The sequence below is a fragment of the Arthrobacter paludis genome, assembly GCF_056782315.1.
In genome coordinates this window covers 1-86,954 of the sequence record NZ_JBXAEW010000007.1, presented here as the reverse complement: position 1 = coordinate 86,954, position 86,954 = coordinate 1, and the positions used below count along the sequence as shown (strand labels likewise).

Here is an 86,954-nt window from a genome sequence, read left to right as displayed (position 1 = left end):
TCTTTTCCTACACCCCCCCCGACCGTGCGCCTCCCCCCCCGTGCGGCCTCCTCCCCCCCCCCCCCCCCCCCCCGGGCCCCGGAACACGGGCGGCGGACCACGCGAACGGTGGTCCGCCGCCTGTTCCCTTTTAACCGTGGCGGGGGCGGCCCCGCGCGGACCGGGTCCCGCCGGGGCTCCCGTGCCCCGTCCGGCGGGAGCCGGGCCCGGGGCTTCCCCGGGGGCCGCACCCTGTGGTGGGGTGGGCCAACGACGAATGGAAGGAGCGCGCCATGTCCGCACAGAAATCGGCCGTCGAGGCCTACGTGGAGGGGTTCCGCCGTCTGGACCGGGACATGATCCTGGACCGCGTCCACGAGGACGTCATCTGGGTGATCCACGGCCACAAGGAACTGGTCGGCAAGGAGGAGTTCGCCGGGGAGATCACGAACGACGTCACGCCCGGCCGGCCCGAACTGACCGTGCGCCGCCTCGTCGAGGAGGACAACATCGTCGTGGCCGAGGGAACCGGCCGCGTCGGCCTCGCGGAGGGCGGCGACCTGGAGTTCACGTTCTGCGACGTCTTCACGTTCACCGACGGGCTCATCTCGCGGCTCGAGTCCTACCAGGTCAACCTGACGGAGGGCTGACGCCCCGGGCACGGGGCGCGGCTAGGGTGGAGCGGAAAGGCCCCGCCGTCGAAGGAGAACGCGCACCATGTCCCAGCCCGTGCCCAGCCGCCACCTGTTCGGCCCCGGACCGTCCAACCCGTACCCGGAGGCGACCGCGGCGCTGGGCCTGCCGCTGCTCGGCCACCTCGACCCCGAGTTCATCGCCCGCATGGACCGGGCGTGCGAGGGGCTGTGCACGCTGTGGGGGACGAGGAACGCCCGCACGCTGCCCCTGAGCGCCACCGGGTCGGCCGGCATGGAGGCGGCCTTCGTCAACACGCTCCGCCCCGGCGACACCGCCGTCGTCGCCGTCAACGGGCTCTTCGGCGAGCGGATGTGCGACGTCGCCGCGCGCACCGGCGCCGACGTCGTGCGCGTCGACCACGAGTACGGCACGCCGGTCGACGCGGAGCGCGTCGCCGCCGCGCACCCGAACCCCACCGTGATCGCGGCCGTCCACGCCGAGACCAGCACGGGCGTCGTCTCCGACATCGCCGCCCTCGGCGCCGTCAAGGGCGACGCCCTGCTCGTCGCCGACTGCGTGACCTCGCTCGGCGGCATGCCCGTCCTCGCCGACGAGTGGGGCATCGACGTCGGCTACTCGGGCACGCAGAAGTGCCTCGGCGTCGCACCCGGACTCGCCCCGTTCACCATCTCCGACCGCGCCTACGGGCGCCGCGTCGAGAAGCCGCAGTCCTGGTACCTGGACCTCGGCCTGCTCGGCGGGTACGCCACCGGCACGGGCGGCGGGCAGCGCACCTACCACCACACCGCCCCCGTGGCCATGGTCGCGAGCCTCGAGGCCGGCATCGGCCGGGTCCTCGCGGAGGGACTGGAGAACGTGTACGCGCGGCACGAGGCGGCCGGCCGGGCGCTGCAGGACGGCCTCGAGGAGATGGGGCTGAAGCTCTTCGCCGCCGAGGGGCACCGCCTGGCGCAGCTGACCACCGTGCACGTGCCCGACGGCGTGGACTCCGCCGCGGTGCGGCGCTTCCTCCTCGAGCGCTACGACCTCGAGATCGGCGGCGGCGTCGGCGCGTACGCGAACACGGTCTGGCGCATCGGGCTCATGGGGCCCAACGCGACCCCCGCCTCCGTCGCCCTGATCCTCGGGGCGCTGCGGGACGCGCTGGACCGCGCCTAGGCTCCCCGGCTTCCGGGGTCTGGCCGCGGCGGGGTGGGGGGTGCAGGATGGGTCCATGGACGACGACGGCGCCACCGGAACGCAAACGACCCCCAGGATCGACTTCCCCCTCGTCGCGGCCCGGAGCTGGGCCCTCGCGACGGAGCTGTGCCGGCGGCACGCCGGACTGGTCGTCCACGAGCGGCGCGGCCCCGAGATCCCGTGCGACTCCCTCGCCGTGTACCGGCAGGGCGGGACGCGCCCCGTCGTGGACCTGAACCGGGCGGGGGCCATCCGCGTCCCGGGGCCGCCCGCCGAGGACGGGGAGGACGGGACGCCCGCCGTCGACCCCGACGCGGGGGCCGGCGCCGGGCTGTCCGGCCCGGAGGCCAGGACGCTGGAGTTGGTCTGGCCCGAGGCGTTCGCCCGTTCGGCGGCGGCCACCGTCGCGCTGGTCGAGGAGGCCGCCGGCCTGGCCGAGCCTCCCCGCCGGTTGCGCACCGCCGGCCACCTGCTGACGTACCGGCTCGTGGCGTGCGTGCTGGCCGCCACCCAGGATGCGGGCCGTCCGTGGTCGGCCCGCGCGGCGGCCGCCGTCGGGGACGCCGCCGAGGCCAGGCACCTGTTCACCGGGTTCCGCGGGGCCGAACGGGCCCGCGCCGACTCGGCGCCCGGCCCCGAGGGGGCCTACGGGTTCTGGAGCCTGCTGCACGACGGCGAGGCCCAGGTCCTGTTGGACCAGAACGCCACGCTCTACCGGCGCGACGCGGAACCCGAGGACCTGCACCACCGCTACGAGGCGGCGGGCCGCAGCGTCTGGGCGCTCGCCGCGGGCCTGTTCGGCCGCCACCTCGGCTAGGGCGCCCGGCAGCGGGGGGACCGGGGCGGGACCGCCGCACGCCACGCCGCCGGTGCGCGCGGCGGCCGCGGCGTCCGGTGCGGGCGGAGCGGGTCCCTAGGCCGGCGCCGGGGCGCCGACGGAGTAGACCTCCCCGCGGGCGGGCAGGTGCACGAGCCGCCCGACGACCGGCCGGCCGGTCGCGTCCTCCACGGCCCGCGCATACAGGTCCAGCTGGCCGACGTAGTGCTCGCGGATGTGACCCACCGGGTCGCGGCCCGGGTAGGACTTGTGGTCGACGACGATGAACCCGTCCGCCGTTTCGACGAGCAGGTCGATCCAGCCCTCCATCGTCTGCGAGTCCGCGTTGAACCAGCCGATCGCCGCCTCCGTGTGCAGGCGCGCGCCGGGGTGCTCGGCGAGCAGGTGGGCGTCCAGCCGGCGCCCGGCCTCGACCAGCGTCTCCGGCCCCACGAGCCGCTCCACGCCCCACCGGGCCAGGACGGTCCCGGCCAGGCGCAGGCGGGTCGGCTCGTCCAGGGCGGCGTACCCGGTGCCGAGGTAGGCGTGGATGGCGGAGCCGACGCGGTCCCACCCGGCCGCCCCGGCCGGGATCAGCGGCTGGCCGAGCGTCGCGGCCAGCTCGATCCGCACGCCGGCGCCGGCGCCCACCTGTTCCGCGCTCGCCCGGACGCGGGCCGGTGCGTAGCTCGCGGGCCCGCCGTGGGAGGGGTCAGTGTGGGCCCGCGCCGCCGGTCGGGGAGCGGCGGGGCCGCCGTCGTCGGCCGCGTACTCGCCCACGCGCGCCGGCAGCGGCCGGCCGCCGAGCACGAGCCCGCCGTCCTGCCAGGCGGCCAGGTCCGGCACGCCCAGGGCGTTGAGGCCCTTCGGCGCCCCGCCGGGCGCGGCCAGGACGAGGTGCCGGCGCGGCCGCGTCAGCCCCACGTAGAACAGGCGGGCGAGGTCGGCCGTGTGCCGGGCGAGGGACTCCTGGTCCTCGGGGCAGCCGGCGAGGTGCTTCACGAGCAGCTGGGAGCCGAACGGGTTGGGCCAGTAGCGGATCCAGCGCCCGGCCAGCGGCTTCGCGACGTCGAACTCCTCCGCCTTCTGCACGTGTGCCCCGAACACGCCCGAGCGCGGTTCCGTGTCCAGGGACGAGGCGACGACGGCGTCCCACTCCAGCCCCTTGGCCTTGTGGTAGGTCAGGACGTTGACGACGTCGCCGCCCGCGTTCTCCGCGCCCGTGGCCTCGTCGGCGGCCAGGAACGCGAGCGCCCCGCGCAGGGTCCCGGGCCGGCGCCGCGCCCGGCAGGTCTCGTAGTAGCGGTCCAGGGCGCCGCGCAGCAGGTCGAGCGTGCGCAGCCGGGACGCCGGGTCGGTCCACCCCTTGATGAGGTCCACGACGCCGAGCGCCGCGACGACCTCCTCGAGGACCTCCGTCGGCGTGCAGCGTCCGGCGGCGTCGCGGACCCGGTGCAGGCCCTCGAGGACGGGATCGGCGGCCCACCGGGCGTGCGTGTCCGCCGGGTCCGCCCCGGAGAGGAGCTCAGCCTGCCACGCGGAGTGCGCCGCGTGGCCCGGCAGCAGCGCGACGAGCTCGGCCAGGGCCACGGTGTCCCGCGGGTTCGCGACCCACGCCATGCCGGCGCGGACCAGCTGCGCCTCCCGTGCCCCGAGCAGCCCCTCGCCGGGGACGGACGAGCGGACGCCGAGCGCCTCGAGGGCGTCCGCCACCGCGCGGGCCTCGGCGTTCGTGCGCACCAGGACGGCCGTCCGGCCCGCGGGCACGGGCCCGCCGGGCAGCGTCCCGTCCGCGAGCAGCTCCCGCACGCCGGCGGCGAGGCAGGCGTGCGCGTCCGGCTTCGTCCGGCCCTGCAGCGTCCAGGCGTGCAGCGAGCCGTCCGTCGCGCCGGCACGCTGCGGGGGCAGGGACACCTCGACGTCCTCGGGGGCGAGGCCGAGGGTGCCGAAGACCGGGGCGAACGCCGCGTTGGTCGCGTCGAGCACCTGCTGGTGGCTGCGCCACGAGTGCCGCAGCCGCTCCACGGACGGGGCGGCGGCGACGACGGCGGCCATGAGTTCCGGGTCCGTGCCGCGGAAGGAGTAGATGGCCTGCTTGGGGTCGCCGACCCAGACCGCCTCGCCGGCCAGCTCCGACATGGTCAGGAACAGGCGCAGCTGCAGCGGGCTCGTGTCCTGGAACTCGTCGACGACGAGGAAGCGCACGCGCTGGCGGAAGGACTCCCGGAAGCCCGGGTTCTCCTGCAGCGCCCGCGCGACCAGCGTCTCCTGGTCCGTGAAGTCCAGCAGCCCGTGTCCGCGCTTGAACTCGGCGAACCCCTCGAGGCAGTCGGCCGCGCACTCGAACGCCAGCAGGATCAGGGCCTCCAGGTCCCCGTGGAGGGGCGCCGCCCCGAGCAGGCCGCCGTCGTCGTCGTCGTCCGCGTCCATCGCCTCCGCCAGCGGGGCGTGCAGCTTGTTCAGCCACGCCGGGGCGCCCGAGAGGGAGGCCAGGCTGCGCCACGTGTCCCACGGCAGCTCCGCGGCGTCGGCGCGCAGCACCCGGTCGAGGACCTGGCGGACCTCGGGGACGGCCTTCTTGAAGTTCTTGGCCTGCGTGTTCAGCGGCTTGCCGTCCGGGTCCGTCCCGGAGGCGAGGGCCGCTTCGAGGTCCAGCGAGAACTGGCGGGCCAGGTGCCGCCACTGCGGTCGGGGGTCCCCGGCGGAGGGGCCGGGCAGCCGGGCGGCGAGCGCGTCCCACGAGCGGTGCGCCTGCGCCCGCAGCTGGTCCGGCTCGATCATGTTGGCGCGGGCCTCGCCGCAGATCCGGCGCACCTGCTCCTGCCAGCCGCCGTCGTCCCCGCCCAGGCGCCCGAGCAGGGCCGCGTGCCGCCCCGCGTAGTCCGCCAGGGTGTCGTCGACCGCGATCGCGAAGAGCCCGGCCTGCTCCTCCTCGGCGATGGTCTCCAGCTCGGGGGAGAGGCCCAGGTCGATGGCGAACTCGCGCAGCAGCGCGTCGCAGACGCCGTTCACGGTCCCGATGAGGGAGGCCGGCAGGCCCTGGGCCGCCTCGCGCATCAGGCGGGCCTCCTCCGGGTTCCCGTCGGCCTCGTGCCCCGCGGCGGTGTCCAGCAGCCGGGCGGCGATGCGCTCCTTGAGCTCGCCCGCCGCCTTGCGCGTGAACGTGGTCGCCAGCACCGCGTCGACCGGCAGCCCGTCCGCCAGCCGGCGCGCAATCCGCTCCGTGATGGTGAACGTCTTGCCGGTGCCGGCGCTGGCCGTGATCATCGTGGTCGCGTCGAGCCCGCTCACGAGTAGTCCCCCTTCAGTCCGCAGAGCCGCTGCAGGTCGCAGAACCGGCACGGGTCCCCGCCGTGGAAGCGCCCGGCCGCCCGCAACTCGGCCACGAGCCGGCCGCGCTGGGCCTCCTCCTTCTCCCCGGACGCGGCCCGTTCCGCGGCGCGCACGAGTGGGTCCGCCCCGATGTCCCCGGCCGCGACCGCCGCCAGCCGCTCCGCCGCCGTCGCCATCGCGTGCTCCCACAGCCCGCCCGCGTCCGCCGGCTCCTCGACGGCCGGTCCGAACACCGGGTCCGCCGTCGCGAACTCGCCCTGCTTGAGCAGGAAGTAGGCGGTGCGCGGGCCGCCTCCCGGTCGCGGGACCCCACCGGCCGGGGCGTCCGCACCGCCGGGGGCGCCGCCGTCGTCCCCGGGGACGGCCGCGGCGCCCTCCGCGGCGCCCTCCCCGGACGCGGCCGCCTGGGCCAGCGCCCACTGGTAGAGGGCGAGCTGGACGGCGGTGCCCTCCTCGATGGCGCGGCGGTAGTACCTGCTGGAGTTGGTCCATTTGAGGTCGACGACGACGGTGCGGTCCTCCTCGTCGCGGCCGACCACGTCCGCGAATCCCCGCAGGGTCGTCTCGACCTGCCGCCCGCCCAGATCCAGCTCGAGCGGCACCTCGAACTCCTGCTCGCTGGCCGTGAACCGGATGCCGGCCCGCTGCAGCGCGGCGAAGAACAGCACCGTGTTCCGCGCGATGGTCGCCCGCACGGCCGACCGCTGGGCGGCGCGGCCCGGCAGCAGCAGCTCGGAGGCGTGGATGGGCAGGATCCGGTCGACGACCGCCTCGACCTCCGCCTCGGTCGGGACGGCGCGGTGCGCGGCGGCGAGCTGCCCGTGGACGAGCTCGACGACCTTGTGGGCCAGCAGGCCCAGGAGCCGGTTGCCCTCCGGCGGGGCGTCCTCGCTGGGGACCCGGAGCCGGCCGAGCTTCTCCAGCGCCCACGCCAGCGAGCAGCCGAGCAGCGTCGAGAGCTGCGTGTGCGAGAGCGGCTTCAGGTCGAGCGGGCCCGAGCGCGGGGCGCTGAGCGTGGGCGCGGGGCGGACGACGGCGGCGCCCGGGACGGGCTCGAGCCGCGCGGACCGGCCGGCCAGACGCCACTCGGGTCCGGCCAGGTCGTGCGCGCGGACCGTGCGCGCGGCGAGGCGGTCGCCGACGGGTTCGTCCCCGGGGAGTTCGGCGGCGAGCGCCTCGAGCAGCGGGTTGCCCTCGACCGGTTCCCCGTTCAGCGTCAGCGGGCGGACCACCAGCAGGGAGCCGGCGCGGCGGGCCCCGGCGAGCGTCTGGTCAACGGCCAGGCGGGCCGTGTCCGCGGGATCGGGCAGGTGGGTGCCGGCGGCGGCCAGGGCCGCGACGTCCGAGGGGTCGAAGCGCCGCGGCGCGGGCACGGTGGCCTGGTCGAAGCCCCACCACAGCACGCCGTCGGCCGGGGCGGCCAGCTGGTCGAGCCGCTCCAGCCGCGTCCACGGGGCCGCCTCCGGGAAGGCGAGCGGGCTGCGCGCCCCGGAGGCCGTCAGCGCGGCCAGCCGGCGGACCTCCTGGCGCGTGGCCTCCGGGGTGGCGGCGAGGAGGCCCTGCAGTTCCCGGAGCTCGTCCAGGGTGCGTTGCAGTTCGGGGTGCCTGAAGCGGCGGTCCCGCAGGCGGGCCTCCAGCCACCCGGTCGCCTCGATGAGCGCCGCCGTCGGTGCGGGCTCGTGCGCCGGAAACAGGCCGCGGTGGAAGAGCCGGTCCACGTCGGCGGCCAGCTGCGGGTCCGGCTCCTCCAGCCCCGGGTGGTGCCCGGTGTCGTCGCCCTGGGCGATGTCGGCCAGGGCCGCGTGCCACGCGTCCCCGCCGAGGCCCGGCTCGTCGGCCAGGGCGGCCAGCAGGCGACGGCCGGCGGGCCGGCGCACGGGGGAGATCGGCAGGGCCAGCAGCTCGCCGAGCAGGGCCACGTCCGCCGGGCTCCAGAGGGTCTCGAGGAACAGGGGGACGATCTGGTCCTGGGGGTGCCACGGCGAGCGTTCCGAGACGCCGAGCCGGGGCAGGCCCAGCCGGGCCAGCGCGTGGTCGAGCACCGCCGTCGGGGCGCTCGCGGCGACCGCCGTCGTCGGCTCCGCGCCCGCCCCCGCGGCGGGCGGCGTCGCCCGGCCGGCCGCCCCGGCGGCGAGCCACCGGGCGGCGTGCTCGGCGGCCTCCCACTCCGTGTCCGCCTCCAGGACGGTCAGTTCCGGCAGGGGCCCCGTGGGGGCCGGGGCCTCGGTGATGGCGGCCCCGCCGGCCTCGAGCCGGTCGAGGATCTCGCGCCAGATCGCGGGGAACGCGGCACGGGCGTGGCGCAGGACGACCTCGCCGATCCCGAGCGGGAAGTCGCCGGGCAGCAGGCCGCGCAGCTCGCGCACGTCGTCGGCGAGGGACGGTTCGAGCTCCCCGGGCGCGGCCTCGGCGGCGGCGAGCGTGGCCAGCCGGTCCGAGGCGCCGGGCGGGGCCGTTCCGTCCCAGCCGTGGGAGACGAGCAGGTCCCGGTCGGCCAGCAGCTTGCGGGCCGTGGCCCAGGGATCGACGGAGAGCGAGCCGTGCACCCACGCGCCGGGGGAGTCCACGCGCTGCAACCGCAGCAGGTACTGGCCGATCCGGTGGGTGTGCGTGGTCTCCGGCCGGGTGAGGCCCAGGCGCGTCTGGAGCAGGCGCGCCATGGTGAGCGGCCCGGCCGTGACCTCGTTCAGCCGCGACTGGCGGGCGACCCACGGGGCGCGGTCGGAGAGCATGCCGAAGTGGATGCGCATGAACGCGACCCCCTGTCCTGGTCCACTCGCTGTGCGGCGCCGCCGTCCCTCGCGGCGCCGGCGCGGTCCGCGGCCGCTTCCCGGCGGGAACCGGCCACGTCTTGAATCCTAGGGGGCGCGGGTGACGCTTTGGCGCACGGGTGGCTCAGGCGGCGGGGACCAGCGATTCGAGGCGGCGCACGGCGGCGACGGCGGCGGCGCGTCCGGCCCGCGTGGCCCCGAGCGTGGACGCCGAGGGCCCGTAGCCGGCCAAGAGCACGCGGGGGTCCTTGAGCACCTGGACGCCGCCGTCGGTCCTGACGCCGCCGTCGGGCTCCCGCAGCCGCAGCGGGGCCAGGTGGTCCAGCACGGGACGGAGCCGGTGGCCCACAGGACGGCGTCCGCCGCGACGCGGGTCCCGTCGCGGAGCAGGACACCGCCGGGTTCCAGCGCCGCCAGGGGGCCGGCGGAGACCAGCGTGCCGTCCGCGATGCCGCGGCGGTACTCGGGGGTGAGGGGCAGGCCGGTGTCGGAGACGATGCTGGCGGGGAGCTTCCCGGCGGCGGTGTGCGCCGCAACGCTGCGCTCGACCTGCTGGCCCCACTCGGTGTCGAACGGCCGGTCCGTGAACTGCGGCGGGCGGCGGGTGGACCAGGTCGTGGTCGCGCCGGCGTCGCGCAGCTGCAGCAGGAACTGCACGGCCGACGTGCCGCCGCCGACCACGACGACGTGCTGTCCGCGGAACTCGTCGGCGGACCGGAAGTCGCGGGTGTGCAGCTGGCGGCCCCGGAACGCCTCGCGGCCCGGATAGTGCGGCCAGTAGGGGCGGTCCCACGTGCCGGTCGCGTTGATCAGCACCAGCGCCTCCCAGGCGCCGGCGTCCGTCACCACGCGCAGCGGACCCTCCGGGGCGTCGGACTCGACCCGGCGGACGGCGGCCGGGCGGATCACGGGCAGGTCGAAGCGCTGCTCGTACTCGCCGTAGTAGCGGGTGACGACGGCGGAGGCCGGCTCGCGCGGGTCCGGCGTGCCGAGGCGCAGGCCCGGCAGGTCGTGGATGCCGTGGGCGCCGCCGAACGTCAGGGACGGCCAGCGGTGCCGCCAGGCCCCGCCCGGCCCGTCGTTCGCGTCGAGGACCACGAAGTCGGTCCGCGGCTCCAGGCCCAGCCGGACCAGGTGGCGGGCGGCCGCCAAGCCGGCCTGTCCGGCGCCGATGACGATGGCCTGCAGCATGGTCCGTATCCTCCCGGGGTCGTGGCGGTCATCCGGCACAATGGATATTGACGCTTCAACATTCCCGGGGCTGGGCACGGAGGGGGGTGGCGGCCGGCGGACCCGTCGCGCCTAGCGGACCGGGCCCTGCGGGCGGGTCGGCGGCTCGGGGTCGTGCGTCGGGGCCGGCGGGGCGCCGGTCGGGTTGCGCGGACGCTCGGGCGCGGCCGGCGGCGTCGAACCCAGGTCCATGCCGCGGCCGTAGCCGCCGTCCAGCAGGATGCGCTCGCCGGCGGCGTCGACGGTGGAGGCGAGCCGGTACAGCCCGATCAGGGCCATGACGGCGCCGACGATGCTCACGACGAGCCCGAGAACGAACACGATCCCGCCGCCGGCGAGCATCCCCCCGGTCGGGTCCCCGCCCTGGGCGGCCGGGCCGAGGCCCATCATCATCGTGTAGGACGACGCCGCGGCCGCCATGCCCACCACCGAGCCGATGGACATCAGCAGCGGTCCCACGATGGCGGCCAGCGCGATCCCGATGACGAGGAGCTTCGCGGATGGTTTCGGAGTGCGTTGCACGGGTTTCCCCTTTGCTCTCGGCGGCCGCCGGGTCCGGCGGACACGGCCCAGCGTAGGGGCGGGCCGCGGGCGATCCTAGGTCTCGTGGCGGCGCCCGTCCGCAGCGGTGGAGCCTCAGGCGTTCCGCGGGGCGGCGGGCACCGGGCGCAGCGCCCACGCCGCGGCCCACGCGACCGCGAGCTCGAGGCCCATCGCGGCGAGCATCAGCCCGGCCGCCCCGTGGCCGGATCCGCCGGCGGCGCCCGGGCCCGCCGCGCCGTGCCCGGCGTGCCCGGAACCGATGCCGGGCACGCCCAGCAGCCAGGCCGCGTGGAACAGCGCCATCGCCAGGGCCATGCCCCACAGCCAGCGCAGCGCGTGGGCGGTGGGCCGGCGCCAGGACTTCGCGGCGCATCCGGTGCAGGCCACGGCCATCGTGCCGACGGCCGCGGTGGCGAGGGCGCCGCCGTCGTGCGCGCCCAGCAGCGCCAGGTGCCCGGCGGCACCGAGGGCGGCCAGCGCGGCCGCCGCCTTGGCCGCGCGGGGCCGGGCCGCCGCGCCGGGGCAGGACGCCCCGCCGCGGCCCGCGACCGGCCCGGTGGCCCGGCGGGCCGCTTCCCGGCGGGCCGCCACCCGCGGCGGGCGGGAGGACGTGCGGCCGCCGCTTCGCACGATGGGGGTCGTCGCGGCGGCCGCGGCTGGCGCGCCCATGGCTACCGGTGGCAGTGCTTGCCGGGGGCCGGGGCGGGGACGTCGAGCACGGGCGAGCGGTCGAAGAACCCCTCGGGCCGCAGCTTGAAGCCGACGGTGTCGACCGGCATGATCGGCCAGTCCTCCGGGCGCGGGAAGTGCGTCAGGCCGAACGTGTGCCAGACGACCAGGTCCTCGCCGTCGAGCGGCCGGTCCGCCTGCACCCACTCGGGCAGGCCCGCCCCGCCGGAGTGCTGGTTGACGAAGTCGCCGGTCGGGTAGCGCTGCGCCTCGTCGAACCGGGTGACCCAGAGGGCCTTGGACGCGAACGTGGCGCGGCGGTGGATGGAGGAGTCCTCGGCGGCGAGCAGCGTCGGCTGGCCCTGCGGGTGCAGCTTGTACGCGACGTCGTGGCCCAGGCGGTTCTGCTTCGCCGGGTTGGAGACGACCCAGGCGCGGCCGACGGACGGGTCGGCGTCGCGGGCGGCCTGCGCCTCGGAGGCCAGGACGGTGCGCTTGCGCGTGAATGCGTTGCCGCGCGGGTTCTCGGCCGAGACCGGCACGCGGACGGCGTCCTCCTCCTCGACGCGGCCGGGGCCGCCGTCGAGCGCGAAGTCCAGGCGCGCCCCGAACAGGTGCTGGTGGTACGGGGCGCCCAGGCCCGGCGCCATCTCGGACGCGTACGGGTAGTCCCCGCCGGGGTGCGCGCTGGTGAACACGACGCCGGTGGCCTTGGCCTCGAACTCGATGGTGCCGTCGAGGTAGAGATACCAGTAGAAGCCGTAGTCGTAGTTGCCGATTGTCGTGAAGAAGCTGATCACGAGGCGGCGGTTGCGGCGGGTGTAGTTCACGCCGCTCCACAGGTCGGAGTGCTTGGAGAGGATCGAGTGGTCCTCCTCGTGCATGCAGATGCCGTTCGCGATGGTGCGGGCGTTGCCGCGGGCATCGGAGACGGTGGGGGAGATGTAGTGGATCTCGCCCAGGCAGTCGCAGCCGAGCTCCAGCGAGTTGGCGTACTGGCCGACCAGGTACTCGCCGGTGTCGAAGTAGTTCTGCCAGCTGCGCACGGGGGAGGGGTCGCCGTAGGGGACCACCATCTCGGCGATCGAGGCCCGGTTGAGGATGCGCCGGGTGGCGCCGCCGTCCTCGAACCCGATGTTGTAGAGGACCAGGCCCTCGCGGACGTCGAAGCCCACGTCCAGGCTCCAGCGCTCCCACTCGACGTGGTTGCCGCCGGTGACCGTGAAGCTCGGGCCCTCTGGCTGGGTGATCTCGATCGGCTTCTGCGTGGTGCGGATCGGTCCGGTCAGCTCCGGGTCCGTGTAGTTGCCGTGCTCGGCCGGGACGGGCACGACGCCGAGGTCCAGCACCTGGTCCACCGTGTGGTTCGTGACGTCGACGTACGCGACGAGGCCGTCGACCGGGTGGGCCCAGGCCGAGTCCTCCGGGTGGTCCTGAACGAAGGCCAGCCCGCGCAGGATGCGGCGGCCCTTCTCCTCCGGGTACTCGAAGACGCCCGCGGACAGCGGGGCGACGCGGACCTTCTCGACCTCCAGGCCGCGCTTCTCGAGGGCTGCCAGCCACTCCGGGTGGGTGGAGAGGATCCGCTCGACGACCTCGAACTCCTCCTCCAGGACGGGCAGCTCGCCGGTGACGGAGGTGTCGAGCTCCGTGTTGGAGAGCACCTCGGCCGTGGCGGCCGAGACGACGACGTCGCGCGGCGGGGCGCCGGCGGTGTCGAGCAGGAAGACGCGGAAGCGCCGGTCCGTCTCGGCGTCCGACGCGGTCCCGCGCTCCGGGTCCACGAGACCGAGGTAGGCGATGCGCGCGGTCTCCGGGAAGAGGTCCGCGGCCTCGAGGGCCTCGCGGACCGCGGTGATCTCGCCGGGCGTGGCGAGCGAGTAGGCGGTGGGGACGACGGCGGCGCCCTCCGGGGCCTCCGCGACGGCGGTGGTGGCGCCGGCCGTCTCGTGGGTTGGCTCGTGGCAGGTGCTCATGGCTGGCCTTCCTGGTCGGGGTGGAACGCGTGGGGCTCGGGGTGGGGTGCGGGCGGTCCGCCGGGTGTCCGGTGGTCCCGGGCGGCCGCCGGAGTGACCGGGGCCGCAGGGTCCTGTGATCCGAACCACGTTTATTTTCTATGTGTGTAGAGAATACGTACGACCTAGGATCGTGGCAAGACCCGGAAAGGAACCCCGTGCCGAAGATCGTCGACCATGCCGCCCGGCGCCGCGAACTCGTCGAGGCGACGTGGCGGATCATCGCCCGCCTCGGGCTCGAGCGCGCCACCCTGCGGGAGGTTGCGGCCGAGGCCGGCTTCGCCAATGGGGCCCTCAAGCCGTATTTCCCCACGAAGGCCGAGCTCGTCCAGGCCACGTTCGAGTACGTCTTCGGCAGGACGAACGCGCGCGTCGCCGTCGCCGTCGACGGCGCCACCGGCCTCGCGGCGCTGCGGGCCTTCGCGCTCGAGGTCCTGCCCCTGGACGAGGACCGCCGCGACGAGGCGCGCGTCGTGCTGCCGTTCTGGCAGGCCGCGATCCACGACGCCGCGCAGGCCGGCACGAACTCGGCCGCGATGCTCGAGTGGCGGCGCTCGGTGCGCGGCTGGCTGCGCCAGGCCCGGGATGCGGGCGAGCTTCCGGCGGGCTTCCCGGTGGACGCGGTGGGCGAGGCGTTCCTGACGTTCCTGTTGGGGGCGCAGGTGGTGGCCGTGCTCGATGCGGACTTCAATACGCCCGACGCGCTCGAGGCGCAGCTGGACGTCCAGCTTGACCTGTTCCGCCAATTCTCGACGGTCGGAGAAAAAACGTGACATCCGGCGGCGGCGGGCGTACATTGACAACCGTGTGACTCGAGTCACGCGCCCGTCGTTGTCCGGAGGTCCCGCCGTGTACCAGCTCCACCATGCCGACTCGTTCGCCGCGTGGCGCCGCCTCGTGTCGAACTCCTTCGTGCCGCTCGAGGCCGAGCCGGTCCGGCCCGGTCCCTTCTCCGGCAGCATCGGCGGCGGGCACCTGGCGGACGTCGGCCTGATGCGGGTCTCCGCCAGCGCGCACACGGTCGAGCGCACCCCGGCGCTGGTCGCCGGGCAGGACCGGCCGTTCTACAAGCTCAACGTCCAGGTCGCCGGGCGCGGGCTCCTGATCCAGGACGGGCGCGAAACCGTCCTCGCCCCGGGCGACCTGGCCATCTACGACACGCAGCGGCCCTACACGCTGACGTACGACGAGGACTTCTCCACGCTGGTGCTGATGTTCCCGCAGCAGATGCTCGGACTCTCGGCCGAGGACGTGGCGGAGCTGACCGCGGTCCGGATGGGGTCCACCCACCGGCTCGGCCAGGCCGTGGCCCCGTTCCTGCGGCAGGTCGCGGAGATGCTGCCCACCGTCGACGGGGCGATCGGCCACCGGCTGGCCATGAACACGGTCGACCTGCTCTCCACGATGCTCGCGGACGAGATCGGCAGCCGCGGCGCCGCCGAGGACCTCGGGCAGGCCCGGCAGCTGCGCCGGATCCAGCACTTCATCGACGCCCAGCTGGCCGACCCGTCGCTCTCGCCCGGCGCCGTCGCCTCCGCGCACTTCATGTCCACGCGCAGCCTGCACAAGCTCTTCGCCGAGAGCGGGAACACCGTCGCCGGCTGGATCCGCGAGCGCCGCCTCGAGAACTGCCGCCGCGACCTCGCCGACCCCCTCCAGGCCCACGTCCCGGTCGGCGCGATCGGCGCCCGCTGGGGCCTGCCCGACGCCGCGCACTTCAGCCGCGTCTTCCGCGCCGCGTACGGCTGCTCGCCGGTCCAGTACCGCCGCTCCGCGACCCAGGCCGCCTGACCCCCGCGGTCGGGGACGGCTGGGGCACCTCCCTGGTCCCGCCCTCGGGGTCCCGCCCCCGCGGTTGGGGGACGGCCGGGACACATCGCGTCGTCGCGCCGGTTTCCCGCCCCCGTGGTTGGGGACGGCCGGGACACATCCGCCTCGCACTCGCGGCTCGGTCCGGCGTGTCGCCCGGCGTGTCGCCGTGTGTGCCGCCCGCGGTCCATCCCATGTGTCCCAGCCGTCCCCGGGTGGCCGGACCAGTCGAGGGGGTGGCCGCCCCATGTGTCCCAGCCGTCCCCGGGGCCGGGCAGGAGGACGCCATCCCGGGCGCGGGAAGACAACCGGATGGCGCGGAAATCATAGAGCTGCGGGTGTGACGACGGGCACGCTGGAGGTATCCCGTTCAGGAGGATCCACACACCATGGCAACCACCACCAACACCGGCCTGCCGCACGCGGGCCTCGGGGCCCGCCGCATCGGCGTCCCGGCCCTCGTCTTCATGATCATCGCCGCGTCGGCCCCGCTGACCGTCGTCGCGGGCGGCGTCACCGCGAACTACGCGGTCACCGGGCTGCTGGGCATCCCGCTGTCCTTCATCGTCCTGGGCGCCGTGCTGTTGGTCTTCGCGGTCGGCTACACCGCGATGAGCCGCTACGTGCACAACGCCGGCGCGTTCTACGCCTACATCGCCCGCGGCCTGGGCAAGCCCGCGGGCATCGGCTCGGCCTGGGTCGCGCTCGTGTCCTACAACGCCATGCAGGTCGGCATCTACGGCATGTTCGGCTTCGCGGCCTCCTCGTTCCTGGAGACCACGTTCGCGCTCGTCGTGCCGTGGTGGGCCACCGCCCTGGTCGGCTGGGTGATTGTGGGCCTGCTGGGCATCAACACGGTCGACCTCTCTGCCAAGGTCCTCGGCGCGATCGTCGCCCTCGAGTTCCTCGTCGTCATCGTCTACGACGCCATGGCCATCGGAGCGGCCCCCGAGGGCGTGACCGCCACGTCGCTGGAGCCGTCCAGCCTCTTCACCGCGGGCGTCGGCGCCGCCCTGGCGTTCAGCATCGCCGCGTTCATGGGCTTCGAGTCCGGCGCCATCTACAACGAGGAGGTCAAGGACCCGCGCACCACGGCCCGCCGCGCCACCCTGATCGCCGTCGCCGTCATCGCCGGCTTCTACGCCCTGTCCGCCTGGGCCGTCGCGGTCGGCGAGGGCGACTCCGCCGTCGTCTCCCGCTCCGCCGAGCTCGGCCCCGGCGTCGTGTTCGAGGTCCTCGCCGCGAACGGCCCGATCTGGTTCGTCCACCTGGCCAACGTCCTCTTCATCACCAGCCTGCTCGCCGCGCTCGTCGCGTTCCACAACGTCGTCGCCCGCTACCTGTTCGCGCTCGGCCGCGAGGGCGTCCTGCCGCCGTGGCTCTCCCGCACCAACCCGCGCACGCAGGCCCCCGCCGCCGGCTCGGCCGTCCAGTCCGGGCTCGCGCTCGTGCTGATCGCCGTGTTCGCCGTCGCCGGCACCGGGCACGAGTACGGGCCCCTGTTCCCGGTCCTGACCCTGTTCACCTGGCTGACGAACACCGGCGCGTTCGGGCTCGTCCTGCTCATGGCGCTGACCAGCTTCGCCGTCATCGGCTTCTTCCGCCGCCACCCGCACGGCGAGGGCCCCTGGACGAACACCGTCGCCCCCGTCGCGGCCGGCGTCGCGCTGACGGCCCTGTTCGCCGTCATCGTCGCGAACTTCAACGTCCTGATCGGCCTCGAGGGAGCCGGCGTCCTCTCGTGGCTGCTGCCGGCGGTCGTCGTCGTCCCCGGCCTGATCGCCCTGGGGTGGGCGCACCGCCTGCACTCCAAGAACCCGGGCCTGTACGCGCGGGTCGGCGAGGGCGGCGAACTCGACGACACCGACGGCTAGGGGAGGACGACGGCGGGGCGCCGCCGTCGTCCCCTTCCCGGGCCGCGGCACCCGCCGCCGCCCTCCGCCGACGCATCCCGCGTGCGCGAATCGTCAAGCGCCCGGCACGCACGGCCTAGCCGCGGGGGCCCGGCCCGCGCCAAGCTGGAATCAAGCCCCCCGGCCCGCAACCACCATCAGCTGCCCAACCCACCGACCCGCGAGGAGTACCCCGTGACCACGGAAACCCAGAGCACCCAGTCCACGTTCGCCTCCGCGGCGGACCTGCTCGCCGCCATCCAGCCGGCCTCCGGCGGGCGCGAGATCACCGACCCGGCCACCGGCGAGACCGTCGGCCGCGTCGCCGAGCCGGGCGTCGCCGAGCTCGACGCCGCCGTCGCCGCCGCCAAGGCCGCGCAGCCGTCCTGGGCCGCCCGCGGAGACGCCGCTCGCCGCGAGCTGCTGAACCAGGCCGCCGACGCCGTCGAGGCCAACGCCGAGGCCCTGGCCGAGCTGCTCTCCCGCGAGCAGGGCAAGCCGCTCAACGGCCCGAACGCGCGCTTCGAGGTCGGTGCGTGCGTCGCGTGGCTGCGCGCCACGGCCTCCTTCGAGCTGGAGCCGGAGACCATCGTCGAGGAGGACGGCACGCACGCCCAGCTCTTCTACCGCCCGCTCGGCGTCGTCGGGGCGATCGGCCCGTGGAACTGGCCGATGATGATCAGCGTCTGGCAGCTGGCCCCGTCGCTGCGCATGGGCAACACGGTCGTCATGAAGCCGTCCGAGTACACGCCGCTGTCCGTGCTGGCCCTGGCCGAGGTCCTCAACTCGGCGCTCCCGGCCGACGTGCTGGCCGTGGTTCCCGGCGGCCGCGACGTGGGCGAGCGGCTGGCGGCGCACGAGGACATCGCAAAGGTGATGTTCACCGGCTCCACCGCCACCGGCAAGGCGATCATCCGCTCCTCGGCCGACACCGTGAAGCGCCTGACCCTCGAGCTCGGCGGCAACGACGCCGGAATCGTGCTGCCGGACGCGGACCCGAAGGCGATCGCCGAGGGCCTGTTCTGGGGCGCGTTCATCAACACCGGCCAGACCTGCGCGGCCCTGAAGCGCCTGTACGTGCACGAGGACATCTACGACGACGTCGTCTCCTCGCTCTCCGAGGTCGCCCAGGCGATGCCGATGGGCGTGGGCCTGGACGAGAACAACGTGCTCGGCCCGCTGCAGAACAAGGCCCAGTACGACATCGTGGACCGCCTGGTGCAGGCCGCGAAGGACTCCGGCGCCCGCGTCGTCGTCGGCGGCGACCCGGAGGAGGGGCAGAAGGGCTACTTCTACCCGACGACCCTCGTCGCCGACATCGACAACGACAACCCGCTGGTGGCCGAGGAGCAGTTCGGCCCGGCCCTGCCGATCATCAAGTACTCGTCCGTGGACGAGGCCGTGGAGATGGCCAACGGCCTGGACGTGGGCCTCGGCGCCTCCGTCTGGTCCGCTGACGCGGACGCCGCCCGCGAGGTCGCGGCCCGCATCGAGGCCGGCACCGTGTGGATCAACAAGCACGGCACCGTCGATCCGCGCGTGCCGTTCGGCGGCGCCAAGCAGTCCGGCTACGGGCTGGAGTTCGGCGTCGAGGGCCTCAAGCAGCTGGGCACGCCGCAGATCATCAACGGCTAGCCTCCGCTCCCTGACCCCCGTCCCGGCCGGAGGGCCTCCGGCGCCGGCGGGACGGATCCCCCCCAAAAAAACGCTGCGCATCCGACACATCGCTGTCGGATGCGCAGCGTTTTGTCTGATCCGGCGCACTTTTTTCGGAGGGCGCACTTTGTCGGGGCGCGGCGTGGGTGGGGGCTGGGGTGCGGGGCGTGGACGACGGCGGGGTCGGGCGGTGGGGCGCGGACGACGGCCGGGTCGGACGACGGCGGGGTCGGACGACGGCGGGGCCGGGCGGCGGCGCCGGGAGCGGCTACGCCCGGCGGGCCGGGTCCAGCATGCACAGGAGCGAGTCCACGAGGGCCTCGACCATGACCCACGAGCGCTCCTCGTCGGGGTCGGCCAGGTGCTGCATGCTGATGCCGTCGATCGCCGCGACGGTGAAGCGGGCGGCGGTCTCCGCGTCCATCGCCAGTTCGATGCCCGAGGCGGCGGCGCCGGCCCGGAAGACGGCACTGGTCGAGCGGATCCACGCGGCGTACATGCCGCGATTGGTCTCGAGCGCCTTCTCCTGCTCCTGCGGATCCTTGAGCCGCTGCGAGCGGAGGAGCAGCTCGAACGTCGTGACCTGCTCGTGCGGGGCGGCCAGCATGCGCCTCCAGATCCGGCGCATGTGCTCCCCGACGGCCTCCTCGAGCCCGGCGCCCTCCGGCAGCGGGGAGAGCTCGCGCACGTAGTCGCGGCTGAGGTGGTTGTAGACCTCGGCGAGCAGGTCGTCCTTGCTCCGGAAGCAGTAGTGGAGGGCGGCCAGGGGCGCCTGGGCCTCCTCGGCGATGCGCCGGGTCGTCGCCGCGCCGGCGCCCTCGCGGGCGATCACCCGCGCGGCCGCCTCGACGAACTGCCTGCTGCGGTCCTCCACGGACACCCGTGCCATGGGCCCTCCATTCGATGTGCGTACCCATCCTAGGACACCACCAAAAAAAGTTAGTCGCAAGATCTAGTCAAATGACCAAGTCGTGCGACATACTCGAGACCAGGAGTTATCCAGATCACAGCTGGCCGTGTTGCGCGGCACAGGAGGGGGAAGCGTGGAGCAGACAACGCCCGAGCTGATCATCGCCGGAGGCTACGTCCCGGAGATCGGCCTCGACCCGGCCCTGGACGCCACGCGCGTGGAGGGCCGGCCCAGCGCCGTCGCCGTCGCGGGCGGGCGCATCGCCGCCGTCGGGGGAGAGGAGCTGCGCTCCCTGGCCGGCCCCGGCACCCGGGTCCTCGAGGTCCGCGGCGGCGCCATCCTGCCGGGCCTGAACGACGGGCACCTGCACTTCTGCGCCAGCGCGGCCACCCGCCACCTGTTCACCGACCTGTCGGCGGCGGCGGACTGGGCCGGCGTCGCGGCCCTTCTGGACGGCGCCCGTCCGGGGGCCGACGGCTGGATCCGCGCCCACGGCTGGGACGAGGTCGTCCACGGCCCCGGCGGCGCCGCCGCGCTGCACGGCCTGCGCCCGGACGCCCCCGTCGTCGCCTACGACCAGACCGGCCACCAGCTGCTCCTCAACGCCACCGCCCTCCGCGCCGCCGGCCTGGCGGGGTCCGCCCCGGCCGTGGCCGGCGGCGTCGTCGGCACCTTCGACGACGGCCGCCCGAACGGCCACCTCACCGACGCCGCCATGGCCTTGGCCAACCGGGCCATCCCGGAGCCGCCGGCGGCCGCGTTCCGCCAGGCGCTGCTGGACCACCAGGCGGAGCTGCACGCCCTCGGCATCACGTCCCTGACCGAGCCCGGGCTCGGGCCCGGCGGCGACAGCCTGCTCGGCGGCTCGTGCGGAACACCGGCCCTGGAGGCGCTCGTCGGCCTGGCGGCCGGCGGCGACCTCGCGCTGCGCATCACGGCGCTGCTGCTCTTCACCGGGACCGGCGGCGCGACGGCGGCCGCAGTCCGCGAGGGCCTCGCGGGCCCGCTGCCCGCCCTCGCCCGGGACCGCGGCGTCGACCCGCTGCTGCTGAACATCGCCGGCGTCAAGGTCTTCGCCGACGGCACCCCCCGCTCCGGGACCGCATGGATGAGCACCGAGTACGAGACCCCGTGCGGGCACTCCCACGGCCACATGGTCGTCGCGGGCGCCACGGATGCCGAACGGGTCGCGGAGCTGCGGGCCATCGTCGCGGCCATCCACGCGTCCGGGCTGCAGGCCGGCGTCCACGCCACCGGGGACGCCGCGACCGCCGCCGTCGTCGACGCCGTGGCCGCGGTGCAGGCGCGCTTCCCGCGCGACGCCCGCCACTACGTCATCCACGGCGCCTTCGCCGACGACGCCGCGCTGACCCGGCTCGTCGGCGCCGGCGTCGGCTACAGCACCAACCCCGCCATCCGCGCCGGTGCCGGCGCGCTCATGCGCCGGGTCCTGGGCGGGGAGCGGTTCGCCCGCCACCAGCCGCTGGCCACCGCGCTGCGCGCCGGCGTCGCCACGAACATCGCCTCCGACGCGCCCGTCACCACCCCCGACTGGCGCTCCAGCGTCGCCGCCGCCGTCACCCGCGACACCAGCGCCGGGCCCGGCGCCGGGGACGCCGAGCGGATCACGCTCGCCCAGGCGCTCGCGCTCATGACCGAGGCGCCGGCCCGCCAGGACCGGGCCGAGGCGCACAAGGGCCGCGTCGCAGCCGGCCAGCTGGCCGACCTGTGCGTGTTGGCCGGCCCCCTGCCGGCCGACGCCCGGGCGCTCGCCGACCTGCCGACCGCCGCCACCGTCGTGGGCGGGCGCGTCGTGTACGACGGCGCCGCCGTCCCCGCCTAGGAGCCGCGCGCGGGAGCGCACCACCCAGACCCCGTTCCACCCAACCACCACCGCAACCGGGAGACCGACATGAAACTCCGTTCCGTTCCGGCCGTCGCCGCGGCCGCCACGCTCACCCTGACCCTCGCCGCGTGCGGCGGCTCCACGAACGCCGGCGGCGGCGAGGGAGGCCCCACGCCCCTGAACGTCGGCATCGTCGGGATCTCCTCCGACGCCGCGATCACGATGGGCATCGAGCAGGGCTTCTTCGAGGAGGAGGGCCTGGACGTCACCACGACCGTCGTCGCCAACCCGCCGGCCGGCATCGCCGCCGCCCAGAGCGGCCAGCTCGATCTCACGTACACGCCGTCGATCCCCCTGCTCAACGCGCTGTCCCAGAACGTGCCCCTGACGGTGGTCGCGGCAGCGGACGGCTACCCGGACGGCGTCCTGGAACAGGCGGACCCCTCCAAGGCGGACGACACCGGGCTGTACGCCGCCGCGGACAGCGGCATCGACAGCCCCAAGGACCTCGAGGGCAAGTCCGTCTCGGTTCCGGCGCGCAAGGCCCAGCTCGAGGTCACCATCGCCAACGCGGTCCTCAAGGACGGCGGCGACCCCGCGAAGATCAACTGGATGGTCCTCGACCCCGCCTCCGCGCTGCAGTCGCTGGAGCAGGGCCGCATCGACGCGGCCGGCCTCGTCGCTCCGTTCACGACGCGCGCCGAGGAATCCGGCGCCACGTTCCTCTCCGCGCCCGGCGTCGAGTTCTTCGAGGAGGGCGCCGTCGGCCTCTGGGTCGCCGGCGAATCGAAGATCCAGGAGGACCCCGAGGCCATCGACGGGTTCACCCGCGCCATCTACAAGGCCAACCAGTACGCCCTGGAGCACCCGGAGGAGGCCCAGCAGAAGGCCGCGGAGGTCACGGGCGTGGACCTGTCCACGATCCAGGCCGGCGCCGACAGCCACTGGCCGTCGGAGGTGCGCATCGAGGACATCCAGCGCGTGAACTCCAATCTCGTGGAGCTGGGGTACCTGAAGCAGGAGGTGGCCATCGATGATTCGCTCGTCCGCACCGTCGACTAGGCCGGAGCAGGCCGCGGCGACCGCCGCCACCGCGCAGGCGGGTTCCGCGCCGGCCGCCGGGCCGGCGCGGGACGGCCGCGGCGGGGCCCGCGCCCGCGCGGCGCGTGGCCTCGCCGCCCGGGCCGGCCTCGGCGCCGTGGGCGCCGCGCTGGTGCTCGCCGCCTGGCAGGCCTCGGCGGCCGCCGGGGTCTTCGGCAACGGGCTGCCCACCGTCACCGAGACGCTCGCGGAGCTCGCCTCGCTGCTCACGACGGCGGCGTTCTGGCAGGACACTGGCCTGACCATCGGGATCGCCGCCGGCGGGCTGTTCCTGGCCACGACCATCGGCGTCGTCGTCGGGATCCTCATCGGCAGCTTCGAGCCCGTCCGCGCCGCCACCGTGGCCCTGACCGAGTTCCTCAAGCCCATCCCGCCGATCGTCGTCCTGCCCCTGGCCGTCATGATCTGGGGCCCCACGCCGGACATGGCGATGGTGCTGGTCGTCGTCGGGTGCGCCCTGTCCATCTCGATCCAGACCATCGCCGGCGTCCACGACGCCGACCCGGTCGCCCTGGCCACCGCCCGGTCCTACGGGCTGGGCCCCGTCGAGACGCTCTGGCGCGTCACGCTTCCGGGAGCGCTGCCGTTCATCGGCACCGCCGTCCGCGTCTCCGCGCCCGCCTCTCTGGTCATCGTCGTCGTCGCCGGGCTCCTCGGCGGCGCGCCGGGCCTGGGCCGCAGCATCTACCAGGCGCAGGCCGGCGGGCTCTACCCGACGCTGTACGCGCTGGTGATCGTGCTCGGGCTGCTCGGCATCGCGTCGCAGTGGGCCAGCACCGCCGTCGAGCGCCGCGTCCTGCACTGGCACCCGTCCTTCCGGAAGGTGGCACCATGAACCGCCGCGCCCTGAACCTGGTCCTCGCCGTCGGCACCCCCGTGCTCCTGGTGGCCCTGTGGTGGTTCGGATCCGCCAACTCCACGAATGCGTTCTTCCCGCCGCTGGAGCAGATCCTGCGCCGCTTCCAGGCGCTGTGGCTGTTCGACCACTTCGCCTCCGACGTCCTGCTGAGCCTGCGCAACCTCGCCGTGGGCTACGCGGTCTCCGTCGTCGGAGGCGTGCTCCTCGGCTTCGTCATCGCGACCGTGCCCGTCCTGCGGGCCATGTTCGAGCCGGTCATCCACTTCGTCCGCGGCATCCCGCCCGTGGCGCTCGTGCCGATCCTGATCACGCTCATCGGCTTCGGCCCGGAGATGCGCGTGACCTCGATCGTCCTGGCCGCGCTCTTCCCGACCATGATCTCCACGATCGACGGCATCCGCGCCGTGGACACCGGCATGAAGGACGTCTGCTCCGTCTACCGGCTCACCCGCGCCGAGCGCCTCGGGGCCGTGTACCTGCCCTCTGCCGGCCCGCAGATCGCGGCCGGCATGCAGGTCAGCCTGCAGGTGGCCTTCATCGTGATGATCGCCTCCGAGATGCTCGGGTCCGCCCAGGGCATCGGGGCCATGACCCTGCTGGCCCAGCAGAGCTTCATGTCCGCCGACATGTGGGCCGGGATCCTGTTGCTCGGCCTGATCGGCTTCCTCGCCAACGCCCTGTTCGACCTGGCCAAGCGACGCGTCCTGGCCTGGTACATCGGATCGAAACGATTGGAGCGCGCAGCATGAGCGCCACCGCCCCCGCCACCCGCACCGCCCACCGCCCGGAGCAGACCATGGACACCGCCCAGACCGCCGAGCCCCGCCTGCGCGTCGAGCACCTCGGCAAGAGCTACGGCTCCGGCCCACAGGCCAAGGAGATCATCGGGGACCTGACGTTCTCCGTCGAGTCCGGGGAGGTCGTCTGCATCGTCGGGCCCTCCGGCGTCGGCAAGACCACGCTGCTGAAGTGCCTCGCCGGGCTGCACCCGAGCACCCGCGGCGCCATGTACATCGACGGGCGGCGCCTCTCCGGCCCCCCGGCCGAGATGGCCCTCGTGTTCCAGGACTACTCGCGGTCCCTCATGCCGTGGCTGACCGTGGAGAAGAACCTGCGGCTGCCCCTGCGCCACCTGCGCCTGCCCCAGTCCGAGGTCCGCTCGCGCATCGACGAGGCCCTCCGCGCCGTCGGGCTCTCGCACGCCGCGAAGCAGTACCCGTGGCAGCTCTCGGGCGGCATGCAGCAGCGCGTGGCGATCGCCCGCGCGCTGGCCTACCGGCCCGAGATCCTGATCATGGACGAGCCGTTCGCCTCCGTCGACGCGCAGACCCGCTTCGAGCTCGAGGACCTGTGCCTGCGGATCCGCGAGGAGTTCGGCATGACGATCCTGCTCGTCACCCACGACATCGACGAGGCCGTCTACCTCTCGGACCGGATCGTGGCCATCGGGCGGAAGCCCGCCACCGTCCTGGAGGTCATCGACGTCGACCTGCCCGGGTCCCGCGACCAGATCGCCACCCGGGCCCTGCCCGAGTTCTCCGAGCTGCGTTCCCGCACGCTCTCCCTGATCCGGCAGGCGCAGGCGTGAGCGGGGCGGAGGGGGCGCGGCGCCCGAACATCCTGGTGTTCATCGCCGACCAGCTCCGCGCCGACCACCTCGGGTTCGGCGGCAACCCCACCGTGCGCACCCCGCACCTCGACGCCCTGGCCGCCCGCTCGGCCGTGTTCGAGAACGCCCACGTCGCCAACCCGACGTGCATGCCGAACCGGGCCAGCCTGCTGACCGGCCGCTGGCCCTCCGCGCACGGGACCCGGTGCAACGGGATCCCGCTGGACCCGGACTCGAGCACGTTCGTGCGCCAGCTCGCGCGCACCGGCTACCGCACCGCCGCCGTCGGGAAGCTGCACCACCAGAACATGGGCTGGGACTTCGAGCCCGAGCAGCGGGAGCAGATCGAGCAGACCTCGCCCCTGCTGCTCGACGGCGGCGCCGACGACGCGGCCGTCCGCGGCCGGGAGCCCGGCTGGGACCAGTGGGAGAACCGCGAGCGCCACGAACGCGGGCACCTGCCGCTGCCGGCCGACTACTACGGCTACCAGGAGGTGGACCTCGTCGTCGGGCACGGCGACGCCCCGGGCGGGCACTGGACGCACTGGGCCCGCGAGCGCGGCGTCGACCCGGCGGTGCTGGGCGGCGTCGATGCCGCCCGCGAGCGGTCCGGGGCGTGGGAGCAGGTCTACACGTCCGCGATCCCGGCCTCCGCGCACCCCACCAGCTACATCGGGGAGCGCGCCGAGACCCGCGTGCGGGCGGCGGCGGAGACCGAGGACCCGTTCTTCCTGTTCGTGTCCTTCCCGGACCCGCACCACCCGTTCGCCCCGCCCGAGGAGTACGCGCACCGGTACGAGCCGGCGTCCCTGCCGCTGCCGGTCGGCTTCAACCAGGAGCACACCCAGTCGCCGGCCCACGTCCAGAAGATGGCCGCCTCGCGCGGCCTGCCGAATCCCGACCCCACGATGACGTTCTGCGCCACCGAGGAGCAGTACCGGGCCGCCGCGGCCGCCCAGTACGGGCTGATCGAGTTCATGGACGAGCAGGTCGGGCGGGTGCTGCGCGCGCTGGAGGAGACGGGACAGGCTGAGGACACTGTCGTCGTCTTCACCGCCGACCACGGCGACCTGTTCGGCGACCACGGGCTGATGCTCAAGCACTTCGTCCACTACCGGGCGGTCACGCGCGTGCCGCTGCTCGTGCACGACCCGCGCGGGGGCATGCCGGGTGGGGTCCGGGTCCCGGCGCTGGCCTCGAGCGCCGACCTCGCGCCGACGCTGCTCGACCTCGCCGGGGCCCCGGCGTTCCGGGGCATCCAGGGCCGGAGCCTGCTGCCGGTGCTGCGCGGGGACACGGACCGGCACCGCGACGCGCTGCTCATCGAGGAGGACCAGCCGTTCTCGCTCGACGGTCTGCCCGCGCCCGTGCGCATGCGGACCGTCATCACCGAGGCGGGGCGGATGACCCGCTATTTCGGGGCCGACGAGCTGGAGCTCTACGACCACCTCGCGGACCCGGACGAGCTGGAGAACCTGGCCGGGGACCCGACGGCGGCGGCCCTGCAGGCACAGTTGGACGCCGTGCTGCTCGGGGAGCTCGCCGCCCTGGCCGACACCGGCACGGCCCCGACGGCCGCCGCGTAGGGGCCGACAGCCGCCCGTTGCGCAGCACCGCGGCGACACGAAACGGCGCCCCCGGTCCGCTCCGGATCGGGGGCGCCGTCGTGCGCTCCGCCTCAGGCGCCGGCCAGGACCTCGTCCAGGCTCTCCTCCAGCGCGTCCAGCAGCAGCGTCGCCTCGTCGTCCCCGACGACCATGGGCGGGCGGATCTTCAGGACGTTGTCGTGCGGCCCGATCCGGCTGATCAGCACACGCCGGGCCTTCATGGTCTCGACGAGCCGCCCGGCCAGGCCGGCGTCCGGGCGCCCGTCGGGCCCAACCAGCTCGAGCCCGAAGAACAGGCCCGTCCCGCGGCGGGCGGCGATGCGGTCCGATCCGTCCGCGAGCTCCTGCAGCCGCGCGTGGACCCGCCCGCCGAGCCGGTGCGCGTGGGCCATGAGGTCCTGGTCGCGCATCTCGTCCAGCACCGCGAGGCCCGCGGCCGCCGAGACCGGGTTCCCCGCGAACGTGTTGAAGTACATGTTGTGCCGGCCGAACTCGTCCAGGAGCGCCGCCGTCGTCGCCACGCCGCCCATGGGGTGCCCGTTGCCCATGGGCTTGCCCATGGTGACCAGGTCCGGGTCGAGGCCGCCGGCCTGGTGGCCCCACATCGCGGTGCCGAGCCGGCCGAAGCCGGACTGGACCTCGTCCGCGACGACGAGCCCGCCCGCCGCGCGCACCTTCCGCGCGAGCATCGGCAGGTAGCCCTCGGGCAGGCGGGGCATGCCCTCGGTGGAGAACAGCGGGTCGACCAGCAGCGCCGAGACGCCGTGGCCCTCCTCGGCGAGGGAGCTCAGCGCGGCGTCGACGCCGCGCTCCGCCTCGGCCAGGAGCGCCGCGGGATCGGCGCCCGTGGCGGTGTCGGGCACGTGCAGGGTCCGCACGTGGGCGCCGAAGCGCTCGCGGACCTTCAGGCCGGTCGTGAGCTCGGCCAGCGACGCCGTGTTGCCGTGGTAGCTGAAGTCCGTGACGAGGACGCCGGTGGCGCCGGTGTGCTGGCGGGCCAGGCGCAGGGCCAGCTCGTTGGCCTCTGAGCCGGAGTTCGTCAGGAACAGCCGGTCGATCGGGGCGGCGAACGTCTCCAGCAGGCGCTCGGCGTAGTCCAGGACGCGGGAGTTGAGGTAGCGGGTGTGGACGTTCAGTGTCCCCAGCTGGGAGCAGACCGCCTCCCGGACCCGGGGGTTGGCGTGCCCGACGTGCGGGACGTTGTTGTACCCGTCGAGGTAGCGCGTCCCGTCGGCGTCGGTGACCCACACGCCCTCGCCCGAGACCAGGTGCAGCGGCGTGCGGTAGAAGAGCGGGGAGTGCGGGCCGAGCGTCGCGGCGCGGCGGTCGAGGAGGGCGTCGAGGGTCGTGTCCATGGGGGCTCCGGTCATGGTCAGCGGGCGGGGGTCAGGGGCAGGGCGGCGGCGAGGTCGGCGACCGGGCCGGCGACGTGGTCGACGATGAACTCCGCCGCGTCGTCGCCCCGGCGGTCGGCGGCCCAGCCCAGGTAGGTGCAGCCGCGGGCGACGACGAGGTCGTCCAGGACAGCCAGCTGCTCCGGAGGGAGGGGCCGCAGCGCGGCGTACCCGTCCAGCAGCGCCTCCCGGTACTCGCCGGCGCGCGGGTGGCGGTGGTACCAGAACAGCACCGTCGCGAGGTCGAAGAGGTGCCAGCCGAGGGCGCAGTCGTCGAAGTCGATCAGCGTCGGCCCGTCGGGGCCGACGAGCACGTTCTCCGGGGAGAAGTCCGCGTGGATGGGGCCGAACCACTCGCCGCGCGGGGCCCGGGCGAGGCGGCCGCGCAGCGCGCCGAGGTGCTCCGCCAGCCGGTGGCGGTCCGGGTGGTCCAGCCCGAGCGGGTCGCCCCAGACCGCCTCGGCGCCGAGGAGCCCGTCCCCGTCCCAGAGGGGCCGGTCGTAGGGCACCGGCAGCGGCTCCAGGACGGCCAGATGGGCCGACGCGGCCAGCCGGCCCAGCGCGTCGAAGACCCCGGGGGCCGGATCATCCTTCCCGAACCAGCAGTCCTCGACGGAGCCGAGCGGGCGGGCGTCGGCGACCCAGTGCTGGACGTCCACCTGGGTGCGCCCCAGCGGGGTGTCGACGGCGGCGTGCGCGGCGTCGCCGTCGGCGCGGCTCGGTTCCGATACCGTCGACGCCGGCACTGCTTGGGCCGGAACGCCTCCGACCGTCGCCGCCCGGCCAGCCGCCGCCGGGGCCGTCGCCGCTGGCGCCGGAACTCCACCGGCACCGACGCCGACGACCCGGACGGGACGCATGACGGGGACGCCGCGCTCGCCCAGGGCCGCGGCGAAGCCCAGCTCCGCACGGATCTGCGCGTCCGTGCGGTGGCCGGGCCGGTGGAGGCGCACCGCGTAGGAGCCGCGGCCCGGGACGTCGGCGCGGTACACGGTGTTCTCGCGGTGCTTGATGAAGGACAGTGGGGCGTCGGCGGGCAAGCCGAAGCGCGGGAGTGCGCTGCGGACGGCCGGCTCGGCCCAGTCGGGGGCGTGGAGGTCCATGGGTGCCTTTCGGGACGCGGGATTCCGATCCTCCGGCGAGCCTCCCACGGCCGGTGGCGCGCGGGCTTGGCGCTGCGGGCACGGGACTTGGCGCAGGGCGACCGTCCGGGCCGTCCGGCCGCCGGCGCCGGCCCCGGCCCCGGCCGCGGACCCGAACCCCGGACTACGGGACCGCGCCGGCGCCGTCGTCGTCCCCGCGCGCCCTCCGTAGCGACACCTCCGCGGTAGCCGCCCCGAAAAACCGTCGCCGGTTGGACAAATCGCTGTCCAATGCGCAGCGTTTTGTCGGATTCGGCGCACTTTTCTTGGGGCATCGTGCGGGCGGCGGCCGGGATGGTGCGGGGCGTCGTGCGGCGGGGCCGGGCATCGTGCGGGCGGCGGCCGGGATGGTGCGGACGACGGCGGCGCCGGGGAGCGCGTTCGGCCCCGAGGGGCGGACGCCGAACGCCAACATCGGTGCGCGCATCGTCAACACGGCGGCGGCCGCACGCCGGAGACTGGTGGGGCCCGTGATGCCCACCACACCGGAAGGCGGACCATGTCCACCCAGGAGTTCGACTACATCGTCATCGGCTGCGGATCGGCGGGGGCGGTGATCGCCCGGCGCCTGCTGGACGCGGGCAAGACCGTGGCCCTGCTCGAGGCCGGCGGCCGGGACACGAACCCGCACATCGATGACCTGAACACGCTGGGCCTGCTCTGGCACAGCGAGCAGGACTGGGACTACTACACGGTGGAGCAGCCGGGATGCTCGAACCGGCGCCTGCACCTGCCCCGCGGGAAGGTCACCGGCGGCTCGCACGCCCTGAACGCGACGATCTGGGTGCGCGGGGACCGGTGGGACTACGAACAGTGGGAGGCCTCCGGCTGCCCGGGCTGGGGCTGGGACGACGTCCTGCCGGTGTTCAAGGCCATCGAGGATTTCGACGGCGGCGCCTCGGACACCCGCGGGAGCGGCGGGCCGCTGGACGTCGTGGAGGACTTTCCGCGCAACCCGGTCCAGGAGGACATGCTCGCCGCCGCCGTGCAGGCCGGGCACCGGCTGAACCCGGACTACAACTCCGGGGACGTCGAGGGCGTGTCCCGGATGCAGCTGAACGTGCGCGACGGCAAGCGCCTCAACACGTGGCGGGCCTACCTCAAGCCCGTCGCCGGGCACCCGAACCTGGCCCTGCTCACCGGCGCGCACGTGCGCCGGCTCCTGGTGGAGGACGGGCGGGTCACGGGCGTGGCGTACGAGGCCGACGGCGGCGCCGCCGAGGTCCGGGCCGGCGAGACGATCCTGGCCGCCGGGGCCCTGGGCTCCCCGGAGATCCTGCTGCGCTCGGGGATTGGCCCGGCGGAGGAGCTGCGCGGCGTGGGCATCGAGCCGGTGGCGGACCTGCCCGGCGTCGGGAAGAACCTGCACGACCACCTGCTGGCCCCGGTCATCTACTCCACCGGCCGGCCGGTCCCGATGGGCGAGACCGCCCCCGCGGAGGTGCACCTGTTCGCCACGAGCCGCCCGGGGCTGCCGGTGGCCGACACGCAGCCGATCTTCTTCTCCGTGCCCATGTACTCCCAGGAGTACCCGGGCGGGATGGCCGGGCCGGAGAACGGGTTCTCGATGCTCGGTGGGCTCGTCCGGCCGGCCAGCCGCGGTGAGCTCACCCTCACCGGCCCCCGCCCGGAGGACCCGGTGCGCATCGACCTGGGCGCCCTGTCCGAGCAGGCCGACGTCGACGCCCTCGTCGAGTCCGTGCGCCAGTGCCGCGAGATCGGTCGCCAGGAGGCCCTGGCCGGGTGGGAGCCCACCGAGCTCTACCCGGGGCCGGAGGTCGCGGACGAGGACCTGGAGCAGTACGTGCGCGACTCCGTCGTCACCTACCACCACCAGGTCGGCACCTGCCGGATGGGCCGGGACGCCGGCGCCGTCGTCGACCCCGAGACGTTCGCCGTGCACGGGCTTTCCGGGCTGCGGATCGCGGACGCCTCGATCATGCCCCAGGTACCGACCGGGAACACGAACGCCCCGTCGGTGATGATCGGCGAGCGCGCCGCCGCCTACCTCACCGGCCGCGCCCCCGGACCGCTCACCGCCGCCGAGGCCACCCCCGCCGGCACCACGGCGTAGCACGCAGCGGCCGCGGAGCCCCGGGCTCCGCGGCCGCCGCCGTCGTCCTGGGCGCTACCCCTCGACCGTCACGCGCTCGTTCGGGACGCAGTGCGTCATGACGCGCCCGGCCGGGACCTCGCGCTTGCCGTTGCGGCCCAGGTTCTTCATCCGGGCCTGCTCGTCGGCGCTGAGGTTCTGGGTGGCCAGCGGCCCCAGGTCCTTCACGTCGTCGAGCGAGACGCCGACCGCGTCGCCGACCTTCTGGCCCAGCTCGTCCTCGATCATGTACAGGTGCCAGACCATGCGCTCCTGGATCGCCCGGTCGCACTGGGACAGCGCGTCGGAGAGGTTCCGGACGAGGTCCTCGCGCTCCCAGTCGTCCTGCAGCCAATAGCGCTCGCCGGCCTGCTGGTAGTCGTTGGTCCGCTCGATCCGCTCGCGCGTGAGCCGGCCGCTGATCTCCGGGCCCAGCGAGGCGTGGTAGCCGGACCCCTTCTCCGCCTCCTGCAGGCCGCCGGTGATGCTCGGCTCGTAGTTCACGTGCGGGTTGGAGTTCGGCGCCGTGTCCACCCCGTAGGCCATCTGCCCGTCGCGCTGGTTCGTCGCCACGGGAGCCTTCGGCCGGTTGACCGGCAGCTGCAGGTAGTTCGGGCCCACGCGGTGGCGCTGCGTGTCCGAGTAGGAGAACGTCCGCCCCACGAGCATCTTGTCGTCGGAGAAGTCCAGCCCGTCGACCAGCACGCCGGTTCCGAACGCGATCTGCTCGTTCTCCGCGAAGAAGTTCTCCGGGGCGCGGTCCAGCACCATGCGGCCGACCTTCTTCGGCGGGAACTGGTCCTCGGGCCACACCTTCGTGTCATCCAGGGGGTCGAAGTCCAGCTCCGGGTGGTCGTGGTCGTCCATCAGCTGGACCTGCAGCTCCCACTCCGGGTAGTCGCCGCGCTCGATGGCGTCGTACAGGTCCTTCGTGTGCGAGCCCAGCGTCCGCGCCTGGACCTTCGCCGCGTCCTCGGCGGTCAGGGACTTCACCCCGTCCTTCGGCACCCAGTGGTACTTCACGAGCTTCGTCTCGCCCGCCGCGTTGACCCACTTGTACGTGTTGACGCCGAAGCCCTGCTGGTGCCGGTAGTCCGCGGGGATCCCGCGCGGGCTGAACACGAGCATGACCATGTGCAGCGCCTCGGGGGACTGGCTGAAGAAGTCGAACGCGCGGTTCGCCACCGACGCCTCGAACGTCACCGGGTCCGGCTTCTGCGAGTGGATGAAGTCGGGGAACTTCAGGGCGTCGCGGATGAAGAAGACGCCCAGGTTGTTGCCGACCAGGTCCCAGTTGCCGTCCTCGGTGTAGAACTTCACGGCGAAGCCGCGCGGGTCGCGGGCCACCTCGGAGGAGTCGCGGCCGCCGGCCACCGTGGAGAAGCGCAGGGCCACGTCCGTGCGCGCCCCCTGGCGGAACACCTTGGCCCGGGTGAAGTTCTCGACCGGCTCGTCGCCCCAGGTGCCGTAGGACTCGAAGTAGCCGAACGCCGTCGCGCCGCGGGCGTGCACCACCCGCTCGGGGACGCGCTCGCGGTCGAAGTGGCTCATCTTCTCGAGGAACTGGTAGTTCTCGAGCGTCGCCGGGCCGCGGGAGCCGACCGTGCGCGTGTTCTGGTTGTCGTAGACCTTGTGGCCCTGGCGGTTGGTCAGGGTGCCGCCGGTCGTCTGGGCTTCTTCGGGCATCGCTTTCGCTCCTTGCGTTGAAGGGATGTGGTCCGGATGGCCGTGCGTCCCACTCTCCACGGAGCCCCCGGCGAGGGCAAGGGTTGCGAGGACGGCGAGGGCGGCGCCCGGACACCCGGCCGCTCCGGGCGGCGAAGGCCGGGTCCGCGGACGCGCAGGACCGTGCGGACGGCGCAGGTCGTCGCAACGCCCTGCGCCGTCTGTAACCCCCTGCGCAGCCTGCAGCCCCCCGGGACGCGAAGGCCGGTTCGGGCCGCCGCCGTCGTCCCCCGCTCAGGCGCCGAGCGCGTCGAACTTCCGCCGGCGCCGGTCCAGCCGCCCGGCGGCGGGCAGGAACGCGGCCCGCGCCAGTTCGTACTCGATCGCCGCGCCCATCCGCCGGCAGAAGTCCCGCGGCTCGGCGGCGGCGTCGGGCCGCTCGTCCACGACGTGGTCCACGAGCCCGATCCGGTACAGCGACGCCAGGTCCACCTGCTGCGCCGCGGCGATGGCCGGCGCGTGCTCCGTGGTCCGGTGCAGGATCGCGCTGGCCCCCTCGGGCGGCAGCGGGGACAGCCAGGCGTGCTCGGCGGCGATCGTCCGGTCCGCCGGCAGCAGCGCCAGGGCCCCGCCCCCGCACCCCTGCCCGAGCAGCACGGACACGCTCGGCGCCTCCAGCCCGATCAGCCCGGCTAGCGAGCGGGCGATCTCCCCGGCCATGCCGCCCTCCTCGGCCGCGACGGACAGGTCCGCGCCGGGTGTGTCGATCACGGTCAGCAGCGGCAGGCGCAGCTCGGCGGCCAGCTGCATGCCGTGCCGGGCCTCGCGCAGCGACCCCGGCCCCATGGCCGGCCCGTCCGGGTGGCGCGGCCGCTGGTGGCCGAGCACCACGCAGGACTGCGTCCCGAACCGGGCCAGCGCGAGCGTCAGGCCGGGGTCCTTCTCGCCCTCGCCGGTCCCGTTGAGCGGCAGCGCGTCGTCGGCCGCGACGGAGAGCAGCCAGCGCAGGTCCGGGCGGCGCGGGTTGCGCGAGGCCGCGATGGACTCCCAGGCGCCCCGGCCGGCGGGGCGTAGCGCGGCCGTCGGCGGAGGGGAGGGCAGCTCGGCCGGGGCCGGGCGCAGGATGGCCAGCGCCCGGTGCACGATCTCCGGCAGCCGCTCCGGCTCCACGACCGCGTCCACGATCCCGTGCCGATACAGGTTCTCGGCGGTCTGGATGCCCTCGGGGAACGGGCGGCCGTGGATGGACTCGAACACGCGCGGCCCCAGGAACCCGAGCAGCGCGCCGGGCTCCGCGACCGTCACGTGCCCCAGCGACCCCCACGAGGCCATGACCCCGCCGGTCGTGGGGTGGCGCAGGTAGACCAGGTACGGCAGCCCGGCCGCCTTATGCCGGCGCACGGCGTCCGTGATCCGGACCATGGACAGGAACGCGGGCGTGCCCTCCTGCATGCGGGTGCCCCCAGACGCGGGGCCGGCCAGCAGCGGCAGGCGCTCCGCCGTCGCGCGCTCGACGGCGGCCGTGATGCGCGCGCCGGCGGCGCGCCCGATGGACCCGGCCAGGAACGCGAACTCGGAGACGATCACGGCGACCCGGCGGCCCCGGATCGTGCCCGTGCCGGTGACCACGGACTCGTCGGTGCCGGCCCGCTCGGCCGCGGCGGCCAGCTCCGCGGCGTACGCGGGGTCGCCGGTGGGCTGCTCCGGGGGCGCGTCCCACGACGCGAACGAGCCCGGGTCCAGCACGGCGGCCAGCAGGTCGGCGGCGCGGGGGCGCCGCGTCGGCGCGGGCGCGGTCACCGCGCGGCCCTCGCGGCCGCTCCGGCGCGGGCGGGGGAGGCCGACGGCGCGGCGGGCACCCGGCCCGACGGCGGCGTCGCCCCCGCCGCCAGGCCGGCCCGGATGGCGGCCCCGTCCGCGTCGAGCAGCGGCGGGGCCGTGTGACCGGTGCGCGTGGTCTCCGCGCCGGTCCCGGCGTCGAAGAAGCGCAGCGGCGGGCCGGGCAGCTGGATGCTGCCGAGCACCGGGTGCTCGACGTCGACGACCAGCCCCTGGGAGCGGACCTGCTCCCACGCGTAGACCTCGTCGAACGTGCGGACCCGGCCGGCCGGGATGCCGGCGTCGTTGAGCAGGCCCAGCAGCTCGTCGGGGCCGTGGGCGGCGAAGACGGACTCGACGGCGGCGACGAGCTCGGCGCGGTGGCCGACCCGGGCGGCGTTGGTCGCGAAGCGCGGGTCGGCGGCGTCGAGGCCGAACGCGGCGCAGAACGCGGCCCACAGCTTCTCGGACCCGACCGAGATCTGCACGTGTCCGCCGGCGCAGCGGAACAGCCCGTACGGGGCGATCGAGGGGTGGTGGTTGCCCTGGGCGCGGGGGACCTCGCCGGCGACCGTCGCGCGGGTGCCCTGGAACGTGTGGACCCCGATCAGCGAGGCGAGCAGCGACGTCCGGACCACCTGGCCGCGGCCGGTCGTCTCGCGCTCGCGCAGCGCCGCCAGGACCCCGAAGGCCCCGTACATGCCGGAGAGCAGGTCCGCGATCGGCACGCCGACGCGCTGCGGGTCGTCCGGGCCGCTGCCGGTGACGGACATGAGCCCCGCCTCGCCCTGCAGGATCTGGTCGTAGCCGCTGCGCCGCGCCTCCGGGCCGTCGTGCCCGAACCCGGTGATGGACAGGACGACCAGGCGCGGGTTGAGCCCGTGGAGCCGGTCGACCGGGAAGCCGAGCCGGTCCAGCACGCCGGTGCGGAAGTTCTCCAGCAGGACGTCGGCGTCCCGGACCAGGCCCTCGAGGACGGCCCGGTCGTCCGCGTCCTTGAGGTTGAGGGCGATGGACTCCTTGTTGCGGTTGCAGGAGAGGAAGTACGTGGCCTGTGGGTCGTCCTCGGGGCCGACGAAGGGCGGGCCCCAGCCGCGCGTGTCGTCTCCCGTGCCGGGCGTCTCGACCTTGACGACGCGCGCGCCGAGGTCGCCGAGCATCATGCCGGCGTGGGGCCCGGCCAGGGCGCGGGTCAGGTCGAGGACGGTGAGCCCGGCCAGGGGCCCCTCGGGGCGTCCGACGGCGGCCGGAGCGCGGCCGGTGGCGGTGGTGGTCATGGTTCCTCCGAACGTGCAGGGTCTCCTACTGCGTGAGTGGCTAGGCCACTTAGACAGTAGGGCAAGGCGGGTGGCGTGTCTAGGGGTGGGGAGCCGAGGGAAGGGCGCCGCCGCTGGGCGTGGCACCCACCGGGCGACCGCCGCCGCCCCCGGCGGGGGACGGCGACGGCGGCGCCGCGGTTACCGGCCGAGGTAGGCGAGCAGCGCGGCGACCGCGGCCCGCGTGCCCGTGTCGAGCGTGGGCTCCAGGAGCGGCCCGAAGTGGGGCGAGTGGTTCACGGGCGCCGGGCCGTCGGCGCCGAAGCCGCCGAAGAACCAGTACACGCCGGGCACGCCGATGGCGTCGGAGAGGTGTCCGACGTCCTCGCTGCCCATGAGCGGCTCCGTCTCCAGGACCGCGTCCGGGCCCAGCTCGTCGCGCAGGGCGCCCGCGACCCGGGCGGTCGCTTCGGGGGCGTTGAAGCAGCGCGGGAATCCGTACAGCCGCTCGATCTCCGGCTCGGGCGCACCGGAGGCGGCGGCCTCCGCGGCGACGATCCGGCGCACGGCCGCGAGCACGCGCTCGCGGGTCTCGGGCTCGAACGTGCGGATGTTCAGCGTGAACTCCGCACGGTCGGGGATGATGTTCTCCTTCAGCCCGGCGTGGAAGGTGCCGGACGTGACGACGGCGGCGCGCCGCGGGTCCAGCTCCCGGGAGACGATGGTCTGCAGGCGCGTGATGATGTGGGCGCCGAGGACGATCGGGTCGACGGAGTCCTGGGGCTGCGACCCGTGGGACTGCCGGCCGCGCAGGGTCACCTTCAGCGAGTCGGCGAGCGCCATGGCCGTGCCGGGGCGGATCTGGACGGTGCCGGCCGCCGTCGGCATCACGTGCTGGCCCAGGACGACCTCCGGCCGCGGGGCGCGCTCCCAGAGCCCGTCGTCGACCATGGCCCGCGCGCCGGCGGCGGTCTCCTCGCCCGGCTGGAAGACCAGGACGAGCGTCCCGGACCACGCGCCGCGCTCCCGCGACAGCAGCGCCGCCGCGGACAGCAGGGCCGCCATGTGCGTGTCGTGGCCGCACCCGTGCATCACGGGCACGCCGGTGCCGTCGGGCAGGGTCCCTGTGGCGGTGCTCGCGTAGTCGAGCCCGGTGTCCTCCCGGATGGGCAGTCCGTCCGTGTCGGCGCGGAATGCCACGGTGGGCCCGTCGCCGTTGCGCAGCACGCCGACGACGCCGGTGCCGCCGCAGCGGAAGTTCGCGATGCCGAGGGCGTCCAGGCGGGCGGCGAGGAAGTCCGCGGTGGCGTGCTCCTGCATGGACAGCTCGGGGTTCCGGTGCAGGTGCCGGTAGGTCTCGTGCAGGTCCTCGCGGTCCGCGGCGGTCAGGGCCGGAAGCGTGCGCGTCGTGGTGGATTCCATGGCTAGAACATTCCCTCCCGGGTGGTGGTGGTGTCGGTGTCGGCGGCGTCTCCGGCGGGGCCGTGGCACACCTTCCGGTTGCGGTCCAGCCAGGACAGGACGACGGTGGCCACGACGCACAGCGCGGTGGCGTAGAAGGCCAGCTTCGGCACGGCGGGGACCAGCAGGAACTGGATGGCCAGCGCCGCGCCCAGGGCGAAGACGGTCGGGCGGAGCTGGCGCATGGTGACGATGCACTGCACCAGGACGGCGCCCATCAGGGCCGGGAGGATGTAGAGGCGGGCGACCTCGATCAGCGCCTCCGGGACGATCGAGATCATCCAGCTGCCGAGCACCCCGACGAACAGCAGCAGCGAGGTCAGGTGCACCGTGGCTGCGCCGCAGATCGCCATCACCGCGGCGAGGTCGCCGCGCGGCGTCCCGGGGGCCGCCTTGGTGCTGGACTGCGCCACGATGGCCGAGGGCAGCAGCTTGTTGGAGATGTTGCCGATCATGAACGCCTGGTACATCGCGGCGGGCCCGAGGATCGGGTAGTAGGTCAGCGGCTCCAGGAGCCAGAACACCCCGAACGTCGCGGCGACGGCGAGGAACGCGATGCCGACGTGGGCCAGCGTCACGTCGAGTCCGGAGAAGAAGACCAGATAGAGGGGGTCGGCCAGGGACAGGACGAGCCCCGCCAACATGGTCAGTCGGCCCCAGCGGGACGTGGTGGCGTCGAAGGCGGCCATGCCGGTCAGCGGCGGGGCCTGGACAGTGGTGGTCATGGTGGTTCCTCCTAGGCGGAATGCAGGGCGAACGCGGTGGCGAGGGCGACGACGATCGAGAAGCCGAGGGCCCACTCCTTGAGCCAGTGGGCCCGCAGGAGCCGGGCCAGGAACAGGCAGAGCACCATCACGGCGGCCGAGACGCCGAGCGTGATGACGTGGACGGGGGACTTGGGCAGCTCCGCGACCGAGAGCATGCTGAACGCGCCCAGCAGGGCCGCGGTCGGGATGATCGCCATGGCGGCGGGGTTCATCGTCGTCAGCCGGGTGCTGCCGCGCTTGAGCAGCGGGGTCAGGATGAGCGTGGCCAGCATCCACATGCCCCCGGACAGGCTCATGGCCATGAACGCGACGGCGAAGACGGACTGGGTGTAGTCCCCGCCGCCGAGCTCGGCGCCCATGGACGCCGCCGCGATGCCCGCGGACGCCGTCTCCGTGGAGGCCGAGCCGATCAGGCCGATCCGGACCAGGACGGCCGGCGTGCCGAACATCGCCAGCAGGGCGATCGCGACGAGGACGACGGCGAGCGAGGGGCCGATCGAGGCGACCGCTCCGGCCCGGTAGGCGCCGGTGAGCTCCCGGTTGCTCATGCCCGCCTCCGGTCCGGCCCGGCGGGCCGCGCGCATGTACACGAACGTCTGCACGAAGATGACGGCGAACACGCCCAGGGCGCACAGCCACAGGAGCGGGGAGTTGGCGACGGCGAGGATGTCGGTGGACGTCCCCGCGGCGGCGGCCGCGGGGACTGGGACGGCTGGTGCTGGCATGGCTGCTCCTCGAGGGGTGTGATCCCGGTTACAGGAAAGGCGGTTGGCAACACCATGCGGTTCGGGCGACGCCGACGGCAATGAATGGCAGATACCGCCACAGATGTGGCCGTTTCCGTCAGAATGGGCGTTTTCTGTGGCGGGGGTACGGCCCGCCCGCCGAGGGGAGCAGACTGTGAGGCAGACCACTGGGGCGGCAGCCGCCGCCGTCGACCACCGAAGGGACACCGCAGTGAACGACATCCTCGACCTCACCGCCCGCGAGCTGACCGGGGCCCTGCGCCGCCGCGACGTCTCGGCGCGCGAGGCCCTCGACGCCCACCTGGCGCGCATCGAGGCCGTCAACCCGGCGATCAACGCCGTCGTCACGCTGGACGCCGAGCGCGCCGGCGAGGCCGCCGCCGCGGCCGACTCCCTGGCCGTGTCGGGGGCCGAGCTGCCCCCGCTGCACGGGCTGCCGATGACGCACAAGGACACCCACAACGTCGCCGGCATGCGCTCCACCCAGGGCTCGCTGGTGTTCCGCGACTTCGTCCCGAAGCAGGACGACCTCGTGATCGCCCGCCTGCGGGACGCCGGCGTCGTCGCGACCGGCAAGACCAACGTCCCGGAGTTCGGGGCCGGCTCGCACACGTTCAACGAGGTCTTCGGCGCCACCACGAACCCGTACGCGCCCACGCTCTCCGCCGGCGGGTCCTCCGGCGGCGTCGCCGCGGCCATCGCGGCGGGGATCCAGCCGCTGGGGGAGGGCTCGGACATGGGTGGGTCGCTGCGCATCCCGGCGTCGTTCTGCAACGTCGTTGGCTTCCGCCCCTCCTACGGCGTATTGCCGATGCCGTCCCCGGTGAACGCGGGCGCCTGGCTCGGCCGGACCGGGCCGATGGCCCGCACGGTCGACGACGTCGCCCTGTTCATGTCCGCCGTCGCCGGACCGGACCCGCGCGTCGTGCCGCCCGCGCCGGTCACCGGCGCCGACTTCGCGGACCTGCCGGAGCCGGACCTGCGCGGGGTGCGCATCGGCTGGAGCCGCGATTTCGGGCTCGGGATCCCGGTCGAGCCGGAGGTCCTGGAGGTGCTCGAGGCGAAGCTGCGCGTCTTCGAGGAGGCCGGGGCGGTCATCGAGGAGGCGGCCCCCGACCTGCACGGCGCGGACCGCGTGTTCCAGGCCGTGCGGGCCACGGACTTCGCCGCCGGCCTCGGGCCCCTCGTGGCCAAGCACCGCGACCTGATCAAGCCGGAGGTCGTCTGGAACGTCGAGAAGGGCCTGGCCTACACGGCCGAGGAGCTCATCCGCGTCACCGCGGCGCGGACCCGGCTCGACGCCGCCATGCGCGCGTTCTTCGGCCGGTACGACCTGTTCCTCTCCCCGGCGGCCCAGGTGCTGCCGTTCGACGCGACCTGGCGCTACCCGCGCGCCGTGGCGGGCGTCGAGTCGCAGACGTACCTGGACTGGATGCGCTCGGCCTGCGTGCTCTCCGCCGCCGGGGTGCCGGTGCTGGCCCTGCCCGGCGGCTTCACGGACTCCGGGCTGCCGGTCGGGTTCCAGCTCGCGGCCGCGCCCTACAGGGACCCGCAGCTGCTGGCGTGGGCGCGGGCGTTCGAGCAGTGCAACGACGCCGGCCGGCGCCGCCCGGACGAGGCCGGCCTGGCCCACCCGGTCCGGCTGCAGGCCGCCGCCGCGGGGTAGCCGCTCCGGGACATCACCCGGCGATCCGCGCGCGAGGTCACCCATTCAGCGCAAAGTCACCCTTTCAGCGCGAAATCGCCCCCTCGCGACAGATGTCACCGGTAGCAACCCATGACATTGCGCGGAAAGGGTGACGTGGGGAGAGGGGCGGGGCGCCGGGTCGGGCTGGAGCGTCTGGGCGGGGCCAGCGTCGCGGCTTGGACGGGCTCCGCTACGGGGCCGGCAGCAGGTGGCCACCGCGCTTGCGGGCACCGAGGAGCATGGTCGCCTCGATGCCCTGCACGTGGCCGGTCCAGTCGGCCTCGGTCGTGAACCGGTAGAGGGCGTCGCCGTCGCCCAGCGTCACGTCGGCGACGATCTGGTGCTCGCCGGCGACGGCGGCGGCGTACCGGACCTCCGGGCGCGCCGCGAGGGCCCGGCCCACGTGCTCGACCTGCCCGGGCGCCGCCTTGATCCACAGGAGCGCCTCGAGGGGCAGGCCCACCGCGGCGGGCTCGACGATGGTGCGGATCTGCAGCCGGCGTTGGGCCAGGAGCCAGTCGACGCGGCGCCCCGCCGTCGACTCGGACACCCCGGCCCGGCGCGCGATCCACTCCAGCGGCGCGCGGCCGTTCTCCGCCAGGGCCGCGGCGATCCGCTCGTCCTGGGCGGACAGCTCCTCCTCGGCCTCGCGGCCCGGGTGCCGGTCCGCGGTCTGCTCCGTCCGCAGCGCCGCGGCCTCGGCGGCGGTGAGCGTGCCGGCCGTCCAGCCGCGGATGGTGCGGAAGTAGCGCAGGATCGGGTAGCTCACGGCGCGCACGAGCCCGACGGTCGCGGGGATCTCCGTGCTCAGGATGGGCCCGAGCCGCCCGGCGTCGACGACGAGCTCGGCCACGCAGTCCGCGCCGCCGGTCATCAGGTAGCTGAACGTGGTGTCGGGCCGCTGGGCCAGCGTCTCGGCCGCGACCCGGCTCGTCCCGGGGGAGCACTGCAGGCGCAGCAGGGCCGACTCGGCGCGCATCCGCAGGCCGACCACGGCGATCGTGCCGGAGGAGAGCAGCTCCGTGCCCCGCCGCGTGACGGTCCGCTCCGGTTCGCCGAGCGCCGCGGCGATGCGCCGCCACGGGGCCCGGCCGTCGACCTGGAGCGCGGCGACGATTCGGCGCTCGAGCGGGTCCAGGATCCTCACTGTTGCCTTCCCCTCCGCGGGCTCGGAGCCCGCACGTGTGTGCGCTGTGCGTCGGCCCACCGGAGTGCGGGGGCACAGACGACGGCGCGGGGCGGAACCGGCGCCGCCGGTTCCGCCCCCATCATGCCCGAGCCGGCTACAGCAGCCCCGGAAGCACCAGCGTCGCCCAGGCAAGCACTGGCCTAGCCAATAGGACTCTAGATGTCTCTGTCAACCCTCCATCGGGAGTACAGTGGCCCTAACCGAGGGCGCGAAAGGGGAACCCCGTGGCAGGACAGCCGAAGAAGCCGGGACTGGGCCGGGTCGCCCGCCCGCGCCTCTACGAGCAGCTCATGGAGCAGATCCTCGGCTACGTCGAGAACGAGGGCATGGGCCCGGGCGACCGGCTTCCGGCCGAGCGGGAGCTCGCCGAGCAGCTCGGGGTTTCGCGCGCCACGCTGGCGCAGGCGCTCGTGGCCCTCGAGGTCCTGGGCGTGATCGACGTCCAGCACGGGACCGGCGCCGTGCTGGTCCAGCGCCCCAGCGTCGCCGCCGTCCTGCGCGAGCTGCGGGAGCACCACAACCGCCTCCCGGAGATCACGGAGGCCCGCGGCACGCTCGAGGTCAAGCTCGCCGCCCTGGCCGCGGAGCGGCGCACCGACGAGGACCTCGCCCGCATCGACGCCGCCCTCGACGCGATGGCGGGGGAGGTCGCCTCGGGTGACCGGGGGGCGCGCGGCGACGAGATGTTCCACGAGGCGGTCACCGCCGCCGCTCACTCGGGGGTCCTGGCCCAGCTGATGGCGTTCATTGCCGAAATGGTCCTCGAGACGCGCCTCGAGTCGCTGGGACAGCCCGGCCGGCCCGAGAAGTCGCTGGAGTCGCACCGGCGCATCGCCGCGGCCATCCGGGCCGGCGACGCCGGGGCGGCGGGCCGGGCCATGCAGGAGCACATCGACCTGGTCTCCGACGTCGCCCTGCTGAAGTAGCCCCGGCTGCCGCCCGCCGCCGTCCGGAAAGGGGGCGGGGACGGGCTGCCGTTCGCTTCAACCCGTCCCCAACGTCGACGCTAGGGCGTTCGACAGGCGCGGTGAACCACCGCCACGGATGATGTCGGGCACTTCATGGTTCAAGTAGGCTCAGGCGTCGCGCCGGCGGGCGGGCCTCTCCTCCGTCTGGGCCAGGTGCTGGCGCGCATAGTCCCGGAACACCTGCTCGGGGCCGTCGCCGGCGACCGGGAAGCTCCGGCCGAGCTCGTCGGCCAGCCCGGTGAGGGCGCAGGCGAACCGGGCCCCGGCGGTGCGCAGCGCATCGTCCTCCGCGGCGAGCGCCCGGTCCCTCAGCTCCAGGGCGACCGGCAACTGCCGGGCCAGCGACATGTCGGGGCCGGGGTCGCGGAAGTAGAACGTCTCGGGGTTGTGGACCAGGGCCACGGTGGCCTCGGCGACCTGGCCGGTGAGCGCGTCCAGTGCCCGTGGCCCGGTCCCCTCCGGGTCGCCGCGCATCGCCCCCGGGAAACCGGTGTGCCCCAGCCAGGCGAGCCGGAGGGCCAGGGAGCGGCGCCGCGACAGCGCCGGGTAGACCTGCGTGAACCACGACAGCGCCGCCGTCAGCAGGGCGAATCCTGCCAGCGCCTCGAACGGAGCCAGCACGCGGAGCCAGGGCACGGTGGGCACCACATCGCCCAGCCCCAGGGTCGTCAGATTCATGACGGAGATGTACAGGGCCTCGGCGGCCGGGTGGTACCGGGACGGGTCCACGCCGCTGGCGTACGCGAACCCGTGGGGCACGTGCGGCAGGTAGAGCAGGCCCCAGCCGATGGCCTGGGACGCCACCCACCCCACGACGACGACGCCCATCGCCCCCGGGCCGGCGAGCACGCCGACCCGGTGCGACGCGGCCCGGGAGACCCGCCAGAGCCCGCGGAACAGCAGCCGCGTGGCCGTCCCGCGGCCCTGCGGGTGCATGATCGTGCGGAACATGTCGTACCAGCCGGCGACCACCAGGGCGGCGCCGGCCAGCGTGGTGGCGACATCCATCGAGGGCTAGGACGCCCCGCTGCGGTGCCGGAGCGTGGCGACGAACGCGGCGGCGCCGGAAGCGAGCAGGGCCGCCCACGCGACCTTCTCCCCGGCGGGCACGGCCGGCTGGTCCGCGAACGTCTGCCCCGCGGCCTCCCGGCGCAGCCGCTCCCCGCTGACGATGTCGTCCTCGAGCTTCTCCTGCTGCTTGACGCTCTGCTTGGTGCCGCGGGGCGGCAGCTGCAGCGTCTCCTCGGCGGCGATGCCGGCCTGCAGCTGGCGGGCCCGCTCCAGCTCGGCGTCGATCTCGGCGCCGAACAGCAGCGCGTTGTTCGCGATCCAGATCCACAGCAGCAGCACGATGACGCCACCGATGGAGCCGTAGGTCGCGTTGTAGTTGCCGAAGTTGGACACGTAGAAGAAGAAGCCGACGGTGGCCAGCGCCAGCACCAGCAGGGCGATCGTCGCGCCGATGCTCAGCCAGCGGAACTTGGGCTGCCGCACGTTCGGCGTGAAGTGGTACAGGACCGCGACCATGACGATGGCCAGCAGCACGAGCGCCGGCCACTTCGCGATGTTCCAGACCATGAGCGCGGTCTCGCCGAGGCCGATCGCGTTGCCGATCGCGGTCGCCACCGGCCCGGACAGCACCAGGATGCCTATGCCGACGACGGCCAGCAGCACCATGCACAGGGTGATCAGCAGCATGGCGGGCCGCAGCTTCCACATGGGCCGGCCCTCGTCCACCTCGAAGACCTTGTTCAGCGCCCGCCCGAACGCCCCGACGTACCCCGAGGCGGACCAGAGGGCGCCGAGCAGGCCGGCGAAGAACGCGAGCCCCGCGCCGCCGCCGGAGGCGAGCGACTGGATGGGCTGGCGGACGGTGTCGGCGGCGTTGCCGGGCGCCATGTCCTGGATCATCGTGACCATGAACTCGGTCGTCGTCTCCGCCTGCCCGACGACGCCCAGCAGCGAGACCAGGGCCAGCAGCCCCGGGAAGATCGACAGGATCGAGAAGTAGGTCAGGGCCGCCGCCAGGTCGGTGCACCCGTCGCGGGAGTACTCCCGCAGCGCGCGGCCGACCGCGTACTTCCACGTCGGTTTGTGCAGGTCCGTGGGGTCCTCCGGCTTGTGCGGCGCGTCCTGGTGCGGGGCGTCCGCCTTGCGCGACGCCGCGTGCGGGGCGCGCACTTGCGTGCTGGACATCGTCTGGCCTCCCGTCGGGTGGTGCTCGAACTGGTCCTGCGGCCACGCTAGCCCAGCCGGCGGCGATCCGGCACCCATGTGGGCGGGCTGACTGGCGCTTTTGCGGACGACGGCGGCGCCCGGTTCCGGACACGACGGGGGCCACGCCCCCTGCAGGCGCGGCCCCCTGTCGTGTCCCGCGGCGGCTACGACCCGCGGGAGTCCCTGACCTCCGTCGCGGCGTCCTGCGCAGTGCCGCGGACGTCCTCGGCATGGGAGCGCGCGTCGTCGCGGACGTGCTCGGCCGCGCCGCTCGCGGAGTCCCGGACGTTCTCGGCGGCCGCTCGGGCGGGCTCCTTGAGGTCCTCGGCCACCTGCCTGCCGACCTCCTTGGCCTCCTCGGTGAGCGGCTCGGCCTGCTCCTTGAGCCGCTCGGCGGCCTCCCGCTCCTTCTGCGTCGGCGGCAGGAGGCCCGCGGCGAGCAGTCCGGCGCCGAACGCGATGACGCCGGCGGCCAGCGGGTTCCCGCGGGTCTGCCCGGCCACCTTGTGCGGCGCGTCGTGGACCGCGGACCCGGCGTCGTGCATGGCCCCGCGCGCGCCGGACCCGGCGTCGTGCATGGCGTGGCGGGCGCCGCCCGCCGCGTCGCCGGCGGAGCCCATGACGGACTCCTTGGCGTGGCGCAGCTTGTCCTTGGCCCGCTCGGTCTGGCGGTGCGCCACCCGCGAGGGGCTGGTGCGGTCCGCGAGCGCGTCGACGTCGCGGCCCAGGGCCGTCTGCGTGCGCTCGATCTCGGCGCGGATCTCTTCGGGGGACTGGCTCATGGCGTCTCCTCACCTGGCTTCATGGTCGGGGGAATGTCCTTGACGGTCGCGGCGGTGCGCGGCATCCCGCGCACGGACTCCAGCCGCTTCTTGCCCAGCAGGGCCAACACGGCGGCGACGACGGCCCACACCACGGCGACGATCACGGCCGCCCAGCCCAGGTGCATCGCCGTGCCGAGCGCCCACATCAGGGCCATGGACAGGAACAGCAGTACGAAGCCGCCGGCGACGGCCGCGCCGGTCAGCATCCCGGCGCCCTGGCCGCCGCGGGAGGCGGATTCCTTCAGCTCCGCCTTCGCCAGCGAGACCTCCTGCCGCATGAGCAGGGAGAAGTCGCTGGTCAGCTGGCTGAACAGGTCGCCGATGCTGCGGTCCTGGGTCGCGCCGTACGGCGATCCCGGGGCCGGTTCCGACGGGGGGGTCAGGTGTTCGGGCTCCGCCCGGTGCGTCATGTCGGGGTCGTTGCTCGTGGTCATGGCGTCGTGAACCCCTCCCGTCCGGCGTCGGTGCGCGGCGGCGTGCCGGGCGCGATGGTCGGCTCGGAGCCGTACGGGTCGCTGGTCGGCACGGCGCCGGCCGCTCCCGAGGTCCCGCCGACGGCGCCGGCTCCCTCCGTGCCGCGCAGCCCGGAGGCCGTGCCGCCCACGCCGCCGGACCCCGTGGTGCCCGTGTAGCCCGAGTCGGTCCCGCCGACGCCGCCCGCGGCCCCGGTGCCCGCCGCGGTGCGCGGCGGGAGGTCGGGAGTCCGCCCCGCGTCGCGCGGCATGCCGGCCGTGTCCGTGCCGGAGGCATGGTCCTGCTTCCGCTCGTTCGGGTCCTGCGCCAGGTTGCGGGTCAGGCGGCCGGCGATCAGGCCCGCGCCGGCCGCGATGGCCAGGAAGGTGCCGGGACGCCGGCGGGCGAAGTGCCGGACGTCCTCGAGCATCGTGCCCGGGTCGCGGTTCTCCAGCCAGCTGGCGGCGGATCCGGCGCGGTCGGCGGCCTGCTGGACCAGCGACGACGCCGCGCCCTGGCCCGAGCCCTCGCCGCGGAGCATCGCCTGCAGCTCATCGGCGACGCCGCGCAGGCCCTCGGCCACGCGCTGCTGCTGGGTGCCGGCCTGGTCGCGCAGTTCCGAGCCGACCGTGTCCGCGAGGTTGCGGGCCTGGTCCTTGGCCTCGTGGGCGACGTTGCGGGCCTCGTCGCGGGCCGTCTGCGCGGTCTCGCGCGCCGCGGTCTTCGACTCGTCGGCGACGTTGCGGGCCTGGTCCTTCGCGACGTCGGCCGTGCCGGGGGACCCGGCGCCGGTTCCCGCGCCGGCCGGTGCGGGCGGCGGCGGGTCGACCTGCGCGCTGCCGCCGGCCGCCGCCGTCGGGCCGCTCTCGGGAGAGCCGCCGGGAAGCGGGCCGGAGCCCTGGCTGACGTGCTGCCCCGTTCCCGGGCCGGTCTGCGGGGGAGTGCGCGGGGCGGCGGGCACGGCGCCGGAGGTGCCGGCGATGGTCGCCCCGGGGGCCGGGGGTGGCGGAGTGCCCGGTCCGGCGGCCGGGGACGCCCCGTCCGTGCCGGGCGTCGGGGCCGCGCCGGGGGAGCCGGCGGTGTCGGGGTCGAAGCCCGATCCGGAACCCTGCGGTGCCCGCCCCGTGGCCGTGACTCCTCCGGCGGCGCCGGAGCCGCTCTCGTAGCCCGGGTGGGGCGAGACGGGGTTCTCCGGCGTCGGGATCGGCGTAGTGGTCGGGTCCTGGTCCTCTGGATGGTGGGAGGTCATGGTTCCTCGCTTCCGTGGGTCACCGCCGCCGGTGCCCTCCGGGCATGCCGAACGCGCCCCGCGGCGGGGTTGAGCGGATGGACGGCTCAGGGCCGGTGTTGCGCTTCCAAGACTCACCTCCGGTGCCCGCCGGGTGTCCGCCCGTGGCTCGGGCGCCCGCCGGTGGGCGGATTCTTCCGTGTGGTGCGTTGTCTGCGGTGGCCGGCCGGACCACCGTGCGCTTCACAGTAGGAAGCGCCGTGGGGGTTGTCCACGGTTGCCGGAATGGGGGTGCGGGCGTGTCAAAGGCCCGGCCGTCGGGCCGGGCCGGGAGGGTTCGGGGCGCGTGGGGCGGGCGCGGGGAGGCGCGGTCCGCCGCCGTCGCCCGGGGCGCGACGGCGGGGCCCGGGTGCGCCGGGAGTGCGTTGCTCCGCGCCGCCGGGACGCGGGCAGCGAGGCCGGGGCCGCGGTGCCCGCGTCGGGACCGCGCGGACTATCCGGGGAAGGGCACGTTGGGGACGTCCGGGCGGCCGTCGTGGTCGCTGTCCCCGTAGGCCCGCATGGCCAGGCGTTCGGCCTTGGACTCGTCCCCGTGGACCGGCACGTACCCCTCGACGAAGTTCTTCTCGTGTTCGGGCTGCGTGCTGGCCTCGTGGCGGCCGACCGGCTGGTGCTTGCGGAAGATGGACATGGCTCGCTCCTTTCCGGGTCCGTACGGGATCCCCGGTGACGGGGAGCCACCGTGCGGTACCTCCACGGTACGCCCGCCGGACCCGGAAAACGAGGGGTGTCCGCCCCTACCGCGGCACGCCGGCGGCCAGGAGTTCGTCGAGGCGCTCGTAGCCCTCGGACATGCCGTACTCCATGCCGGAGGACGCCATGCCGTCGCGGGCCTCCTGGGAGGGGTAGATGCTGTGCCCGCGCAGCCGGCACCGGCCGTCGCCGAGGTCCTCGAAGTGGAGGTACTCGAGGGAGACGACGTCGGGGTAGCCGCCGAACTCGAACGTCTGCAGGATGAACTCGTTCTCGCGGACCGTGTGGAAGATGCCGTGGAAACGGTAGGTCTCCCCGTCCGGGCCGACGTGGTCGAAGGCCCAGGACCCTCCGGTGACCAGGTCGTAGTGGTCCATGTCGATCCGGTACTGGCGGGGGCCGAGCCACCGGGCGACCAGCAGGGGGTCGCGGTGGGCCTCGAAGACCGCCTCGACCGGGAAGTCGAACTCGCGGGTGAAGTCGATGAAGGGAACGCCCTCCGGAACGGAGAGGTCCAGTGCGTTGCTCATGGCTGTTCCTTGGCGTCGCGGCCGGGCCGGCCTGACGGTCTGGGGGTGCCGGCGGCCTGTTCGGCGAGGACCGCGTCGAGGTCCCGGAACCGGCCCTCCAGGGCCATCCGGTACCCGTCGATCCAACCGGTCAGGGCCTCGAGGGCCACCGGGTTCAGGTGCACGGGCCGGCGCTGGGCGTCGCGGGTGCGGGTGACCAGCCCCGCGTGCTCCAGCACCTGGATGTGCTTCGAGACCGCCTGCTTGGAGATCTCGAACGGTTCGGCGAGCTCGTTGACGGTGGCGGGACCGCGGCTGAGCCGGGCGACGATCGTTCGCCGCACCGGATCCGCCAGGGCCATGAAGGCCCGGTCCAGAGTGCCCTCGTCCATTGGTCAACTCACCTCTTGATCAACCTTACGGTTGATTACAGGATGCGCCCGTCGGAGGGAGGTGTCAAGACCCCCCTACAGCGCGCGGGCCAGCACCCGCAGCAGGTCCTTGGCGCGGGTGTCCACGTCCTCGGACAGCATCTCGTTGGTCAGGAACGAGAAGCCGACGCCCGGGCCGGGCCAGGCGCCGTGCAGGCCGCCGCCCGCCCCCGAGTGCCCGAACGCCGGTGCCACGGGCCCGTAGGTCCCGAGCGGGTCGGCCAATTCGAAACCCAGGCCAAAGCGCAGCGGCCTGTCGTTGACGGCGTCGACGCCCTCGGACCACGTGCTGGTTGCCCGTTCGAGCGTCGGGGCCGAGACGGGGGAGGTGCCGGGGTCCACCAGATGCGAGTACAGCTTCGCCATCGCGTCCGCCGTGCCGATGGCTCCGCCGGCGGCATTGCCGGCCCGGCGCATCGCCACGGAGTTGAAGGGGTTCCGGGCGCCCGTGAGCGAGTCCCCGTACATGCGGTCCACGATGCGCCGCCGCTCCGGATCGGTGAGGAACGTGCTGATCCGGTAGTCCTCCGACTTGCCGATGGTGGCGACGCGGGCATCCAGCTCCTCCGGCAGCCCCAGGTGTAGATCGAGCCCGAGCGGACGCGCGAGCAGTTCCCCGACGAGTCGGCCGGCCGGCGAGCCGGTGGCCCGCCGGATGATCTCCGCGATCAGCGTGCCGTAGGTGAGCGCGTGGTAGGCGACCCGGCTGCCGGGCGTCCACAGCGCCGGCTGGGCGGCCAGAACGGCGGCCGCCCGTTCCGGCTCGGTCCGGGCGTCGAATTCCGGCGCCGGATCCAGGTACAGGAGCCCGGCCGTGTGGCTGAGGACGTGGGCGACCGTGACGGACCCCTTGCCCGACGCCGCGAACTCCGGCCAGTAGGCGGCCACCGGGGCCTCCGCGTCGAGTTCGCCCCGGTCCACTAGCACCGCGGCGAGGGCGGCGACGACGCCCTTCGTGCCTGAGAAGAGGACGGCCAGGGTGTCCGGCCCCCAATCCTCCGCCGGCCCGAGGCCAGGGGCGGGCTCGTCCCCGGAACGGACGGTCCGCCCACCGTAGAGCCGCGCCAGCGGGCGGCCGGCGCGGTAGACGCAGAACGCCATCCCGCCCCGGCCGGCCCGGCAGTGCGCGTCGAAGACCTCCGCGAGGGCGTCGAAGCCCGCCGCGTCCAATCCGTCGTTGAGGGCGGTCGTCGTGCCGGTGGCGGCCATGGTCGGTTCCTTCCTAGGGCGGGCGTCGAGGGGCGGTCTAGAACGTGGGCACGTTGGCCAGCAGCTCGCGCGTGTAGTCGTGCCGGGGATGCTCCAGGACCTCGTCGGTGGGCCCGTGGTCCACGAGCCGGCCGCACTGCAGGATGGCCAGGCGCTGGGAGATGTGACGGGCCAGGGCGATGTTGTGCGTCACGAACAGCATGGCCATGCCCGTCTCCACCTGAAGGGAGCGCAGCAGGTCGAGGATCGAGGCTTGTACGGACACGTCCAGCGCGGAGGTGACCTCGTCGCAGACCAGCAGCGACGGCGCGTTGACGAGCGCGCGGGCAATGGCGGCGCGCTGGCGCTCGCCGCCGGAGAGGTCCCGCGGCCGGCGGTCCAGGTACACGGAGCCGAGGCGCACGTGGTCGAGCGCCTCGAGCACCTTGGCCCGGCGCTCCCGCTTGGAGAGGCCGCCGACCATCTGCAGGGGCACCTCGACGGACTCGCAGATGGTGCGGCGCGGGTTCAGCGACGAGAACGGGGACTGGAACACGTACTGGATCCGCCGCCGCTGTTCCGCGGTCCGCCGACGCGTCGAGCGCGCCAGCTCGACTCCGTCGAGGGAGACGCTGCCGCTGTAGTCGTCGTTGAGGCCCGCGATGCACCGGGACAGGGTCGTCTTGCCGGACCCGGACTCGCCGAGCAGCATCAGCGACTCGCCCTCGGGCAGCTCCAGGTCGATGCCGTCCAGCACCCGGTTCGGCCCGTAGGCCAGCCGCAGACCGGTCACTCGGATCAGGGGCATGGGGGAGGGGGCGGACGGCGCCGGGGATTCGGCGGTCTGCAGGCGCACGGCGTCGTCGTTGGCCTCCACGGCGGCCATCTCGCCGGTGACGGCCGCCACCTCCCCGATGCGCCGCCTGCCCGCGAGATCCGGCACCGCGGCGAGCAGGCGCTGGGTGTACGGGTGGCGGGGCCGGTAAAGCACCTCGGAGGTGGGGCCGTCCTCGACGACCTCACCGTGGAGCATGACGGCGACCTCGTCGGCCACGGCCGCGACGACAGCGAGATCGTGGGTGATGTAGAGGCCGGCGACGGCGTGGCGCTCCGCCATCTCGTCGATGGTCCGCAGCACCAGCGCCTGGGTGGTGACGTCCAGGCCGGTCGTCGGTTCGTCCAGAACCATGACGGCCGGCCGGCACGCGAACGCCATGGCGATGCCGACGCGCTGCTGCTGCCCGCCGGAGAGCTGGTGGGGGTAGCGGCGCTGGTAGGCGGCGTCGCCGGGCAGGCCGACCTCGGCCAGGACCTCCTCCGTGCGGGCGCGGCGCTCGGCCTCGGAGGCCCCGTACCGGTGCACGCGCAGCGTCTCGAGGATCTGTTCGCCGATCCGCATGGCCGGATTCAGCGACAGCGCCGGGTCCTGCGGCACGTAGGAGATGGTTCCGCCGCGCAGCCGGCGGCGCTCGGGCTCCGGCCGGCCCAGCACGTCGGCCCCGTCGCCGAGGCGCACCGTCCCTCCGGTGTGGGCCAGGCCGGCCCGGAAGTGGCCGAGGCAGGCGAGCCCCGCCGTCGTCTTCCCGGACCCGGACTCGCCGACGAGGGCCAGGATGCGCCCGGGGCGCAGCTCGAAGCCGACGCCGTGGAGGATCTCGTCGCCTCCGGAGGTTGCGACGCGCAGCCCCTCGGCACGCAGGGCCGCCGTGGTCGTCTCGAGGGTGGTCGGTGCACTCATGTCAGGCTCCCGGGTTCAGGTGGGCAGAGGCGCGGGCCAGCGAGTCGGTGATCAGGTTGGTGCCCACCGTCAGGACGGCAATGGCGAGCACCGGCAGGATCACGCCCCACGGCTGGACCACCAGCGCGATGCGGTTTTCGTTGATCATCAGGCCCCAGTCGGCGTTCGGCGGCTGCATGCCGAGCCCCAGGAAGGACAGGGACGCCACGGCGCCGATGGAGTAGGTCATGCGCAGGCCGAGTTCGACCATGAGCGGTCCGGTGATGTTCGGCAGCACGTCTTGGGCCAGGATCCGCCACCGCGGCACCGCGTACATCTCCGCGGCCCGGACGAAGTCCTCTGTGATCACGGCAGCAGTGGCGGAGCGGGTCACACGGGCGACGCGGGGCGCGTGGGTGATGCCGATGACCGTGACCAGCACCCAGCCCTGCGGGCCGAGGACCGTGATCGCGAGCAGCGCGAACACAAGCTGCGGCAGGGCCAGTAGGACGTCGTTGCCGCGCATGATGAGGCTGTCCACCCGGCCGCCCGAATACGCGGCGACCATGCCGGTCGCAGCGCCGAGCACGAGGCCCAGCAGCGTGGCCAGGCCCGCATAGGCGAGCAGCCGCAGCCCGCCGTCGAGGAACCTGGAGAGCACGTCCCGCCCGAGGTTGTCGGTGCCGAACGGGCCGTCGCCCTGGAACGGGCGCCCCGAGAACTCGGTGGGGCCGTAGCCGGTGGCCCACGGCAGCAGCAGCGGGCCGAACAGGGCCACGGCGACGACGGCGCCGGTCAGCGCGAGGCCGACTTTCGCCTGGCGCTGCGCCCACAGCCGCCTCAGGATCCCGGGCGGGGCTTCGACCTCCGCCGCGACGTTCTGGGGTGAATCGATGGCGCTCACCGGGCCTCCTTCGTCCGCAGCTTCGGGTTGGTCAGGATGCCCACGAGGTCCGCGAGCAGGTTCACGACGATGTAGACGGCGGCGACGAGGATCGCCAGCGCCTGCACTACCTGGACGTCGCGGTTCTCCACGGCGTCCACGAGCGCCTGTCCGATGCCGGGGTAGCGGAAGAGGAACTCGATGACCACGACGCCGCCGGCCATCCAGGCGAGCTGGATCGCGACGACCTGGGCGACCGGGGACAGGGCGTGCGGCAGGGCGTGGCGCAGGATGACCTGCCGCTCGGGCACTCCCTTGAGCCGGGCCATCTCGACGTAGCCGGAGTCCAGGACCTCCCCGAGCGTCGCGCGCATCATCCGCACGATGTATGGGGTGACCACCAGGACCATGGTGGCGACGGGCAGGACCAGTTGGGAGGGGTGCTCCCAAACGGCCTCTCCGGGCGGGGCCATGGTCACGGAAGGCAGGAGCTTGAAAACGCTCGTGGACAGCAGGGCCACGAGGGCGATCCCGATGACGAACTCGGGCAGGGCTGCCAGGACCAGCGACCCGCCCGTGGCCACGTGGTCCCCGGCCCGCCCGCGGCGCAGCGCCGAGTACGTGCCGATCCCGATCCCGAGGGGGATCGCGATGGCGGCGGAGGCCAGCATGAGCACCAGCGAGGCGCCGATGCGATCGCCGAGCAGGGCCGCGACGGGCCCGCCGCTGGCGGCGGAGAACCCGAAGTCACCGCCGAGCATGCCGCCGAGCCAGGAGACGTACTGGACGACGACGGGGTCGTTGAGCTTCATCTGCTCCCGCAGGGCGGCGAGCCGCTCCGGGGTCGCCTGTTGACCGAGGATGGCCTGGGCGGGGTCGCCGGGCAGCAGCAGCGTGGCCACGAAAACCATGACCGAGACGACGAGCAGGATCAGGACACTGACGAGCAGGCGCTTAAGCACCATCCGGGCGATCACGCGGCCACCTCCATCCAGGCGCGGCGGAACTCGAAGCCGGACAGGGGCAGCCCCGTCCGGTTGGGCCCCAGGCCCCCGACGTAGAGCTGGTACGCATCGGCCTGGTTCGGGAAGCCCCAGATGATGTAGCCTCCCCGCTCGTACTCGATCCGTTGGGCCGCGGCGATGAGCCGGTTGCGTTCGGCCTCGTCCACGGTTCCCTTGGCGCGCTCGACGAGCTCGATGAACTCCGGGTCGGCCCAGTGGGTCTCGTTGAACGGGGAGGTGGGCAGGGAGCCGTTGGCGGTCTGGGGCAGGAAGTTGCGGGTGTACCAGAAGTCCTGGGCGAAGTCCCACTGCAGGTAGTTGTCGCCGAAGAACGTGGTGGTATCCACTTGGCGGATGCTCACGCGGATCCCGGCCGCCTTGGCCTGCTGGGCGTACACCTGCGCCGCCTCGACGGCGCCGGCCTGGATCGGCGCGGTGACGAGTTCGACGTCGATCCCGTCCGGGTGGCCCGCCTCCGCGAGCAGGCGCCGCGCCGCGGCGACATCCCGGGTCCGTTGCGGCAGGTCCGCGGCGTGGCCCGGGTCGAAGGGGGCGTAGAGGTCGTTGCCGACGGCGCCGTGCCCGGAGAGAACCTGCTCGATCATCTGCTGCCGGTCCACGACCAGGCGCATGGCCTGGCGGACGCGCACGTCGTCGAAGGGGGCCCGGTCCACCCGCATGGTGAAGGGCAGCCACATGCCGGTCTCCGAGTTGTTGATGCCGATCCGCGGATCCGCCTCCACGACCTCGAGCAGCGCCAGTGGAACCTGGCCCACCGCGTCGACCTGGCTCGAGAGCAGGGCGTTGAGCAGGGCGTCGTTGTCGCTGAAATTCAGGATCTCGAGCCCGTCCAGATGCGGCTCGCCGGGCCGCCAGTAGTGCTCGTTCGCCGTGAACACACTCCGGCGGCCAGGGGAGAAGGACGAGGCCTTGAACGGCCCGGTGCCGACCGGGCTGGCCGGGTCGTAGTCGGCCGGCACGATGCCTAGGGCGTACTGCCCCAGCGAGTCGTCGAACGTCGCCCACGGCTGGGAGAGCCGGAACTCGACGGCGTGCGCTCCGGCGACGCGGACGGAATCCAGAATCGCTAGGGAGGCCGCGCCCGACTTGGGGTCGTCCGGGTTCGTGACCCTTTCGAACGTCGCCTTGACGTCCTCCGGCCGTAGTGGCCGCCCGTCGTGGAAGCGGACCCCCTCGCGCAGCGTGACCCTCCATATTGTGGCGTCCGCGTTGGGCTCGGCCTTCAGACCGAGGAGCGGCTGCAGATCGTAGTTCTCGTCACGGTAGAACAGCGCCTCGTACAGGTTCACGACGCGCGCAATGTCCGTCGTCGCGACCGGCGCGTGGGCGTCGAGCGTGTCGGAGGCCCCGCCGCCGGTCAGCCCGACGCGGAGCGTCCCGCCGGCGCGGGGGACAGTGCCTGCGGTGGCCAGGGCGGTGCCCCCGGCCGGGCCGCAGGCGGTGGCCAGCAGTCCGACGCCGGCGGCGAGCGAGGCACCCAGCAGGGTGCGGCGGGCGATCGGGCGGCCGGGGTCCGGCCGGTGGGTCCAGGGTGGTGTCGGGTTCACGGCTCTTCCTTGCGACGGCGGAACGGGTCAGAGGCTGGTGCGGCGGCCGCTCCAATCCGGGGGGTGGGCCACGAGGCGGGCAGCAGCTTCAGCCACGGGGCCGGGCAGGGACGTGGTCCGCCCGGTGTTCTGGTCCACGTGCAGGCCCAGGATTTCCTCGGTGGCGATGAGCGCGCCGTCCGAATGCATCTCGTGGGCGAGGTGGAGCTTCTTGCCCGCCGCACCCACGACCTCGGTGGTGACGGCCAGCGGCGCATCGAGCCCCACCTCGCGCAGGTAGCGCACGTGTGCCTCCACTGTGTAGAGCGAGCAGCCGGTGCGGGCGCGGTAGTCCGCGCCCATCCCGAGGGCGTCCATCGCGGCGTCCGTGGCGTACCCGAAGACGAGCACGTAGAACGCCTCCGAGAGGTGCCCGTTGTAGTCGATCCACTCGGGCCGGACGCGGCAGGAGTACGTCGAGGCGCTCATGCCGCCCCCGGGCCCGGGGCGCCGCCGTCGTCGGCGTCGCCGCCCCCCGCGCCCGCCGGGGCGGGCACGGGGCCGGCCACCGGCTCCTGCGCGGCGCGCTGGGCGGCGATGAGCTTGCGGATCGCGATGATGGACGCGTCCCGGGCCTTGACGAGGTCGGGAACGGTACGGCCCGCCGCCTCGTCGTCGCAGCCCTCGATGACTGCTTGGCGCAGGTCCGGCGTCAGCTCGGGCGCCTGCAGGCGAGTCCAGGGCGACTTCAGGGATGGGCCGAAGTGGTCGAGCATGTGCGCCATGCCGCCCTCGCCGCCGGCCAGGTGGAATGTGAGCATGGGGCCCTGAAGCGGCCAGCGCAGGCCCGGGCCGTCCGTGATGGCCCGGTCGATCTGCTCGACCGTGGCCTCGCCCTGTTCGACCATGTGCAGGGCCTCGCGCCACAGGGCCTCCTGCAGCCGGTTGGCGATGAAGCCCGGGACCTCGCGGTCCATGCGGATCACGGACTTGCCGATCCGGTCGTACCACTCGGCGGCCCACTCCGTGGCGGCCGGGACCGTGTGCTCCCCGCCCACGACCTCCACGAGGGGGATCAGGTACGGCGGGTTGAAAGGGTGCCCGACGACGAGCCGGGACGGGTCCGCGGCCAAGGTGGCCATCTCCGTCATCCCGTAGCCGGACGTGGAGGAGGCGATGACGACGTCGTCGTCGGCCGCGGCCGCGATGTCCGCCAGCAGCCGGCGCTTGAGGTCCAGGACCTCAGGCGCGGACTCCTGGACGAACCCGGCGCCCTCGAGCGCTTCGGCCAGATCGGTGTGGACGGTCCATGCGGCGGGGTTGGCGCCGTCGGCCAGCCCGAGCTCGGCCAGCGCCGGCCACGCGGCGTCGATGAGGCGGGACAGACGGTCCGGCGCGTCGGGGCTCGGGTCCCACACGCGGACGGTGTAGCCCTGGGCCAGGAAATAGGCGACCCAGCCGCCGCCGATGGTTCCGGCGCCGACGCAAGCGACCGTGTCGATGGAGTCGAGGGAGCGCAGCTTCACAGCGCCCCCCGTCCGGCCGGCATCGCGGCGTGCTGCCCGAGGCCGAGGATCTCGCGGGCCTCGTCCGGGGTGGCGACGGCGGAGCCCAGGTCCTGCACGATGGCCACCGCCCGTTCGGTCAGCTGCGCGTTCGTGGCCTTCACGCCCTTGGCCAGATAGAGGTTGTCCTCGAGCCCGACGCGCACGTGCCCGCCGAGCAGGACGGACTGCGCGACCCACGGCAGCTGGTGGCGGCCGATCGCGAACGACGTCCACTGCGCGCCGTCCGGGAGCAGGTTCACCATCGCCTGCAGCAGCCCGGCATCGACCGGCGCGCCATAGGGGATGCCCATGCACAGCTGGTAGAGCGGCGGCGGGTCCAGCAGCCCCTCGGCGACCATGGTGTTCGCGAACCAGAGGTTGCCGGTGTCGAAGATCTCGAGCTCGGGCTTGACCCCGAGCTCCCTGATCCGGGCGGCGCCCTCGCGCATCATGTCCGGCGTGCTGATGTACAGCTGGCTGCCCTCGCCGAAGTTGAGGCTGCCGCAGTCCAAGGTGCAGATCTCCGGCCGCAGCTCCTCGACGTGGACCAGGCGTTCGGCCTGGGGGACCAGGTCCGTGCCCTCCAGGTGCGTGGTCGGGTCCTGGGGGTCGATGAACAGGTCCCCGCCCATCCCTGCCGTGAGGTTGATGATCGGGTCGACGTCGGACTCGCGGATGATGCGCACGACCTCGCGGTAGTACGCGGTCTCGCGCGACCCCTGCCCGGTGCGCGGGTCGCGGACGTGGATATGGACGGCGGAGGCCCCGGCGCGGGCCGCCGCGATCGCGTCGGCGGCGATCTCCTCGGGCGCGACGGGGACGTGCTGGCTCTTGGCAGTGGTGTCCCCGGCCCCGGTGAGGGCACAGGTGACGATGACCTTGCGGTTCATGCTCGACTCCCTGGGTTGACGATGTTGCGGTCGATGAAACTTTCGAGGTGCCAATACATCTGATCGGCAGTCAGTAGTCCGGTGAGCACCTTGATGCCGAGCCCGTCCATCAGGGCCGTCAAGTCCTGGGCGAGCTCGTCGGCGGGTGTATCCCGGATGGCGCCGGCGGCCTGACCGTCGGCGACGATGGAGCGGACGGTCTCCTGCCAGCGCCGGTAGCCCTCGGCGTGGTTGCCGCGCCCGTCGGCGTCGACGGCGACCTCGGCCCACGTCTGCAGCCAGATCGACCACTCGGCCCGGCCGGCAGCGGTGGAGGGAAGCTGAAGGCGCAGCAGTCGCTTGAGCCGCGCGACGGGGTCGGCGATGGTGTGCAGCTCGGTGATCTGGCGGTCGAAGGCCAGCTTGATGGAGAAGCGCAGGGCCTCGCCGAAGATCTCCCGCTTCGTGGCGAAGTAGTAGTGGACGGCCGCGTTGGAGAGGCCCGCCTCCCGCGCGATGTCGGCGATCCGGACGTTGGCGTAGCCCTTCTCCGCGAACAGCCACCACGCCTTCTCGACGATCGTCCGACGGCGTAGCGCCTGATCCGACGGTTCCCCGGTCCGCAGGGGCAGTGACTCCGGCGGCGGGGCCTTCGAGGCGCCCGCTCCGGCGTCGGAGCCGGTCAGGAGCCAGTTCGCGGTGACCCCGGTGACGGTCGCAAGCCGCGTTAGCTCCTCGGGCCCAAAGCGTCGCGTGCCCTTGAGGGCCTTGGACAACTTGGTCTCGTCCAGCCCGATTTGGCGGGCGACCTCGCGCTGGGCGAGGCCGGAGCCGCGGACGGCGTTCCGGGCGCGCTCGGCCAATTCGGCGGCATTGACTCCTGGGCTGACCATGCGGACGACCCTAAGCGAGGACTTGCGCTCATCGCAAGCCCTTCTAACTAAAAATCAGACTCGGGTTGCGATTTTGTGATCTGGCGCACTATCGTTTCCGGGGTGGCCTCAGCGCCACTCACCTCCGGCGCCTCCGCTCGCGCTCGCACGCCTCGATCACGCGGCGCGCCTCCGACGAGCGCAGGGTCGAGAGGTCCTTCAGGGGCCTGCCCAGCATCCCGCCGATCGCCGCGAGCACCTGCCCCGGGGACCCGAGCGAGAAGACCCGCAACTCCACGAGCATGCGCCGCTTCTCGGCCATCGTCGCCAGGTACATCGGCCGCCGCAGCGGCCGGAGCGTCTCCATGAGTTCCCACTGGTCCGTCATGTTTCCCACCTCCGGATGCGGGAGGGCGCCGTTGCCCTCCGCCACCAGTGGACCAAGCGGGTGTGACGGATTGGACCGGACGAAGGCCCGGAAGCCTAGCGCGCGATCGCCTGCCCCTGCAGCCCGCGCGCGTTCGCGGCCGCCCGCACGAACGGCTCCGGCCCGTGCCCGGACACCGCCGTCGTCCGCCCCAGCGTCCAGTCCTCCGCCCGCCGCACCAGGTGGCCCCGCGCCTGCAACGCCGCGAGCACGTCCGCGCCGAGCCGGGGTTCGGCCACCACGACCCGCGGCTCCATCCCGCGCGGGGCGAACGACTCGTGCAGGTGCAGGTGGTGGAACATCGGCTCGTCCATGGCCCACTGCAGGTCTGCCTGCCGCCGGCCGGACACCCCGTCGGCGGCCGGCCCGTGCACTACGGACAGGAACCACGCCAGCGTCCACTGGTCCTGCTGGTCCCCACCGGGCGTGCCGAACGCCAGCCGGGTGCCGTCGTCGTGCACCGCCAGCGACGGCGAGAGCGTGGTGCGGGGCCGCGCACCCGGGCGCAGCGACGTCGGCAGCCCCTCCTGCAGCCAGAACATCTGCGCGCGCGTGCCCAGGCAGAACCCGAGCGCGGGGATCGCCGGCGAGCTCTGCAGCCACCCGCCCGACGGCGTCGCCGACACTGTCAGCCCCGACGCGTCGGTCACGTCCAGGTGGCACGTGTCGCCCCGCGTCCCGCCGTCGCGGGCCGGGTCCTCCGGCGCCGCGCCGGGGGAGGGGACGACGGCGGCGCCCGCGCCGGGAGCGGCCCCCGGGCCGGCGGGTCCGGCGCCGGCGGACCCGGGGGCGACGGCGTGCGAGACGGCGGCGCCGGGATTGGCGAGGACGCCGACGGTCGGCTCGCCGACCCCCGCCGCCGGTTCCGCCGCGGCCGCGCTGAAGTCGGGGAGGACGGGGGAGCGGCCGCCGGGCGAACCCGGACACTGCTCCCCGGACGCCTCCGGCCCGATGAGCGCCGCGCGGTCACGGGCGTAGGCGGGGTCGAGCAGGTCGGGGACGTCGGTGAAGCGCGGGTCCCCGTACCAGGCCTCCCGGTCCGCGAAGGCGAGTTTGGACGCCTCGATGACCGCGTGCAGGTAGTCGGCGCCCCGGTACTCCACCCCGTCCAGCCCGGCGGCCCCGAGCAGTTGCAGCTGCTGCAGGAACACCGGCCCCTGGCCCCAGTAGCCGGTCTTGTGCACGGTCCAGCCCCGGTACCACGCGGTGAGCGGCTCCTCGATCCTTGGCGCCCAGGCGGAGAGGTCGTCGGCCGCCAGCACCCCCCGGTGCCGCTGCCCGGAGGAGTCCATCGCCTCCGTCCCGGCCGCGAACCGGCCGATCTCCTCCGCGACGAACCCGCGGTACCAGGCGTCCCGGGCCGCGGCGATGCGCGCCTCCCGGCCCGGCGCCCCGGCCGCCTCGTCGAGGATGCGCCGCCAGGTCGCCGCGAGGGCCGGCAGGCGCCAGCGGGCGTTCGGGGCGGGGGCGCCGCCGTCGTCCTCCAGCCACACGGCCGCGGACGTCGGCCAGTGCCGCGCGAAGTGCCCGGCCACCGTCCCGATGGTGCGGCTGGCCCGCGGCAGCAGCGGGAAGCCGCGCTCGGCCAGCCCGATCGCCGGGGCGAGCGCGTCCGCCAGCTCCCACGTGCCCCAGCGCTCCAGCAGCGTGGTCCACGCGCCGAACGCCCCGGGCACGCACGCCGCCAGCAGGCCGGTGCCGGGCACGAGGTCCAGCCCCTCGGCGCGGTAGTGGCCGATCGTCGCGCCGGCCGGGGCCGTCCCCTGGCCGTCGATCACGTGGCGGGCGCCGCCGTCGTCGACGATGATCGGCGCCTCCCCGCCCGGGCCGTTCAGGTGGGGCTCGAGGACCTGCAGCGCGAAGCCGGTCGCGGTGGCGGCGTCGGCCGCGTTGCCGCCGCGGGCCAGGACCTCGGCCCCGATGGACGTCGCCAGCCAGTGCGTCGACGCGACGGCGTGGTCCTGCCCGATCGCCTCGGGCCCGGTCCTCACGCGTCCGTCCGGCGGTTCCGGGACCGGCGGTCCGGGCCGGTCCGCCTCCTCACGCCTCGGTCCGCTCGGTGGGGGTCTGGTCAGGGTCGTCGCCGGCGTAGAAGCGCAGCTCGTGGCCGTCGGGGTCCTTGACGTGCGGCAGCGCCCAGCCCTGGGAGCCGCGCACGACGCCGGGGTTGCGGTCGCCGAGGCGGTTGAACCGGTTCGCCAGCTCCGTCAACGCCTCGGCCGAGGGCACGCCGATCGCGAAGAAGTCGAAGCCGGCGGCCGCCTCCGCCCGCTCCGGGTCCAGGCGCAGGGCCAGCCGCGGCCCGCCGTTCGGGTGCCCGAGCGCCAGGCCGACGAGCCGGTCGTCCTCGACGAACTCGTGGTACGCCACGTAGCCGAGACGGCTCTCGTACCACCGGCGGCTGCGCTCGAGGTCCCGCACGGGCAGCTTCAGGTGGTGGACGCCGTCCAGCTGGGGTGCGTCGTCGGGCAGCGAGCCCTCGTGCAGGTCGCTGTCGCGGACTTCTCGGGGAGCAGCCTCGTCCATGTCGTGTCCTTCCGCCGGGTCCGTCCACCGTACGCCCGGCTCCGGCGGCCGAACAGGGAACCGGCACAATGGGGAAGGCGCCCACCGGAGGAGAACCATGACCATCGCCAAGTCCATCCTGCTGTTCGGCGTGGCCGCGCTGTTGGAGATCGGCGGCGCCTGGCTGGTCTGGCAGGGCGTGCGGGAGAACCGCGGCTGGGTCTGGGCCGGGCTCGGCGTCATCGCGCTGGGCCTCTACGGGTTCGTCGCCACGCTGCAGCCGGACGCGCACTTCGGGCGGATCCTCGCCGCGTACGGGGGCGTGTTCGTCGCGGGATCGCTGGCTTGGGGGATGGTCGTCGACGGCTTCCGGCCCGACCGCTGGGACACGATCGGCGCGCTCGTGTGCCTGGCCGGCGTCGCGGTGATCATGTACGCGCCGCGGACCCCGGCGGGTTAGGGCCGCGGGAGGCACCGGGCAGGGCCGCGGACCCGGGATCGGGGCGCCGCCGGGGCACGGCCGCGGGCACCGGGGCCGCCCCACCGGCACGGTGCGCAGGGGCCTGCGGACCGCGCAGACGGTTGCAACGCCATGCGCCGTCCGCAACCCCCTGCGCAGCCCGGAACCCGCCGGCGGCCGGTCCGCGCGGGGCCTCCCGAGGTCTCCCCGGGCAACTCTCGGCAACCGATTTTGCGCGCCCGGTTGAAGCGTGAAACGGTGGGGCGACGTTTTGAGGGGAAGGGGCCGCGGCGGCTGTCAAACCGCCGGTCCCACGGCCACACGAGGGGGGCCATCATGGATGTCGCGGAAGCCGCATTCGTGACCGCACTGCTGCTGGCGGTCGGCGCTGCCGGCCTGGTCCAGGGGATCCGCAGCTACCGGGGCGTCTGGCGCCCGTGGAGCGTGCGGATGGCGTACCTGGGCCCGGCGTCCCTCTACCTCGGCGCGGGCGTCCTGCTGTGCGCGGCCGCGTCCGGTCTGCTCCTGTGGGCGGACACCGCCGGCGCCGTCGCCTCCGCCGCGACCGGCACCGGGTGGCACGTCGGCGCCAACGCGCTCGTCGCCGCAGGGGCGGCCCTGGTCCTCGCCGGCCTCGTCTTCGCCTACTACCGCATGCCGCGCCGGCTCAAGCCCCGCTGGATCCGCGAGCTGCAGGGCGACGCGTCGATCCTGAAGGCCGACGGCACGCCGGCCGAGCTCCCCACCTGGACCGCCGCCCGCCGCCGCACCGGCATCGCCGAGTCCCGCGGCCCGCTCCTGGACCAGGACGGCGTGGACCTGCTGTGGCGGAACTTCGTGCTCCGGGCGTCGTGGAAGAAGTTCGACAGCCCCTCCGCCGCCCCGCTGTTCCGGTACGGGCTGATCGGCACGAACCGCTGGGCCACGCCGGAGGGCCTGCTGGTCATGCAGCCCCGCCGCGCCACCGAGCGCGTCGTCTACGCCGTGGAGACCGTCCCCGCCCGGCGCCGCGACGGCGGCTGGCACGGCCCCGGCCGCCGCGAGTTCCGCGCCGACGTCGGCCGCTCCGGGTTCGCCAGCGTCCTGTGGCAGGAGAAGCACTGGCCCGTGGACCAGGCCGCCGGCACGGAGGACCACCGCAAGATGGTCCAGAAGCTGAAGTTCCGCGACGGTCCGGGCAAGCGCCGCCGCATCAACACCCCGTACCGGCTCGACGCCGTGGACACCGGCGACCTCGGGCAGGCGCTCGCCGACTTCGTCACGCGCCGACCCGTCCAGCGCGCCCGGTGGACGGTGTGGTCCAGCGACCGCGGCCGGGTCGCCCGCGTCGACTTCGCCGACGGGGAGTTCCGGACCGGGGGCGGCGCCGTCGTTGACCGCTGCGAACTGGCCGCCCTGCTGGCGGCCGCCGTCGCGCCCGCCGACCCCGTGGCGGCGCCCGAGCAGGAGGCCACGGCGGAGGTCCCGCGGCAGGAGTCCGCGGAGGTCGCCCCCGCCAGGGAGACCCCCGTCAGCCCAGGTGCTTCCGCATGAGCCAGCGCGGCAGGTGGTCGCTGGTGGCGTCGGTGAGCAGCACCCGCTTGTAGCCCGCCCGCTCGAACATCCCCGTCGTCCCGACGTACGCCAGCGCCCCGTTGACGCGCCGGCCCGGCAGCGGCTCCACCGGGTACGCCTCCAGCGCCGGGGCCCCGTGCTCCCGCGCGTACTCCTCGACGCCCTCGAGCAGCCGGCCCGTGATGCCCTGCCGGCGGTGGCCGGTCCGGACCACGAGGCAGAACACGCTCCACACCGGCAGGTCGTCGACGTGGGGGATCACGGTCGAACGGGCGAACCGGGCCTGCGCGTCCCGGGGGCCGAACCCGACCCACCCGACCGGCTCCCCGTCCGCGTACGCGACGAGCCCCGGAGCCGGGTCGCCGGCGGCGAGCTCGCGCAGGCACCCCTCGCGCTCGCCGTGGGTGCCGTCGCCGAGTTCGCGCGCCTCGCGCCCGGAGATCCGGTTCGCCAGGCACCAGCAGTGCCTCGGGTTCCCGTTCGGGTTGGCGACCGCGGCGAAGTCGCCGACCGTCCCGGGCTCCAGGGGACGGAGGACGACGGCGGGGCCCGCGGGCCCGGGCGTGGACGTGGACATGGGCGCCTCCTCGGGCCAGTCTCGCGGGCGGCCGGGGCGGAGGCAACGGGTCCTTGACGCGGGCCCGCCCCCGGCGCACACTCAAGGGCATGTTCCTGTGAGCCGAGCCCTCCCGCGTCCGCGGCGCTCCCTGCCCGTCCCCGACGTCGCCGGTCGAGCGGCACCCGGCGGGACCCCTCACCGACCTGGGGAACACCATGCCATCGCACGACCCGAACCCCCTGCGCCTGGACGGCGTCTCCTTCGCGTACCCGGCCCGGCCCGACGTCCCCGTCCTCACGGACGTGTCGCTCACGGTGGCCCCCGGCCAGCGCGTGGGGCTGATCGGCGAAAACGGCGGCGGGAAGTCCACGCTGCTCCGGCTCGCCGCCGGGTCCCTCGCGCCCGGCCGCGGCACCGTGGCCCGTCCCGCCTCCTGCGGGGTGCTGCTCCAGGAGCACGACGACGGCGGCGCCGCGACGCTGGGCTCCGTCGTCGAGCGGGCCGTCGCGGGCGTCCGCGCCCTGGAGCGGCGGCTCGAGGACGCGGCCGCCGCCGTCGCGCGGCAGCCGGAGGACGCCGGGGCCGCCGCCGCGTACGACGACGCCCTCGCCGAGGCCGTGCACGCGGACCCGTGGTCGCTGGACGCGCGCATCGCCCGGGCCCTGAACTCGCTCGGCCTGGCCGGCGTCCCGCCGGGGACGCCGCTGGCCGCCCTGTCCGGCGGGCAGCGCCGCCGCGCCCGCCTGGCCGCCGTCCTGCTCGGCCGCCCGGACGGGCTGCTGCTGGACGAGCCCACCAACCACCTGGACGACGCCGGCGCGGACTTCCTCGCCGCGGAGCTGGACGGATGGACCGGACCCGTGCTGATGGCCAGCCACGACCGCTGGTTCCTGGACCGGTGCGCGACGTCCCTGGCCGACCTGGACCCGGGGCTCGACCCGCACGGGCGCGGCGGTGACCGGCAGGGCGCGGCGAGCACCGGCGGGTACACGGACTACCTCGCCGAGCGGGCCCGCCGGCGGGGCCTGTGGCGGCGGCGGTGGGAGGAGCAGGAGGAGGAACGGCGCCGGCTCGAGGCGGAGACCGGCCTGGCGGAGGGCGACGTCTTCCACCGCTCCACCTCGAAGTCCGAGTCCCGGATCACCGCCAAGTTCTACGGCGACCGCGCGGCGAAGACCGTGGGGAACCGGATCCGTTCGGCCCGGAACCGGCTCGCCGCCCTGGAGCGGGGCGCCGTCCTGCCGCCGCCCGAGCCGCTGCGCCTGGCCGGAGTCACGGGCCCGCCCGCGGCGCCGGATCCCGGCGTGGGGGCGACCCCGGACCCCACGCCGGGCGCGGCGCGGCGGCCCGCGGACGGCGGCGCCGTGCTGCGGGCGGACCGCGTTTCCGTCCCCGGCCGGCTGCAGTCGGTCTCCGTGGCCCTGCGCGCCGGCGACCACCTGCTGCTCACGGGCCCCAACGGCGCCGGGAAGTCCACGCTGCTGGCCGTCCTCGCGGGCGCGCTGGAGCCGGGGACGGGCACCGTCGAGACCGCCGGGGGCCTCCGCGTCGGGACGCTCGCGCAGGACGACGCGTGGCCGGACCCGGATGTCCGGGCGGTGGAGGCGTTCGCCCGGGCCGCCGGCGGCACGGGCAGCGACCCGGTGCGCCTCGGGCTGCTCCGCCCCGCGGACCTGCGCCGGCCCGTGGGCGCCCTGTCCCCGGGCCAGCGGCGGCGGCTCGCGTTGGCCGTGCTGCTCGCGGACCCGCCGGACGTGCTGCTGCTCGACGAGCCGACCAACCACCTCTCCCTGGCCCTGGTCGGGGACCTCGAGGCCGCGCTGGCGGAGTGGCCGGGAACGCTCGTGCTGGCCAGCCACGACCGCTGGCTGCGGGAGCGCTGGGCCGGGCCGCGGCTCGAACTCCCGCCGGGGACGGACGCGGGCCACCGGTCCGGGGTCTGGAGCCGGCCGGCCCGGGCTTGCTAGCGTGGCCCCCGGCAGACCATCCCCGGCCGCCCCGGAGGGCAGACCCGTGCGCAAGCTCGTCTCCTACGTCATCACCAGCCTCGACGGCTACGACCGGGGTCCGGACGGCGAACTCGACTGGGCCAACATCGACGCCGACTACTTCGACTTCGCCAACCAGCAGAACGCGTCGATCGACACCCTCCTGTTCGGGCGGGCCGGCTACGAGCACATGGCCGCGTTCTGGCCGGGCGCCACGGAGCCCGACGCCGACGTCGCCGACTACATGAACAGCGTCCCGAAGGTCGTGGTCTCCTCCACCCTCGAGCGGGCGGATTGGAACAACACGACCCTCGTCCGCGGCGCCGACCTCGAGGAGGCGGTCGCCGCCCTCAAGGGTCGGCCGGGCGGGGAGATCGGCCTGTACGGCAGCGCGACGCTGACGGCGACCCTGCTCGGGCTCGGCCTGGTCGACGAGATCCGGATCCTCGTCAACCCGGTGCTCCTCGGCGCCGGGCGGCCCCTCTTCTCCACGCTCGCCCAGCGGGTCCGGCTCGAGCTGGTGCGTTCCACGACGTTCAGCTCCGGCAACGTGCTGCTCACGTACCGTCCGGCCTGACGGGCCGCCCGGGGTCCGCGGGCGGCGTCAGGCCGCCGCCCGCCGCAGGGGGCACCGCGGCACGACGGCGCGGCACGCCACGGCGGCCAGCGCCAGCACGACGGCGGCGCCCGCGACGGCCGCGCCCGCGGGCGGCGGCAGCTCCTGGGCCAGCACGAACACGCCCATCGCGAGCACGAAGACCCCGAACCCGCGGCGCAGCGCCGCCTCGGGCACGCGCCGGGCCAGCCTCGAGCCGGCGAACGACCCGGCCACCGCGGCCGCCGTCACCCCGCCGACCAGCCACCAGTCCAGGTCCACGGTCGTGAGGTAGCCGCCCAGGCCGGCGAAGGACTTCAGGGCGATCACCACCAGGGAGGTCCCGACTGCCGCCGGCATGGACAGCCCGCCCAGCAGCGCCAGGGCCGGCACCACGAGGAACCCGCCCCCGGCCCCGACCAGCCCGGTCACGAGCCCGACGGCCAGGCCCTCGGCCAGGATCTTGGCCAGCGGCAAGCCGGCGCGGGACTCCGTTCCGCCCCGGGCCGAGGCGCCGCGCGCTTCCGGGCCGGCCCCGCCACGCGTCCGGCGGGGCGCGCGGCGTCCGCGCAGCATCGCCGCCGCCGTCGCGAGCATCATGACCGCGAACGCGACCATCAGCACCGGTCCGGGGATGTGCGCGCCCAGCAGGCCGCCGCCGAACGCTCCGGCCATGGCGGCGCCGCCGAAGACCAGCCCGGTGCGCCACCGCACGTTCCCGGCCCGGGCGTGGTCGACGGCCGCGACCGCCGACGTCGTCCCCACGACGAACAGGGAGGCGGCGATGGCCTCCCGGGGCCCGAGCCCGGCGACGTAGGTGAGGATCGGGACCGTCAGGATGGAGCCGCCCCCGCCCAGCAGGCCCAGGGAGACCCCGATGGCGACGGACAGCAGCAGGGCCAGGGCGAGGGCGGGCGTCACTTCGCGGCCCGCTTCGGGGGACGCACGGCGCATGCGGCCGCGGAGCCCGGGCGGTTCCACGGCATCCGCGCCAGGGCCGCCCCCATCGCGCACGTGTTCGTCGCCGCGGAGAACGCGAGCCCGCCGCCGATCCCCGCCGAGAGCAGGCGCAGCCGCGGGGAGACGTACCGGCCGGCGAGCAGCCCGGCCACGACCAGGGTCCCGGCGACCAGGCGCACCTGCCGGTCCAGGTCCCAGCGCTGCCGGCCGCGGACGACGTCGCCGCCGGCCGCCGCGAAGCCGGGCACGCCGCCGTCGAGCACGGCCGCGTCGACCCCGTGCCCGGCCAGGCGCTGGCGCGCCTGCTCGGCGCGGACGCCGGACTGGCAGGCGAGGACGAGCCGGCGCCCGGCCGCGTCCCGGGCCAGACCCGGGGCGTGGCCGTCCAGCTCGTGCAGCGGGATGTTCCGGGAGCCGGCGATGTGCAGGGATTCGTGCTCGGCCGGGCTGCGCACGTCGAGGACGACGGCGGGGTCGTCGGCGGCGAGCCAGGCGCGCAGGGTGGCGGCGTCGATCGTGTGGGGGGTCTGGGGCTGGGCGGTCATGGGTTCCTTTCGGGTGGGGGAGGGGAGGGGTCAGGCCGTCGCGCGGTCGGCGGCCCAGCGGCTCCAGGCCGCGTAGCTGCCGTCGAGCTCGACGACGTCGTGGCCGGCGCGGCGCAGGGCGCTCGCGGCGACGGAGTTGCGCACGCCGGACTGGCAGTAGGTCACGATCGTGCCGTTGGCCGGGAGCCGGTCCCGGTGCCACAGGACCCGTCCGGCGGAGAGCTGGGCGGAGCCGGGGACGTGTCCGGCCGCGTGCTCGGAGGCGTTGCGAACGTCCAGGACCAGGGCGGCGTCCAACCCGTCCAGCGCGGCGGGCTGGACCAGCGGCGGCGTGAAGGCCGGCAGCCCGTCGCGGGTGGTCGTGTAGCCGGCGACGGCGTCGATACCCACGCGCACCAGGTGGTCGCGCATCTCCTCCGCGGCCTCGCGGCCGGGGGCCAGGAGCACGAGCGGGCGGTCGTCCGTTTCCGGGTCGTAGGCCCAGGCCCCGTAGCTCGCCGCCTTGCCGCCGGCGGGGATGTTCAGCGCGCCCTTCACCGTGCCGGCGTGCACGGCGTCGTGGCCGCGGGTGTCCACGAACGTGATCCGGTCCGCGGCCAGGTCCGCGGCTACGGCCCCGGGCGCGAGCTCCGGCAGCGGCGGGAGCCCGCCGAGGACGGCGGGGCCGAGCCGGTTCTGCCGCTTCATCCGTCCGAAGTAGGCGTGGGCGTCCGGCTGGCCGTCCAGGAGCGCGGCGACGAAGCCCTCCTCGTCGTCCGCGGCCAGGAAGGGGCCCCACCAGGCGTTGAGCCGCTCGTAGCCGACGGTCGTGGACGGCAGGGCGCCCAGGGCCTTGCCACAGGCGCTGCCGGAGCCGTGGCCCGGGAAGACCTGGACGTGGTCGGGCAGGGCCAGGAACTTCTCCCGCAGGCTGGCGAACAGCTGGCGGGCGCCGGCGAAGCGCGTGTCGACGCCGCCGGCGGCCTCGTCCAGCAGGTCCGGGCGGCCCAGGTCCCCGGCGAAGACGAAGTCGCCGGAGAGCAGGTAGCCGGGGTCGTCGCTGAAGGCGCCGTCGGTGACGAGGAAGGACAGGTGCTCCGGCGTGTGGCCGGGCGTATGCAGCGCCTGCACGGTGATGTTCCCGATGCGGATGGCGTCGCCGTCGTGGAGGCGGACGGCGTCGAAGCCGTACTGCCAGTCCTCGCCGCCCTCGCCGGAGACGTGGGCGGTGGCGCCGGTCGCGGCGGCGAGTTCGCGCGTGCCGGAGAGGTAGTCGGCGTGGATGTGGGTCTCGGCCACGGCCGTGATCCGCATGCCGTGGGCCGCGGCGAGGTCCAAGTAGGGGCGGAGGTCGCGGCGGGCGTCGACGACGAGCGCCTCCCCGCGGGCCTGGCAGCCGATGAAGTACCCGGCCTGGGCCAGGTCGCCGTCGTAGATCCGTTCCAGCAGCATGGTGCATCCCTTCGTTCGCTTGATACCCCTGGGGGTACCGCTTCCGCAAGGCACTGTAGTACCCTAGGGGGTATCAAGACAACCCCCGGGGGTATCCGACGGAGTGTCCGCGGGGCCTCGGGAGCGAACGAAGGGATGCATTCCATGTGCCGAGCCGTTGCCTGCCGCCAGTGCGGGAAGACCACGTGGGCCGGATGCGGGCAGCATGTCGACCGGGTGATGCGCGGGGTGCCCGCCGCCCAGCGGTGCTCGTGTGCCGGCGCGCCGTCCGCCGGCGGCCGCGCTGGGGACGGCAGGGGCTGGCTGTCCCGCGTGCTGGCCCGCTTCCGGGCCTGAGACAATGCGCGGCGGGGATACGATCGAGTCCGCGTCGCCCCCAGCCTTTCCCCGAGAATCCGTTCCCCGCGAAGACATTCCCCGTGTGGCATCGCGCCCGACAAAGCCAGGAGCCACCCCATGCAACTCGAACCGACCGAAATGACCCCCGTGATCAACCGGCTCAAGCGCGCCCAAGGGCAGCTGGCCGCCGTGACCCGCATGCTCGAGGAGGGGCGGGAGTGCAAGGACGTCGTCACGCAGCTGGCGGCCGTCTCCAAGGCGCTGGACCGGGCCGGCTTCGCGATCATCGCCAGCGGGCTGGAGCAGTGCATGACCAGCGACGACGCGTCGATGGACAAGAAGGAGATGGAGAAGCTCTTCCTCTCCCTGGCCTGACGCACGCCTCCCGCGGGAGCGCCCCACACGCGCGGGCGCGACGACCCCCCCGGACGCAAGCAAGAAAATGTTGTCCGCTTCCCGAGGGAAGCGGACAACAATTTCTCCGGAACCTACGGGCTGACAGGGACCTGCGGGCTGACCGGAACCAACTCGAGGCCCGGGACCTACACCCGCTGCCCGTCGATGATCTTCCGGGCCGCGTCGAGGTGCGCCTCGGTGCAGTCGCCGCCGTACCCGGCCGTGTAGCTCCAGCCCTCCTTGAGCACGCCGGTGCGCTTGGCGCCCATGACGTCGGAGATGCAGTCGGCCATGTGCTCGGTGCCGTTGGAGTTGCCGTAGACCCGGTTCATGGCCTCGTCCAGGGCGGCGCCGTCGTAGTCGTAGGCGCGGTACTGCAGGATGTGCCCGCACTCGTGGTACTGGATCGCGACCGAGAGGTCGTGGTCCGGGTGCAGCGTGTCCCGGGTGCCGTCCGGGTACTCGGGCCCGACCGTGGAGAGGTGGATCAGCTCGTCGACCCGGACGATCTGCGTGCCGTCGGTCCACGCCGTGTAGGACGCCCAGTTCTCGCCGTCCGGGGCGGCCTCGAGCGGCACGCCGTCGCACCACTGCGCGATGTTGGCGGAGGCCTCCTGCTCCCACTGCTCCGTGGTGAGCCCGCCCGTCGGCGGCTCCGAGGGGCCCGGCGTCGGCGCCGGCTCGACCTCGGGCGACTCGCCGGCCTGGATCAGCGGGTCGGCCTTCATGAGGAAGGCGGCGGTCTCGGCCCGGACGATCTGCCGCGACGGACCGTAGGACCCGTCCGCGTAGCCGGAGGTGATGCCCTTGGCGCGCAGCCAGGTGGCGGCCCGATAGAACGCCGAGGACGGCGTCATGTCCGTGAACGGCGAGGACGCCGGTGCGGTGAACGTGTCGTCGTTGGCCAGCCGCAACAGGAACCCGGCCAGCTCGCCGCGCGTGACGGCGTCGCCGGGCCGGAACGTGCCGTCGCTGTAGCCGACGGAGACCCCGGCGTCCGCGAACCAGGAGATCGCCTCGAAGTTCGCCCCGCCGACCGCGACGTCGGAGAAGTCCTGCTGGCTGTCGGCCGTGTACTGGGGATCGACCTGCCGGAACAGGAACGCGGCGACCTCCCCGCGGGTGACCTCGCGCAGCTTGCGGAACGTGTTGTCCGTGTAGCCGACGGAGATCCCCTCGCAGGCCATCCAGGAGATCGCGTCGTAGAAGGAGGAGCCGGGCGGGACGTCGCTGAAGTCCTCGCGTCCGCAGTAGTTGGCGAGGTTGACGCGCTTGGCGCCGGCGGCGGGCCGGTCGGTGCGCGAGACGTAGGACTCAGACGACGTCGCCTCGGGCGGCGCCGACGCGGTGGACGACGCCGGCGGCGCGGTGGGCTCGGCGGGCGGCGCCGACGCGGTGGACGGCGGCGGCGGCGCGGTGGGCTCGGCGGTCGTCGACGCGGCGGCCGGCGACGCCAGGGCCATGGCGACGGCGGAGGCCAGGGCGGCCGCGCCGGCGCGCAGGGACCAGTGGGGGCGGGAGGAAGCCATGGTGGTGCCTTCGGTCGGTGGACAGGGCAGGGGCTGACCGTCGCCGGTCCGCGGAACGGGCGCGGGCCGGCGCCCTTGTTGTGCGCGCACGCCGGGCGGTACACCCGTCCTCCCGCGGTCTCCTGTTCCGCCGAACGGTCCTTGGGTCCGGGCACGGCGCCGCGGCGCCACGCCCGGCCCCCGCGGGGTGCCGGTCCCGGCTACGAGCCGGAGCCCTCGAGGACGGTCGTGCTCTCGGCGGCCGCGTCGACGGCGGCCGGCGTCAGCGCCTCCTGCTTGCACTCGAACTGCGCGTACATCTCGAGCTGGTCGTCGTAGTGCTCCGACCGGGTCCCGTCCGGGGCGACGAATCCGCTCTGCCCCGGGGGCGCGACCGTGCACAGCCTGGACTCGGCGCCGTCGAGGGACACCAGGTCGTTCTGCGTGCCGCGGTTCATGTAGGCCGGGCCGGCCAGCTCCTCGTCAGCCCCGGCCTGCGGGACGCCGATGAAGTTCTTGTGCGCGAACGTGTGGCGCGGCGTGGGCACGGACCAGCCGGCCGGGTCGGCGCCCTGCTCGGCCTCGAGGGAGTCCAGCGCCTCCCGGTACGTCTCGAGCAGGACGTCCCCGCCGTCGCGCCCGTCCAGGAAGTCCACGGACTGCTCGACGCCGGCGTCGCCGCCGAGCAGCGCGTTGTAGACCAGCTTCGTCCCCGTGGCCGGCCGGGCCAGGCCGGTTCCCTTCGAGTAGTTCGCGAACACGTCGGCCGGCAGGTCGTCGGCCAGGACCTCCTCGAAGAGGACCGGCAGCCAGGCGTCCATGATCGCCGGCTGCGGGCCGTCGAGGTCGCCGTCGGCGTCGCCGTCGCGCTTCTGCCCGTCCCACTCGGTGAGCAGGCGCACCCGCCGCGCCACCGGGTCGTTCGCCGGCAGCGTCTTGACGGCCTCCTCCAGGAACGGGCGCAGGTAGCGGATGTCCAGGTCGGCGAAGGAGGTCTCCTCGTTGACCGCCCACGCCTCCTCGGCGCTGAACTTCTGCTCCGCCTCCAGCCGGTCGATGATCTCGTTGACCCGGTCCACGGGCGACCAGTTCCCGGACTCGTGGTTGAACCCGGCCGCCGACTGGTTGTTCCAGTTCGCGATGTAGCCCTGCTTCGGGTTGTACGCCTTCGGGTTCTCGGAGAAGGGCCGGATGCCCTCCCACTCCATGGACCCGTCGCCGAGCGCCGGGATGCGCGGGTCCTGGTGCTCCGGCCGGATCGGCAGGCGGCCGGGGGAGACGTAGCCGATGTTGCCCTCGTCGTCCGCGTAGTACCAGTTGATGGTGATGCCGACCTTCTCGGCCTGCTCCAGGTACTCCTGCCAGTTCTTGGCCTTCATGATCTTGATCCACGCCATGAATGACTGGATCTCGGTGCCGGCCCAGCTGCGCTTCTTGGAGTACGCGGTGCCGTTGGCCTCGTCGAAGCTCGTCACAAACCCGTGGACGGTCGAGTACACGGCGTGCTCGACCGGCTCGGCCCCGGCGACCTCGATCGTCTCCGTGCGCTGCCCCATGGTCCGCCATTCGCCGTCGAACCGGTACCGGGTGGGGTCCTCGGGGTGCAGCTGCTCCTGGTAGACGTCGTTGACGTCCAGCGGGCCCGCCGTCGAGCCCCAGGAGATGTCCTGGTTGGTGCCGAACAGGATGGTCGGGTGGGCGAACGGGGTGTTGCCGACGACGTCGTAGCCGGCCCCGTGCAGGCCGATCCCGTAGACGTAGGACGGGTTGAACCAGGAGAACTGCGGGCCGTTGACCAGGACCGAGCCCTGGGACTCCGTCTTCTTCCCGCCGAGGATCCACAGGTTGCTGGCCTCGGGCTTGAGGTTGGGCCAGTCCCCGCCGCCGAAGTCGCGCATGGATTCGAGGCCGGCGTCCTTCAGGCCCGGCGTGACCGGTTCCAGCGACGCGGCCTGCGACGGGGAGTCGGTGGGCAGGCGGTTCGGGCGCTTGCGGTCCTGGCGGGGGACCGTCGTCGGCGCGTTCGGGTCCTCCTCCCAGAGGATCTGGTCGAACAGCAGCTGGCCCTTCTCGGCGCCGTGCTCGGCGGTGAGGGACTGCAGGACCTCGAGGCTGCCGAGCTCGCCGGTGGAGTTGGAGAAGCGGTTGGCCATGGTGCCGACCCAGATCATGGCGACGTCGTATCCGGTCCAGGCCGAGGGCTCGAAGCCGAGGTCGTGGAACTGCTTGGGCAGCAGCTCGTCCGGGTCCGCGAGCGCCTCGGCGACGTAGGCGTTGAAGCCCTCCGCGTAGCCCTCGAGGATGTCGCGGTCCTCCTGCGGCAGGGCCGCGATCTGGGCGCGGATGGCGGCCGGGTCGAACGAGGAGCGGGAGCGCTTGTCGATCTCGACGTAGTCGGGGCCGAGGATCTCGGCGGACGTGCCGAGGACGGCGCGCTTGGCCATCTCCATCTGGAACATGCGGTCCTGGGCGACGGCGTAGCCGTACCCGTGGAACAGGTCGCGGGTGGTCTCGGCGTAGACGTGCGGGACGCCGTACTGGTCCCGCTTGATCGTCACGTCCTGGGCGGGACGGGCGACGCCGTCGCCGGCCGGGGCGGCGAAGACCGCGGGGGCGGGGGCCCCGGCCGCGGTGAGCGCGAGGCCGGAGGCGAGTGAGAGGCACGCGAGCGTGCGCAGGGGGCGTTTCATCAGGGTGCTCCTGGGGCGGTGGTGCGGTGCCGGGCGGCCGGGCCGTGCGGCGGGGGACCGGCGCGGATGGGCCGGCGGTGCGCCGCGGGGCGGTGTGGGCGACGGCGGCGCGCCCATCGTGCCTGTGGTGTGGAGCACGTTTCAATTCCGTGTGAAACATTTTCCGACCGAACGTTCATATGAGCGTTCAAGTGTCGAGTCGGTTCACGCGCCCGCTATTTCTTCGGCGTGCCGGTGGCGAGGACCTTCCCGTCGGCGTCGAGGGCCTGCACCGCGACGTACTCGGCGCCGTCGGGGACGGGCAGGGCCGTCTCGAAGCCGTCGCGTTCGACCGGGTCCTGCGGGGCGGCGCTGGCCCGGTCGGCGCCGGCGACGACCCGCCACTCGGCGACCTCCGTCGCGCCGTTCCAGGAGACGTAGGCGGTGCGCCCGCCGTCCTCCTCCTGGACGACGACGTCGGGGTCTGTCGCCGGGCGGCCCTCCCAGTCGAACTTGTAGGCCCGGTAGGTGCCGCCGCCGCCATGGTACTGCTCGCCGTAGCACTCGTCGCCGTGGCAGACGTCGTAGATGAGCTCGCCGTCGGGGGTGTACTCCGAGTAGAACGGCCGCGCCCCCCAGCCGACGAGCATGTTGCCGTTCGGCAGCTCCTGGGCGTTGGCCATGCTCCCGGACATCCGCTCCTCGGGCGGGAGGTACTCGGTGACCACGGAGGCGGTCATGGCCTCCTCGTCGAGCTCCAGACGCAGCGCCCGCGAGGACTCGTCGTCCTCGCCGCCGTGGGCGTGGTTGTCGAACAGGGTGAGCGTCCCGTCGGGGGCGCGGTGGGCGTCGTGCTGCCACCCGAACTCCGCGCCTTCGCCCATCTCGAAGTCGCTGGCCTCGCCGCCCAGCGTCCAGTCGACCTCCCCGGTGGCGCGGTCCAGCCGGTACACGGCGCTGGTGTGCCGGGCGGAGACGAGGAGGGACCCGTCCTTGTCCTCCGTGATGGAGTTGATGTGGAAGTAGTCGAAGGGCTCCTTCTTGGTGCCGAGGTCCTCGGGATCCGGGGCGTCGGACGCGCCCTCGGACTGCTCCTCGGCCTCCTTGGCCATCTCGCGCTGCTCCTCCTCGAAGTCGAGCAGGGTGTCCGTGACCGGAATGTGGTCCAGGGCGCTCCATTCGAAGACGACCTTCCCGGTGGCGATGTCGATTTCCTGGATCACGGCGTCCTCGACGTAGCCGTCGGCCGGCCCGCCGATGGCGCTGAGGTCGGCGGGGGCGGGGACGTAGGCGCCGATCAGCATCGTGCCTTCCTCGGTGATGGTGGTGTCGTGGAAGTCGGCCCAGGCCGGGTCGAGGGACCCGCCGGTGGTCACCGTGGCGATCTCCTCGTAGGCCTGGTTCAGGACGCGGACCTCGCCGTCGCCGCGGCCGCCGTCGCTGGTTCCCCGGTACACGGTCAGGACGGGCTCCCCGCGGTACTCCTGGACGCGGAGGTCGAAGGGGTTGTCCTTCGGGTCGTCGTCCTTCGCGGGGCTCATCCAGACGAGCTCGCCGCGGGAATCGAGGATCATGGCGCCGTCCGAGGGCGTGTCCGACCCGTAGTTCGGCGTCAGGAAGACGTACTCCTCCGCGTCCGCGTACTCCTCGGACCACGCTTCGCCCGGGGTGATCTCGACCTGGGGCGGGAGCAGGTCCGGACGGCTGAGGAAGGCCTGGTGCGGGATGGGGCGCTTCTCGTCCTCCTGCCGTTCCGCGGTGGCCTGGCAGCCGGCCAGGGCGACGGCGAGCGCCGCCGCGAGGGACCCGGCAAGGACCCGGCTGATTCCGCTCCGACGTGGGGTGTTACGTACGCGCATGGCATAGCGTTACACGTTCGTTTCCGCAGCCGCAAGGTTCCGGCCGCGAACGGCGGCGCCTAGGAGTCCGCCAGCTGCCAGCGCTCGGCCTTGTCGAGGGCCCGCGCGACCTCGGCGCCCGCGGCCTCCTCGATCAGCGCCGGGTCGCCCACGACCACGAGCAGGGACCGGGCCCGGGACAGGCCCACGTACAGCTGTTCCGCGGCCCGCCCGGCCTCCTTGAACCCGTTGACGCACAGGATCACGACCGAGCGCTCCAGGCCCTTGAACCCCAGGACGTGCCCGTAGAACTCCGCCTCTTGCGCGTGGAACTCGGCCCAGTACTCGGCCACCGTGCCGGCGTCGAAGTGCTCCCGGTGGATCGGGTGCCGGTGGCGGGTGGTCAGCAGGGCGATCTGGTTGTTGGCCCACCCCTCGTCGATCAGCGCGTCGACGCAGTCGCCCGCCACGTCCAGCGCCGCGTCGGTGTCGCAGGCGACGAACCGCACGGGCAGGCCGGTGCTGCACCGGGGCTTGAAGTACTCGCCGGCGAGCGGCTGGAACGCCTCGGCGATGCGGCGGGTGTTGCGCAGGTTGTCGTCGACGTGGATCGGCACGAGCGCCGTCGCCTCGCCGAACGAACCGCCGAGTGCCTCGCCGTCCCAACGGCGGTAGACGTCCTGCCGGTCGTCCATGAACGCGTAGACCGGGACGCGGGCGGGGTCCGTGGTGCAGGCGAGCAGCGCCTCCCACCATTCCGGGGCCAGGTCCTGGGCCTCGTCGAAGACGACGGCGTCCAGCCGCTGGTCCTCCGGAAGGGCCGCGCCGGCCTCGCGCAGCAGCCGCGGCATGTCGACGTCGTAGTACTCCTGGCCGGTTCCGTCCGGAACGCCGAGCGAGAGCGCGTACTCGTGGAACTCCCCGGTGAAGACCGGCTGGCGGTGCCTCCACCCCTCGACCTGGCGCCTGAGGTGCCCGCCGAGGCCCCGGTTGTAGCAGATCAGCCCGACGCGCAGCCCCTGCTTGCACAGCTCCCTGGCCTTGGCGACGGCCAGCCACGTCTTGCCGCTGCCGGCCCCGCCGAGGAACCTGACCCGCTCGAGGGAACGGGTGGCGCCCAGCAGCGTCTGCTGGCGGCCGGTGAGGGCGTCCTGCTCGTCCTCGAGCTCGCCCGCCGTGGCGGCGTGCTCCTCCGGGCCGGGGCCGAGGTCGGCGCGCAGGTGCGGCAGGATCCGGTCGAGGAACGATGCCTTGAGCGGGCCCGTCCCGCCGCCGTGCTCCTCGATGGCCCGCCGGAGCCGCTCGGCGACGTGGTTGACGTCCCCGGCGTCCAGGACGAGCCCGCGGGGGACGCCAGCCATCTCCCAGTGCCGGGGGACCGTCGTGTAGGGAAGGCAGACGACGTGGGCCATCCGGCTGGTGACGCGCGTGCCCATGCGGCCGGCCAGCCAGTCCACCAGCGCGTGCCCGGCGCCCTGGACCTGGGCCATCGGGCTCTCGATCCGGTGCGGGCCCTTGGCGTCGGACTGGTACCACTGCCCGTTCTCGACGGAGACGCGCCCGCCCTTGACCTCGATGGCCGCCATCCCGACGTCCGGCCAGAGGACCAGCAGGTCGATCTCGTGCTCGGACCGCCCGTGCCGCACCGCCACCGAGTGGGCGACGACGGCGTCCTCGGGCAGTGCATCGCACAGCCGCCGCCACACCGCCTGCTCGGCCTCGTGGCCGGGTCCGAACTCCGGTTCCTCCGGAATGCAGATTGCCATGGTTCCCCCTCCGCTGGCACACTGCGGCCAGCATAGACACCGCGCGCGCCGGGACACCACGGGGCCGGCCGTGGCTTCCCGGCGCGGGTCATTTCCGGCACGGCACAATGGGACGGTGACTGCCGCGACGAGCCCCGGGACCGCTGCCGACTTCGACCTCGAAGCCATCGGCGCTGGCCTCGTCTTCGCCCGGTCCTTCCCGGACCTCCGCCGCGCCCTGGCGGAGCACGACCCCGCGGGCACCGCCGTCGTCCAGGCCCCGCCCGGCACGGGCAAGACCACGCTCGTCCCGCCCCTCGTCGCGAACCTCGCCGGGGCGCGCGGCCGCGTCGTCGTCACCCAGCCGCGCCGCGTCGCCGCCCGCGCGGCCGCCCGCCGGCTCGCCCAGCTCGACGGCAGCGCGCTCGGCACCCGCGTCGGCTACACGGTCCGCGGCGAACGCAAGGCCGGCCGGGACACGCTGATCGAGTTCGTCACCCCCGGCATCCTGCTGCGCCGCCTGCTTGCGGACCCCGGCCTGGAGGGGACCGCCGCCGTCGTCCTCGACGAGGTCCACGAGCGCGCCCTGGACTCCGACCTGCTCGTGGGCATCCTCGGCGAGGTCCGCGAGTTGCGCGGGGACCTGACGCTCGTCGCGATGTCCGCCACGCTCGACGCGCCCCGCTTCGCCGGGCTCGTCGGCGCGGCCGACGGCGCCGGGCCGGCCCCCGTCGTCGACTGCCCCTCCGCCCTGCACCCGCTCGCCGTCGAGTGGGCGCCCGCGCCCGGGCCGAGGCTGGACGAGCGCGGCGTCACCCGGCCCTTCCTGGACCACGTCGCCGACACCGCCGCCGCGGCCCACGCCCGCGCGCTCGCCGGCGACGCCGCCACCGACGCCCTCGTCTTCCTGCCCGGCGTCCGCGAAGTCTCCCACGTCGCCGACCGGCTGCGCGCCCGCACCAGGGGCACCGACGTCCTCGAGCTCCACGGCCAGGCCGACCCCCGCGACCAGGAGCGCGCCGTCTCCGGCCGCGAGCCCGGAGGCCGCCCCCGCGTCATCGTCTCCACCGCCCTCGCCGAGTCCTCGCTGACCGTGCCCGGGGTGCGCCTCGTCGTCGACTCCGGCCTCGCCCGCGAGCCCCGCCGCGACGCCGCCCGCGGGATGTCCGGCCTCGTCACCGTCTCCGCCTCCCGCGCCTCGGCCGAGCAGCGCGCCGGCCGTGCCGCCCGCCAGGGGCCCGGCACCGTGGTCCGCTGCTACGAGCAGCGCAGCCACGCCGCCGCCCCCGCTCACCCGACCCCGGAGATCGCGGCCGCGGACCTGACCGGGGCCGCCCTCACCCTGGCCTGCTGGGGCGCCCCCGGCGGGGAGGGCCTGCGCCTGCCGGACGCCCCGCCAGCGGCCGCGCTCGCCGACGCCGTCCGCACGCTCGCCGAGCTCGGCGCGGTCGACGGCGACGGCCGCGCCACCGCCCTCGGGGCGACGCTCGCCCGCATCCCCGCGGACCCCCGCCTGGCCCGGGCGCTGCTGGACGGGGCCGCCGCCGTCGGGCCCCGCGCCGCGGCGGAGGCCGTCGCCGTCGTCTCCCTGGACCTGCGCGCCCCCGGCGCCGACGCCACGCGCCTGCTCGCGTCCCTGCGCGGCGGCCGCGCGCCCGAGGCGGGGCGCTGGCGGCAGGAGGCGCGGCGCCTCGAGCGCGTCGCGGCCGAGCACGACGGCGGCGCCGAGGACCTGCCGGACGTCCCCGCGGGCGAGGCCGCCGCGTTCACGCTGGCCCTGGCCTACCCGGAGCGGGTCGCCCGGCGCGTGCCCGGGGCGGCGAGGGAGACGTACCTGCTGGCCTCCGGGACGCGGGCCGGACTGCCGGCCGGGTCGCCGCTGGCCGGGCACGAGTGGCTGGCCGTCGCCGGGGTCTCCCGCGCCGCCGGCCGCGACGCGGCCGGGACCGGGGCCGTCGTCCGGCTGGCCGCGCCGCTGGGCGCGGAGTCCGCGGAGGCGGCCGCGTCGCACCTGCTGACCGACCGGGTCGAGGCCGCGTTCGCGAACGGCCGGGTGGCCGCCCGGCGGGAGCGCCGGCTGGGGGCGATCGTGCTGGCGTCCACGCCGGTGCGGCCGGATCCGGGGGAGGGGCGCGCCGCCGTCGCCCGCGCGCTGGCCGCCGAGGGGCTGGGGGCGATCGGCTGGTCCGAGGGCGCGGACGCGCTGCGGCGCCGGCTGGCCCTGCTGCGCCGCGAGCTCGGGGACCCGTGGCCGGACGTGTCCGAGCCGGCGCTGCTGGCCCGGCTGGACGAGTGGCTCGCCCCCGAACTGGACGCGCTCGCCGGCGTGGCGGCCGCAGCCGGGATCGGCCTGGCCGAACCCCTGCGCCGGCTCCTGCCGTGGCCCGAGGCGGCCCGGTTCGACGAGCTGGCGCCGGAGCGGCTCGAGGTGCCGTCCGGCTCGCGGGTGCGGATCGACTACCCGGAGGCCGGAGACGCGGACGGGCGCCCGGTGGTCGCGGTGAAGCTGCAGGAGTGCTTCGGCTGGGCGGAGACGCCGCGGCTGGCCGGCGGACGCGTGCCGGTCCTGTTCCACCTGCTTTCCCCGGCGGGGCGGCCGCTGGCGGTCACGGACGACCTGGCCTCGTTCTGGTCCGGCCCGTACGCGCAGGTGCGGGCGGAGATGCGCGGGCGCTACCCGAAGCACCCGTGGCCGGAGGACCCGTGGACGGCCCCGGCGACGGCGCGGACGAAGAACCGGATGTAGGGCGCCGGCTTCAGTAGTGGTGCCGGACGGAGACGATGACCAGCTGGCCGTCCTCCACCGCGTAGACGAGACGGTGCTCGGCCGTGATTCGCCGGGACCAGTAGCCAGCGAGTTGGTGCTTTAGCGCCTCGGGTTTGCCGGTGCCCTCGAAGGGCGTCCGGCGGCACTCGTCGAGGAGCCGGTTGATCCGTTTGAGGATGGAACGGTCGGTGCCGACCCAAAATTGGTAGTCGTCCCAGGCTGTGTCGGTGAACAGGATGTTCATTCGGCCAGATCGCGGGCTCTAGTCCGCCCGGCGCGGTGCTGCGCGATGCTCTCCATGAGGTGTGCGGCGTTCGCTGGAGTGCGCAGCAGGTACGCGGTCTCTTGAAGCGCCTCGTAGTCCTCGAGCGACATCAGGACCGCACTGCCCTTCTTGGAGACGATCTCCACGGGCGCGTGGTCGGCGTTGACCTGCTCGATGAGCGGGAAGAGGCGGGCGCGGGCCTCGCTCGCAGTGACAGCCATGGGACCTCCTAGAGTGGTACAGGAAATTGTACGACCTCTGCGCGAGGCGGGCCAGTGGTCGCGGGGCCGGTGGCACGGTGTTCTCTTCGCCGCAGGGCGGTGGCACGCTGGGCCGCATGGACATCACGCACCAGATCGTCGTGTTCGACGCCGCCGACATGCCGGGCGAGAGCGCCTTCTGGGCGCGGCTGCTCGGCGGGGAGGTCGACGGCGACGCGGACTGGCACACCGTCCGCGTCGCCGGGGAGCCCCGCATCGCCGTGCAGCTCGCGCCGGACCACGTCCCGCCGGACTGGCCCGACGGCGCACCCCAGCAGGTCCACGTCGACTTCCACGTCACCGACATCGACGCGGCGCACCGGGAGGCGCTCGAGGCCGGGGCCCGGCTGCTGCAGGAGGAGGACCGGGAGCTGGCCCCGGATCTTTTCCGGGTCTACGCCTCGCCGGCGGGCCATCCGTTCTGCCTCTGCTGGCGGTGACCCCGGCCGCGGAAACCGGCCGCGCCGACCCCTTGCGCATCGATCGGGACCGGCCTAACCTACAACCAAATGGTTGTAAATGAGCTCACGGACGACGAGGTGGACCGCATCTTCCAGGCCCTGGCGGATGCGACCCGGCGCGACATCATCAGGCAGGCGATGCTGCGCGGACAGTCCGTGTCCGAGCTGGCCCGGCGCTACGACATGAGCTTCGCGGCGGTGCAGAAGCACGTCGCGGTGCTCCAGCGGGCCGCTCTGGTCACCAAGGAGAAACGGGGAAGGGAGCAGATCGTGCACGGGAACCCGGAGGCGCTGCGCAAGGCGGCGCGCCTCCTGGACGCCTACGAGGACCTGTGGCGCGGACGCGCCGCGAGGATCGGGGACCTGGTCTCCGGAGCGGAAGGAACGGAACCATGAGTGTCATCAGCGTGAACAAGGACCCGGAGCGGCTGCTCCTTGAAGTCGTCGCCGAGTTCGAGGCCGACGCAGCCCGCGTCTGGCGGGTGTGGGAGGACCCGCGCCAGCTCGAGCGCTGGTGGGGCCCGCCCACGTACCCCGCGACGTTCGAGCGCCACGAGTTCGAGCCCGGCGGCCAGGTCCGCTACTTCATGACGGGCCCGGAGGGCGACAAGGCCCGCGGCTGGTGGCGCATCACCGACGTCGACGCGCCCCGCCGGCTCGAGTTCGACGACGGCTTCGCCGGCGACGACGGCGAGCCCAGCGGGTTCCTCGGCACGACGCACTGCGTCGTCACGCTCGAGGAGTCCGGCGGCCGGACCCGGATGACCATGCGCTCGTCCTTCGAGAGCCTCGAGCAGCTGGAGAAGATGGTCGAGATGGGCATGGAGGAGGGCCTGCGGGAGGCGGTCGGGCAGATCGACGCCGTGCTCGCGGGGCAGCCCGCCGCGTAACGATCCGTGCCGCACCCCTTCACAAGGGCCACGCCAGTCACTAGCCTCACGGGACCATCACGTTTCGAAGCGCGGGGCCGGCCGTTGGGGAGCGGGGCGCCGCGCATGGGGGGAGTGGCCATGGCGGTCGCAGCGCATGAGATTCCGGATCCGCACCTGATGACCGTCGCCGAGGTGGCGGAGGTCCTGCGGGTCTCGAAGATGACCGTCTACCGGATGATCCACGCGAACGAGCTGAAGGCCGTGAAGTTCGGCCGCAGCTACCGCGTGCCGGCCGGGGCGGTCAGGGAGTTCCTCCGCTCCGGCGGCGTCCCGGACGAGTCCGGCCCCGGCGCTCGCTGACGCCGCCGGGGCCGGACTTCGGTCCGTCGTGGTCCTCGCCGCGCCGGTCCGTCCGGCCGGAGCGCTCGATGCCGATGAGCAGCCAGACCATGATCCCGACGACCACGGCCCCGAAGACCAGCGCCACGGGGTCCACGGGCTACTCGATCCGCGTCGGGTCGGGATTCGGGTGCTCGGGCTCGGGAATGGGTGCCGGATCCGGGTCCGGGACCGGCGGGACGTCGGGTCCGGGCACCGGCGCCGGATCCGGTCCGGGAGCGGGCTGGAACGGCTCCGGCCCGGGCTCCGGCTGGAAGGGTTCGGGGCCCGGCTCCGGCTGGAACGGTCCCGGTTCCGCGGGGGCGGGCCCGGGCGGCGGTTCGGTCGGGTACGGGCCGGGGTCCGGCGTGTTCGGCGCGGGCTCTGACGGGGGAATCGACATCGCGGGACCTCCTGGTCGTCCGGTCGCCGGGGGCCCGGATCGGGACGCCCCGGACTGGCCACGCTAGGTCCGGAACGCGGAGAGGTAAAGGGCGGCGATCAACTCTGGCGCCGGGGCCCGGCCGCCACCATGATGGGCCGCGTGGACGTCACCGCCTGGCTGCTCGACTCCGACCCCGCCCTCCGCACGCAGGTCCTGCGCGACCTGCTCGACGCGCCGCCGCACGACGTCGAGGCCGAGCGCGCGCGGACCGTGTCCGAGGGCTGGGGCGCGGAGCTGCTCGCACTGCAGGACCGGCGCGGGTTCTGGGGCGGCGCCGAGTGGACCGACGACCACCGCAACACCTACTGGGCCGTCGCGACGCTGCGCTGGCTGGGCGTCCCGCCGCGGGACCCCGCCGTCGGGCGCGCAATGGATCTCGTCCAGGAGCACGTCGTGTGGCACTACTGGGACAACCTCCCGTTCTTCCACGGCGAGGTCGAGCCCTGCATCAACGGGACCGTCCTGGCGTGCGGCGCGTACTTCGGCCGGCTCGGCGGCGGCGCGGGCGGGCGGCTCGTGCCCCGGCTCCTCGCCGAGCGGCAGGCCGACGGCGGCTGGAACTGCGACGCCCCCGCCTCGGAGCGGTCCTCCTTTGACACCACGCTGTGCGTTCTGGAGGGCCTCCTCGAGTACCAGCGGGCCGGCGGGACCCACCCCGGCGTCGACGAGGCCCTCGCCGCCGGCGAGGAGTACCTGTTGGAGCGGCGCCTGCTGTTCTGCCTCTCCACCGGGGAGCCCGTCCAGGCCCGGTACGGCAACCTGTCCTACCCGACCTACTGGTTCTACGACGTGCTGCGCGCCCTGGACTACTTCCGCGCCGCCGGCCGGGCCTTCGAACCGCGGATGCGCGAGGCGCTGGACGCCGTCGTCGCACTCCGCGGGGCCGACGGGCGCTGGCCCGCCGGCGTGCCGTGGCCGGGGGAGGCGTTCCTGACGCTCGACGCCGCCGAGGGGGAGCCGAGCCGCTGGGCCACGCTGCGGGCCCTGCGCGTGCTGCGCTGGGCGGGGGGCGGCGCCGCCCCAGAATAGCGCCGCGGACTTGGCATGTTTCGTCATACGTCGTGTCGAATTGACGAAACTGTGACGCGCGCCGCTACGGTATTGGTCATGTACTATGCCCGGGGTCACACCCGGGTGCCACACAAGACCCGGGGGAACGCATGAACAAGGGGCTGGCCGAGGCGTTGGAGATCCTCGGCGAAATCGAGCGCGACGATGCGAGCCAGGAGGCGCGGGGGCGCCGGGCGCACGCGCGCGTGCTGACCATGATGGAGCTCGTGCAGGAGACGTCGCGGACGCGCCGCGAGCAGCGGATCGCGAACCTGCTCAAGCTCGCCGAGCTGGATAAGAAGGGCTCCTCGCGGGCCCTGAAGGAGGCGCGGCGCCTGATGGCGGAGGACGACGGCGGGGCCGCCGCCGCCGAGCGCCGCCTCGACGTCGCCTGAGCCGCGTGCCGGCATGCGAACGGGCCGCGCCGAAGCCGGGGCGGCCCGTTCGCGTTCCGCGGGGGACTAGTTGGCCGACGCCCACCCGGCGACGGTCGCGCGCGCCGGCGTGGCCGGCCGGCCGATGAGCGTGGCGAGGTCCCGGGACTCGGAGTGCAGCAGGTTGTCGGCCGTGTCGGCGTCCAGCGCGACGAGGAACCCGACCAGGCCCTCGTCGAGCCCGGCGCCGGCCAGGGCCTGCCGGTGCGCGTCCGGGTCGACGTCCGCGTACGCGATCTCGCGCTCCAGGGCGTCGCCGAAGTGCCCGGCGAGGCCGGCCATGGTGAAGGACTCGTCGCCGGCGAGCTCGTAGGTCTTGCCCTCGTGTCCGTCCGTGGTGAGGACGACGGCGGCGGCCTCGGCGTAGTCCGCCCGGGCGGCGGAGGAGACCTTCCCGTCCCGGGCGCTGCCGATGAAGGAGCCGGTCGCGGCAGCCTGGTCGAAGGCGGGGCGGTAGTTCTCGGTGTACCAGCCGTTGCGCAGGATGGTGACGGGCAGCCCGGAGGAGGCGAGGGCCTCCTCGGTGGCCTTGTGCTCCGGGGCGAGGATCAGCGGGGAGTCGGCGGCGTCGAGGACCGAAGTGTAGACGATGCGGGCGGCGCCGGCCCGCCGGGCCGCCTCGATCGCGTTGGCGTGCTGGCGGGCGCGCTGGCCGACCTCGGAGCCGGAGACCAGCATCAGGGTGTCGCCGGCGTTGATGACGCCGTCGGCCGGGGCGTCGAAGTCGAAGGCGGCGGTGCGGACGCCGCGCTCCGCGAGGTCGGCCAGGCGCTCGACCGAGCGGCCGGTGGCGGTGATTCCGGCGGGCGCGACGCCGCGGGCCAGCAGGGACTCGACGATGAGGCGGCCGAGCTGGCCGGTGGCTCCGGTGACGACGATCGACATGTGGGGCTCCTTCGGTGGGGGTCTGGATCCACCGTAGCGAAAGTTTATTGAAGCATCAATAGAATGTGGCGGGTGCTACGTGGCCGGCGGGGGAGCCGTGTCCCGGCCTGCTAGCGGCGCCGCGTCTCAGCGTCGGGCTCGGGCCGCTGATCAGGCCAGCCCGACGGAGAGCGCCCCGTGCGAGTCGGCCGTGAGCCGGGTGCGGAAGCGCGCCCCGGACTCGTTGAGCCGGTCCAACAGCCAGCGGGTGTCGTCCTGTCCCGCGCGCTCGAGCCGCAGCCGGCGGGCCCGCAGCGGCACGAGCGTCAGGTCGACCAGCGTGCGCGTGGCCAGGTCCAGCGTGGCGAAGTGGAGCAGGCGCAGCTCGTCGCGGAAGCCCTCGTAGCCGGTGATGCCCTCGTAGTCGTTGACGAGGTCCCCGCACCCGTAGAACACGGGCCGGCCGCGGTGGATCTCTAGGGTGTGTTGCTAAAGCGTCATGAGGCAAGGATCGGGTTCGATGGTCTGGTGGCTAATCGCGATTTGATCTCCGATGGCGTGTGGGAAGTGATCGGTCCGGTGTTTCCCCCGTACAAGGGAACCGGGCGCCCCGTGGCCGATCGCCGCACCGTGGTCGAGGCCGTGGTGTGGAAGTTCCGTACCGGCGCCCCCTGGCGGGACCTCCCGGAGCGGTTCGGGAACTGGAACACCGTCTTCAAGAACTTCGACCGCTGGGCCAAGGACGGCACCTGGGACCGGGTGCACAAAGTGGTCCAGACCCGGGCCGAGGAAGTGGGCGACCTGGATTGGGTGGCCTCGATCGACTCGACCATCGTGCGCGTGCACCAGCACGGCGCGAACCTTGCCCGGGACACAGGGGGCCGGAGCGAATTACAAGAAAACCGGCCCGGAGCCGCCTGACCACGCGAT

The 86,954-nt window shown here is 74.3% G+C and carries 78 protein-coding genes; 30 read left to right on the top strand and 48 right to left on the bottom strand.

Annotated features, from left to right (window positions below; translation table 11 throughout):
• The first annotated feature begins 272 nt into the window (after positions 1 to 272).
• The 3 genes from AC1Q5D_RS07610 (at position 273) to AC1Q5D_RS07600 (ending at position 2,632) form a co-directional block, all read left to right on the top strand.
• Positions 273 to 629: a nuclear transport factor 2 family protein gene (locus tag AC1Q5D_RS07610; protein ID WP_481737977.1), complete on the top strand. Its 357-nt coding sequence runs from the start codon at positions 273 to 275 to the stop codon at positions 627 to 629.
• Positions 630 to 696: 67 nt separating this feature from the next.
• On the top strand, positions 697 to 1,794 hold the full coding sequence (locus AC1Q5D_RS07605; RefSeq protein ID WP_481737976.1) for a pyridoxal-phosphate-dependent aminotransferase family protein: 1,098 nt from the start codon (positions 697 to 699) through the stop codon (positions 1,792 to 1,794).
• Positions 1,795 to 1,849: 55 nt separating this feature from the next.
• On the top strand, positions 1,850 to 2,632 hold the full coding sequence (locus AC1Q5D_RS07600) for a TY-Chap2 family putative peptide chaperone (protein WP_481737975.1): 783 nt from the start codon (positions 1,850 to 1,852) through the stop codon (positions 2,630 to 2,632).
• A 96-nt stretch (positions 2,633 to 2,728) separates the two neighbouring features.
• On the opposite strand, the gene AC1Q5D_RS07595 is transcribed toward AC1Q5D_RS07600, so the two are convergent.
• The 6 genes from AC1Q5D_RS07595 to AC1Q5D_RS07570 form a co-directional block, all read right to left on the bottom strand.
• Positions 2,729 to 5,923, bottom strand: a complete 3,195-nt coding sequence (locus AC1Q5D_RS07595) for a UvrD-helicase domain-containing protein (RefSeq protein ID WP_481737974.1) — start codon at positions 5,921 to 5,923, stop codon at positions 2,729 to 2,731.
• Positions 5,920 to 8,715, bottom strand: a complete 2,796-nt coding sequence (locus AC1Q5D_RS07590; protein ID WP_481737973.1) for a PD-(D/E)XK nuclease family protein — start codon at positions 8,713 to 8,715, stop codon at positions 5,920 to 5,922. Before AC1Q5D_RS07590 ends, AC1Q5D_RS07595 begins: the two co-directional genes overlap by 4 nt.
• 108 nt (positions 8,716 to 8,823) lie before the next feature.
• Positions 8,824 to 9,927 (bottom strand): NAD(P)-binding domain-containing protein, encoded by a 1,104-nt coding sequence (locus AC1Q5D_RS07585; protein ID WP_481737972.1) that lies wholly within the window; start codon positions 9,925 to 9,927, stop codon positions 8,824 to 8,826.
• 111 nt (positions 9,928 to 10,038) lie between these two features.
• Positions 10,039 to 10,488, bottom strand: a complete 450-nt coding sequence (locus tag AC1Q5D_RS07580) for a hypothetical protein (protein WP_481737971.1) — start codon at positions 10,486 to 10,488, stop codon at positions 10,039 to 10,041.
• Between the two features lie 114 nt (positions 10,489 to 10,602).
• Positions 10,603 to 11,178 (bottom strand): hypothetical protein, encoded by a 576-nt coding sequence (locus AC1Q5D_RS07575; protein WP_481737970.1) that lies wholly within the window; start codon positions 11,176 to 11,178, stop codon positions 10,603 to 10,605.
• A 2-nt stretch (positions 11,179 to 11,180) separates the two neighbouring features.
• Complete coding sequence (locus AC1Q5D_RS07570) at positions 11,181 to 13,154, bottom strand: primary-amine oxidase (RefSeq protein ID WP_481737969.1); 1,974 nt, start codon at positions 13,152 to 13,154, stop codon at positions 11,181 to 11,183.
• A 197-nt stretch (positions 13,155 to 13,351) separates the two neighbouring features.
• On the opposite strand from AC1Q5D_RS07570, the gene AC1Q5D_RS07565 reads away from it, so the two are divergent.
• The 4 genes from AC1Q5D_RS07565 to AC1Q5D_RS07550 all read left to right on the top strand — a co-directional run bounded on the left by AC1Q5D_RS07565 (position 13,352) and on the right by AC1Q5D_RS07550 (position 18,529).
• Positions 13,352 to 13,966: a TetR/AcrR family transcriptional regulator gene (locus AC1Q5D_RS07565; protein ID WP_481737968.1), complete on the top strand. Its 615-nt coding sequence runs from the start codon at positions 13,352 to 13,354 to the stop codon at positions 13,964 to 13,966.
• Positions 13,967 to 14,042: 76 nt separating this feature from the next.
• Positions 14,043 to 14,984 (top strand): AraC-like ligand-binding domain-containing protein, encoded by a 942-nt coding sequence (locus AC1Q5D_RS07560; RefSeq protein WP_481737967.1) that lies wholly within the window; start codon positions 14,043 to 14,045, stop codon positions 14,982 to 14,984.
• A gap of 407 nt (positions 14,985 to 15,391) precedes the next feature.
• Positions 15,392 to 16,876, top strand: coding sequence for an APC family permease (locus tag AC1Q5D_RS07555; RefSeq protein ID WP_481737966.1), 1,485 nt, complete (start codon positions 15,392 to 15,394; stop codon positions 16,874 to 16,876).
• A gap of 213 nt (positions 16,877 to 17,089) precedes the next feature.
• The gene (locus AC1Q5D_RS07550; protein ID WP_481737965.1) at positions 17,090 to 18,529 is read left to right on the top strand and encodes an aldehyde dehydrogenase family protein; all 1,440 of its coding nucleotides are present in this window, start codon (positions 17,090 to 17,092) and stop codon (positions 18,527 to 18,529) included.
• 289 nt (positions 18,530 to 18,818) lie between these two features.
• Here the strand turns inward: AC1Q5D_RS07550 and AC1Q5D_RS07545 are convergent, their stop codons facing one another.
• Positions 18,819 to 19,439 carry a TetR/AcrR family transcriptional regulator gene (locus AC1Q5D_RS07545; RefSeq protein WP_481737964.1) on the bottom strand — a complete coding sequence of 207 codons (621 nt, stop codon included), beginning with the start codon at positions 19,437 to 19,439 and terminating at the stop codon, positions 18,819 to 18,821.
• A 154-nt stretch (positions 19,440 to 19,593) separates the two neighbouring features.
• On the opposite strand from AC1Q5D_RS07545, the gene AC1Q5D_RS07540 reads away from it, so the two are divergent.
• The 6 genes from AC1Q5D_RS07540 (at position 19,594) to AC1Q5D_RS07515 (ending at position 26,461) form a co-directional block, all read left to right on the top strand.
• Entirely contained in the window at positions 19,594 to 21,303 is a 1,710-nt protein-coding gene (locus tag AC1Q5D_RS07540) for an amidohydrolase (RefSeq protein WP_481737963.1), read from the top strand.
• 69 nt (positions 21,304 to 21,372) lie between these two features.
• Entirely contained in the window at positions 21,373 to 22,368 is a 996-nt protein-coding gene (locus AC1Q5D_RS07535) for an ABC transporter substrate-binding protein (protein ID WP_481737962.1), read from the top strand.
• On the top strand, positions 22,340 to 23,242 hold the full coding sequence (locus tag AC1Q5D_RS07530; protein WP_481737961.1) for an ABC transporter permease: 903 nt from the start codon (positions 22,340 to 22,342) through the stop codon (positions 23,240 to 23,242). Before AC1Q5D_RS07535 ends, AC1Q5D_RS07530 begins: the two co-directional genes overlap by 29 nt.
• Complete coding sequence (locus AC1Q5D_RS07525) at positions 23,239 to 24,015, top strand: ABC transporter permease (protein WP_481737960.1); 777 nt, start codon at positions 23,239 to 23,241, stop codon at positions 24,013 to 24,015. The genes AC1Q5D_RS07530 and AC1Q5D_RS07525 overlap by 4 nt, the downstream gene beginning before the upstream one ends.
• A 47-nt stretch (positions 24,016 to 24,062) precedes the next feature.
• Positions 24,063 to 24,854, top strand: a complete 792-nt coding sequence (locus tag AC1Q5D_RS07520; RefSeq protein ID WP_481738064.1) for an ABC transporter ATP-binding protein — start codon at positions 24,063 to 24,065, stop codon at positions 24,852 to 24,854.
• Entirely contained in the window at positions 24,851 to 26,461 is a 1,611-nt protein-coding gene (locus tag AC1Q5D_RS07515; protein WP_481737959.1) for a sulfatase family protein, read from the top strand. Before AC1Q5D_RS07520 ends, AC1Q5D_RS07515 begins: the two co-directional genes overlap by 4 nt.
• 92 nt (positions 26,462 to 26,553) lie before the next feature.
• On the opposite strand, the gene AC1Q5D_RS07510 is transcribed toward AC1Q5D_RS07515, so the two are convergent.
• Together AC1Q5D_RS07510 and AC1Q5D_RS07505 are read right to left on the bottom strand one after the other, a co-directional pair.
• Positions 26,554 to 27,837 carry an aspartate aminotransferase family protein gene (locus AC1Q5D_RS07510; RefSeq protein WP_481737958.1) on the bottom strand — a complete coding sequence of 428 codons (1,284 nt, stop codon included), beginning with the start codon at positions 27,835 to 27,837 and terminating at the stop codon, positions 26,554 to 26,556.
• 17 nt (positions 27,838 to 27,854) lie between these two features.
• Positions 27,855 to 28,979, bottom strand: a complete 1,125-nt coding sequence (locus AC1Q5D_RS07505) for a phosphotransferase enzyme family protein (RefSeq protein ID WP_481737957.1) — start codon at positions 28,977 to 28,979, stop codon at positions 27,855 to 27,857.
• Positions 28,980 to 29,517: 538 nt separating this feature from the next.
• Here AC1Q5D_RS07505 and AC1Q5D_RS07500 point away from each other — a divergent pair.
• Positions 29,518 to 31,092 (top strand): GMC family oxidoreductase, encoded by a 1,575-nt coding sequence (locus AC1Q5D_RS07500; RefSeq protein WP_481737956.1) that lies wholly within the window; start codon positions 29,518 to 29,520, stop codon positions 31,090 to 31,092.
• Positions 31,093 to 31,146: 54 nt separating this feature from the next.
• Here AC1Q5D_RS07500 and AC1Q5D_RS07495 read toward each other — a convergent pair whose 3' ends face one another.
• The 6 genes from AC1Q5D_RS07495 to AC1Q5D_RS07470 form a co-directional block, all read right to left on the bottom strand.
• Positions 31,147 to 32,796, bottom strand: coding sequence for a catalase (locus AC1Q5D_RS07495; protein ID WP_481737955.1), 1,650 nt, complete (start codon positions 32,794 to 32,796; stop codon positions 31,147 to 31,149).
• Between the two features lie 273 nt (positions 32,797 to 33,069).
• On the bottom strand, positions 33,070 to 34,575 hold the full coding sequence (locus AC1Q5D_RS07490; protein ID WP_481737954.1) for a carboxyl transferase domain-containing protein: 1,506 nt from the start codon (positions 34,573 to 34,575) through the stop codon (positions 33,070 to 33,072).
• Positions 34,572 to 35,870, bottom strand: coding sequence for a CaiB/BaiF CoA transferase family protein (locus AC1Q5D_RS07485; protein WP_481737953.1), 1,299 nt, complete (start codon positions 35,868 to 35,870; stop codon positions 34,572 to 34,574). Before AC1Q5D_RS07485 ends, AC1Q5D_RS07490 begins: the two co-directional genes overlap by 4 nt.
• Before the next feature lie 180 nt (positions 35,871 to 36,050).
• Positions 36,051 to 37,271: an amidohydrolase gene (locus AC1Q5D_RS07480; protein WP_481737952.1), complete on the bottom strand. Its 1,221-nt coding sequence runs from the start codon at positions 37,269 to 37,271 to the stop codon at positions 36,051 to 36,053.
• A 2-nt stretch (positions 37,272 to 37,273) separates the two neighbouring features.
• Entirely contained in the window at positions 37,274 to 38,035 is a 762-nt protein-coding gene (locus tag AC1Q5D_RS07475) for a hypothetical protein (protein WP_481737951.1), read from the bottom strand.
• Positions 38,036 to 38,046: 11 nt separating this feature from the next.
• Complete coding sequence (locus tag AC1Q5D_RS07470; RefSeq protein WP_481737950.1) at positions 38,047 to 38,802, bottom strand: DUF5058 family protein; 756 nt, start codon at positions 38,800 to 38,802, stop codon at positions 38,047 to 38,049.
• Positions 38,803 to 39,034: 232 nt separating this feature from the next.
• Here AC1Q5D_RS07470 and AC1Q5D_RS07465 point away from each other — a divergent pair, with 232 nt between their 5' ends.
• Positions 39,035 to 40,489, top strand: coding sequence for an amidase family protein (locus tag AC1Q5D_RS07465; RefSeq protein WP_481738063.1), 1,455 nt, complete (start codon positions 39,035 to 39,037; stop codon positions 40,487 to 40,489).
• A gap of 211 nt (positions 40,490 to 40,700) precedes the next feature.
• Here AC1Q5D_RS07465 and AC1Q5D_RS07460 read toward each other — a convergent pair whose 3' ends face one another.
• Positions 40,701 to 41,657, bottom strand: coding sequence for an Lrp/AsnC family transcriptional regulator (locus AC1Q5D_RS07460; RefSeq protein WP_481737949.1), 957 nt, complete (start codon positions 41,655 to 41,657; stop codon positions 40,701 to 40,703).
• A gap of 266 nt (positions 41,658 to 41,923) precedes the next feature.
• Between AC1Q5D_RS07460 and AC1Q5D_RS07455 the strand changes: the two genes are divergently transcribed.
• The gene (locus AC1Q5D_RS07455; RefSeq protein WP_481737948.1) at positions 41,924 to 42,625 is read left to right on the top strand and encodes a FadR/GntR family transcriptional regulator; all 702 of its coding nucleotides are present in this window, start codon (positions 41,924 to 41,926) and stop codon (positions 42,623 to 42,625) included.
• A gap of 150 nt (positions 42,626 to 42,775) precedes the next feature.
• Here the strand turns inward: AC1Q5D_RS07455 and AC1Q5D_RS07450 are convergent, their stop codons facing one another.
• The 20 genes from AC1Q5D_RS07450 to AC1Q5D_RS07355 all read right to left on the bottom strand — a co-directional run bounded on the left by AC1Q5D_RS07450 (position 42,776) and on the right by AC1Q5D_RS07355 (position 61,662).
• Positions 42,776 to 43,675, bottom strand: a complete 900-nt coding sequence (locus AC1Q5D_RS07450) for a potassium channel family protein (RefSeq protein WP_481737947.1) — start codon at positions 43,673 to 43,675, stop codon at positions 42,776 to 42,778.
• 6 nt (positions 43,676 to 43,681) lie between these two features.
• Complete coding sequence (locus AC1Q5D_RS07445) at positions 43,682 to 44,863, bottom strand: YihY/virulence factor BrkB family protein (RefSeq protein WP_481737946.1); 1,182 nt, start codon at positions 44,861 to 44,863, stop codon at positions 43,682 to 43,684.
• A 185-nt stretch (positions 44,864 to 45,048) separates the two neighbouring features.
• Entirely contained in the window at positions 45,049 to 45,666 is a 618-nt protein-coding gene (locus AC1Q5D_RS07440) for a DUF3618 domain-containing protein (RefSeq protein ID WP_481737945.1), read from the bottom strand.
• Positions 45,663 to 46,142 (bottom strand): phage holin family protein, encoded by a 480-nt coding sequence (locus AC1Q5D_RS07435; protein WP_481737944.1) that lies wholly within the window; start codon positions 46,140 to 46,142, stop codon positions 45,663 to 45,665. Before AC1Q5D_RS07435 ends, AC1Q5D_RS07440 begins: the two co-directional genes overlap by 4 nt.
• Complete coding sequence (locus AC1Q5D_RS07430) at positions 46,139 to 47,410, bottom strand: hypothetical protein (RefSeq protein ID WP_481737943.1); 1,272 nt, start codon at positions 47,408 to 47,410, stop codon at positions 46,139 to 46,141. Before AC1Q5D_RS07430 ends, AC1Q5D_RS07435 begins: the two co-directional genes overlap by 4 nt.
• Before the next feature lie 472 nt (positions 47,411 to 47,882).
• Positions 47,883 to 48,080: a hypothetical protein gene (locus AC1Q5D_RS07425; RefSeq protein ID WP_481737942.1), complete on the bottom strand. Its 198-nt coding sequence runs from the start codon at positions 48,078 to 48,080 to the stop codon at positions 47,883 to 47,885.
• Positions 48,081 to 48,186: 106 nt separating this feature from the next.
• Complete coding sequence (locus AC1Q5D_RS07420) at positions 48,187 to 48,672, bottom strand: SRPBCC family protein (protein WP_481737941.1); 486 nt, start codon at positions 48,670 to 48,672, stop codon at positions 48,187 to 48,189.
• Positions 48,669 to 49,043 (bottom strand): ArsR/SmtB family transcription factor, encoded by a 375-nt coding sequence (locus tag AC1Q5D_RS07415; RefSeq protein WP_481737940.1) that lies wholly within the window; start codon positions 49,041 to 49,043, stop codon positions 48,669 to 48,671. The genes AC1Q5D_RS07420 and AC1Q5D_RS07415 overlap by 4 nt, the downstream gene beginning before the upstream one ends.
• A 75-nt stretch (positions 49,044 to 49,118) precedes the next feature.
• The gene (locus tag AC1Q5D_RS07410; RefSeq protein ID WP_481737939.1) at positions 49,119 to 50,291 is read right to left on the bottom strand and encodes a serine hydrolase domain-containing protein; all 1,173 of its coding nucleotides are present in this window, start codon (positions 50,289 to 50,291) and stop codon (positions 49,119 to 49,121) included.
• Positions 50,292 to 50,328: 37 nt separating this feature from the next.
• Positions 50,329 to 52,008, bottom strand: coding sequence for an ABC transporter ATP-binding protein (locus AC1Q5D_RS07405; RefSeq protein ID WP_481737938.1), 1,680 nt, complete (start codon positions 52,006 to 52,008; stop codon positions 50,329 to 50,331).
• 1 nt (position 52,009) lies between these two features.
• Positions 52,010 to 52,891 carry an ABC transporter permease gene (locus AC1Q5D_RS07400; RefSeq protein WP_481737937.1) on the bottom strand — a complete coding sequence of 294 codons (882 nt, stop codon included), beginning with the start codon at positions 52,889 to 52,891 and terminating at the stop codon, positions 52,010 to 52,012.
• Positions 52,888 to 53,844: an ABC transporter permease gene (locus tag AC1Q5D_RS07395; RefSeq protein ID WP_481738062.1), complete on the bottom strand. Its 957-nt coding sequence runs from the start codon at positions 53,842 to 53,844 to the stop codon at positions 52,888 to 52,890. The genes AC1Q5D_RS07400 and AC1Q5D_RS07395 overlap by 4 nt, the downstream gene beginning before the upstream one ends.
• Positions 53,844 to 55,442, bottom strand: coding sequence for an ABC transporter substrate-binding protein (locus AC1Q5D_RS07390; RefSeq protein ID WP_481737936.1), 1,599 nt, complete (start codon positions 55,440 to 55,442; stop codon positions 53,844 to 53,846). Before AC1Q5D_RS07390 ends, AC1Q5D_RS07395 begins: the two co-directional genes overlap by 1 nt.
• A 27-nt stretch (positions 55,443 to 55,469) precedes the next feature.
• Entirely contained in the window at positions 55,470 to 55,910 is a 441-nt protein-coding gene (locus AC1Q5D_RS07385) for a thioesterase family protein (RefSeq protein WP_481737935.1), read from the bottom strand.
• On the bottom strand, positions 55,907 to 56,947 hold the full coding sequence (locus AC1Q5D_RS07380; RefSeq protein WP_481737934.1) for a 3-hydroxyacyl-CoA dehydrogenase NAD-binding domain-containing protein: 1,041 nt from the start codon (positions 56,945 to 56,947) through the stop codon (positions 55,907 to 55,909). The genes AC1Q5D_RS07385 and AC1Q5D_RS07380 overlap by 4 nt, the downstream gene beginning before the upstream one ends.
• Positions 56,944 to 57,858, bottom strand: a complete 915-nt coding sequence (locus AC1Q5D_RS07375) for a beta-keto acid cleavage family enzyme (RefSeq protein WP_481737933.1) — start codon at positions 57,856 to 57,858, stop codon at positions 56,944 to 56,946. The genes AC1Q5D_RS07380 and AC1Q5D_RS07375 overlap by 4 nt, the downstream gene beginning before the upstream one ends.
• Positions 57,855 to 58,730 (bottom strand): TetR family transcriptional regulator C-terminal domain-containing protein, encoded by an 876-nt coding sequence (locus AC1Q5D_RS07370; RefSeq protein ID WP_481737932.1) that lies wholly within the window; start codon positions 58,728 to 58,730, stop codon positions 57,855 to 57,857. The genes AC1Q5D_RS07375 and AC1Q5D_RS07370 overlap by 4 nt, the downstream gene beginning before the upstream one ends.
• A 118-nt stretch (positions 58,731 to 58,848) precedes the next feature.
• Positions 58,849 to 59,097 carry a hypothetical protein gene (locus AC1Q5D_RS07365; protein ID WP_481737931.1) on the bottom strand — a complete coding sequence of 83 codons (249 nt, stop codon included), beginning with the start codon at positions 59,095 to 59,097 and terminating at the stop codon, positions 58,849 to 58,851.
• Between the two features lie 95 nt (positions 59,098 to 59,192).
• Positions 59,193 to 61,127, bottom strand: a complete 1,935-nt coding sequence (locus AC1Q5D_RS07360) for a gamma-glutamyltransferase family protein (protein WP_481737930.1) — start codon at positions 61,125 to 61,127, stop codon at positions 59,193 to 59,195.
• 49 nt (positions 61,128 to 61,176) lie between these two features.
• Positions 61,177 to 61,662: a VOC family protein gene (locus AC1Q5D_RS07355; protein WP_481737929.1), complete on the bottom strand. Its 486-nt coding sequence runs from the start codon at positions 61,660 to 61,662 to the stop codon at positions 61,177 to 61,179.
• 97 nt (positions 61,663 to 61,759) lie between these two features.
• Between AC1Q5D_RS07355 and AC1Q5D_RS07350 the strand changes: the two genes are divergently transcribed.
• Both AC1Q5D_RS07350 and AC1Q5D_RS07345 read left to right on the top strand, forming a co-directional pair.
• Positions 61,760 to 62,101 carry a YnfA family protein gene (locus AC1Q5D_RS07350; protein WP_481737928.1) on the top strand — a complete coding sequence of 114 codons (342 nt, stop codon included), beginning with the start codon at positions 61,760 to 61,762 and terminating at the stop codon, positions 62,099 to 62,101.
• Between the two features lie 336 nt (positions 62,102 to 62,437).
• Positions 62,438 to 63,634, top strand: coding sequence for a hypothetical protein (locus AC1Q5D_RS07345; RefSeq protein ID WP_481737927.1), 1,197 nt, complete (start codon positions 62,438 to 62,440; stop codon positions 63,632 to 63,634).
• Here AC1Q5D_RS07345 and AC1Q5D_RS07340 read toward each other — a convergent pair.
• Positions 63,612 to 64,232 (bottom strand): GNAT family N-acetyltransferase, encoded by a 621-nt coding sequence (locus tag AC1Q5D_RS07340; protein WP_481737926.1) that lies wholly within the window; start codon positions 64,230 to 64,232, stop codon positions 63,612 to 63,614. The genes AC1Q5D_RS07345 and AC1Q5D_RS07340 overlap by 23 nt on opposite strands.
• Positions 64,233 to 64,429: 197 nt before the next feature.
• Here AC1Q5D_RS07340 and AC1Q5D_RS07335 point away from each other — a divergent pair, with 197 nt between their 5' ends.
• Together AC1Q5D_RS07335 and AC1Q5D_RS07330 are read left to right on the top strand one after the other, a co-directional pair.
• Positions 64,430 to 66,181, top strand: coding sequence for an ABC-F family ATP-binding cassette domain-containing protein (locus AC1Q5D_RS07335; RefSeq protein WP_481737925.1), 1,752 nt, complete (start codon positions 64,430 to 64,432; stop codon positions 66,179 to 66,181).
• Positions 66,182 to 66,227: 46 nt separating this feature from the next.
• On the top strand, positions 66,228 to 66,779 hold the full coding sequence (locus AC1Q5D_RS07330; protein ID WP_481737924.1) for a dihydrofolate reductase family protein: 552 nt from the start codon (positions 66,228 to 66,230) through the stop codon (positions 66,777 to 66,779).
• A gap of 27 nt (positions 66,780 to 66,806) precedes the next feature.
• Here AC1Q5D_RS07330 and AC1Q5D_RS07325 read toward each other — a convergent pair whose 3' ends face one another.
• Genes AC1Q5D_RS07325 through AC1Q5D_RS07315 form a run of 3 tightly spaced genes read right to left on the bottom strand, consistent with a single transcriptional unit; the run spans position 66,807 to position 69,733 of the window.
• The gene (locus tag AC1Q5D_RS07325) at positions 66,807 to 67,718 is read right to left on the bottom strand and encodes a sulfite exporter TauE/SafE family protein (RefSeq protein ID WP_481737923.1); all 912 of its coding nucleotides are present in this window, start codon (positions 67,716 to 67,718) and stop codon (positions 66,807 to 66,809) included.
• Entirely contained in the window at positions 67,715 to 68,302 is a 588-nt protein-coding gene (locus AC1Q5D_RS07320) for a rhodanese-like domain-containing protein (RefSeq protein WP_481737922.1), read from the bottom strand. Before AC1Q5D_RS07320 ends, AC1Q5D_RS07325 begins: the two co-directional genes overlap by 4 nt.
• Positions 68,303 to 68,332: 30 nt before the next feature.
• Positions 68,333 to 69,733, bottom strand: a complete 1,401-nt coding sequence (locus AC1Q5D_RS07315) for an MBL fold metallo-hydrolase (protein WP_481737921.1) — start codon at positions 69,731 to 69,733, stop codon at positions 68,333 to 68,335.
• A gap of 144 nt (positions 69,734 to 69,877) precedes the next feature.
• Here AC1Q5D_RS07315 and AC1Q5D_RS07310 point away from each other — a divergent pair, with 144 nt between their 5' ends.
• Together AC1Q5D_RS07310 and AC1Q5D_RS07305 are read left to right on the top strand one after the other, a co-directional pair.
• Entirely contained in the window at positions 69,878 to 70,069 is a 192-nt protein-coding gene (locus tag AC1Q5D_RS07310; RefSeq protein ID WP_481737920.1) for a hypothetical protein, read from the top strand.
• A 120-nt stretch (positions 70,070 to 70,189) separates the two neighbouring features.
• Entirely contained in the window at positions 70,190 to 70,447 is a 258-nt protein-coding gene (locus AC1Q5D_RS07305; RefSeq protein ID WP_481737919.1) for a metal-sensitive transcriptional regulator, read from the top strand.
• Between the two features lie 167 nt (positions 70,448 to 70,614).
• Here the strand turns inward: AC1Q5D_RS07305 and AC1Q5D_RS07300 are convergent, their stop codons facing one another.
• From AC1Q5D_RS07300 to AC1Q5D_RS07285, 4 genes are all read right to left on the bottom strand, one after another.
• A complete protein-coding gene (locus AC1Q5D_RS07300; RefSeq protein WP_481737918.1) occupies positions 70,615 to 71,997 on the bottom strand; it encodes an S-layer homology domain-containing protein in 1,383 nt (460 codons plus the stop codon).
• Positions 71,998 to 72,197: 200 nt separating this feature from the next.
• Positions 72,198 to 74,666, bottom strand: a complete 2,469-nt coding sequence (locus AC1Q5D_RS07295; RefSeq protein WP_481737917.1) for a penicillin acylase family protein — start codon at positions 74,664 to 74,666, stop codon at positions 72,198 to 72,200.
• A 215-nt stretch (positions 74,667 to 74,881) separates the two neighbouring features.
• Positions 74,882 to 76,504: an arylsulfotransferase family protein gene (locus AC1Q5D_RS07290; RefSeq protein WP_481737916.1), complete on the bottom strand. Its 1,623-nt coding sequence runs from the start codon at positions 76,502 to 76,504 to the stop codon at positions 74,882 to 74,884.
• 59 nt (positions 76,505 to 76,563) lie between these two features.
• Entirely contained in the window at positions 76,564 to 78,249 is a 1,686-nt protein-coding gene (locus AC1Q5D_RS07285) for a nuclease-related domain-containing DEAD/DEAH box helicase (protein WP_481737915.1), read from the bottom strand.
• Between the two features lie 115 nt (positions 78,250 to 78,364).
• On the opposite strand from AC1Q5D_RS07285, the gene hrpB reads away from it, so the two are divergent.
• Positions 78,365 to 80,974 carry an ATP-dependent helicase HrpB gene (hrpB, locus tag AC1Q5D_RS07280; RefSeq protein WP_481737914.1) on the top strand — a complete coding sequence of 870 codons (2,610 nt, stop codon included), beginning with the start codon at positions 78,365 to 78,367 and terminating at the stop codon, positions 80,972 to 80,974.
• A gap of 10 nt (positions 80,975 to 80,984) precedes the next feature.
• Here the strand turns inward: hrpB and AC1Q5D_RS07275 are convergent, their stop codons facing one another.
• Both AC1Q5D_RS07275 and AC1Q5D_RS07270 read right to left on the bottom strand, forming a co-directional pair.
• A complete protein-coding gene (locus AC1Q5D_RS07275; RefSeq protein ID WP_481737913.1) occupies positions 80,985 to 81,239 on the bottom strand; it encodes a Txe/YoeB family addiction module toxin in 255 nt (84 codons plus the stop codon).
• A complete protein-coding gene (locus AC1Q5D_RS07270) occupies positions 81,236 to 81,481 on the bottom strand; it encodes a type II toxin-antitoxin system Phd/YefM family antitoxin (RefSeq protein ID WP_481737912.1) in 246 nt (81 codons plus the stop codon). Before AC1Q5D_RS07270 ends, AC1Q5D_RS07275 begins: the two co-directional genes overlap by 4 nt.
• Positions 81,482 to 81,597: 116 nt before the next feature.
• Between AC1Q5D_RS07270 and AC1Q5D_RS07265 the strand changes: the two genes are divergently transcribed.
• From AC1Q5D_RS07265 to AC1Q5D_RS07240, 6 genes are all read left to right on the top strand, one after another.
• Positions 81,598 to 81,960 (top strand): VOC family protein, encoded by a 363-nt coding sequence (locus AC1Q5D_RS07265; protein ID WP_481737911.1) that lies wholly within the window; start codon positions 81,598 to 81,600, stop codon positions 81,958 to 81,960.
• 69 nt (positions 81,961 to 82,029) lie between these two features.
• Entirely contained in the window at positions 82,030 to 82,377 is a 348-nt protein-coding gene (locus tag AC1Q5D_RS07260) for an ArsR/SmtB family transcription factor (protein ID WP_481737910.1), read from the top strand.
• Positions 82,374 to 82,871, top strand: a complete 498-nt coding sequence (locus AC1Q5D_RS07255) for an SRPBCC family protein (protein WP_481737909.1) — start codon at positions 82,374 to 82,376, stop codon at positions 82,869 to 82,871. Before AC1Q5D_RS07260 ends, AC1Q5D_RS07255 begins: the two co-directional genes overlap by 4 nt.
• A gap of 120 nt (positions 82,872 to 82,991) precedes the next feature.
• The gene (locus tag AC1Q5D_RS07250) at positions 82,992 to 83,213 is read left to right on the top strand and encodes a helix-turn-helix domain-containing protein (protein ID WP_481737908.1); all 222 of its coding nucleotides are present in this window, start codon (positions 82,992 to 82,994) and stop codon (positions 83,211 to 83,213) included.
• A gap of 553 nt (positions 83,214 to 83,766) precedes the next feature.
• Positions 83,767 to 84,705: a prenyltransferase/squalene oxidase repeat-containing protein gene (locus AC1Q5D_RS07245; protein ID WP_481738061.1), complete on the top strand. Its 939-nt coding sequence runs from the start codon at positions 83,767 to 83,769 to the stop codon at positions 84,703 to 84,705.
• 131 nt (positions 84,706 to 84,836) lie between these two features.
• Entirely contained in the window at positions 84,837 to 85,121 is a 285-nt protein-coding gene (locus AC1Q5D_RS07240; RefSeq protein ID WP_481737907.1) for a hypothetical protein, read from the top strand.
• Positions 85,122 to 85,187: 66 nt separating this feature from the next.
• On the opposite strand, the gene AC1Q5D_RS07235 is transcribed toward AC1Q5D_RS07240, so the two are convergent.
• Entirely contained in the window at positions 85,188 to 86,045 is an 858-nt protein-coding gene (locus AC1Q5D_RS07235) for an NAD(P)H-binding protein (protein WP_481737906.1), read from the bottom strand.
• A gap of 150 nt (positions 86,046 to 86,195) precedes the next feature.
• The gene (locus tag AC1Q5D_RS07230; RefSeq protein WP_481737905.1) at positions 86,196 to 86,480 is read right to left on the bottom strand and encodes a hypothetical protein; all 285 of its coding nucleotides are present in this window, start codon (positions 86,478 to 86,480) and stop codon (positions 86,196 to 86,198) included.
• A gap of 27 nt (positions 86,481 to 86,507) precedes the next feature.
• On the opposite strand from AC1Q5D_RS07230, the gene AC1Q5D_RS07225 reads away from it, so the two are divergent.
• Positions 86,508 to 86,945 carry an IS5 family transposase gene (locus tag AC1Q5D_RS07225; RefSeq protein ID WP_481737904.1) on the top strand — a complete coding sequence of 146 codons (438 nt, stop codon included), beginning with the start codon at positions 86,508 to 86,510 and terminating at the stop codon, positions 86,943 to 86,945.
• Positions 86,946 to 86,954 lie beyond the last annotated feature (9 nt).

Bases quoted from the DNA above. Each gene is read 5' to 3' on its own strand.
- AC1Q5D_RS07610 (WP_481737977.1), top strand. From the start codon at position 273: ATGTCCGCACAGAAATCGGCCGTCGAGGCCTACGTGGAGGGGTTCCGC.
- AC1Q5D_RS07605 (WP_481737976.1), top strand. From the start codon at position 697: ATGTCCCAGCCCGTGCCCAGCCGCCACCTGTTCGGCCCCGGACCGTCC.
- AC1Q5D_RS07600 (WP_481737975.1), top strand. From the start codon at position 1,850: ATGGACGACGACGGCGCCACCGGAACGCAAACGACCCCCAGGATCGAC.
- AC1Q5D_RS07590 (WP_481737973.1), bottom strand. From the start codon at position 8,715: ATGCGCATCCACTTCGGCATGCTCTCCGACCGCGCCCCGTGGGTCGCC.
- AC1Q5D_RS07585 (WP_481737972.1), bottom strand. From the start codon at position 9,927: ATGCTGCAGGCCATCGTCATCGGCGCCGGACAGGCCGGCTTGGCGGCC.
- AC1Q5D_RS07575 (WP_481737970.1), bottom strand. From the start codon at position 11,178: ATGGGCGCGCCAGCCGCGGCCGCCGCGACGACCCCCATCGTGCGAAGC.
- AC1Q5D_RS07570 (WP_481737969.1), bottom strand. From the start codon at position 13,154: ATGAGCACCTGCCACGAGCCAACCCACGAGACGGCCGGCGCCACCACC.
- AC1Q5D_RS07555 (WP_481737966.1), top strand. From the start codon at position 15,392: ATGGCAACCACCACCAACACCGGCCTGCCGCACGCGGGCCTCGGGGCC.
- AC1Q5D_RS07545 (WP_481737964.1), bottom strand. From the start codon at position 19,439: ATGGCACGGGTGTCCGTGGAGGACCGCAGCAGGCAGTTCGTCGAGGCG.
- AC1Q5D_RS07535 (WP_481737962.1), top strand. From the start codon at position 21,373: ATGAAACTCCGTTCCGTTCCGGCCGTCGCCGCGGCCGCCACGCTCACC.
- AC1Q5D_RS07530 (WP_481737961.1), top strand. From the start codon at position 22,340: ATGATTCGCTCGTCCGCACCGTCGACTAGGCCGGAGCAGGCCGCGGCG.
- AC1Q5D_RS07525 (WP_481737960.1), top strand. From the start codon at position 23,239: ATGAACCGCCGCGCCCTGAACCTGGTCCTCGCCGTCGGCACCCCCGTG.
- AC1Q5D_RS07520 (WP_481738064.1), top strand. From the start codon at position 24,063: ATGGACACCGCCCAGACCGCCGAGCCCCGCCTGCGCGTCGAGCACCTC.
- AC1Q5D_RS07510 (WP_481737958.1), bottom strand. From the start codon at position 27,837: ATGGACACGACCCTCGACGCCCTCCTCGACCGCCGCGCCGCGACGCTC.
- AC1Q5D_RS07505 (WP_481737957.1), bottom strand. From the start codon at position 28,979: ATGGACCTCCACGCCCCCGACTGGGCCGAGCCGGCCGTCCGCAGCGCA.
- AC1Q5D_RS07500 (WP_481737956.1), top strand. From the start codon at position 29,518: ATGTCCACCCAGGAGTTCGACTACATCGTCATCGGCTGCGGATCGGCG.
- AC1Q5D_RS07495 (WP_481737955.1), bottom strand. From the start codon at position 32,796: ATGCCCGAAGAAGCCCAGACGACCGGCGGCACCCTGACCAACCGCCAG.
- AC1Q5D_RS07485 (WP_481737953.1), bottom strand. From the start codon at position 35,870: ATGACCACCACCGCCACCGGCCGCGCTCCGGCCGCCGTCGGACGCCCC.
- AC1Q5D_RS07480 (WP_481737952.1), bottom strand. From the start codon at position 37,271: ATGGAATCCACCACGACGCGCACGCTTCCGGCCCTGACCGCCGCGGAC.
- AC1Q5D_RS07475 (WP_481737951.1), bottom strand. From the start codon at position 38,035: ATGACCACCACTGTCCAGGCCCCGCCGCTGACCGGCATGGCCGCCTTC.
- AC1Q5D_RS07470 (WP_481737950.1), bottom strand. From the start codon at position 38,802: ATGCCAGCACCAGCCGTCCCAGTCCCCGCGGCCGCCGCCGCGGGGACG.
- AC1Q5D_RS07450 (WP_481737947.1), bottom strand. From the start codon at position 43,675: ATGGATGTCGCCACCACGCTGGCCGGCGCCGCCCTGGTGGTCGCCGGC.
- AC1Q5D_RS07445 (WP_481737946.1), bottom strand. From the start codon at position 44,863: ATGTCCAGCACGCAAGTGCGCGCCCCGCACGCGGCGTCGCGCAAGGCG.
- AC1Q5D_RS07440 (WP_481737945.1), bottom strand. From the start codon at position 45,666: ATGAGCCAGTCCCCCGAAGAGATCCGCGCCGAGATCGAGCGCACGCAG.
- AC1Q5D_RS07435 (WP_481737944.1), bottom strand. From the start codon at position 46,142: ATGACCACGAGCAACGACCCCGACATGACGCACCGGGCGGAGCCCGAA.
- AC1Q5D_RS07430 (WP_481737943.1), bottom strand. From the start codon at position 47,410: ATGACCTCCCACCATCCAGAGGACCAGGACCCGACCACTACGCCGATC.
- AC1Q5D_RS07425 (WP_481737942.1), bottom strand. From the start codon at position 48,080: ATGTCCATCTTCCGCAAGCACCAGCCGGTCGGCCGCCACGAGGCCAGC.
- AC1Q5D_RS07420 (WP_481737941.1), bottom strand. From the start codon at position 48,672: ATGAGCAACGCACTGGACCTCTCCGTTCCGGAGGGCGTTCCCTTCATC.
- AC1Q5D_RS07415 (WP_481737940.1), bottom strand. From the start codon at position 49,043: ATGGACGAGGGCACTCTGGACCGGGCCTTCATGGCCCTGGCGGATCCG.
- AC1Q5D_RS07410 (WP_481737939.1), bottom strand. From the start codon at position 50,291: ATGGCCGCCACCGGCACGACGACCGCCCTCAACGACGGATTGGACGCG.
- AC1Q5D_RS07405 (WP_481737938.1), bottom strand. From the start codon at position 52,008: ATGAGTGCACCGACCACCCTCGAGACGACCACGGCGGCCCTGCGTGCC.
- AC1Q5D_RS07385 (WP_481737935.1), bottom strand. From the start codon at position 55,910: ATGAGCGCCTCGACGTACTCCTGCCGCGTCCGGCCCGAGTGGATCGAC.
- AC1Q5D_RS07375 (WP_481737933.1), bottom strand. From the start codon at position 57,858: ATGAACCGCAAGGTCATCGTCACCTGTGCCCTCACCGGGGCCGGGGAC.
- AC1Q5D_RS07370 (WP_481737932.1), bottom strand. From the start codon at position 58,730: ATGGTCAGCCCAGGAGTCAATGCCGCCGAATTGGCCGAGCGCGCCCGG.
- AC1Q5D_RS07365 (WP_481737931.1), bottom strand. From the start codon at position 59,097: ATGACGGACCAGTGGGAACTCATGGAGACGCTCCGGCCGCTGCGGCGG.
- AC1Q5D_RS07355 (WP_481737929.1), bottom strand. From the start codon at position 61,662: ATGGACGAGGCTGCTCCCCGAGAAGTCCGCGACAGCGACCTGCACGAG.
- AC1Q5D_RS07350 (WP_481737928.1), top strand. From the start codon at position 61,760: ATGACCATCGCCAAGTCCATCCTGCTGTTCGGCGTGGCCGCGCTGTTG.
- AC1Q5D_RS07345 (WP_481737927.1), top strand. From the start codon at position 62,438: ATGGATGTCGCGGAAGCCGCATTCGTGACCGCACTGCTGCTGGCGGTC.
- AC1Q5D_RS07340 (WP_481737926.1), bottom strand. From the start codon at position 64,232: ATGTCCACGTCCACGCCCGGGCCCGCGGGCCCCGCCGTCGTCCTCCGT.
- AC1Q5D_RS07335 (WP_481737925.1), top strand. From the start codon at position 64,430: ATGCCATCGCACGACCCGAACCCCCTGCGCCTGGACGGCGTCTCCTTC.
- AC1Q5D_RS07320 (WP_481737922.1), bottom strand. From the start codon at position 68,302: ATGACCGCCCAGCCCCAGACCCCCCACACGATCGACGCCGCCACCCTG.
- AC1Q5D_RS07315 (WP_481737921.1), bottom strand. From the start codon at position 69,733: ATGCTGCTGGAACGGATCTACGACGGCGACCTGGCCCAGGCCGGGTAC.
- AC1Q5D_RS07310 (WP_481737920.1), top strand. From the start codon at position 69,878: ATGTGCCGAGCCGTTGCCTGCCGCCAGTGCGGGAAGACCACGTGGGCC.
- AC1Q5D_RS07305 (WP_481737919.1), top strand. From the start codon at position 70,190: ATGCAACTCGAACCGACCGAAATGACCCCCGTGATCAACCGGCTCAAG.
- AC1Q5D_RS07300 (WP_481737918.1), bottom strand. From the start codon at position 71,997: ATGGCTTCCTCCCGCCCCCACTGGTCCCTGCGCGCCGGCGCGGCCGCC.
- AC1Q5D_RS07295 (WP_481737917.1), bottom strand. From the start codon at position 74,666: ATGAAACGCCCCCTGCGCACGCTCGCGTGCCTCTCACTCGCCTCCGGC.
- AC1Q5D_RS07290 (WP_481737916.1), bottom strand. From the start codon at position 76,504: ATGCGCGTACGTAACACCCCACGTCGGAGCGGAATCAGCCGGGTCCTT.
- AC1Q5D_RS07285 (WP_481737915.1), bottom strand. From the start codon at position 78,249: ATGGCAATCTGCATTCCGGAGGAACCGGAGTTCGGACCCGGCCACGAG.
- AC1Q5D_RS07275 (WP_481737913.1), bottom strand. From the start codon at position 81,239: ATGAACATCCTGTTCACCGACACAGCCTGGGACGACTACCAATTTTGG.
- AC1Q5D_RS07270 (WP_481737912.1), bottom strand. From the start codon at position 81,481: ATGGCTGTCACTGCGAGCGAGGCCCGCGCCCGCCTCTTCCCGCTCATC.
- AC1Q5D_RS07265 (WP_481737911.1), top strand. From the start codon at position 81,598: ATGGACATCACGCACCAGATCGTCGTGTTCGACGCCGCCGACATGCCG.
- AC1Q5D_RS07260 (WP_481737910.1), top strand. From the start codon at position 82,030: ATGGTTGTAAATGAGCTCACGGACGACGAGGTGGACCGCATCTTCCAG.
- AC1Q5D_RS07255 (WP_481737909.1), top strand. From the start codon at position 82,374: ATGAGTGTCATCAGCGTGAACAAGGACCCGGAGCGGCTGCTCCTTGAA.
- AC1Q5D_RS07250 (WP_481737908.1), top strand. From the start codon at position 82,992: ATGGCGGTCGCAGCGCATGAGATTCCGGATCCGCACCTGATGACCGTC.
- AC1Q5D_RS07245 (WP_481738061.1), top strand. From the start codon at position 83,767: ATGGGCCGCGTGGACGTCACCGCCTGGCTGCTCGACTCCGACCCCGCC.
- AC1Q5D_RS07240 (WP_481737907.1), top strand. From the start codon at position 84,837: ATGAACAAGGGGCTGGCCGAGGCGTTGGAGATCCTCGGCGAAATCGAG.
- AC1Q5D_RS07235 (WP_481737906.1), bottom strand. From the start codon at position 86,045: ATGTCGATCGTCGTCACCGGAGCCACCGGCCAGCTCGGCCGCCTCATC.